This window comes from uncultured Streptococcus sp. (assembly GCF_963528215.1).
GTDB lineage: Bacteria > Bacillota > Bacilli > Lactobacillales > Streptococcaceae > Streptococcus.
In genome coordinates this window covers 1-115,343 of the sequence record NZ_CAURVL010000002.1, presented here as the reverse complement: position 1 = coordinate 115,343, position 115,343 = coordinate 1, and the positions used below count along the sequence as shown (strand labels likewise).

Annotated in this window: 108 protein-coding genes, 1 tRNA gene, 1 other RNA gene and 3 pseudogenes (1 of these 113 running past the window's edge); 100 read left to right on the top strand and 13 right to left on the bottom strand. The window is 43.2% G+C overall.

Annotated features, from left to right (window positions below):
* The 14 genes from RWS24_RS01440 to RWS24_RS01375 all read left to right on the top strand — a co-directional run.
* A protein-coding gene (locus RWS24_RS01440; protein ID WP_314364782.1) for a DNA internalization-related competence protein ComEC/Rec2 crosses the window boundary here: on the top strand, nt 1-2,005 show its 3' portion. The gene continues 236 nt to the left of window position 1, outside the view; 2,005 of the gene's 2,241 nt are visible here — the last part of the coding sequence; the start codon falls outside the window, past its left edge; its stop codon occupies nt 2,003-2,005.
* Nucleotides 2,006-2,129: 124 nt separating this feature from the next.
* A complete protein-coding gene (locus tag RWS24_RS01435) occupies nt 2,130-3,257 on the top strand; it encodes a DUF805 domain-containing protein (protein WP_048771585.1) in 1,128 nt (375 codons plus the stop codon).
* 250 nt (nt 3,258-3,507) lie between these two features.
* Nucleotides 3,508-4,554, top strand: coding sequence for a DNA polymerase III subunit delta (gene holA / locus RWS24_RS01430; protein WP_048771588.1), 1,047 nt, complete (start codon nt 3,508-3,510; stop codon nt 4,552-4,554).
* Between the two features lie 62 nt (nt 4,555-4,616).
* The gene (sodA, locus tag RWS24_RS01425) at nt 4,617-5,222 is read left to right on the top strand and encodes a superoxide dismutase SodA (protein ID WP_002896081.1); all 606 of its coding nucleotides are present in this window, start codon (nt 4,617-4,619) and stop codon (nt 5,220-5,222) included.
* Nucleotides 5,223-5,357: 135 nt separating this feature from the next.
* Entirely contained in the window at nt 5,358-6,437 is a 1,080-nt protein-coding gene (locus tag RWS24_RS01420; RefSeq protein ID WP_293826298.1) for a serine hydrolase, read from the top strand.
* A gap of 190 nt (nt 6,438-6,627) precedes the next feature.
* Nucleotides 6,628-7,416 carry a YhfC family glutamic-type intramembrane protease gene (locus tag RWS24_RS01415; RefSeq protein ID WP_048771598.1) on the top strand — a complete coding sequence of 263 codons (789 nt, stop codon included), beginning with the start codon at nt 6,628-6,630 and terminating at the stop codon, nt 7,414-7,416.
* Complete coding sequence (locus RWS24_RS01410; RefSeq protein ID WP_002896078.1) at nt 7,394-7,675, top strand: autorepressor SdpR family transcription factor; 282 nt, start codon at nt 7,394-7,396, stop codon at nt 7,673-7,675. The genes RWS24_RS01415 and RWS24_RS01410 overlap by 23 nt, the downstream gene beginning before the upstream one ends.
* Nucleotides 7,662-8,159, top strand: coding sequence for a DUF1648 domain-containing protein (locus tag RWS24_RS01405; protein WP_004187746.1), 498 nt, complete (start codon nt 7,662-7,664; stop codon nt 8,157-8,159). Before RWS24_RS01410 ends, RWS24_RS01405 begins: the two co-directional genes overlap by 14 nt.
* A 47-nt stretch (nt 8,160-8,206) precedes the next feature.
* A complete protein-coding gene (locus RWS24_RS01400; protein ID WP_002912020.1) occupies nt 8,207-8,893 on the top strand; it encodes a Crp/Fnr family transcriptional regulator in 687 nt (228 codons plus the stop codon).
* Nucleotides 8,894-9,182: 289 nt separating this feature from the next.
* On the top strand, nt 9,183-10,412 hold the full coding sequence (arcA, locus tag RWS24_RS01395) for an arginine deiminase (protein WP_314364775.1): 1,230 nt from the start codon (nt 9,183-9,185) through the stop codon (nt 10,410-10,412).
* 50 nt (nt 10,413-10,462) lie between these two features.
* Entirely contained in the window at nt 10,463-11,479 is a 1,017-nt protein-coding gene (gene argF, locus RWS24_RS01390; protein ID WP_002900826.1) for an ornithine carbamoyltransferase, read from the top strand.
* A gap of 166 nt (nt 11,480-11,645) precedes the next feature.
* Nucleotides 11,646-12,593, top strand: coding sequence for a carbamate kinase (gene arcC, locus RWS24_RS01385; RefSeq protein WP_049553457.1), 948 nt, complete (start codon nt 11,646-11,648; stop codon nt 12,591-12,593).
* A gap of 205 nt (nt 12,594-12,798) precedes the next feature.
* Complete coding sequence (locus RWS24_RS01380) at nt 12,799-14,310, top strand: YfcC family protein (RefSeq protein WP_002925462.1); 1,512 nt, start codon at nt 12,799-12,801, stop codon at nt 14,308-14,310.
* Nucleotides 14,311-14,331: 21 nt separating this feature from the next.
* The gene (locus tag RWS24_RS01375; RefSeq protein WP_002925460.1) at nt 14,332-15,669 is read left to right on the top strand and encodes a dipeptidase; all 1,338 of its coding nucleotides are present in this window, start codon (nt 14,332-14,334) and stop codon (nt 15,667-15,669) included.
* A gap of 129 nt (nt 15,670-15,798) precedes the next feature.
* Here RWS24_RS01375 and RWS24_RS01370 read toward each other — a convergent pair whose 3' ends face one another.
* The 3 genes from RWS24_RS01370 to RWS24_RS01360 are packed head-to-tail and all read right to left on the bottom strand — an operon-like array spanning nt 15,799 to nt 17,503.
* The gene (locus RWS24_RS01370; protein WP_002896068.1) at nt 15,799-16,269 is read right to left on the bottom strand and encodes an arginine repressor; all 471 of its coding nucleotides are present in this window, start codon (nt 16,267-16,269) and stop codon (nt 15,799-15,801) included.
* A 16-nt stretch (nt 16,270-16,285) separates the two neighbouring features.
* Nucleotides 16,286-17,314 (bottom strand): tRNA preQ1(34) S-adenosylmethionine ribosyltransferase-isomerase QueA, encoded by a 1,029-nt coding sequence (gene queA / locus RWS24_RS01365; RefSeq protein WP_314364771.1) that lies wholly within the window; start codon nt 17,312-17,314, stop codon nt 16,286-16,288.
* A gap of 9 nt (nt 17,315-17,323) precedes the next feature.
* Entirely contained in the window at nt 17,324-17,503 is a 180-nt protein-coding gene (locus RWS24_RS01360; protein WP_314364868.1) for a hypothetical protein, read from the bottom strand.
* A 135-nt stretch (nt 17,504-17,638) separates the two neighbouring features.
* Here RWS24_RS01360 and RWS24_RS01355 point away from each other — a divergent pair, with 135 nt between their 5' ends.
* From RWS24_RS01355 to RWS24_RS01240, 24 genes are all read left to right on the top strand, one after another.
* Nucleotides 17,639-18,346, top strand: a complete 708-nt coding sequence (locus RWS24_RS01355) for a glucosamine-6-phosphate deaminase (protein ID WP_314364770.1) — start codon at nt 17,639-17,641, stop codon at nt 18,344-18,346.
* A 150-nt stretch (nt 18,347-18,496) separates the two neighbouring features.
* Nucleotides 18,497-19,852 carry a DUF1958 domain-containing protein gene (locus tag RWS24_RS01350; protein WP_314364769.1) on the top strand — a complete coding sequence of 452 codons (1,356 nt, stop codon included), beginning with the start codon at nt 18,497-18,499 and terminating at the stop codon, nt 19,850-19,852.
* A gap of 193 nt (nt 19,853-20,045) precedes the next feature.
* Entirely contained in the window at nt 20,046-21,116 is a 1,071-nt protein-coding gene (locus RWS24_RS01345; RefSeq protein ID WP_314364767.1) for an MFS transporter, read from the top strand.
* A 115-nt stretch (nt 21,117-21,231) separates the two neighbouring features.
* Nucleotides 21,232-22,176 carry a competence protein CoiA family protein gene (locus RWS24_RS01340; protein WP_314364766.1) on the top strand — a complete coding sequence of 315 codons (945 nt, stop codon included), beginning with the start codon at nt 21,232-21,234 and terminating at the stop codon, nt 22,174-22,176.
* A gap of 35 nt (nt 22,177-22,211) precedes the next feature.
* Complete coding sequence (pepF, locus tag RWS24_RS01335) at nt 22,212-24,014, top strand: oligoendopeptidase F (protein WP_314364765.1); 1,803 nt, start codon at nt 22,212-22,214, stop codon at nt 24,012-24,014.
* Nucleotide 24,015: 1 nt separating this feature from the next.
* The gene (locus RWS24_RS01330; protein ID WP_314364763.1) at nt 24,016-24,699 is read left to right on the top strand and encodes an O-methyltransferase; all 684 of its coding nucleotides are present in this window, start codon (nt 24,016-24,018) and stop codon (nt 24,697-24,699) included.
* A 113-nt stretch (nt 24,700-24,812) separates the two neighbouring features.
* A complete protein-coding gene (gene prsA / locus RWS24_RS01325) occupies nt 24,813-25,820 on the top strand; it encodes a peptidylprolyl isomerase PrsA (protein ID WP_314364761.1) in 1,008 nt (335 codons plus the stop codon).
* A 140-nt stretch (nt 25,821-25,960) separates the two neighbouring features.
* Nucleotides 25,961-26,542, top strand: a complete 582-nt coding sequence (locus RWS24_RS01320) for an LURP-one-related family protein (protein ID WP_314364759.1) — start codon at nt 25,961-25,963, stop codon at nt 26,540-26,542.
* Between the two features lie 37 nt (nt 26,543-26,579).
* Nucleotides 26,580-29,198 (top strand): alanine--tRNA ligase, encoded by a 2,619-nt coding sequence (gene alaS / locus RWS24_RS01315; RefSeq protein ID WP_314364757.1) that lies wholly within the window; start codon nt 26,580-26,582, stop codon nt 29,196-29,198.
* A 242-nt stretch (nt 29,199-29,440) separates the two neighbouring features.
* Nucleotides 29,441-30,463, top strand: coding sequence for an N-acetyl-gamma-glutamyl-phosphate reductase (gene argC / locus RWS24_RS01310; protein ID WP_314364755.1), 1,023 nt, complete (start codon nt 29,441-29,443; stop codon nt 30,461-30,463).
* A 17-nt stretch (nt 30,464-30,480) separates the two neighbouring features.
* On the top strand, nt 30,481-31,674 hold the full coding sequence (gene argJ, locus RWS24_RS01305; RefSeq protein ID WP_314364754.1) for a bifunctional glutamate N-acetyltransferase/amino-acid acetyltransferase ArgJ: 1,194 nt from the start codon (nt 30,481-30,483) through the stop codon (nt 31,672-31,674).
* Nucleotides 31,675-31,685: 11 nt separating this feature from the next.
* Nucleotides 31,686-32,423, top strand: a complete 738-nt coding sequence (gene argB, locus RWS24_RS01300; RefSeq protein WP_314364752.1) for an acetylglutamate kinase — start codon at nt 31,686-31,688, stop codon at nt 32,421-32,423.
* Between the two features lie 2 nt (nt 32,424-32,425).
* Complete coding sequence (locus RWS24_RS01295) at nt 32,426-33,568, top strand: acetylornithine transaminase (RefSeq protein WP_314364750.1); 1,143 nt, start codon at nt 32,426-32,428, stop codon at nt 33,566-33,568.
* 299 nt (nt 33,569-33,867) lie between these two features.
* Nucleotides 33,868-34,209: a hypothetical protein gene (locus tag RWS24_RS01290; RefSeq protein ID WP_314364749.1), complete on the top strand. Its 342-nt coding sequence runs from the start codon at nt 33,868-33,870 to the stop codon at nt 34,207-34,209.
* Between the two features lie 18 nt (nt 34,210-34,227).
* Nucleotides 34,228-34,437: a helix-turn-helix transcriptional regulator gene (locus RWS24_RS01285; RefSeq protein ID WP_061592685.1), complete on the top strand. Its 210-nt coding sequence runs from the start codon at nt 34,228-34,230 to the stop codon at nt 34,435-34,437.
* A gap of 97 nt (nt 34,438-34,534) precedes the next feature.
* Nucleotides 34,535-35,299, top strand: coding sequence for a DUF3169 family protein (locus RWS24_RS01280; protein WP_314364745.1), 765 nt, complete (start codon nt 34,535-34,537; stop codon nt 35,297-35,299).
* 28 nt (nt 35,300-35,327) lie between these two features.
* Nucleotides 35,328-35,870: a DUF3267 domain-containing protein gene (locus RWS24_RS01275; protein ID WP_268701300.1), complete on the top strand. Its 543-nt coding sequence runs from the start codon at nt 35,328-35,330 to the stop codon at nt 35,868-35,870.
* Nucleotides 35,867-36,568 carry a CPBP family intramembrane glutamic endopeptidase gene (locus tag RWS24_RS01270; RefSeq protein ID WP_002896027.1) on the top strand — a complete coding sequence of 234 codons (702 nt, stop codon included), beginning with the start codon at nt 35,867-35,869 and terminating at the stop codon, nt 36,566-36,568. Before RWS24_RS01275 ends, RWS24_RS01270 begins: the two co-directional genes overlap by 4 nt.
* 21 nt (nt 36,569-36,589) lie before the next feature.
* Nucleotides 36,590-37,243 carry a type II CAAX endopeptidase family protein gene (locus RWS24_RS01265; protein ID WP_314364741.1) on the top strand — a complete coding sequence of 218 codons (654 nt, stop codon included), beginning with the start codon at nt 36,590-36,592 and terminating at the stop codon, nt 37,241-37,243.
* Nucleotides 37,244-37,404: 161 nt separating this feature from the next.
* Nucleotides 37,405-38,322: a diacylglycerol kinase family lipid kinase gene (locus tag RWS24_RS01260; RefSeq protein WP_314364739.1), complete on the top strand. Its 918-nt coding sequence runs from the start codon at nt 37,405-37,407 to the stop codon at nt 38,320-38,322.
* 353 nt (nt 38,323-38,675) lie between these two features.
* A complete protein-coding gene (locus tag RWS24_RS01255) occupies nt 38,676-39,611 on the top strand; it encodes an XRE family transcriptional regulator (protein WP_268689955.1) in 936 nt (311 codons plus the stop codon).
* 71 nt (nt 39,612-39,682) lie between these two features.
* On the top strand, nt 39,683-40,297 hold the full coding sequence (locus RWS24_RS01250; protein WP_314364736.1) for a DUF6287 domain-containing protein: 615 nt from the start codon (nt 39,683-39,685) through the stop codon (nt 40,295-40,297).
* Nucleotides 40,298-40,347: 50 nt separating this feature from the next.
* Entirely contained in the window at nt 40,348-40,965 is a 618-nt protein-coding gene (locus RWS24_RS01245) for a DUF6287 domain-containing protein (protein ID WP_314364734.1), read from the top strand.
* A gap of 76 nt (nt 40,966-41,041) precedes the next feature.
* A complete protein-coding gene (locus RWS24_RS01240; RefSeq protein ID WP_002912062.1) occupies nt 41,042-41,347 on the top strand; it encodes a hypothetical protein in 306 nt (101 codons plus the stop codon).
* A 58-nt stretch (nt 41,348-41,405) separates the two neighbouring features.
* Here RWS24_RS01240 and nrdF read toward each other — a convergent pair whose 3' ends face one another.
* The 4 genes from nrdF to RWS24_RS01220 all read right to left on the bottom strand — a co-directional run bounded on the left by nrdF (nt 41,406) and on the right by RWS24_RS01220 (nt 47,256).
* Nucleotides 41,406-42,365, bottom strand: coding sequence for a class 1b ribonucleoside-diphosphate reductase subunit beta (gene nrdF / locus RWS24_RS01235; protein WP_002900761.1), 960 nt, complete (start codon nt 42,363-42,365; stop codon nt 41,406-41,408).
* A 156-nt stretch (nt 42,366-42,521) separates the two neighbouring features.
* Nucleotides 42,522-44,681 (bottom strand): class 1b ribonucleoside-diphosphate reductase subunit alpha, encoded by a 2,160-nt coding sequence (gene nrdE / locus RWS24_RS01230; RefSeq protein ID WP_314364733.1) that lies wholly within the window; start codon nt 44,679-44,681, stop codon nt 42,522-42,524.
* Between the two features lie 160 nt (nt 44,682-44,841).
* Entirely contained in the window at nt 44,842-45,060 is a 219-nt protein-coding gene (nrdH, locus tag RWS24_RS01225) for a glutaredoxin-like protein NrdH (protein WP_002897920.1), read from the bottom strand.
* Between the two features lie 417 nt (nt 45,061-45,477).
* Entirely contained in the window at nt 45,478-47,256 is a 1,779-nt protein-coding gene (locus tag RWS24_RS01220) for a serine hydrolase domain-containing protein (RefSeq protein ID WP_314364731.1), read from the bottom strand.
* 237 nt (nt 47,257-47,493) lie between these two features.
* Here RWS24_RS01220 and RWS24_RS01215 point away from each other — a divergent pair, with 237 nt between their 5' ends.
* The 38 genes and pseudogenes from RWS24_RS01215 (at nt 47,494) to RWS24_RS01030 (ending at nt 85,310) form a co-directional block, all read left to right on the top strand.
* Nucleotides 47,494-48,072: a TetR/AcrR family transcriptional regulator gene (locus RWS24_RS01215; RefSeq protein WP_314364729.1), complete on the top strand. Its 579-nt coding sequence runs from the start codon at nt 47,494-47,496 to the stop codon at nt 48,070-48,072.
* 191 nt (nt 48,073-48,263) lie between these two features.
* Nucleotides 48,264-48,527, top strand: a complete 264-nt coding sequence (locus RWS24_RS01210; RefSeq protein WP_002929889.1) for a phosphocarrier protein HPr — start codon at nt 48,264-48,266, stop codon at nt 48,525-48,527.
* A gap of 1 nt (nt 48,528) precedes the next feature.
* Complete coding sequence (gene ptsP / locus RWS24_RS01205; protein WP_314364727.1) at nt 48,529-50,262, top strand: phosphoenolpyruvate--protein phosphotransferase; 1,734 nt, start codon at nt 48,529-48,531, stop codon at nt 50,260-50,262.
* A 232-nt stretch (nt 50,263-50,494) separates the two neighbouring features.
* Nucleotides 50,495-51,919, top strand: coding sequence for an NADP-dependent glyceraldehyde-3-phosphate dehydrogenase (locus tag RWS24_RS01200; protein ID WP_048771677.1), 1,425 nt, complete (start codon nt 50,495-50,497; stop codon nt 51,917-51,919).
* A 385-nt stretch (nt 51,920-52,304) separates the two neighbouring features.
* A complete protein-coding gene (glgB, locus tag RWS24_RS01195; protein WP_002902694.1) occupies nt 52,305-54,215 on the top strand; it encodes a 1,4-alpha-glucan branching protein GlgB in 1,911 nt (636 codons plus the stop codon).
* Nucleotides 54,216-54,221: 6 nt separating this feature from the next.
* A complete protein-coding gene (locus RWS24_RS01190; protein ID WP_002912070.1) occupies nt 54,222-55,364 on the top strand; it encodes a glucose-1-phosphate adenylyltransferase in 1,143 nt (380 codons plus the stop codon).
* Nucleotides 55,354-56,493, top strand: a complete 1,140-nt coding sequence (gene glgD / locus RWS24_RS01185; protein WP_314364725.1) for a glucose-1-phosphate adenylyltransferase subunit GlgD — start codon at nt 55,354-55,356, stop codon at nt 56,491-56,493. Before RWS24_RS01190 ends, glgD begins: the two co-directional genes overlap by 11 nt.
* A complete protein-coding gene (gene glgA, locus RWS24_RS01180; protein WP_002929895.1) occupies nt 56,490-57,920 on the top strand; it encodes a glycogen synthase GlgA in 1,431 nt (476 codons plus the stop codon). The genes glgD and glgA overlap by 4 nt, the downstream gene beginning before the upstream one ends.
* Before the next feature lie 215 nt (nt 57,921-58,135).
* Complete coding sequence (locus RWS24_RS01175; RefSeq protein WP_314364724.1) at nt 58,136-60,532, top strand: glycogen/starch/alpha-glucan phosphorylase; 2,397 nt, start codon at nt 58,136-58,138, stop codon at nt 60,530-60,532.
* A gap of 142 nt (nt 60,533-60,674) precedes the next feature.
* Complete coding sequence (locus RWS24_RS01170; RefSeq protein ID WP_314364722.1) at nt 60,675-61,175, top strand: phosphatase PAP2 family protein; 501 nt, start codon at nt 60,675-60,677, stop codon at nt 61,173-61,175.
* Nucleotides 61,176-61,300: 125 nt separating this feature from the next.
* Entirely contained in the window at nt 61,301-62,242 is a 942-nt protein-coding gene (gene manA, locus RWS24_RS01165) for a mannose-6-phosphate isomerase, class I (RefSeq protein ID WP_314364720.1), read from the top strand.
* A 264-nt stretch (nt 62,243-62,506) separates the two neighbouring features.
* Entirely contained in the window at nt 62,507-62,707 is a 201-nt protein-coding gene (locus tag RWS24_RS01160; RefSeq protein WP_002896005.1) for a F0F1 ATP synthase subunit C, read from the top strand.
* Nucleotides 62,708-62,742: 35 nt separating this feature from the next.
* Entirely contained in the window at nt 62,743-63,459 is a 717-nt protein-coding gene (gene atpB, locus RWS24_RS01155) for a F0F1 ATP synthase subunit A (RefSeq protein WP_314364719.1), read from the top strand.
* 18 nt (nt 63,460-63,477) lie between these two features.
* Nucleotides 63,478-63,972: a F0F1 ATP synthase subunit B gene (gene atpF / locus RWS24_RS01150; RefSeq protein ID WP_314364718.1), complete on the top strand. Its 495-nt coding sequence runs from the start codon at nt 63,478-63,480 to the stop codon at nt 63,970-63,972.
* Nucleotides 63,972-64,508, top strand: coding sequence for a F0F1 ATP synthase subunit delta (locus tag RWS24_RS01145; RefSeq protein ID WP_314364715.1), 537 nt, complete (start codon nt 63,972-63,974; stop codon nt 64,506-64,508). The genes atpF and RWS24_RS01145 overlap by 1 nt, the downstream gene beginning before the upstream one ends.
* 15 nt (nt 64,509-64,523) lie before the next feature.
* Entirely contained in the window at nt 64,524-66,029 is a 1,506-nt protein-coding gene (gene atpA, locus RWS24_RS01140) for a F0F1 ATP synthase subunit alpha (protein WP_002895997.1), read from the top strand.
* A gap of 15 nt (nt 66,030-66,044) precedes the next feature.
* Nucleotides 66,045-66,926, top strand: a complete 882-nt coding sequence (locus RWS24_RS01135) for a F0F1 ATP synthase subunit gamma (protein WP_002895995.1) — start codon at nt 66,045-66,047, stop codon at nt 66,924-66,926.
* 38 nt (nt 66,927-66,964) lie between these two features.
* The gene (gene atpD, locus RWS24_RS01130; protein WP_002895993.1) at nt 66,965-68,371 is read left to right on the top strand and encodes a F0F1 ATP synthase subunit beta; all 1,407 of its coding nucleotides are present in this window, start codon (nt 66,965-66,967) and stop codon (nt 68,369-68,371) included.
* Between the two features lie 7 nt (nt 68,372-68,378).
* A complete protein-coding gene (locus RWS24_RS01125) occupies nt 68,379-68,801 on the top strand; it encodes a F0F1 ATP synthase subunit epsilon (protein ID WP_002929907.1) in 423 nt (140 codons plus the stop codon).
* Nucleotides 68,802-68,977: 176 nt separating this feature from the next.
* Nucleotides 68,978-69,208, top strand: a complete 231-nt coding sequence (locus tag RWS24_RS01120) for a DUF1146 family protein (RefSeq protein ID WP_314364708.1) — start codon at nt 68,978-68,980, stop codon at nt 69,206-69,208.
* Between the two features lie 67 nt (nt 69,209-69,275).
* The gene (murA, locus tag RWS24_RS01115) at nt 69,276-70,556 is read left to right on the top strand and encodes a UDP-N-acetylglucosamine 1-carboxyvinyltransferase (protein WP_314364707.1); all 1,281 of its coding nucleotides are present in this window, start codon (nt 69,276-69,278) and stop codon (nt 70,554-70,556) included.
* A complete protein-coding gene (locus RWS24_RS01110; RefSeq protein WP_002917490.1) occupies nt 70,549-70,731 on the top strand; it encodes a DNA-directed RNA polymerase subunit beta in 183 nt (60 codons plus the stop codon). Before murA ends, RWS24_RS01110 begins: the two co-directional genes overlap by 8 nt.
* 58 nt (nt 70,732-70,789) lie before the next feature.
* Entirely contained in the window at nt 70,790-71,650 is an 861-nt protein-coding gene (locus tag RWS24_RS01105) for a DNA/RNA non-specific endonuclease (RefSeq protein WP_314364703.1), read from the top strand.
* A 177-nt stretch (nt 71,651-71,827) separates the two neighbouring features.
* Nucleotides 71,828-72,547: a matrixin family metalloprotease gene (locus RWS24_RS01100; protein ID WP_002904157.1), complete on the top strand. Its 720-nt coding sequence runs from the start codon at nt 71,828-71,830 to the stop codon at nt 72,545-72,547.
* Between the two features lie 4 nt (nt 72,548-72,551).
* Entirely contained in the window at nt 72,552-72,917 is a 366-nt protein-coding gene (locus tag RWS24_RS01095; protein WP_002906927.1) for a hypothetical protein, read from the top strand.
* A 252-nt stretch (nt 72,918-73,169) separates the two neighbouring features.
* Nucleotides 73,170-75,065: an ABC-F family ATP-binding cassette domain-containing protein gene (locus RWS24_RS01090; RefSeq protein ID WP_314364701.1), complete on the top strand. Its 1,896-nt coding sequence runs from the start codon at nt 73,170-73,172 to the stop codon at nt 75,063-75,065.
* 173 nt (nt 75,066-75,238) lie between these two features.
* A pseudogene (locus RWS24_RS01085) lies at nt 75,239-75,797 on the top strand (hypothetical protein).
* 67 nt (nt 75,798-75,864) lie between these two features.
* Nucleotides 75,865-76,611, top strand: coding sequence for a hypothetical protein (locus tag RWS24_RS01080; protein WP_314364700.1), 747 nt, complete (start codon nt 75,865-75,867; stop codon nt 76,609-76,611).
* Nucleotides 76,612-76,792: 181 nt separating this feature from the next.
* Nucleotides 76,793-77,681: pseudogene (locus RWS24_RS01075) on the top strand (hypothetical protein).
* Nucleotides 77,674-77,766: pseudogene (locus tag RWS24_RS01070) on the top strand (DUF4176 domain-containing protein); the annotation flags it as partial. The pseudogenes RWS24_RS01075 and RWS24_RS01070, both read left to right, overlap by 8 nt.
* A gap of 81 nt (nt 77,767-77,847) precedes the next feature.
* Complete coding sequence (locus tag RWS24_RS01065; protein WP_314364867.1) at nt 77,848-78,591, top strand: hypothetical protein; 744 nt, start codon at nt 77,848-77,850, stop codon at nt 78,589-78,591.
* Between the two features lie 90 nt (nt 78,592-78,681).
* A complete protein-coding gene (locus RWS24_RS01060) occupies nt 78,682-79,347 on the top strand; it encodes a hypothetical protein (protein WP_314364699.1) in 666 nt (221 codons plus the stop codon).
* Nucleotides 79,348-79,520: 173 nt separating this feature from the next.
* Nucleotides 79,521-80,426: a beta-carotene 15,15'-monooxygenase gene (locus RWS24_RS01055; protein WP_314364698.1), complete on the top strand. Its 906-nt coding sequence runs from the start codon at nt 79,521-79,523 to the stop codon at nt 80,424-80,426.
* A 69-nt stretch (nt 80,427-80,495) separates the two neighbouring features.
* Nucleotides 80,496-81,203, top strand: a complete 708-nt coding sequence (locus RWS24_RS01050; protein WP_314364695.1) for a hypothetical protein — start codon at nt 80,496-80,498, stop codon at nt 81,201-81,203.
* 98 nt (nt 81,204-81,301) lie between these two features.
* Nucleotides 81,302-81,961, top strand: a complete 660-nt coding sequence (locus RWS24_RS01045; protein ID WP_314364693.1) for a hypothetical protein — start codon at nt 81,302-81,304, stop codon at nt 81,959-81,961.
* Between the two features lie 146 nt (nt 81,962-82,107).
* Nucleotides 82,108-82,986 (top strand): hypothetical protein, encoded by an 879-nt coding sequence (locus tag RWS24_RS01040; protein WP_314364691.1) that lies wholly within the window; start codon nt 82,108-82,110, stop codon nt 82,984-82,986.
* Nucleotides 82,987-83,186: 200 nt separating this feature from the next.
* Nucleotides 83,187-84,050, top strand: a complete 864-nt coding sequence (locus tag RWS24_RS01035; protein WP_314364689.1) for a MutR family transcriptional regulator — start codon at nt 83,187-83,189, stop codon at nt 84,048-84,050.
* A gap of 78 nt (nt 84,051-84,128) precedes the next feature.
* Nucleotides 84,129-85,310 (top strand): MFS transporter, encoded by a 1,182-nt coding sequence (locus RWS24_RS01030; RefSeq protein WP_314364688.1) that lies wholly within the window; start codon nt 84,129-84,131, stop codon nt 85,308-85,310.
* An 18-nt stretch (nt 85,311-85,328) separates the two neighbouring features.
* Here RWS24_RS01030 and RWS24_RS01025 read toward each other — a convergent pair whose 3' ends face one another.
* From RWS24_RS01025 to murT, 3 genes are read right to left on the bottom strand one after another with little or no spacing between them, the layout of a single operon-like run.
* Entirely contained in the window at nt 85,329-85,586 is a 258-nt protein-coding gene (locus tag RWS24_RS01025) for a LapA family protein (RefSeq protein WP_006267878.1), read from the bottom strand.
* An 18-nt stretch (nt 85,587-85,604) separates the two neighbouring features.
* The gene (gene gatD, locus RWS24_RS01020; protein WP_314364681.1) at nt 85,605-86,390 is read right to left on the bottom strand and encodes a lipid II isoglutaminyl synthase subunit GatD; all 786 of its coding nucleotides are present in this window, start codon (nt 86,388-86,390) and stop codon (nt 85,605-85,607) included.
* Nucleotides 86,390-87,733, bottom strand: a complete 1,344-nt coding sequence (gene murT, locus RWS24_RS01015) for a lipid II isoglutaminyl synthase subunit MurT (RefSeq protein WP_314364680.1) — start codon at nt 87,731-87,733, stop codon at nt 86,390-86,392. Before murT ends, gatD begins: the two co-directional genes overlap by 1 nt.
* A 232-nt stretch (nt 87,734-87,965) precedes the next feature.
* On the opposite strand from murT, the gene cdaA reads away from it, so the two are divergent.
* The 11 genes from cdaA to whiA all read left to right on the top strand — a co-directional run bounded on the left by cdaA (nt 87,966) and on the right by whiA (nt 98,040).
* A complete protein-coding gene (cdaA, locus tag RWS24_RS01010; protein WP_314364677.1) occupies nt 87,966-88,814 on the top strand; it encodes a diadenylate cyclase CdaA in 849 nt (282 codons plus the stop codon).
* Nucleotides 88,802-89,566: a CdaR family protein gene (locus RWS24_RS01005; RefSeq protein WP_314364675.1), complete on the top strand. Its 765-nt coding sequence runs from the start codon at nt 88,802-88,804 to the stop codon at nt 89,564-89,566. The genes cdaA and RWS24_RS01005 overlap by 13 nt, the downstream gene beginning before the upstream one ends.
* Nucleotides 89,567-89,659: 93 nt before the next feature.
* The gene (gene glmM, locus RWS24_RS01000; protein ID WP_061602948.1) at nt 89,660-91,012 is read left to right on the top strand and encodes a phosphoglucosamine mutase; all 1,353 of its coding nucleotides are present in this window, start codon (nt 89,660-89,662) and stop codon (nt 91,010-91,012) included.
* Nucleotides 91,013-91,078: 66 nt separating this feature from the next.
* A complete protein-coding gene (locus RWS24_RS00995) occupies nt 91,079-92,839 on the top strand; it encodes an Ig-like domain-containing protein (protein ID WP_314364672.1) in 1,761 nt (586 codons plus the stop codon).
* Between the two features lie 117 nt (nt 92,840-92,956).
* Nucleotides 92,957-93,085: a DUF4044 domain-containing protein gene (locus RWS24_RS00990; protein WP_002895969.1), complete on the top strand. Its 129-nt coding sequence runs from the start codon at nt 92,957-92,959 to the stop codon at nt 93,083-93,085.
* A 50-nt stretch (nt 93,086-93,135) separates the two neighbouring features.
* On the top strand, nt 93,136-94,446 hold the full coding sequence (gene obgE / locus RWS24_RS00985) for a GTPase ObgE (RefSeq protein WP_048774407.1): 1,311 nt from the start codon (nt 93,136-93,138) through the stop codon (nt 94,444-94,446).
* A gap of 11 nt (nt 94,447-94,457) precedes the next feature.
* Nucleotides 94,458-94,619, top strand: a complete 162-nt coding sequence (locus RWS24_RS00980) for a hypothetical protein (RefSeq protein ID WP_314364669.1) — start codon at nt 94,458-94,460, stop codon at nt 94,617-94,619.
* A 212-nt stretch (nt 94,620-94,831) separates the two neighbouring features.
* Nucleotides 94,832-95,212 carry a RidA family protein gene (locus RWS24_RS00975; protein ID WP_002895964.1) on the top strand — a complete coding sequence of 127 codons (381 nt, stop codon included), beginning with the start codon at nt 94,832-94,834 and terminating at the stop codon, nt 95,210-95,212.
* 55 nt (nt 95,213-95,267) lie between these two features.
* Complete coding sequence (gene rapZ / locus RWS24_RS00970; protein ID WP_314364665.1) at nt 95,268-96,158, top strand: RNase adapter RapZ; 891 nt, start codon at nt 95,268-95,270, stop codon at nt 96,156-96,158.
* On the top strand, nt 96,155-97,132 hold the full coding sequence (locus tag RWS24_RS00965) for a YvcK family protein (RefSeq protein ID WP_002895961.1): 978 nt from the start codon (nt 96,155-96,157) through the stop codon (nt 97,130-97,132). The genes rapZ and RWS24_RS00965 overlap by 4 nt, the downstream gene beginning before the upstream one ends.
* Nucleotides 97,129-98,040, top strand: a complete 912-nt coding sequence (gene whiA, locus RWS24_RS00960) for a DNA-binding protein WhiA (protein ID WP_314364664.1) — start codon at nt 97,129-97,131, stop codon at nt 98,038-98,040. The genes RWS24_RS00965 and whiA overlap by 4 nt, the downstream gene beginning before the upstream one ends.
* 33 nt (nt 98,041-98,073) lie before the next feature.
* On the opposite strand, the gene RWS24_RS00955 is transcribed toward whiA, so the two are convergent.
* Both RWS24_RS00955 and RWS24_RS00950 read right to left on the bottom strand, forming a co-directional pair.
* A complete protein-coding gene (locus tag RWS24_RS00955) occupies nt 98,074-99,042 on the bottom strand; it encodes an NAD(P)/FAD-dependent oxidoreductase (RefSeq protein WP_314364663.1) in 969 nt (322 codons plus the stop codon).
* A gap of 112 nt (nt 99,043-99,154) precedes the next feature.
* Nucleotides 99,155-100,471: an FAD-containing oxidoreductase gene (locus RWS24_RS00950; protein ID WP_314364661.1), complete on the bottom strand. Its 1,317-nt coding sequence runs from the start codon at nt 100,469-100,471 to the stop codon at nt 99,155-99,157.
* Between the two features lie 189 nt (nt 100,472-100,660).
* Here RWS24_RS00950 and RWS24_RS00945 point away from each other — a divergent pair, with 189 nt between their 5' ends.
* The 6 genes from RWS24_RS00945 (at nt 100,661) to rpsU (ending at nt 105,122) form a co-directional block, all read left to right on the top strand.
* The gene (locus RWS24_RS00945) at nt 100,661-101,017 is read left to right on the top strand and encodes a DUF1304 family protein (RefSeq protein WP_314364658.1); all 357 of its coding nucleotides are present in this window, start codon (nt 100,661-100,663) and stop codon (nt 101,015-101,017) included.
* Between the two features lie 114 nt (nt 101,018-101,131).
* A complete protein-coding gene (locus tag RWS24_RS00940; RefSeq protein ID WP_002895954.1) occupies nt 101,132-101,509 on the top strand; it encodes a BlaI/MecI/CopY family transcriptional regulator in 378 nt (125 codons plus the stop codon).
* Between the two features lie 15 nt (nt 101,510-101,524).
* Entirely contained in the window at nt 101,525-102,994 is a 1,470-nt protein-coding gene (locus RWS24_RS00935; RefSeq protein ID WP_314364652.1) for a M56 family metallopeptidase, read from the top strand.
* A 377-nt stretch (nt 102,995-103,371) separates the two neighbouring features.
* Nucleotides 103,372-104,103 carry a polyphosphate polymerase domain-containing protein gene (locus RWS24_RS00930; RefSeq protein WP_314364651.1) on the top strand — a complete coding sequence of 244 codons (732 nt, stop codon included), beginning with the start codon at nt 103,372-103,374 and terminating at the stop codon, nt 104,101-104,103.
* An 11-nt stretch (nt 104,104-104,114) separates the two neighbouring features.
* Nucleotides 104,115-104,798: a DUF4956 domain-containing protein gene (locus RWS24_RS00925; RefSeq protein WP_314364648.1), complete on the top strand. Its 684-nt coding sequence runs from the start codon at nt 104,115-104,117 to the stop codon at nt 104,796-104,798.
* A 147-nt stretch (nt 104,799-104,945) separates the two neighbouring features.
* The gene (gene rpsU, locus RWS24_RS00920) at nt 104,946-105,122 is read left to right on the top strand and encodes a 30S ribosomal protein S21 (RefSeq protein ID WP_000048054.1); all 177 of its coding nucleotides are present in this window, start codon (nt 104,946-104,948) and stop codon (nt 105,120-105,122) included.
* Between the two features lie 112 nt (nt 105,123-105,234).
* Here rpsU and mscL read toward each other — a convergent pair whose 3' ends face one another.
* The gene (gene mscL, locus RWS24_RS00915) at nt 105,235-105,618 is read right to left on the bottom strand and encodes a large conductance mechanosensitive channel protein MscL (protein WP_002895947.1); all 384 of its coding nucleotides are present in this window, start codon (nt 105,616-105,618) and stop codon (nt 105,235-105,237) included.
* Nucleotides 105,619-105,772: 154 nt separating this feature from the next.
* Between mscL and dnaG the strand changes: the two genes are divergently transcribed.
* From dnaG to RWS24_RS00880, 7 genes are all read left to right on the top strand, one after another.
* On the top strand, nt 105,773-107,557 hold the full coding sequence (gene dnaG, locus RWS24_RS00910; protein WP_314364644.1) for a DNA primase: 1,785 nt from the start codon (nt 105,773-105,775) through the stop codon (nt 107,555-107,557).
* A gap of 2 nt (nt 107,558-107,559) precedes the next feature.
* A complete protein-coding gene (gene rpoD / locus RWS24_RS00905; protein WP_002897871.1) occupies nt 107,560-108,672 on the top strand; it encodes an RNA polymerase sigma factor RpoD in 1,113 nt (370 codons plus the stop codon).
* Nucleotides 108,673-108,798: 126 nt separating this feature from the next.
* A complete protein-coding gene (locus RWS24_RS00900) occupies nt 108,799-109,137 on the top strand; it encodes a metal-sulfur cluster assembly factor (protein WP_002897870.1) in 339 nt (112 codons plus the stop codon).
* An 81-nt stretch (nt 109,138-109,218) separates the two neighbouring features.
* Nucleotides 109,219-109,567, top strand: a transfer-messenger RNA (tmRNA) gene (gene ssrA, locus RWS24_RS00895).
* A 166-nt stretch (nt 109,568-109,733) separates the two neighbouring features.
* Nucleotides 109,734-110,579, top strand: coding sequence for a DUF695 domain-containing protein (locus tag RWS24_RS00890; RefSeq protein ID WP_125409676.1), 846 nt, complete (start codon nt 109,734-109,736; stop codon nt 110,577-110,579).
* 38 nt (nt 110,580-110,617) lie between these two features.
* A tRNA-Ser gene (locus tag RWS24_RS00885) sits at nt 110,618-110,705 on the top strand.
* A gap of 200 nt (nt 110,706-110,905) precedes the next feature.
* Nucleotides 110,906-115,343, top strand: a 4,438-nt coding sequence (locus tag RWS24_RS00880; RefSeq protein WP_314364865.1) for an accessory Sec-dependent serine-rich glycoprotein adhesin, incomplete at its 3' end; no start/stop codon positions are given.

The following is a 115,343-nucleotide window of genomic DNA, read 5'->3' as shown; positions in this document are numbered from 1 at the left end:
GCAGGAACCTCCTTCAGCTAGCTCAGTTCAAGTTTTGCCAGATACTATCAAGGTCAATGGAGACTCCCTATCCTTTCGAGGGCGAACCAACGGTCGACTTTATCAGGTCTTCTACAAGATCAAATCAGCCAGTGAAGAGGAAGATTTTCAGCAACTGACAGATTTGGTCGTACTTGATATTGAAGGAGAGTTTGAACAGGCCCAGCAGCAACGAAATTTTTCGGGCTTTGACTATCAGGCTTATTTAAAGAGTCAGGGGATTTACCGTACCTTAAAAATCAATAAGATTCAGTCACTAAGGACAATTTCCAGCCTGAATCCACTGGATTGGCTGTCTGTTTGGCGGAGAAAAGCGCTGGTCTATATTCGAAGTAATTTTCCCAGCCCGATGAGTCATTATATGACTGGACTCTTGTTTGGTGACTTGGATACGGAGTTTGCGGAAATGAGCAATCTGTATTCTAGCTTGGGTATCATCCACTTGTTTGCCTTGTCTGGTATGCAGGTAGGTTTCTTTTTGGATGGTTTTCGCAGGATTCTTCTACGTTTGGGGATGAAGAGGGAGACAGTAAACGCCTTGCAGCTACCTTTTTCATTTATCTACGCTGGACTGACAGGCTTTTCTGTTTCTGTCGTCAGAAGCTTAGTTCAGAAGTTGTTGGCCCAGCAAGGACTGACCAGATTAGATAACTTTGCTCTGACACTGATGGTTCTCTTTATCATCATGCCCAATTTTCTTCTGACAGCAGGCGGTGTCTTGTCCTGCGCCTATGCCTTTTTGATTTCTATGATGGATTTTGAAAAGTTACCGCCGATTCGTAAGCTTTTAGCGGAAAGTCTGACTATTTCATTGGGGATTTTGCCTATACTAATCTACTATTTTTCTGAATTTCAGCCTTGGTCTGTGATTTTAACTTTTCTATTTTCACTATTCTTTGACCTGCTGATGCTACCGGGGTTAACCCTCATTTTTATTTTGTCACCACTTGTAAAAATTTCTCAGGCCAATTTTTTCTTTGAGTTACTCGAAGATGTGATTCGTTGGGTAGCTGATTTTACTCCGCGTCCTTTGATTTTTGGGAAGCCCAACCTCTGGTTACTGTTTGCTCTGCTTTTGGTTTTGGCTTTAATCTATGACTTTCGGAGAAAGAAAAGCTGGCTTTTATCTTTTAGTTTGCTTACTCTTCTCTTATTTTTTCTAACAAGGCATCCGCTGCAAAACGAGATCACAGTAGTGGATATTGGTCAGGGAGATAGCATTTTTCTCAGGGACTGGCGAGGCAGGACGGTTTTGATTGATGTAGGAGGACGAGTCGAGATAGGAAAGAAAGAGGCTTGGCAGGAGCGACAGACTTCATCCAATGCAGAAAAGACCTTAATTCCCTATCTCAAAAGTCGTGGCGTTGCTAGTCTGGATGTATTGGTCCTGACTCATACCGATACCGATCACATGGGAGATATGCTGGAGGTAGCTAAGCATTTTTCCATCAAGGAAATCTATGTTTCTAAAGGAAGTCTGACTCAGCTTGATTTTGTTCAAAAACTGGAGCAGATAGAAACTTCTGTCCATGTCGTAGAAGTAGGAGATGAGATTCCGGTGTTTGACTCAGTTTTGCAGGTTCTCTATCCTAGCGGAACAGGAGACGGTGGAAATGATGATTCAATTGTACTCTACGGGGAGTTCTTTCAGACAAAATTTTTGTTTACAGGTGATTTGGAAAGGCAGGGAGAAATTGAACTGCTGCAGCGATTCCCTCAGCTGAAAGCAGATGTCTTAAAAGCAGGACACCATGGCTCCAAAGGCTCTTCCAGTCCAGAGTTTTTAGAGCAAATTCAGCCGAAACTGGCCTTGATATCAGCTGGCCAGAATAATCGTTATCGACATCCGCATCAGGAAACTTTGCAAAGATTTAAGAAGTTTAATACAGCCATCTATCGAACTGACCAGCAGGGGGCCATTCGTTTGATTGGTTGGAATTCCTGGAGGATTGAAACGGTTCGTTGATAGCTGCGTTAAAGATGCCAACTGATACTTTGTAGACTGCTTAGCTTCAGTTAGGAAGTCATATTGATTTATTTATGCATTTGTGATAAGATAATGGGTATAAAAAATTATAGAGGAGAATTTTATGTTTGCTGCATATAAAAAATTCTGGACACACTATGCTGATTTTTCAAGCCGGTCTAGCCGGTCAGACTATTGGTGGGTAGTTTTATGCCATGTTATTGTTACTGCACCGCTATTTATCATTTTTTGGGCATCTGCTTTTGGAAGTATTCTTTCAGCAGCAGTTCAAGACTCAACTTATGGATATGAATCAGATCCATCAGCAATCTTGGCTGGAGCAGGATTCGCTGTAATCTTTATTTTCATCTTAATTCTCTATGCTCTGGCAACTTTTGTACCTAATTTAGCTATCATTGTCCGTCGTTTACGTGATGCTGGTTATCATTGGGCATTTCTTTTCTTGTATGTTGGTCCTTTTTTACTATCATTTATTCCAGTTCTAAATATTATTGCAGGAATAGTATCTCTTCCATGTAGTATTGCTTTGATTGTTTTGCTTTGTCAAGGATCTAAGCCTGAAATGGTTGGAAATTCATATGGTCAGCAAAACTTCCAAGGACAACAGTTTGGACAACAGCCATACAATCAAGGTTTGAACTATGAAAAACAACCACAACAAGGCGGTTTCCAAGGTCAGCAGTTTGGCCAACAGCCACAGCAAGGTGGTTTCCAAGGACAACAGTTTGGTCAACAACCACAACAATCTGTTCAAAACCAACCATTTGGTCAACAGCCACAGCAAGGTGGTTTCCAAGGTCAGCAATTTGGTCAGCAACCACAGCAACCTGTCCAAAACCAATCATTTGGTCAACAACCACAACAACCTGTTCAAAATCAACCATTTGGTCAACAGCCACAACAAGGTGGTTTCCAAGGACAACAGTTTGGTCAGTCACAACAACCTGTCCAAAACCAACCATTTGGCCAACAGCCGCAACAAGGTGGCTTCCAAGAACAGCAGTTTGGTCAACAGCCACAACAACCTGTTTCTGAGCAAAGTCAAGCGGTGGAGCAAACAGAACCAGTTCAAAATCCATTTACTGCTGAAACACCTGAGCAGTCAACACCTCAAGATTTTGGAACTCAGGCACCTGTTCAAGATAATCCTTTTGTTTCATCAGTTCAAGAGGAGCAAGCTTCTACACCAGCTGAAAACAGTGTAGAGGATGCAACTGAAAATCAAGAATAAACAAAGAAGAGTTGGAATTTTTCCAGCTCTTTTCGTTCTATTGCTCGTAGAAAATCTTGAACAGAACTGGACATGGATAGTTTTTTAGAACAAAGAAAAATGAAGCTAGTAACAGTTTCTATTTATATAGCAGATCTATTCAAAAATTAGATTTTGTTTGCAAAGAAAATAACAGACTTTCCGACTCTTTTTTGTTACAATCAATACATGAAAAAAATTGACAAGAAATATAAAGCAGGGGAGACTTTCGGTGTTAGCTATTGAGGAAATTAAAAAAATCACGCCAAGCAATCTTCCTGCTTTGACCATTTTGGCTGGGGATGATTTGGGGCAGTTTGAGTTGTTGAAAGAGCAGTTTCTCCGCCAGATTCAGTTTCAACCGAGTGATTTGAACACTGCTATTTTCGATATGAAAGAAGCAAACTATCAGGATGTGGAATTGGACTTGGTCAGTCTGCCTTTTTTTGCGGATGAAAAAATCGTAATTTTGGACCATTTTGCTGATTTGACAACAGCCAAGAAGCGGTATCTGACTGATGAAGAACTCAAATCTTTTGAAAATTACCTAGAAAATCCAGCGGATACAACTCATCTGGTTATCTTCGCAGAAGGTAAGTTGGATAGCAAGCGCCGTCTGGTCAAGCTACTGAAACGGGACGGGAAAATTTTTGAGGCTGCAGAACTCAAGGAAGCAGATCTACGGGCTTATTTCAGTAAGGAAGCGCAGGCAGAAGGATTACAATTTGCTACGACAGCTTTCGATCAGTTGCTGCTGAAATCAGGTTTTCAGTTCAGTGAAGTTAGTAAAAATCTAGCCTTTCTGAAAGGTTATAAAGAGTCTGGTCAGATTGGTTTAGAAGACATTGCCGAGGCCATTCCCAAGACTCTTCAGGACAATATTTTTGACCTGACCCAGCTGATTTTGCAGCAGAAGATTGATGAGGTCAGAAGTTTGGTACGAGATTTGACTCTTCAAGGTGAGGATGAAATCAAGCTTATTGCCATTATGCTGGGGCAGTTTCGTATCTTTACGCAGGTTAAGGTTTTAGCAGAAAATGGCAGAGCTGAGAGTCAGATTGTGTCTGATTTGTCTGACTATCTAGGCCGCAAGGTCAATCCTTATCAAGTCAAGTTTGCTTTAAAGGATGCTCGCTCACTGAGTTTAGCCTTTCTTAAAAGGACCATGGCCTGTCTGATTGAAACGGATTACCAGATTAAGTCGGGGCTGTATGATAAAGATTACCTGTTTGATTTGGCTCTGCTCAAGATTGCGACGGGTGACTTACAAGCAAAATAGTTGAAAAATTCTAATGATTGCGTTATCATTTTTATAATCATATAGAAAAAGAGGTCTATCAAATGGCAATTATCTTACCTGATCTTCCTTACGCTTACGATGCGTTAGAGCCTTACATTGATGAAGAAACAATGCACTTGCATCATGACAAGCACCATAATACCTATGTAACGAATGTTAATGCTGCGCTTGAAAAACATCCTGAAATTGGTGAAGACTTGGAAAAATTATTGGCTGATGTGGAGTCTATCCCAGCTGATATCCGTCAAGCAGTCATCAACAACGGTGGTGGTCATCTTAACCACGCTCTTTTCTGGGAATTGATGACACCAGCAGAAACATCACCATCTGCAGAGTTGGCAGCGGATATCGAAGCTACTTTTGGATCATTTGAAGACTTTAAAGCAGCTTTCACTGCAGCGGCTACAACTCGTTTTGGTTCTGGCTGGGCTTGGTTGGTTGTCAACAAAGAAGGTAAGTTGGAAGTAACTTCAACAGCAAATCAGGATACTCCTATTTCAGAAGGTAAAACTCCAATCTTGGGACTGGATGTTTGGGAACATGCTTACTATGTGAAATACCGCAATCTTCGTCCGAACTACATCCAAGCTTTCTTCTCAGTTATTAACTGGAAAAAGGTTGACGAACTTTACGCTGCTGCTAAATAAACAGGCAGTTTCAATAGATAAAAAGGCGAATCGATTAATGATTTGCCTTTTTTGATGCTTAAAATGCCTTTTTTCTGGGTTTCACTTGTTATTTTCCTCATAATTTTTTATAATACAAATGCTAGGAGAAATGTTTTGAGTAAAAAAATTGTAACGATTATCGTAGCTGTCCTTTCTTGTCTTTGTCTGCTGGGCTTCATCTTCCTTTTTATAACCCAACGAAATAAGGCTATTGAAAAGAAAGCACAAGAGGCTGCCCAACTTGCAAAGTCTGGCGAGCAAGAACAGAAAGAAGAGAAAGTCAAGCCTGATTCCAAACTAGTTGAAGAAAAGCCGAAGCCTGTTGAGAAAAGTCCAGAGGAGAAGCAGAAGGTCATGGAGGCGGACGGCCCGACTATGGATGCTTTGGGGCTGCGATTTGACTATGCAAATTTGGATTTGACTCAGGTCATTCAGGCTTATATGACTGAAATGGGAATTGAACCCTCCCAGGTTGCATTTTCATATAAGGATTTGACGACTGGCAAGACCTTTGCAATGAATGATACCCAGCCTATGACTGCGGGATCGACCTACAAGCTCCCTCTCAATATGCTGGTAGTAGATGAGGTTGCTGCCGGCAAACTTTCTATGGACGAGCGGTTTGATATTACCAATACAAACTATGAATATAGGGGCGAGCATGATAACTATGTTGGTGCTTTCAACGGTGCTATGAGAATATCAGACATGCAGGAATATTCCTTGGTTTATTCTGAAAATACTCCAGCCTACGCTTTAGCAGAGCGTCTAGGCGGCATGGAAAAGGCCTATGATATGTTTAGTCGCTACGGTCAGTCCAAGGCTGATATTAAGACGATCAGCCGTGAGAATAATAAGACCACGACGGACTACTATATTCAGGTCCTTGAGTATTTGTCTAAAAATCAGGAAAAGTACAAGGATATCCTTTATTATATAGGCGAATCCTTCCCAGGTGAGTATTATAAGCGCTATCTGCGTGACATTACCATTTATCAAAAGCCAGGATATGTTCGTGAAGCGCTCAATGTGGATGCTCTAGTCATGGAAGAGAAGCCCTATATTATAGCTCTCTATACGGCTTATTTAGGTGGTAGCACCGAGGCCAGTGATGAGATCAGTGGTGTCGGAATTGAGCAAGTTGGTCAGTTAGCCTACGTCATCAATGAATGGCATCGGGTTAATATGAACTAATCTAATAGAAATCAGAAAAAATACGCTTTAGATGAAAATCTGGGCGTATTTTTTGTTTTAAAATGCAGTAAAGCTTGATGACTTTTAGATTGAAATCTATTTAGAAAAAAATCAAAATAGATTTGACAGAAAGAAAGGAAAGATGTATAATCTATTTAGAAAAAAATCTAAACAGTTCAGGAGAAAAACGATGATTTCCATTCATATCTTGATTGCCATGCTGCTGATTTTAGGGTCAGTCCTTGTTCCTTTGGTTTATTTTAAAAAGACCAAGCACATTTCTCTGCTAGTTTTCCTTTTAGGGGGAGTTGGCTTTTATCTGTCTAGTCAAGTTCTGGAAAATATTTTGCATCGTATCGTTTTACAGCCTCAGGCTGATGGAACTATCGCTTTGCAGACGGAAAATCCTTGGCTATACGTTCTTTATGCTATTGCTGCGGCAGCTATTTTTGAAGAAACAGCCCGCTGGGTCATCTTTTACTGGCTGCAGAAGAAGCGTCCACTGACCTTTAGGGATGGTGTGGCCTATGGCTTGGGGCATGGTGGTATTGAGGCTTTGTTTGTTGGTATTGTCAGTCTCTTAAACTTTTGGGTTATAGCTCAGGTAGTGACTCAGGGGAATGCTCAGACGCTGGCTCAAATTCCTCAAGCAGTTATTGACAATGTCCGTTCCATGAACGCTGGCAGCATCTATCTTTTGGCTTTTGAACGGATCTTGGCTATTCTCATTCAAATCCTTCTGACCTTCTGGGTTTGGAAAGCGGTCAAGGAGAAGGCTCCAGTGTATTTTTTAGCCGCTCTGGGACTTCACGCCCTGATTGACTTAGCGCCTGCTCTGGCTCAGGTAGGCGTTCTTCCGCCACTGGCTGTTGAGGCTCTGCTCTTAGTAGAAGTAGTGGCACTAGTCTTTCTGACCAAGAAAATTTTGAAAGTTTACCTGAAGGAAAGGTTCAATCATGGGCATCAGTCAAACGCTTAAAGCCCTAGCTGACCCAGTTCGAAGGGGGATTCTGGAAATGCTCAAGCATGGTCCGAAGTCAGCAGGGGAAATTGCTCAAGCTTTTGAGCTGACCCCTGCGACAGTATCCTACCACCTCTCTCAGCTAAAGAAAGCCGGTCTGCTCATAGAAGAAAAGCAGAAGAACTTTATATATTACAGCTTAGATGTCACTGTTTTTGAAGAAATTCTTGTCTGGTTTCAATCTCTTGGAGGAGGAAACGAAAATGAAAAAAAATAGTTTACAAGAATTAGGCTGGGCGCTTGGACTCATGCTCCTGCCAGTTTTATATGCCATCTGGGTCTATCAAACATTACCAGAAAACTTGGCTATTCACTTTGACTTATCTGGAAAAGGAAATGCTTTTTTACCTAAGTTTTTAGTAGTTTCGGCTTTTCCAATTGTCATGATGCTACTAGAAGTTATGATTTACTGGATAACCATTGCCAAAGATATCTTAAATAGAACCTTTAAGCACCTTATTCGCTGGATATTTCCTTTTACCTTTGTTTCGCTGTATCTAGCTACCATTTATCGGGGCTTAAATGAGAGTTTTGATGTGCGTAAAATTGTAACTATGCTAGTTGCTTTGGTTTTCATAATTGTAGGCAATTACTTGCCCAAAAAAGTACAAGCTGACAGAAATTCCATGAATAGAAAATGGGCACACCTCTTTGTTTTGTTAGGATTTCTTACTTTTATAGTCAGCATTTTCTATTTGTAAGCGGATTTATGCTATAATGGTATCAAGTATCAAATAAAAGGGTTATCATGATTACCAAGGAGCATTATCAATTTATCCGGCAGCACCCTGCCTTTGTCAATCTGCCAGTGGAGCTTTTCGATAAATTAGCAGTGGAGATTCAGTATCGCAAGATTCCTAAAGGGCAGATTATCTTTTTTGCGGGGGATCGACGTGAGCGACTTTTTCTCTTGTCTCAAGGCTATGTTCGGATTGAGCAGTATGATTCGACAGACACATTTTCATATATGGATTATGTCAAGAAAAACAGTGTTTTCCCCTATGGAGGTATGTTTTTTGATGAGTGCTACCATTATACAGCCAGCGCTGTCACCAATGTCGAATATTTCTCCATTCCTATTGATTTATTTGAAGAATATTCTAAGAAGAGTGTGGATCAGCTTTTGTTTATTACCAAGCGGCTGTCGCAAATTCTGGAATTTCAGGAACTTCGTTTGCGCAATGTTGTAGCAGCCAGTGCCAGCGAGCGTGTGGTTCAGTCCTTGTCTCTGCTCTGCATGGATTTGTGCAAGGTAGGAGATAGCCTGCCCTTTCCTATCAGTATGAAAGAGTTGGCAAAACTAGGAGCCACGACTCGGGAAACGGTCAATCAAGTTCTGAAAAAGCTCTTAGATGAAGGTCGGATTGAATACCAACATAAAAAATTAACTTTTAAAGAGAAAGAGTATTTCATGAAATACCTTGCTGGAAGCTAATCGGTTCTGATTGGCTTCTTTTTTGCTTAATATATTCAAAATATTCTAATATTAACCGTGTATTGATTTTATTTTAAAAAATAAATATTCACAAAAATAATATAATGCATAAAATATTCAAAGAAAACGCTTTAAAGAAGAATATTATAAAAATAAAAATAGAAAAAAGCAAAGGATTTGGCATTTGCAATGTAGACTTTTTCTTGAAAGCGGTAGCATTAAATGCTAGAATAGTACATGTAAACGGGATTAGAAAAACCTAAACCGCAAAGAAAAAGGAGGATAGTAGATGTCTACACATCCAATTCGTGTTTTCTCAGAAATTGGAAAACTGAAAAAAGTTATGTTGCACCGTCCTGGCAAGGAGTTGGAAAACTTGCAGCCGGACTACTTAGAACGTCTTCTTTTTGATGATATTCCTTTCTTGGAAGATGCACAAAAAGAACATGATAACTTTGCTCAAGCGCTTCGTAATGAAGGAGTTGAGGTGCTCTATCTTGAGCAGCTAGCTGCTGAGTCACTGACTTCTCCAGAAATCCGTGAGCAATTCATCGAAGAATATCTGGAAGAAGCCAATATTCGCGGCCGTGAAACCAAGAAAGCTATTCGCGAACTGCTTCGTGGTATCAAAGATAACCGAGAGTTGGTTGAAAAAACGATGGCAGGGGTTCAAAAAGTTGAATTGCCAGAAATTCCTGAAGAAGCAAAAGGCTTGACGGACTTGGTGGAATCTGATTATCCATTCGCTATTGATCCAATGCCAAACCTCTACTTCACACGTGACCCATTTGCTACAATTGGTAATGCTGTATCGCTCAACCACATGTATGCATATACTCGTAATCGTGAAACTCTCTACGGTAAATACATCTTCAAATATCACCCAGTATACGGTGGAAATGTTGAACTTGTATATAACCGTGAAGAAGATACACGTATCGAAGGTGGGGATGAACTGGTTCTTTCAAAAGATGTGCTGGCGGTTGGTATTTCACAACGTACAGACGCAGCTTCTATCGAAAAACTCTTGGTCAATATCTTCAAGAAAAATGTTGGCTTCAAGAAAGTTTTGGCTTTTGAATTTGCGAACAACCGTAAGTTCATGCACTTGGACACTGTCTTCACTATGGTTGACTATGACAAATTCACGATTCACCCAGAAATCGAAGGCGATCTTCGCGTTTACTCAGTAACTTATGTTGATGACAAACTTAAGATTGTTGAAGAAAAAGGTGATTTGGCAGAAATCTTGGCAGAAAACCTTGGTGTGGAAAAAGTTCACCTGATTCGCTGTGGCGGTGGCAATATTGTAGCTGCTGCGCGTGAGCAGTGGAATGACGGTTCTAACACCTTGACCATCGCACCTGGTGTGGTAGTGGTGTATGACCGCAACACCGTTACTAACAAGATTTTGGAAGAATACGGCTTGCGTTTGATTAAGATCCGCGGAAGTGAATTGGTTCGCGGTCGTGGTGGACCACGCTGTATGTCTATGCCGTTTGAACGTGAAGAAATTTAAGCATACAAGTGCTAACAAATACATAAAGAAAAGAAAGAGGAAATAATAGAATGACACATTCAGTATTCCAAGGACGTAGCTTCTTAGCAGAAAAAGACTTTAGCCGTGCTGAGTTAGAATACCTTATCGGTCTTTCAGCTCACTTGAAAGATTTGAAAAAACGCAATATTCAACACCATTATCTTGCTGGTAAGAATATCGCTCTCTTGTTTGAAAAAACATCTACTCGTACTCGGGCAGCTTTTACAACAGCAGCCATTGACCTGGGAGCACATCCAGAATACCTTGGTGCAAATGATATCCAGCTTGGTAAGAAAGAATCTACAGAAGACACTGCTAAAGTATTGGGCCGTATGTTTGATGGGATTGAATTCCGCGGCTTCAGCCAACGCATGGTAGAAGAATTGGCAGAATTCTCAGGTGTTCCAGTATGGAATGGCCTGACTGACGAATGGCACCCAACTCAAATGTTGGCTGACTACTTGACTGTTCAAGAAAACTTTGGCCGTCTGGAAGGCTTGACATTGGTATACTGTGGTGATGGACGTAACAACGTTGCCAACAGCTTGCTGGTAACAGGAGCTATCCTTGGTGTCAACGTTCACATCTTCTCACCAAAAGAACTCTTCCCAGAAAAAGAAATCGTTGAATTGGCAGAAGGCTTTGCGAAAGAAAGCGGCGCACGTATCCTCATCACTGAAGATGCTGACGAAGCGGTTAAAGGTGCTGATGTTCTTTACACAGACGTTTGGGTATCTATGGGTGAAGAAGACAAGTTTGCAGAACGCGTTGCCCTCCTTAAACCTTACCAAGTAAACATGGATTTGGTGAAGAAAGCTGATAACGAAAACTTGATTTTCTTGCACTGCTTACCAGCATTCCACGATACAAATACTGTTTACGGTAAAGATGTCGCTGAAAAATTCGGCGTAGAGGAAATGGAAGTAACAGACGAAGTCTTCCGCAGCAAATATGCTCGTCATTTCGACCAAGCAGAAAACCGTATGCACACAATTAAAGCGGTTATGGCTGCAACTCTTGGAAACCTCTACATTCCAAAAGTATAATCTTACCTAAGAAACCGTCTACCAACAGCTATGAGGGCTGCGACTAATAGCTTTAGTCCGGCCCTCTTTTATATGATAAGAAATGCTCATTTTCTTATTGAAAATTAAATAATCTACTAAAATAAATTGGAAGCGCATTCATTGAAGCGCATTTAAGGAGAATTTAATGGCAAATCGTAAAATCGTTGTAGCCTTGGGAGGAAATGCCATCCTTTCATCTGACCCATCAGCGAAAGCACAGCAGGAAGCCTTGGCGGAAACTGCTAAACACTTGGTGAAATTGATTAAAAACGGGGATGATCTTATCATTACCCATGGAAATGGTCCGCAAGTAGGGAACTTGCTGCTGCAACAGTTGGCAGCAGACTCTGAAAAGAATCCTGCTTTCCCACTAGACTCTCTTGTGGCTATGACAGAGGGCAGTATTGGCTTCTGGCTGCAGAATGCTTTGCAAAATGCTCTCTTGGATGAAGGTATCGAAAAGAATGTTGCTTCTGTTGTGACGCAAGTAGTAGTTGATAAGAACGATTCAGCCTTTGTCAACCTCAGCAAGCCAATCGGTCCTTTCTACTCAGAGGAAGAAGCAAAAGCGGAAGCTGAAAAGAGCGGAGCGACTTTCAAAGAGGATGCTGGCCGCGGTTGGCGCAAGGTCGTTGCTTCACCAAAACCAGTGGACATCAAGGAAATTGAAACGATTCGTACGCTTTTGAATCAAGGTCAAGTAGTGGTAGCTGCTGGCGGTGGTGGAATTCCTGTCGTCAAAGAAGACAATGGCCATCTTACTGGTGTTGAAGCTGTTATTGACAAGGACTTTGCTTCTCAGCGCTTAGCGGAGTTGGTTGATGCAGACCTCTTCATCGTCTTGACTGGTGTGGACTATGTCTTTGTTAACTACAACAAACCAGACCAAGCAAAATTGGAGCATGTGAATGTTGCTCAATTGGAAGAATACATCAAGCAAGAACAATTTGCACCAGGCAGCATGCTTCCAAAAGTAGAAGCAGCTATTGCCTTTGTCAATGGCCGTCCAGAAGGCAAAGCAGTTATCACATCTCTGGAAAATCTGGGCGCTCTGATTGAGTCTGAGAGCGGTACGATTATTGAAAAAGGCTAGGCATAGAACTGATTGAAAGTCGATAGCAGCTGAACTCTGTCGCTGCTGCAAGTCTTTTCCTGAAAATCTTTGATTATTTTCAAAAATACTGGCTTTTTCAATGTTAATATGGTAAAATAAAAACAAAGTAAGCGTTTTCTTGTTTACTCATACAGGGAAATGTAGGTTCGTAACCTCGTTAAAAAATTTTTAGGAGGGAATACAAATGAGTGAAAAAACAAAAAAAGGGTTTAAGATGCCTTCATCTTACACCGTATTGTTGATAATCATTGCCATTATGGCAGTGCTGACTTGGATTATCCCAGCAGGAGCTTTTATAGATGGCGTGTATCAAAAACAAGCGCAAAATCCGCAAGGGATTTGGGATGTCCTGATGGCACCGATTCGTGCTATGCTGGGTACGCATCCAGAAGAAGGATCCTTAATCAAGGAAACTACTGCTGCGATAGATGTTGCCTTCTTCATCCTCATGGTTGGTGGTTTCCTTGGTGTTGTCAATGAAACTGGCGCTTTGGATGTGGGAATTGCCTCTATCGTTAAGAAGTACAAGGGTCGCGAAAAGATGCTGATTGTCGTCTTGATGCCTCTCTTTGCCCTCGGTGGTACTACCTATGGTATGGGTGAGGAAACCATGGCCTTCTATCCGCTTTTGGTGCCGGTGATGATGGCGGTTGGTTTTGACAGTCTGACTGGGGTGGCTATTATCCTGCTTGGTTCGCAAATTGGATGTTTGGCTTCTACGCTAAATCCATTTGCAACTGGTATCGCTTCAGCAACAGCTGGTGTTAGTACCGGTGAAGGAATTGCTCTCCGTCTCATCTTCTTGTTTGTCATGACAGCTCTCAGTACTTGGTTTGTTTATCGCTATGCAGATAAAATTCAAAAGGATCCGACCAAGTCACTGGTTTACAGCACTCGCGAAGAAGATTTGAAACACTTCAACGTTGAAACTTCTTCATCTGTTGAGTCAACACTGAGCAAAAAGCAAAGAATTGTCTTAGTATTGTTCATTTTGACATTTGTCCTTATGGTATTAAGTTTCATTCCTTGGACAGGTCTCGGTATTACTATCTTTAAGGACATCAATGCCTGGCTGACTGGTCTTCCAGTTGTTGGTAAGATTGTTGGTTCATCTACTTCCGCACTGGGTACTTGGTACTTCCCAGAAGGAGCTATGCTCTTTGCTTTCATGGGAATCTTGATTGGTGCTGTTTACGGTCTCAAGGAAGATAAGATTATCTCAGCCTTTATGAACGGTGCAGCTGACCTGCTTAGCGTAGCCCTAATCGTAGCAATTGCCCGTGGTATCCAAGTTATCATGAATGACGGTATGATTACAGACACTATCCTCAACTGGGGCAAACAAGGACTCAGCGGTCTGTCATCACAAGTATTTATCGTCTTGACCTACATTTTCTACCTGCCAATGTCCTTCCTTATCCCATCATCATCTGGTCTGGCCAGTGCAACTATGGGAATCATGGCTCCTTTGGGAGAATTTGTCAATGTCAAGGCAAGCTTGATCATCACAGCTTACCAGTCTGCTTCAGGTGTGCTGAACCTGGTTGCTCCAACTTCTGGTATTGTTATGGGGGCTTTGGCACTTGGACGTATCAATATTGGTACTTGGTGGAAATTTATCGGTAAGCTGATTGTAGCTATCATTGCGATCAGTATTGGTCTCTTACTCCTAGGAACTTTCTTACCGTTCCTATAAGCTAGAAGCTGAGGTGATTCCATGAAAAATTTTATAACGGAAGAAGTTAAAGAAGATTTTCTTGAATCTTTGAAAACAATCGTTTCCTATCCTTCAGTACTGAAGGAAGGTCAAAATGGAACACCTTTTGGACAAGCTATCCAAGATGTCCTAGAAAAAACTTTGGAAATCTGTCGGGGGCTAGGTTTTACAACCTACCTCGACCCTAAAGGTTATTACGGATATGCAGAAATCGGTCATGGAGCCCAGCTCCTGGCCGTTCTCTGTCATTTGGATGTTGTTCCATCAGGTGATGAGTCGGACTGGCAGACGCCGCCTTTTGAAGCCACTGTCAAAGATGGCTGGATTTTTGGTCGTGGGGTGCAGGACGACAAGGGACCTTCCATGGCCGCTCTTTATGCTGTAAAAGCATTGCTGGACAGTGGAGTGGAATTTAAAAAGCGGGTTCGCTTTATCTTTGGTACAGATGAGGAGACACTTTGGCGTTGTATGGGTAGATACAACCAGCTAGAAGAGCAGGCTACACTTGGCTTTGCACCAGACTCTTCCTTCCCTTTGACCTATGCTGAGAAGGGGCTTCTGCAGCTTAAGCTAGAAGGACCTGGCTCTGATACTTTAGAGCTCGAAGCTGGTCAAGCTTTTAATGTTGTTCCTGCCAAGGCTTCCTATTCAGGTGACTTACTGGAGTCAGTCGTTGCTGGCTTGGAAGGTTTAGGCTATGAATATGAGCGAACGGCAGAAGAAGTAACGGTTATCGGCTTGCCCAAGCACGCTAAGGATGCCGCTCAAGGAGTCAATGCTATTATTCGCCTAGCCAAGGTCTTGCAGTCCCTGGATTCGCATCCGGCTCTTGCCTTTCTTGATCAGGCGGTTGGTGAAGATGCGACAGGCAGCCATCTCTTTGGTCCTGTGTCTGATGAACCGACGGGCTTTCTTTCCTTTAATGTTGCTGGTCTGACTTTAAGCTCTGACCGCTCTGAGATTCGGATTGACATGCGGATTCCGGTCTTGGCAGACAAGGATAAGTTGGTTGAAAAGCTGGCAGAAATAGCCAGTCAATACGGGCTGACCTATCAGGAGTTTGATTACTTGGCTCCGCTATACATACCTTTGGACAGCGAGTTGGTCAGCACTCTGATGGCAATTTATCAGGAGAAAACAGGAGACAACAGTCCAGCTATGTCTTCTGGCGGAGCGACCTTTGCTCGTACGATGCCTAACTGTGTTGCCTTCGGCGCTCTCTTTCCGGGAGCTGATCAGACAGAGCATCAGGTCAATGAACGATTGCTCTTAGCTGATCTATATCGGGCAATGGATATTTACGCAGGGGCTATTTATCGTTTGGCTACGACACCTTAAATGCTGACTTTTTGAAACTATCTTCGGTAATGCATTGCTCTAGTCAAATATGGCTTGCTGATTCACTAATGGGTTTCATTGAGGCAAAAATCGTAAATAGAAAAAGCTGAGGCAATGTTGTCTCAGCTTTTATTTACTAAAGAAGAATGGTGGGGTGAATTCTTTGAGCTTCTCAAAGCAGTCAAGGGCCCCTTGATCATCCTCGCAGATAATCAGACAGACGTCATCACCACAGACAGTAGCAACAATCTGAGGCAGTTCTAGAGCATCTAAGATTGCACCGAAAGATTGAGCCAACCCAGGCAGAGTTTTCATAACGACTTGATTTTGAACTGGCCGCAGCATGACCAAAGCATCCTCCATGTAGAAGCGGAGGCGTTTTTCCCAACGGGATGGCGCGATGCTATTGATGATATAGTAGGAAGTATCGTTCTCACTGACCTTGACCAGATTGAGTGCTTTCATATCTCGTGAAAGAGTGGACTGGGTTACAATGACGCCGTTTGCTTCCAAATGCTCCTGAAGTTCTTGCTGGGTATGGATTTTCTTTTCCATGATTAAGGAGCGGATGAGACGGTGTCTGCTTTCAATTTTATTCATAAATTTTCACCTATAGTTATTTGATAAACATGGCATCACCAAAGCTGAAGAAGCGATAGCGCTCAGCAATAGCATGCTCATAAGCTTCAAGTGTTAAGGAACGTCCGGCAAAGGCAGAGACTAACATAACCAGAGTTGACTTGGGCAGGTGGAAGTTGGTTGAAAAAGCATCAACGATCTTCCAATCGTATCCCGGCTTGATAAAAATATTGGTCCAGCCAGAGTCAGCCTCAATCTGACCCTGAAATTTACTACCAATTGTCTCCAAGGTGCGGATAGATGTTGTTCCGACTGCAATGACATGTCCGCCATTTGCCTTGACCTGACGGAGTGTCTGGGCAGCTTCCTCGGACAGACTGTAAAATTCGGAGTGCATCTCGTGATCATCTAAGCTGTCTACAGAAACCGGTCGGAAAGTTCCCAGTCCGACATGAAGGGTGAGATAGACCAGCTTGACTCCCTTGGCAGCAATCTGCTCCAATAGCTCTTCTGTGAAATGAAGTCCAGCAGTTGGCGCAGCGGCAGAGCCGTTTTCCTTGGCATAGACAGTCTGGTAGCGTTCGCGGTCTGACAGTTTTTCGTGGATATAAGGCGGAAGCGGCATTTCTCCCAAACTTTCCAGGACTTCTAGGAAAATCCCTTCGTAGCCAAAGCGCACGATTCGGCCGCCATGCTCAAGCTCATCTACCACAGTAGCAGTTAAGCGGCCATCGCCAAAGGAAATCTGAGCACCTACTCTGAGACGCTTGGCTGGCTTGGCTAGAACTTCCCAGTCATCATCCTGGATATTTTTCAGCAACAGCAGCTCGACATGGCCTCCTGTCTCAGGCTTGATACCATAAAGGCGGGCAGGCAAAACACGCGTATTATTCATAACTAGGGCATCGCCAGGCTGGAGTTGATCAATAATCTGGTCAAAGTGCTGGTCGGAGAAGGCTCCCGTTTCTTTATCAACCACTAGCAAGCGGGAAGCATCCCTTTTCTCTAAAGGCGTCTGAGCAATCAGCTCTTCGGGCAAGTCAAAATCAAAATCAGCGGTATTCATGGTATCTCCTTATATTGTTTTCATCAGCCAGAGTAGGTAGGCTGCCAGTAGGAAGGGACTGGCTGTGAGCAAGCTGCCCAAAATCAAGCTTAGCATCTGCCAGCCTCGCTGTTTTTTCAAGAGGAAACTCAAGCTGCAGAGCAAGACTCCGACTAAAAATAAAATCAATAAAACACTCAGTAAAAACATGGTTCTATTATAACACGATTTGTAGCAAAAGGAAGCGAGCATGACTTAAAAATCTCTTCATTTTACCGACTTTTTCTTGACAAAAATTGGTCTATACCATATAATAGAATTAAGAAAAGATGTGGAGGTAGAAAAATGAAAATTATTCAAGTGGAAAACCAAGTAGAGGGCGGCAAGGCAGCTCTTGAATTGCTCAGAGAAAAACTAGCTCAGGGGGCAAAAACTTTGGGCCTTGCTACAGGCAGCAGTCCAGAAGGTTTTTACAAGCAGGTAGTTGAGAGTGACCTTGACTTGTCGGATTTGGTCAGTGTCAATCTGGATGAGTACGTTGGTTTGCAGGGAGACGATCCACAGTCTTATCGTTATTTCATGAACCAGCACCTCTTTAATCAAAAGCCATTTAAAGAAAACTTCCTGCCCAATGGAGCGGCAAAGGATCTGGAAGCGGAAGTAGAGCGTTACAATCAGCTCCTTAAAGAGCATCCTGTTGATTTGCAGATTTTGGGGATTGGTACGAATGGTCATATCGGCTTTAATGAGCCGGGAACCAGTTTCGACAGTCAGACTCATTTAGTAGATCTGACACCGTCCACCATTCAGTCCAATGCTCGATTCTTCGACAAGATGGAAGATGTTCCGACTCAGGCTATTTCCATGGGGATTGGCAATATCCTTGATGCCAAGTCCATCATCCTCTTTGCTTACGGTTCAGCTAAGGCCAAGGCTATAGCAGGGACTGTTGAGGGTGAAGTGACAGAGGAGCTGCCAGGCAGTGCTCTCCAGAAGCATCCGGATGTTGTAATTATCGCTGATAAGGAAGCTCTTAGCTTGTTAAATCACTAAGATTTTGATGTTGTTGCTATAAAACTAGCTTTGCCAGATAAAAGTCTCTTAATTTCCTATCTATTTTTTAGGTAGGATTTTTAGATTTATGGTTGACTTTGCGTAAAATATGATATACTAGATAGGTATAATTGTTCTTTGGAGGATCCTGTGAAGAAAAAGCTTTTGTTATTGGGAATTGCGTTCCTGACCTCGTTAGCGCCACTAGCTGCTAGGGCTGATGAATTGGTGGATATGGCAAAAAAGATGTATCCGCATGATAATGTTCAGGCGATTAATCGTCCCAAGTCTTCTCTTGTTATTGACGGCAGTACAGGTGATGTTGTCTGGGAGGATAATGTCGACGAGGTGCGTGACCCAGCCAGTATGAGCAAGCTCATGACGCTTTACTTGGTCTTTGAAGCGATTAAGGAAGGAAAAATCAGCGAAAAGACAGTCATTACAGCTACACCTCAGGATCAGGCCATCGCTAATATTTATGAAATTTCAAATAATAAGATTGTCGCGGGTGTAGACTATACCGTATCTGAGCTCATTACTATGACAATCGTGCCTTCATCCAATGCGACAACCGTCATGCTGGCCAATTATCTATCGGATAATGATCCAGATGCTTTCTTGGATCGGATGAACGCCAAGGCTCAAGAGCTGGGCATGACCAATACCAAGTGGTTCAATGCCAGCGGTGCAGCAGCGGTTTCTTTCAAGGGCTATTATAATCCTCAGAATTATGATAATACTCTCAGCAATCAGACAACAGCCCGTGATTTGGCGATTCTGGCTTACAATTTTGTCAATCACCATCCTGAGATTCTAAACTATACTAATAAAGCCAAGGTTACGGTTAAAGCTGGAACTCCTTACGAGGAGACCTTTGAAACCTATAATTACTCCCTGCCGGGTGCTAAATACGCTCTCAAAGGTGTAGATGGTATGAAGACGGGCTCTAGTCCTAACGGTGCTTTCAACTATATCGCGACCATTAAGCGTGGAGATCAGCGCATGATTGCCGTGATTATGGGAGTCGGTGACTGGTCTGACCAAGACGGTGAGTATTACCGCCATCCTTTTGGTAATGCTTTGATCGAGAAGGCTTATGCGGATTATGAATACAAAAAACTCTTATCCAAGGGTGAGCAGGAGATTGATGGACAGAAGTATAAGCTGCCTGAGGATTTCTACGCTACTGTTAAAAAGGGAACCGAGCCTAAGGTCAAGGTAGAAAACAATGTTCTCAAGGCTGAAAATGGCTTGAAGACCTTGTCTAGCAAGATCTCTGATGAAATGAAAGTCGAGAAAGTTGAGAATCCAGTTGCTCAGGCTATTGAAAATGTGACTGGCAGCAAGTCGGAAAGTAAGCCTTGGTATGGTGTGTTCTTCAGCGATAAGATGTTGATTCTGCTGCCTGTTGGCATCCTGTTAATCATTCTGTACTTTGAATACCGCAGTCGTCAAAAGCGCAAGGCTGCAAAGCAGGAACGTCGTAGAAATACAGATGTTGAATAAAGGGAATGTCCTCTGTCACAGACGAACGGAATGACTTTCCAAGCTAAAACTCAGTTCTTTCGCTGAGTTTTCTTTCTGTCTTAAGGAGATTTCGATGCAAAAAAAGTTTCACAACAGCTATCTAGCTCATTTTTTACTCTTTAATTTTTTCTTTCTAGCCTATTCTCTTTTTTAGACTCTGATATCAGTCTATATGCAGGACTTAGGCTATTCTAATGCCCAAGTATCGATGGTAGTGTCAGCTTCCTTCTTTGCTTCCATGTTGGCTCAGCCGATTTTTGGAGTTCTCAGCGATGCTTTGGGGATTAAAAAGATCTTCCTTTTTAGCTTTCTAGCCATGATGGTCGGGGCCGTATTTTTCATGAAAGCGACTCAGCTTTGGCAGCTCTTGGTCTGGTATAGTCTAGTGCTCATGTTAATCAACGGGGTCAATCCAGTCATGGATGTTCTGGCGGCTCAAAGTCCTTATACTTATGGTAAGATTCGGATTTGGGGAACCATTGGCTATGCCTTAGGATCTCAGCTAGCAGGACTAATCTATCAAAGAGTCGCACCGCAGGCTATTTTCCCAGTTTTTATTGGAATGATGCTTATCAGCAGCATAGGACTTTTGGGAATCCAGCCCAAGCACGATCGAGCAGCCCTAGAAAGCAAGAATACCCGCAAGCAGACAGGTCTGGGGAAGCTCTTGACCAACAAAACCTATCTCTTTTACCTGCTTTTGGTCGCCCTCTACTCAGGGGTGGGGAATACTGGTCATACCTATATCCCTGCCATGCTACAGCATAGTGGCTTAGAGGTAGATATGGCTTCGACTGTCGTTGCCTTATCAGTTCTGGTTGAAGCGCCTTTTATCTTTTATTCCTATCTCTTTATGGACAAGCTTTCGATGAAAAAGCTTCTTTATATCTGTCTGGGAATCATCTTTCTCCAGTACAGTGTTTATGCCTTGGATCTAGGTTTGATTTCGAAAATCGGAATGACTCTCTTTTCCAAGCACGTGACTGGCATGGTTTTGATTATGGTGACTCTGAAAATCGTAGCCAGCTTGGTCGATGAAAAATATCTGGTAACAGCCATTGCTCTGGTTCAGACAGCCCGCAGTCTAGGAACCATTCTCATTCAAAATCTGGCCGGCCATTTTCTGGACAGTTGGGGTTACGAAGGAATGAACTTCTTTCTAGCAGCAGTCATCTGTCTAGTCTGTCTGCTGGCCCTCTTTCTGAAATTGCCAGAACGAAAAGGAAATCAATTATTTGGATAATGAAAAACGAGTCGGAGAGATGTTCTCTCGACTCGTTTTTTGATGGTGTAGATAGTTTCTCTTTTCTTTTGCGAATATTCTAGTAAATGAGAGAAATTTTAGAGGGGGCTAGGATATGTTTGTGGCGCGAAATCATAAGGGGCTTTTGTGTAATGCTCTGGAGGAGAAGATTGAGAAGGGAGCTGATTTCGTCTGCCCCGCTTGTTCAGGGGCAGTCCGTTTTAAAAAAGGTAAAGTTATGCAGCCGCATTTTGCGCATGTTTCGCTAGAAGAGTGTCGTTTTTATAGGGAAAATGAGAGCGCTGAGCACCTCAATCTTAAGGCGGAGCTTTTTCGCTGGGCTGTCCAAACAGAAGAAGTTGAGGTGGAGGCTTTTTTGCCTGCTCTGCAGCAGATTGCTGATTTGCTGGTTAATGAAAAACTGGCGCTTGAAGTCCAGTGCAGTCCTCTAAGTAAAGAACGACTGCAGGAACGGACGCTTTCTTACCGCCAGCATGGCTATCAGGTCCTCTGGCTCTTGGGGCGAAAACTTTGGCTCAAGGATTCCCTAACCCGTCTGCAGAAGGATTTTCTCTATTTTAGTAAAAATATGGGCTTTCATCTTTGGGAGCTGGATCAAGAAAAGCAAGTTTTGCGTCTCAAATACCTGATTCACGAAGATCTGCATGGAAAGGTCCAGCACAAGACCAAGAACTTTCCCTTTGGTCACGGCCGGCTTTTGGATATTTTGCGTTTGCCCTTTCAAAAGCAGGAGATGAACAGCTTTCTGGCCCAGCAAGATCCGCAGATCTGCAATTATATCCGCCGTCAGCTTTATTACCAGCAGCCTAGATGGATGAGGCTGCAGGCCCAGCTCTACCAGAATGGCGATAATCTCTTGACTAAGACTGCAGAGGATTTCTATCCACAGGTTCGCCCAATACAAGCTGCCTCCTTCTGTCAGATAACTACTGATTTGACTGGCTATTACCAGCAGTTTAAGAACTATTACGCCAATCTCCAGCAAAAAAATCTGCAAATTGTTTATTCACCGGCTTTTTATACAAGGATTTTGCGTTGATTTGTGATAAAATAGGGGAGTCGGAGGATTTTTTTATGGCAAAACAAAGAAATGAAATTGAAGAAAAATATACTTGGGATTTGAGTACCATTTTCCTAACAGATGAAGCCTTTGAAGCGGAGTTGGCGCAGGTTTCAGAAGAAGTGAAGAAAGCAGCTATTCTGGCTGGGCATTTGCTGGATTCAGCGGACAGTCTCTTAACAACGACTGAAATCCAGTTGGACTTGATGCGTCGTATTGAAAAGCTTTATTCTTATGCTCATATGAAGAATGACCAGGATACACGTGTGGCTAAGTACCAAGAGTATCAGGCTAAAGGCATGACTCTTTACAGCGATTTTGGTCAAAGCTTTGCCTTCTACGAGCCCGAATTTATGTCGATTACAGAAGAACAGTACCAAGCTTTCCTGGCTGAGCAGCCAGGTTTACAGCTGTATCAGCATTATTTTGACAAGCTTTTGAAAAAGAAGGCTCACATCCTGACACAGCGTGAAGAGGAGCTACTGGCTGGTGCTGGTGAAATTTTTGGTGCAGCGGGCGAAACCTTTGCTATCTTGGATAATGCAGACATCGTCTTTCCGATGGTGCATGACGAAGATGGAAATGAAGTTCAGCTCAGCCACGGTAACTATATCACCCTGGTCGAGTCTAAGAACCGAGAAGTCCGTAAGGAAGCTTACGAGGCTCTCTACAGCGTATACGAGCAGTATCAGCATACCTATGCTAAGACTTTGCAGACCAATGTCAAGGTTCACAACTATAATGCGAAAGTCCGCAAGTTTTCATCTGCCCGCGAAGCGGCCTTGTCAGCGGACTTTATTCCAGAAAGCGTCTATGACAGCCTAGTTTCAGCTGTCAATAAGCATTTGCCTCTCTTGCAGCGTTATATCGCTTTGCGAGCGAAGATTTTAGGCATTTCTGATTTGAAGATGTATGATATGTACACTCCTTTGTCAGAGACAGACTACAAATTCACTTATGAGGAAGCCCTGGCTAAGTCTGAGGAAGTCCTGGCTATTTTGGGTGAGGATTACTTGAGCCGAGTCAAGACAGCTTTTTCAGAGCGCTGGATTGATGTTCATGAAAATCAAGGCAAGCGCTCAGGAGCATACTCAGGCGGGTCTTATGATACCAATGCCTTTATGTTGCTCAACTGGCAGGACACGCTGGATAATCTCTTTACCTTGGTGCACGAGACAGGCCACAGTATGCACTCCAGTTATACTCGTGAGACCCAGCCTTATGTCTATGGAGACTATTCTATCTTCCTAGCTGAGATTGCTTCAACGACTAATGAAAATATCCTGACAGAGAAGCTCTTGGAAGAAGTAGAGGACGATGCTACTCGCTTTGCTATCCTCAATCACTTCTTGGATGGCTTCCGGGGCACAGTCTTCCGTCAAACCCAGTTTGCGGAGTTTGAGCATGCTATCCACAAGGCTGACCAAGAAGGTCAAGTTTTGACCAGCGAGTTTCTCAATGAGCTCTACGCTGATTTGAACGAGAAATACTATGGTTTGAATAAAGAAGACAATCCGCAGATTCAGTACGAATGGGCACGGATTCCGCATTTCTACTATGACTACTATGTTTTTCAATATTCGACAGGATTTTCAGCGGCTTCTGCCCTGGCTGAAAAGATTGTCCATGGCAGTCAGGAAGATAAGGACAAGTATTTGGACTATCTGAAAGCCGGGAACTCTGACTATCCACTCAATGTCATCAAAAAAGCAGGTGTGGATATGGAAAAAGAAGACTACCTAAATGCTGCTTTTGCTGTCTTTGAACGTCGTCTGGATGAATTTGAAGCCTTGGTAGAAAAGTTGGGACTGGCATAAGATGGTCGAGACTTATAATCAAAACTCTAATCCCAATATGCGTCGGCCAGTGGTCAAAGAAGAAATTGTAGACTTTATGAGACAGCGTCTCCAGCCAGTTACTGGTGGACTCAAGGAGCTGGAGGATTTTGCCAGAGCTGAAAATGTGCCCGTGATTCCTCATGAGACAGTAGCCTACTTCCGCCTGCTAGTCGAAAGTCTCCAGCCAAAGAAGATTTTAGAAATCGGTACGGCTATTGGCTTTTCTGCCCTTTTGATGGCGGAACATGCGCCTCAGGCTCAGATTACGACTATTGACCGCAATCCAGAGATGATTGAGCTTGCTAAGGCTAATTTTGCTAAGTATGACAGCCGTCAGCAGGTCACCCTGCTGGAAGGTGACGCAATGGATCTGCTTGAGACACTAGAGGATTCTTACGACCTTGTCTTTATGGACTCTGCCAAATCCAAGTATGTGGTCTTTCTGCCTCAGGTCCTCAAGCGCCTCAATTCTGGTGGCCTGGTTCTCATTGATGATGTCTTTCAAGGTGGCGATATTGCCAAGCCTTTTGAGGATATTAAGCGTGGTCAACGGGCCATTTACCGAGGACTGCACAGTCTTTTTGACGCAACTTTGGACAGTCCAGATTTAACTGCGAGTCTGCTTCCCTTGGGAGATGGGCTGCTTATGATTAGAAAAAAATGACATCTCTGATTTTTTCCTAATTTCCAAAAATTTTTAGTAAAATTTAAGATATCAATTCAAATTTGTGCTACAATAGAAAACATGAACTTTTAAGAATAAGGAGTCAATATAAAATGAAGAAAAAAATATTTGCAGGAGCTGTGACACTCTTGTCAGTCGCTGTATTAGCAGCATGTTCTAACTCAGAAGGCAAGGATATCGTGACCATGAAAGGAAACACGATTACTGTCAATGAATTTTACGATCAAGTGAAAAATAATGGTGCAGCTCAGCAGGTCCTGCTGCAGATGGCTATCAAAGACATCTTTGAAGAAAAATACGGCAAAGATGTTAAAGACAAAGACGTTAAAGATGCCTTTGAAAAATCGAAAACTGCATACGGAACAGCGTTTGCTCAAGTCCTGGCTCAAAACGGATTGACTGAAGATGCCTACAAGGAGCAAATCCGCACCAATATGCTGGTAGAGTATGCCGTTAAGAAGGCTGCTGAAAAAGAGCTGACTGACGAAAACTACAAGGCTGCCTTTGAAAACTACACGCCAGAAGTAACAGCTCAAATCATCAAGGTTGCCAGCGAAGACAAAGGTAAGGAAGTTCTTGAAAAAGCTAAAGCAGAAGGAGCAGACTTCAGTCAAATCGCTAAGGAAAACTCTACCGATGCTGCCACTAAGGAAAAAGGCGGAGAAATCAAGTTTGACTCTGGCTCTACTGATGTTCCAGATGCTGTCAAAAAAGCTGCCTTTGCTTTGGAAGAAAATGGCGTTTCAGACCTTGTGACTGTGCCAGATTCACAGTACTCAGCAAGCTACTATATTGTTAAGCTGGTCAAGAAGTCAGAGAAATCTTCTAACTGGAAAGACTACAAAGATAAGCTGAAAAAGATTATCATTGCGCAAAAAGAAAAAGATACTAGCTTTATCCAAAGCGTTGTCGCTAAAGAGCTGAAAGATGCCAACATCAAGGTTAAGGACGGTGCTTTCCAATCTGTCTTTGCTCAGTATATCGAAACGACAGGTTCTTCAACTTCTTCATCAAGTGCTGCCAGCAGCTCAAAGACTTCTGAGTCCAGCTCAGCAGCCGAAAGCAGTTCGGCAGAAGCTTCATCATCAGCCGCAGAATAAGGTTGACGAAAAGACAATAAGCAAGTATAATAAGACTGGTGAGAATTGATTTTTCAAGTTCTTAGTTCAGAGAATTGGCGGTGCTGCGAGCCATCTGAGACGGAGAATCATGCTACTCATCTTGAAAAATAGAATACGAAATGAGAATGACAAGTTCATTGAATGAAGGTGGTACCGCGGTTTTTCGCCCTTCGGACAAGGAACTTGTCTTTTATGTTGACTGTGGAGGTAACATAATGAAAACCTATCTTGTCAAACAGAAATTTCGCTTAGGCGGCGAACGCTTTGATATCAAGGACGATCGAGGAAATGTGGATTACCAAGTGGAAGGCTCTTTCTTCCAGATTCCTAAGAGTTTTACTATCTATGATAGTCAGGGTCAAATCGTCAGTCAGATTACCAAGACCTTTCTAACCTTCCTGCCCCAGTTTGAAATCAAACTCAGCAGCGGGCATAGCTTTTATATCCGTCAGAAATTCACTATTTTGCGTGATAAGTATAAATTTGATAATTTGGGTCTTCGGGTTGAAGGGAATATCTGGGATTTAAACTTTCGTCTGTTGGATGACAGCAATCAAGTCGTTGCAGAGATTACCAAAGAGCTCTTTCATCTGACCTCTACTTATCAGGTTCATATCTATGAGGAGACTTATTCAGATTTGGTGATTTCCCTCTGTGTCGCTATTGATTATGTCGAAATGCTGGAAAGTTCGTCATCATAATGCAATTTTTTAGAAAAAATTTAAGGAGAAAAAACAAATGAAACAAATGTCAAGTGCTCAGGTTCGTCAAATGTGGCTGGATTTTTGGGCAACTAAAGGTCATGCAGTAGAACCATCTGTCAGCTTGGTGCCGGTCAACGATCCAACCTTGCTCTGGATTAACTCTGGTGTAGCAACCCTCAAGAAATACTTTGATGGGACCATCATTCCAGAAAATCCTCGGATTACAAATGCTCAAAAGGCCATTCGAACCAACGATATTGAAAATGTTGGAAAGACTGCCCGCCACCATACCATGTTTGAAATGCTGGGCAACTTCTCTATCGGCGATTATTTCCGTGATGAAGCGATTGAGTGGGCTTATGAGCTTTTGACTAGCCCTGAGTGGTTTGATTTTCCCAAAGACAAGCTCTACATGACCTACTACCCAGACGACAAGGACTCTTACAACCGCTGGATTGCTATGGGCGTTGAGCCTAGTCATTTGATTCCGATTGAGGACAACTTCTGGGAAATCGGTGCGGGACCTTCTGGGCCGGATACAGAGATTTTCTTTGATCGGGGTGAGGCTTTCGATCCAGAAAATATTGGGGTCCGTCTCTTAGAAGAAGATATTGAAAATGACCGTTATATCGAAATCTGGAATATTGTCTTGTCACAATTCAACGCTGACCCTGCTGTACCGCGTAGCGAGTACAAGGAATTGCCACATAAGAACATTGATACGGGCGCAGGTTTGGAGCGTTTGGTCGCTGTTATCCAAGGGGCTAAGACTAACTTCGAGACCGACCTCTTTATGCCAATCATTCGTGAAGTAGAGAAACTGTCCGGCAAGGTCTATGACCAAGATGGCGACAATATGAGTTTCAAGGTTATCGCAGACCATATCCGCTCGCTCTCCTTTGCCATTGGTGATGGCGCTCTTCCTGGAAATGAAGGTCGCGGCTATGTCCTTCGTCGTCTGCTTCGTCGTGCTTCAATGCATGGCCAAAAGCTGGGTATCAATGAGCCTTTCCTTTACAAGCTTGTACCAACTGTGGGCAAGATTATGGAAAGCTACTATCCAGAAGTCCTTGAAAAGAAAGGCTTTATCGAAAAGATTATCAAGAGTGAGGAAGAATCTTTTGCTCGTACTCTGCACTCTGGTCAGCATTTTGCCCAAGGCATCGTAGCAGATCTGAAAGAAAAAGGTCAAACAATCATCTCTGGTCAAGATGCTTTCAAACTCTACGATACTTATGGCTTCCCACTGGAGTTGACTGAGGAAATCGCTGAAGAAGCAGGCATGACTGTGGACCGTGCTGGCTTTGAAGCAGCTATGAAAGAGCAGCAGAATCGGGCGCGTGCGTCTGTCGTCAAGGGCGGCTCAATGGGCATGCAAAATGAAACCCTGCAGGCCATTACCGTAGAAAGTGCCTTTAACTACGAAAAAGAAGAGCTGACAGCTGAACTTCTTGCTATTGTAGCAGATGATGCAGCAGTGGAGTCTGTTGAGACAGGCACGGCTGCCCTCATCTTTGCAGAAACGCCATTCTACGCTGAAATGGGTGGTCAGGTGGCCGACCACGGTCAAATCTTTGATGCGGCTGGTAATCTGGTAGCGCAAGTGACAGATGTGCAAAAGGCTCCTAATGGTCAGCCTCTGCATACTGTGGAAGTCTTAGCTCCTCTGACTTTGGGTCAAAGCTATAAACTGGAAATTGACTACAGCCGCCGCCACCGTGTGATGAAAAACCACACGGCAACTCACCTCCTGCATGCAGCCCTGCATAATGTTCTTGGTAACCATGCGACGCAGGCTGGATCTCTGAACGAAGTAGAATTCCTGCGCTTCGACTTTACGCATTTCCAAGCGGTGACAGCAGAAGAGCTGCGCGCTATTGAGCAAGAAGTCAATGAGAAAATCTGGGAAGCTCTTGCCATTGAGACAGTAGAGACAGATATTGACACGGCTAAGGAAATGGGTGCCATGGCGCTCTTTGGTGAAAAATATGGTAAAGAAGTTCGTGTCGTAACCATCGGCGACTACTCTGTCGAGCTTTGCGGAGGAACTCACGTAGGCAACACTTCTGAAATCGGTATTTTCAAGATTGTCAAAGAAGAGGGTATCGGATCTGGAACTCGCCGTATCTTGGCAGTCACCAGCAAGGAAGCTTTTGAAGCCTACCGTGAGGAAGAAGAGGCGCTTAAGGCTATTGCAGCGACCCTCAAGGCACCACAAATCAAAGAGGTGCCTCACAAGGTTGAAGCACTGCAGGAGCAGCTTCGTCAACTCCAAAAAGAAAATGCGGAACTCAAGGAAAAGGCAGCAGCAGCGGCCTCTGGTGAAGTCTTCAAGAATGTTCAAGAAGCAAATGGCCACAGCTTCATTGCTAGTCAGGTCTCTGTTTCTGATGCAGGTGCTTTGCGTACCTTTGCGGACACTTGGAAGCAGAAGGACTATTCAGATGTTCTTGTATTGGTCGCAGCAATTGGTGATAAGGTCAATGTTCTTGCAGCCAGCAAAACCAAGGACATCCATGCTGGTAATCTGATTAAGGAATTGGCGCCGATTGTAGATGGTCGAGGCGGCGGTAAGCCAGACATGGCTATGGCCGGCGGCAGTAAGCAATCCGCTATTCCAGCCCTGCTAGCAGCGGTTGCTGAGAAGTTGTAATATTAGATAACAGATAGATGAAAAGGTCTGCTCTTTGGGCAGATCTTTTTCTGTGCTCTTAGCTCGCTTACTTATCTGTATGAGAAGCAAATAAGCCGCTTTAAGGCAAGAAATCATGAATGTTCTTTCAAATAATTAATGATATTTCCAAAAATATTGCATAAAAATACAGAAAATACTTGACAAAGGGAAAATATGCGAGTAAAATAAAACGCATATTTATACGGAGGTATTTTAAAAATATGCGAATTTCGATTGTAGGAATTACTGGTTATTCAGGAATGGAACTCCTCCGTATTTTACTGCAGCATCCACAGGCGGAAGTCGTTTCCCTTCATGCCAGCCAAGATATGAACTCTCCTGTGTCAGAGTTATATCCTCATTTGAAGGGGATTTGCGACCTGAAAATAGAAGCTTTCGACAGTCAGGCAATAATGCGACGAGCAGATCTTGTTTTCTTTGCAACGTCAAGCGGAGTGGCTAAAGATTTGTCAAAAGACTTTGTGGAAGCAGGATTTCCAGTTATTGACCTTTCTGGTGATCATCGTTTGCCAGGGAATATTTATAAAAAATGGTATCAGAAAGAGCCAGCTGAAGGCCATGTTCAAAAAGCGTTTATTTATGGACTGTCTGAATTTACAGATGTCAGAGGGGAGCGATTTATTGCCAATCCCGGCTGCTATGCGACGGCTACAGAGTTGGCTTTGATTCCCTTGCTGCAGGCTCAAGCTATTGAGTTGGGCTCCATTATTGTTGATGCCAAGAGTGGCTTGACAGGTGCGGGGAAAAATCCAGCTGCATCCAGCCATTTTGTCCATGTGCACGACAACTATGTGACTTACAAGCTGAATCAGCATCAGCATATTCCTGAGATTGTGCAACAGTTGCAGCGTTTTGATAAGAGATTGCAGCAGATTCAGTTTTCAACTTCCCTCATTCCGCTCAATCGTGGCATCGTAGCGACGGTTTACAGCAAGTTAAAAGAACCTTTGACTAGGGGAAAACTGATTGCTATTTATCAGGAATGCTATCAGGACAAGCCTTTTGTCCGTATCCAAGCTGCTCTGCCGAGTCTGCACCAGGTTGTTGGTACTAATTATACAGATATTGGTTTTGACTATAATCCTGTGACAAATATTTTAACTGTCGTAGCTGTGCTGGATAACCTGATTAAGGGGGCTGCTGGTCAGGCAGTTCAAAATATGAATCTGATGCTGGGCTTCCCTGAAACAGATGGTTTGCTCAGTCAACCGTCCTATGTCTAGATGAGAAAGGGTTAGATATGAAAACTATTGATGGAACGATTGCCAGTCCGTTAGGCTTTTCGGCTGATGGTTTACACGCTGGCTTTAAGAAAAAGAAGTTGGATTTTGGCTGGATTGTATCAGAAGTTCCGGCCAGTGTGGCAGGAGTCTATACGACCAATAAGGTCATTGCTGCTCCGCTTTTAGTTACCAAAGCATCAATCCAAAAGAGCCAAAAATTGCAAGCAATAGTAGTTAATTCTGGTATTGCCAATTCCTGTACAGGACAGCAGGGACTGGATGCTGCCTATGAGATGCAGCGATTGACTGCTCAAAAGCTGAAGATTGAGCCCGACTTGGTAGGTCTGGCTTCTACAGGAGTCATCGGCGAGCAGCTTCCAATGGATGCTCTGAAAAATGGTCTGTCACAGATTTTGGTGAGTGGTAAGGCAGAAGATTTTGCTGAGGCTATCTTGACAACAGATACTTGCACTAAGACCTGTGTAGTCACAGAAGAGTTTGGAACAGACCTGGTGACTATGGCGGGAGTTGCTAAGGGATCGGGCATGATTCATCCGAATATGGCGACTATGCTGGCCTTTATCACCTGTGACGCTAATATTTCTAGTGCTACCCTGCAAGCGGCTCTCAGTCAGCATGTGGAGACGACTTTCAACCAGATTACGGTGGATGGAGATACATCGACCAATGATATGGTGCTTGTTATGGCTAACGGCTGCCGACAAAATGAAGAAATTCTGCCAGATACGGAGGAATTTGAAAAGTTTTCCAAGTTGCTCCACTATCTTATGGCTGACTTGGCTAAAAAAATTGCCAAGGATGGGGAGGGAGCAACCAAGCTGATTGAGGTCAATGTTCGGCATGCCAAGGATGAACGGAGCGGGCGTATGATTGCTAAGAGTGTCGTTGGCTCTAGCTTGGTTAAAACCGCCATCTTTGGTCAAGATCCCAATTGGGGCCGGATCTTAGCAGCTATCGGCTATGCGGGAGCAGATGTCTCGGTTGATGACATTGATATTTGGATTGAGGGGATCCCAGTTATGCAGGCTTCTAGCCCCGTGACTTTTGACCCCGAGGGGACTAGTGATGCCATGGCTGGGGAGCTGCTGACCTTGATGATTGACCTACACGATGGGGACGCTGAAGCTCAGGCCTGGGGCTGCGATTTATCCTATGATTATGTGAAAATCAATGCCCTCTATAGAACCTAAGGAGAAATGCAATGAAAGATGTGATTGTTATAAAAATTGGTGGCGTTGCTGCGCAAAAGCTGTCTACTAAGTTTATCAAGCAAATGCAAGCGTGGATAGCAGCTGGTAAGAAAATCGTGGTTGTTCACGGGGGCGGTCTGGTCATTAATCAACTCATGAAAGAGCGTCAGCTACCTATTCGCAAGGTTAAGGGGTTACGGGTGACAGCTAAGTCTGACTTACCCATTATTGAGCAGGCCTTGCTTGATCAAGTTGGCCGGACGCTGACACAAGAACTGAACGATTCAGATATTGAAAGCCTTCAGCTGGTTTCACATTTGGGGAAGACAGTTTCGGCAGATTTTATTGATAAAGACCTCTATGGCTATGTCGGTCAGGTGAAGGCGATTCAAACTGCTTATCTAGAGCAGCTGCTGGCTGCGGGCATAGTCCCAGTGCTGGCTTCGCTAGGGGAAAATACGGCTGGCGAGTTCTTAAATATCAATGCAGACTATCTAGCAGCGGCAGTTGCCAGCAGCTTACAGGCAGAGAAACTAATTCTGATGACAGATATAGAAGGGGTTCTAGAGGACAAAAAAGTCCTGCCCCAGCTTCTGACCAGTCAGGTTTCCAAGAAGATTCAGACAGGTGTCATCAAGGGCGGCATGATTCCTAAGATCGAGAGTGCTGTTCAGACTGTGCTTTCCGGTGTCGGACAGGTTCTGATTGGCGATAATCTTTTGACGGGCACCTTGATAGCAGAGGGATAACGATGACTTATTTATTTGAAAACTACAAGCGGGCGCCTATTGAGTTTGTTAAAGCAGAGGGCTCCTATCTGATTGACAGTGAGGGAAAGTATTATTTAGACTTTTCATCGGGGATTGGTGTAACCAATCTTGGCTTTCACCCGCAGGTCCAGCAGGCTTTGATCCAGCAAGCAGGGCTCATCTGGCACAGTCCCAATCTCTATCTTAGCTCTCTGCAAGAGCAGGTGGCTCAGGAACTGGCAGGTCCTTATGGTTATTTAGCTTTTTTCTGTAATAGCGGAGCAGAAGCCAATGAAGCAGCTATTAAGCTAGCCCGCAAAGCTACTGGCAAGCAAGGCATTATTACTTTTCAGCAATCCTTTCATGGTCGGACCTTTGGCGCTATGGCCGCAACAGGACAGGATAAGATTAAGGAAGGATTTGGTGATGGAGTTCCCCATTTCAGCTATGCGGTTTACAATGATCTGTCCAGCGTAGAAAAGTTGGTCAATCAGGATACGGCAGCTGTCATGCTAGAATTGGTCCAAGGAGAATCGGGGGTTCGTCCAGCAGAAGCAGCCTTTGTCAAAAACTTATCTGATTTTTGCCGACGAGAGGAGATTTTGCTGATTGTTGATGAGGTCCAGACAGGTATGGGGCGCACGGGTCAGCTTTATTCCTTTGAGCACTATGGGATTATACCGGATATTGTGACACTGGCTAAGGGTCTGGCCAATGGCCTGCCCGCTGGTGCTCTATTAGGAAAATCCAGCTTGGCTTCCGCTCTTGGACCTGGCAGTCATGGCTCTACCTTTGGTGGCAATAAATTAGCTATGGCAGCTGCCTTGGAGACCTTGCATATCATGAAAGAAGCGGGCTTTCTAGAAGAAGTCAGATCTAAGAGTGATATCTTATTGGAGCAGCTGCAGCTTGCTTTTCGGGACCATCCAAAGATTTCTGCTGTTCGAGGCTTGGGCATGATGATTGGGATTGAAACAAGTATTAGTCTGTCAAGGCTTGTTGAAGCTGCTCGCCAGAAGGGCTTGATTATCCTGACAGCCGGAGAAAATGTTATCCGTCTCCTGCCGCCTTTGACTATCAGCAGGGAGGAAATTCAGCAGGGAATTGCTATTTTAAAAGAAGTATTTTCTCAAGTAGATGAATAAAGGAAAAGAGAGTGGGACAGAAATCGGTAATTCGTTAGAATTCGATTTCGTCGTCCCACCTCCGCACAGTTGAGTAGGGCTGTAAAAGCTGATGAAATCAGCGTAGTAGAGCCCACTCAACCACTGCGTCTTGCTCGACAATCCAAAGACAATTGAGAGGCTAGGACTTTTGTCCCAGCCCCTTATTTGTCTATGATAATGGTGTTTTTGACAAAGATTATTATTTTTTTGACAAATATACTTGTCAAAAAGAAAAGAATCTGTTACAATGCTTTTGAACAGGAAATGGAGGGACGCTTATGAATGCATTCTTATGGTTCTTGCTTCCGATGACTTTTATGGTTTTTATCTTTGGGATTGATTGGATTGATTCTTCCAATAAACTAAAACGGATGCAGGGACGGATAAAATCTTTAGAAAGAAAAAGAAAGGGGAACAAAACAATATCAAGATTTTTAAAAGAAATGATTGGAAAGAAGCCGACAATTATGAGCGAGTCAATTGGAACCAATAACTGGCTGGTAAACTGGCTGGTAGTGGATGTGGATGAAGAATGGGTCAAGCTGAGCATGACAGATAAAAAAGGTCAGACCAAGACCAAGCTGATTCGTATTGAAGACATTCGGTCTATCGAGCTTTAGGAGAAGTGGGGGATTTTAATGAAATTAAGAAATCGACTCAAGGAGTTGAGGGCGCGTGACGGTCTCAACCAGACAGAACTGGCTAGGCTGGCCGGTGTTTCCAGGCAGACAATCAGCCTTATTGAGAGAGGCGAATATACCCCATCGATTGTGATTGCCCTTAAGATTGCCCATATTTTCAATGAAAATGTTGAGAATATCTTTCGGCTGGTGGAGGAAGCAGAATGAAGAACCGATTAAGATTCATTTCAAGAGGAGCTAAAACAGTCCTTCAGCCTCAGCATTCTTGTATCATCTATTGTAAAAAAATAAAGGAGAAGAAGTCGTGAAAGAGCAAAAGCGTATATCTACACAGAAAAGAGTTTTATATAATGTCCTTATATTGCTAGCTGGAGCTTTTGTAGGTGCTCTGTCTGTTTTGTTTTCTGAAACTGGTCTGCTAAAAAACATCAGTTGGTCGGCTATTTTTACTGTTCAACTGCTGCGCCAGTTGGGTCGGGCTAGTCTTATCATCCTCTATCCATTGGTCTTTTTCTTGATTTATCGGACCCGTAAATACAATGAAGCTTATGAAAAAGAAGCAGATGAGGATAAGAATTATGAATGGTACCGCTTAACCTTTAAAAATCTGGAATATGCGACTATTGTCTTTAATATCAGCAGCGCTATCGTTCTTTTTACGATTTTAGTTGGAGTCGTTTTTATTGAAAATATCACTAATCATAAGAGCCCGCTTCAGTGGAGTCTTATAGATTATGCGATTGCCTTTCTTTATTTTATTTTGCAAGTTATCTTTTTAAAGACAGTTCAGAAGGTACGGCACTATAAGCTATCAGCCTTTCCGACTACTGAGGAAATAAAAGAATTTGCCCTCTCTTATGATGAATCAGAGCTGCAAGCCAACTATGAACAGTGCTATCTCATTCTCTTCAATGTAAATCAGAGACTTCTGCCAGCCCTCTATGTCATTTTAGGGATACTGGGAGCCTTCACACCTCTCAATGTCCTTTCCAGCTTTGTCGTCCTGGTGGTAATCCATATCTATATCAATCTTATGTATTATCCAATGGTAAGAAAATATTTCAAATAAGCTTATTTCCCAATGAAAGGCGGAAATTATGAAACTACTGAAAGAACTTGATTTTATCCATAATAAAAAGGTCAATCTGGCTCTGAATATAATGGCTGTATTGCTGATCTTCCCTTTTCTAGCCCTCTTTACCTGGATTGCTATTCTGATGTATGGCAAGGGTAGCGAAGTTTTTCATTTCTTTGACTTATTCTACCTCCTTGTTCTAATGGTCATTCATGAGCTGATCCACGGCTTTTTCTTCAAGGTCTTGGGGGATGAAAATACCAAGGTCAAGTTTGGTTTTAAGAGCGGCATGGCCTATGCGACTAGCCCAGGCAGTCGTTACAGTCGGAAAAGGATGCTCGTCATTATCCTGGCACCATTCTTTCTGATTAGCCTAGCCTTGACTTTGATCTATGGCTTGCATATTCTAACTGCGGCTTCTTATATCGTCCTTGCTAGCTTCCATGCAGCCGGCTGTGCAGGAGATTTTTTCCTCGCTGCCGCTATTCTCCGGCAGAAGGGGGAAATCGCTGTTGAGGATACGGAAGTCGGGATCAATATTTATCAAAAGGAGAATACAAAATGAACAACTTCAAATCAACTGCTTTAGGACTTGTAAAATGGATAGGCTTAATTGCTCTTAGCCTCCTTATAAATGTTGCTCCGATGCTATTCTTAAGGCTCGGGAAGAGTTTACCTATTTATGCAGAAATCTTATTGGTAGCCTTGTATCTGGTTTTAGTTTTCCTTATTTTTCGTAGCTTATGGCGGCGATACCAAAAGCATGTACCTGAAGAAAAGAAAAAATTTAAACTGTCTGGCAAGGACATCGGTTTTGCTTTTCTATTCTTTTTCCTTGCCAGAGTGGCTGCTATTGTTGGTGTTTATCTTAATCTCATCCTGAGCGGCAATTCCCAGACCAGTAATGACAGTGCCATACAAGGGCTAGGGGGAATGATGTCTTCGCAGCATATCTTCTTTGCTTTGCTCTTTGTTGCAACGATTGCTTTTATTGCTCCTATCATGGAAGAATTAATTTTCCGCGGTTTTGGGACTGCCTTCTTTTTCAAAAATAATCAAAAAGTTTTGCCTGCTATTGTGACTTCTGTGGTCTTCACTCTGCCTCATATCACCCAATTGACAGAGTTCCCAATTTATTTTGCACTTGGACTGGTTCTTTATTTGTCCTATGCTCGTCGGGGGAATATAAAAGATTCCATGTTGGTGCATATCCTGAACAATCTCCCCATGGCTATAATACTGCTGCTAGCTATGTTTAAGTAAATCAATCTATAAGGAATCACTATGAAATTAAAAACTTTCTTTACTAATTTTGGCCTTTATATTCTTGTCCTCTTATCCTATTTTTATATCTTTTCGGCTATAGTTGTCTTCACTATAGGTTCCCTGACAGGAGGACTTTCTCAATTATTGATTTTGCTGATTTTTGTCATACTTGCGAGTCTCTATTCTTTTGCCATGTGGAAATGGTACCAGAAAGATTTAAAACTGGAAATCAAAAATACCAAGCTGACCAGCTCTATCTGGCTTCCCAGCGTTCTCTTGCTTGCTTTTATTATCTTCCAGCAGCTCGTTCCTATTGAATCTTCTGCCAATCAGAATGCTGCTGTAGAGTTGATTCAGCAGCAGCCAGCCTTTGCCTTCCTATACATGGTAATCTTTGCTCCTATTCTAGAGGAGTTGCTAACACGAGGATTTTTGGCTAAGTTTCTCTTTCCCGACCAAAATAGTTTGGCGAAAATCCTGCTCTATTTAACTGTATCTGCCAGCTTCTTCTCTCTTCTGCATCTGCCGAGCAATCTAGTCCAGTTTCTGGTTTACTTCATCTTGGGGGCAATTTTCGGCCTAGGCTATCTAGCCAAGAAGGACCTACGTTACTCAATGGGGCTACATTTGGCCAATAACCTCATTGCCTTTGTTCTCATTGTCTTCTTTTAATAGAAAAACTAAATATAAGACAGCACTTCTAAAGTTAGACAGAAAAATCTAACGCAAGAAGTGTTTTTCTGTAAAATTGAGTTTAAATACCAAACTGCTTTTCTGGTCTCTCGAAAGCTAGCAGTTTCAAATTCTTGTGAAAGTGTTTTCCAGATGGTATAATGAGCTATCAAATGAAAAGAGGTTTCCTTATGTCTAAAGTCCTATTAATTGTCAACCCTAGCTCGGGAGGAGAAAAAGCCAAGTCCTATGAAGACTTGGCAAGGGAAAAGCTGGCAGCATGTTTCGATGAGGTAGTGGTTAAGCATACTGAAAAAGGCGGAGACGCAGCAGCTTTTGCTAAGCAAGCGGCAGAAGACCATTATGATAGCGTCTTTGTCATGGGTGGCGATGGAACGGTTAATGAAGGAATCAGCGGCCTGGCTGAACTAGACTATCGTCCGACCTTTGGTTTCTTTCCACTTGGTACGGTCAATGACTTGGCGCGTGCTCTCGGCATTCCTCTAGATGCTGAAGAAGCCATCCAGAATCTCGATATCAACAAAGTCAAGCCACTTGATATCGGCAAGATTAATGACCAGTACTTTATGAATGTGGTTGCCATTGGAACTATTCCAGAGTCAATCAACAATGTAGATTCTGAAGACAAGACCAAGTGGGGTAAGTTTGCCTACTTTATCTCTGGTTTCAAGCAGTTGATGGATACTAGTTTTTACGAATTTCACTTGAAGATTGATGGAGAAGAGCGCACGATAAAGAGCAGTACACTCTTGATTGGATCTACTAACTCAATCGGAGGTTTCGAAAGCATTCTCCCTGAAGCCACTGTCAATGACGGCTTGCTTCATCTCTTGTATCTTAAGGATAAAAATCTCTTGGATACCTTGGTTTCTGTTCCAGATTTGATTTCGGGCAATGGTGAAGAAAGTGATAATATCGAGTATCTAACCTTTAAGGAAATCACAGTTGAGTTGGCTGATGCAAACGCAGAGCTCAGCGTCAACGTTGACGGAGATGAGGGCGACCAATTGCCAGTAACGATTCGTGTCTTGCCATCTCACTTGAATGTGTATTGCTAATTTTTTTGTGTTTAGACTCAAAAAAGAATATGGTAGAAGGACTCCAAACTTTTAAGTTTGGGGTCCTTTAATATTTGTAATATGCTAATTTTTAGATTTACATACTTTTCTCAAGTGATGGCGGACGTCAGCGACCTCCTGCAGAGTTCCATGACTAGCTATTGAGCCTAAGGTCTCAATAGCTCCGCTCTACCTAACTGTTGCAACAGTTAGGTAGATTTCATCACTGAGAAAAGGAAGTAATCTTTTTAGAATTTTATTAGTAAAATCTTTCCAGTTATGCTATAATAAATCTAGAACAACATGATAACATAAGCAAAGGTTTCCTAATTTATTTGGGAGGGGAATTGACGATGCAAGGAAAAGAATTTGGACAGCATTTGAAACAGCTTCGATTAAATAGGGGCTGGACCAAGGAGCAATTGTGTGGTGATGAGTCAAAGCTTTCTATACGGCAGTTAACGCGTTTGGAGTCCGGCATTTCCCAGCCGACTCTCTCTACTTTAGAATATCTGGCTTCCTGTCTAGAGGTTGATTTGGCAACCTTGATAGGAAGTAAAAAAGAAGATGCCGCTCTACCTGCTGATTACCAGCGCTTGAAGTATAAGCTGATTCGCACGACCACTTATGGCAACTCTGAAGTCTTGTCCGAATTGGAGCATATCATAGATGAGATTTTTGAAGTTTATTACGATGATTTGCCAGAAGCTGAGCAGAATGTAATGGATATCTTGCAATCAAAGATTTATACCTATACTTCTGAGAATTTCCAGAAGTATGGAATGACTCTCTTTGCCCAGCATTTGGATGATTTACAGAGTAAAAAGCATTATGACGTGAATGATTTACTCTACATCCAGCTCTATCAGATCTATGTGGGAGATGAAGAGGAGATTCGGTCATCTAAGTTTGATAAGGAATTATATACAAGAATCGCTCGGCGATTACTGCAGTCAGTTGACTATATTCCAAATGAATATCTCTTTCTCATGCGAGATGCTCTACTAACAATCCCAGGTATTGAGTGCGAGCGAAAAGAGTTCATTTATACAAAAGATACACTCAACAAACTTAATATAATCATGGAATTGACAGAGGACTATCAAAAGAAACCGCTGATAAGAATGTTAGAGGGAGAATATGAGCTTTTCGTACACAAGGACGAGAAAAAGGCTCAACAATACTACGAAGAGGGACTGACGCTGGCGAAATTGTTAGGTCATACTTTTCTATCTAAAAAAATGTCTGAGGAGTGGAATAAAGAACTTCAGATCTATCATCAAGGCTAACAGGACATCTATGTCCTGTTTTGGCAAAATCTTTCGTGTTATAATTAGGCAAACCTAAAGGAGGTCCTTTTATGAAAAATGCAAAATTAATGTTTCTTGCGACTGCGCTCGCTTCTTCTATTATCTTGCTTGGTGCTTGCAGTAAACAGCAGGAGAAGCAAACATCTCAAAATAGCAGCTCTAGCCAAACAGTTCAAACTTCTAAATCAGATTCTAAGTCTGAAGCGAAAGCTGTTCAATCAGCTAGCCAAGATGAAACTAATGTAGCGTCAGTATCTTCTGAAGCTCAGCCTAAAAATGAAACAAAGTCTGACACGAAAGCCCCAGCTACTCCAGCAACGAGTATTGACGTCAATGCTTTGGCAGCAGGAGATTTTTCGACTGTAGCCGGTACTTGGCAAAATGATTTGGGGGATGTGATAGTATTGAATAATCAAGGGGTTGTTTCTCATACTCTGAATGGAAAAGAATCCAGCGATTATACTTTACTAAAAGGTCAAGTAAGCGATGGTAGTTATGTATCTACTCTTGCTTATACTGCTGGTAGCAGCAGCGCAACCTTTTTAGTGATTCCTGAAGGAGCTGTTTTGCCTGATACTGGAAACGAAAATCCTAAAGCACAGATTCGAGTTGGACAAGATGCTATCACTGCTTCCCAGCATCCGTATTATCGAGTAGCTGATTAACTAATTTTATTTGATTATTATATGTTTGAAACTTAGAGGAGTTTCCCTTTATGAAAAATGCGAAATTTCTGCTTACTAGTACAACGCTTGTTGCGTCCGTTTTCTTACTTATTTCTTGTGGCAAACAGCAGGAGAAGCAAACATCTCAAAGCAGTAGCTCTAGTCAAACAGTTCAAACTTCTAAATCGGATGTCAAGTCTGAATCAAAAGCTATTCAATCAGCTAGCCAAGATGAAACTGATGTAGCGTCAGCATCTTCTGAAGCTCAGCCTAAAAATGAAACAAAGTCTGACACGAAAGATTCAGCCACTCCAGCAGCAGGTATTGATGTCAATGCTTTGGCGGCAGGAGATTTTTCTACTGTGGCTGGTACCTGGCAAAATGATTTGGGAGATCAATTTGTTATTGATGTCAATGGTTCAACAGTGCTCAAACGAAGTTCAGGCGAAGTGATTGACAATAATACCTTTTACAATGGTAGAGTTGATAATAATAAATATGTCGTATCTTTTGGGTACTATAGCTCTGGTAGCAGTGATCCCTTGTTCTTTATTCCAGAAGGTGCTGCATTGCCCTTGACAGGTAATCCTGCTCCAAAAGAACAATTGCAACTAGGCAGCGATGCTATCACTGCTTCACAGCATCCGTATTATCGCGTATCTAATTAGTGACTGTATAGGTGGGGTTAGGGATGATGTTCCCAGCTCCACCTTTATTTGGATAAAGACATGAAGGGAGTAAAAAATGGCCACCTTAATGATGAAAAAAATAGCTGAGGACTTAAATAAGATTAGAGTATTGGATGAAAATGGAGCTTTGGTGGCTTACTATGCCCTTCTGCCGGCTGACTTTTCTGGTGGTGACAGCAAGCTTTATCTTGAAAATCCAACGAGTCAAAGGCGGATGTATAGAATTTATCAAAATATGAAGCCCTTTTTATTTCCTATTGTCCCAGCTCATGATTGTACCGTGATTTATCTAACATCTGAGGCTGGAGTTGAGATTACAGTCGCAGAACATCTGGAAGAATATATCTACGATAATCAATAGATTAATAGACAGACAAAGAACCCCTCTTTCCAAAATCCGGAAAGAGGGGTTCTTTGTCTTATAAACCGTAATTATAGTCGTCATCCTGCATGGCTTCAACTTCGCCTAGCAGGTAGCCGTTACCCACTTGGGAGAAGAAGTCATGGTTGGAAGTACCGGTTGAGATACCGTTCATGACGATAGGATTGACATCGTCCGCTGAGTCTGGGAAGAGGGGATCCTGTCCCAGATTCATCAGAGCCTTGTTGGCATTGTAGCGCAGGAAGGTCTTGACCTCTTCGGTCCAGCCGACTGTGTCATACAGGCTTTCAGTGTAGCCTTCTTCATTTTCATAGAGGGTGTAGAGCAGGTCATACATCCATTCTTTGAGTTTTTCTTGCTCGTCTTCTGGCAATTCGTTAAAACCTAGCTGGAACTTGTAGCCGATATAGGTTCCGTGGACAGACTCGTCACGGATAATCAGCTTGATAATCTCAGCGACGTTAGCCAGTTTGTTATTACCCAGATAGTAGAGCGGAGTAAAGAAACCAGAGTAGAAGAGGAAGGTTTCCAAGAAAACACTGGCTATTTTCTTTTCCAGAGCTGTACCGTTCAGGTAAATTTCATTGATAATCTCTGCTTTCTTTTGCAGGTATGGATTGGTGTTGGTCCAAGCAAAGATTTCATCGATTTCTGACTTGGTATTGAGCGTAGAAAAGATAGAAGAGTAAGACTTGGCGTGAACGGACTCCATAAATTGGATGTTGTTGAAGACAGCTTCTTCATGGGCTGTGCGGACATCCTTGCGCAGGGCATCCACACCAGATTCAGACTGGAGGGTATCCAGCAGGGTCAGGCCACCGAAGACCTTGCCGACCAGGTCTTTTTCCTTGTGGGACAGCTTTCTCCAGTCATCCAGGTCATTGGATAGGGGAATCCGCGTATCCAGCCAGAATTGCTCGGTCAGTTTTTCCCAGGTGGACTTATCGATGACATCTTCAATAGCGTTCCAGTTAATGGCTTTATAGTAAGTTTGCATTCTTTCTCCTTTAGTAGATGGTACGACCTAATGGAGTATCAGCTATCACTTCTTGGATACTGTCTCAATACTCCATGATTTTACCTTCCTGACAATGATGAGGAAGGTAAAATTGTGACATGGTCGAATTTCCTTTTCTTTTTCTAAAATCTCTTGTTAGATGACACAGCTTTCACATTGGTTGGCACCTACTTCGCCGCCATCATCAGTGAAGGTGCGGACGTAGTAGATGGACTTGATTCCCTTGTTGAAGGCGTAGTTACGCAGGATAGAAAGGTCGCGGGTTGTCTGCTTGCTTTCTTTTTTCCATTCGTAGAGGCCTTTAGGGATATCGCTGCGCATAAAGAGAGTCAGGGAAAGTCCTTGATCCACGTGCTCAGTTGCGGCTGCGTAGACATCGATAACCTTGCGCATATCCATGTCATAGGCGCTGGTATAGTAAGGAATAGTCTCAGTTGACAGACCAGCAGCAGGATAGTAGATCTTACCGATTTTCTTTTCTTGACGTTCTTCGATCCGCTGAGTAATTGGATGGATTGAAGCAGAAACGTCATTGATATAGCTGATAGAGCCATTTGGTGCAACAGCTAGGCGGTTTTGATGGTAGAGACCATCAGCCTTGATCTTGTCGCGCAACTCTGCCCAATCCTCTGCAGACGGGATAAAGATGCCTGCGAAGAGTTCTTTGACACGGTCAGACTGAGGTACAAAATCACCCGTCAGGTACTTGTCAAAGTAAGTGCCGTTGGCATAGTCAGATTTTTCAAAGTTGTGGAAGGTCACGCCACGTTCGCGAGCGATATTGTTAGACTCAACCAAGGTCCAGTAGTTCATGAGCATGAAGTAGATGCTAGTGAACTCTACAGCTTCCGCAGATCCATAATCGATCAACTGCTGAGCTAAGTAGCTGTGCAGTCCCATAGCTCCCAGACCAAAGGTGTGCGCCAGACTGTTACCATTGTCAATAGATGGCACAGCTGTGATGTGCGAGCTGTCTGTGACAAAGGTCAAAGCGCGTGTCATAGTTCGGATGGATTTTCCGAAGTCAGGCGAAGTCATCATGTTGACAACGTTGGTAGAGCCTAAGTTACATGATACATCTGTTCCCAGGTGAAGATACTCTTGCGCATCATTCAAAAGGCTAGGCTCTTGTACTTGCAGGATTTCAGAGCAAAGGTTACTCATGACGATTTTACCGTCAATTGGATTTGAACGGTTGGCCGTATCAATGTTTACGACATAAGGATAGCCAGATTCTTGTTGGAGTTTAGAAATTTCTGTTTCCAAATCACGAGCCTTGATCTTAGTCTTAGTGATATTTGGATTAGCGACCAATTCATCGTATTTTTCAGTGATGTCGAGGTAGGCAAATGGCACACCGTACTCGCGTTCAACAGAATATGGGCTGAAGAGGTACATTTCTTCATTTTTACGCGCCAATTCGTAGAACTTATCCGGAATGACGACACCGAGTGAAAGGGTTTTAACCCGAACTTTTTCGTCGGCGTTTTCTTTCTTGGTAGAAAGGAAAGAGATGATATCTGGGTGGAAAACATTGAGGTAAACAACCCCAGCTCCCTGACGTTGGCCCAGCTGGTTAGAGTAAGAGAAGCTGTCCTCAAAGAGTTTCATAACAGGCACAACCCCAGATGCAGCTCCTTCATAACCCTTGATAGGTGCTCCAGCTTCCCGCAGATTGCTGAGGGAAATACCGACCCCGCCTCCGATACGAGACAATTGCAGGGCAGAGTTGATGGAGCGACCGATGGAGTTCATATCATCTGTTACTTGGATGAGGAAGCAGGAAACCAATTCACCGCGACGAGCCCGACCAGCGTTGAGGAAGCTTGGTGTCGCCGGTTGGTAGCGCTGGTGGATAATTTCATTGGCAATATCCTTGGCAATGGCTTCATCTCCGTTGGCAAAGTAGAGAGCGTTGAAGAGTACCCGATCTTCCATGCTTTCTAGGTAGTATTCACCATCATTTGTCTTCAGTGCATACTGGTTGTAGAACTTATAAGCAGCCATGAAAGATTTAAACTTGAAATCTTGAGCATGGATAAAAGCAGTCAACTCCTCGATGTATTCAGGAGAATAAAGTTCAATAAATTCCTTCTCCAAATAGTTTTCTTCTATTAAATATTTAATTTTTTCTGTGATAGAAGAAAATTGCTTGGTGTTTGGCTCAACGTTTTCTTTAAAAAAAGCTTTTAAGGCTTCTTGGTCTTTATGAAGCATAATCTGACCATTAACTGGACGGTTGATTTCGTTGTTGAGTCGGAAGTATGTCACATCCTCTAAATGTTTGAGTCCCATGTTTTTCCTTTTCTATATAAATAAGATAATTAGCTAGCGGAAAAATATCCGCCTTACAAAAGAAACGGCCCCTATGAGCATAGGAGCTGCAGTTTGCCCTGATAATCTGTCTTTTAGTTTATCTCCCAATCAAGGCGCGCTGCCCTCAAAATAAACTACATTAAGACAGTTTTTTCAATTTACCAGGTTGGAAACCAGAAAATGCCTCAGTTGCTGTCTGAATCACAGGAGCAGCGTTGAAACCAAGATCTTTGACATGGTCAATGAATTCTGGCTGTTCGTCCAAGTTGATTTCGCGGTATTCTACATGATTAGTATCTAAGAAGCGCTTGGTCATTTTGCACTGAACGCAGTTGTTTTTTGAGTAAATAGTTACCATTAAAAATTCCTCTAAACTTTCGTTTTTTCTTTTAAATAATACGAAACTAGTATATCTAAAAGAAAATAGAATGTCAATAGTTTTGAACTAAATATTGTGTGATATTTTGTTATAGGATAGATTACAATACAATATATAGTGTTTGTATAAGCGGTGAAAAGAAGTGAAAAATTGCAGAAAAGGAGCAAAATGCTGTTGCGGCAATGCTTAAACAAGTCTTAAAATGTTAGAAAAATGACTAGTAGCTTTTCCTCCCCAAAACCAAAATCCAATATCTTGTGTTACAGAATTTAGGGAATCACTAGCAGGAGTGGAGGGAGGAGTTTTTGGATCTGAATTCGAGCTAGATATTTTTGATTGGAATGTAAAAACTCCCTGCAAATGTTGCTGCAGGGAGCTAGGGATAATATGTTATTTTTAGTAGGCAGCCCACCATTGATAAAGAGACCAGTAGAGAATATTGGCGACCATGATTAGAGAGGATAGGCTGGCAATACTAGTGATAAATAATTTACTCTTACTCCATTTTTCCTTGTTTTTAAGATAGAAAGGATAAAGAGAGCCGATTGCAAGAAGCAGAGCTAGAATGGCTAATGTTATAAAGTTCCAGTTATAGTCAGCATCTGCAGCATTCATAAGTTTAGTAAAGATATTGAATAGGTTGAAAGGAATGCTTAAAATAGCGGCATTGGTTAGGTATATCCATATTTTCCATGCTAATGAAGTCTTCTTTTGGGATTTTTTTAGGATAAGGCGATAAAGATCGATACCTGCATTGGTAAGGAGACTAATCGCACTAAACAAAATGGCCAATCCAGCAAGAAGGAGCATCCCGTAGTCTTTGATAAGATCCCAATTAGATTGCCGAAGCGCGTCGCCATAGGCTCGCGTGATTTTTTCTTGTCCTTGTGATTCACTAGCGACCCAGAAATCTCCGTTGAGCTGAGCAGCATCTGCTTTCTCATTGATATAGTAGGTATATCCCGGAACTGTTCTTAAGAAAGAGAAGGGACCACTATTGAAAGTACGGGCGCTGCGATAGTAACCAGGATGGAATTTTGCATAAGATTGTTTGTTTGGAGATTTTTTAGGACCAAATACTAGCTCGGGCATCTTGTAATTATAGATTTTTTCTTGAAATTGGTTCGTCATAATGACTTGCCCAATACCAGACTCTAAGTCAAGTAAAATGTAAGAAGAGAATCCTCCAGAATTGCCGCCGTGTCCAATAACTCTGACCCCATATTCTTGATACCAAAATCCGTGTGCATTCAGAGGGATATCTGTACCTGGATAGGTAGAGCTTGCAGTATATAGAGTTTTCCAAGTGTCAGGATGTTTGAAAAGTTCTTTCTTTTTTAGAAGGGCTTGGGCAAATTTCTGCAAGTCGTCTAAGGTTCCTGTGGCACGGCCGACAGGATAGAGACTTAGTTCAAAGTCTGAATCTTTTTTATAATTTCCATTAGCATCATAGCTTTTGACTTCTTTATGTTTTTCATAGACATATGCATTATCGGACAAGTCAGGCAAAATAGCCGTTTTTTCCATCTCTAAGGGTTTAAAGATGTGCTCATGGGCATAGTCGGAAAATGATTGTCCACTAATTCGCTCAACAATATAAGCGGCTAGTCCGGTACCAAAGTTAGAATAGGCAGTAGTCGTACCTGGTTCAAATACTTGATTAGGTTGTCTGGTCTTCATCAGTTCTTCAATACTTTTATCCCCTTTTAGGTAAGTATTTTGCTCGTCAAATCCGGCTTGATGATTCATCAAATCTAGCATAGTAATAGGTTTATCGAAATTTAAATGTTTGAGAAAGTCCTTGGGCAGGTAGTTTTTTATATCAGTCTCAAGATCAATTTTTCCTTCTTCCCAGAGCTGCATGACAGATATCCAGACAGTCAGCTTAGTGATAGAACCCCATTCAAAAATGGTGCTATCATCAGCTTTGGTCTGTTTTTCCTTATCAATATAGCCGAAATTTCCTCGATAAATGGTTCCATTTGTATCAAAAACAGCTGTTTCCATAGCAGCGGATGTCTTTTCATTTTTTTTATAAAAATCTTCTATCTTTTGACCGATCTGTTCATAGCTATCCCCTGTAGGTAAAGTCTTACTATCCGCCAATACAGGGCTTGGAATGATAATGCAAAGTATAGGGAGTAGTGAGCAGATGAATAATAGTAATTTCTTCATAGCGTCTTCCTTTCATAAAAATAGAGACTGGACCGTCTATAACCTCTATTTCTTTTCTATTAAATATAGCGCGCCTTCAATAGACAGAAGAAATAGAGAAATCAGTTCTTTTCTATAAAAAAGATTGCAATTGTAGCTAAAGTAAGATATATTTAACGAGTAGCTACAAAGTAATTATACCATATGACCGAAATTGTGTAAATAGTCATATTCGATTTTAAAAAAGAAAGGGAAGCTATGCCAAAAGGGTTTACAATAGAAGAAAAGAGAATATTAATTGAAAAATTTAAGAATGCTTGCAGTCAAAGCTGGATGAATTTTGGCTATAAGAAAACGAGTGTTGATATTCTCTGTCAAGAAGTTGGGATTGCAAAAGGTTCCTTTTATACCTTTTTTAAAAATAAAGAAGAGCTCTTCTTTCAGGTTTATCGCGATGCACAAGACAGGATTTTTTCCATTTTTGAAGTTATTTTGAAGGATAATCCATCAAAGGAGGGGCTGTCTAAAGCTTTGAAGGCAGTCTTTAAAGAGTATGAAAAAAGTACATTTGTCTTTGATACAAAGAATCCTGATTACTTAAACTTTAATAATAAACTGAGTCTTGAACAGCGACAAGAAATTGATGCTCAAACGGCTCGTCTGAATGAAGAAATTTTTTCTCAGTCTTTTCTAAGTTTAAAGATTGATAAGGATTTAGCTATTTCTGTTTTATTTGCAACTATGTCTACCATTACACATAAGGATCAGTTACCTGTTGATATTGAACAAGTTTTTGATTTTATGATTGAAAATTTGGTGGAAGTCATTTTTGAATAAAAGCTGAAAGATGGGGGCTTTGGCTTGGAAATTCCACCTTCAATATAATAAGAAGTGCTTTCATTTCCTAAGAAATATTTTGTAAGCGGGCCATAAAATTCTTGAAAAAGATTTCAAAAGGTGATATAATATCAACTTGTAAGGGTTATCACAATAACTCAAAAAGAATTATTTAAAAGGAGAGTCTAACTATGGCTTCTAAAGATTTCCACATTGTAGCAGAAACAGGTATTCACGCACGTCCAGCAACTTTGTTGGTTCAAACTGCTAGCAAATTCGCTTCAGACATCACGCTTGAATACAAAGGTAAATCAGTAAACCTGAAATCAATTATGGGTGTTATGAGTCTTGGTGTAGGTCAAGGTGCGGACGTAGTTATCTCAGCTGAAGGTGCAGATGCAGACGATGCCATCGCTGCAATCTCCGAAACAATGGAAAAAGAAGGATTGGCTTAATATGACAGAAATGCTTAAAGGAATTGCAGCATCTGACGGTGTTGCCGTTGCTAAGGCATATCTATTAGTTCAACCGGATTTATCATTTGAGACTGTTTCAGTCGAAGATACGAATGCAGAAGAGGCTCGTTTGGATGCAGCTCTTGAAGCTTCACAGAACGAGCTTTCTGTTATCCGTGAGAAAGCAGTAGATAGCCTTGGTGAGGAAGCCGCTCAGGTATTTGACGCTCACTTAATGGTACTTGCTGACCCTGAAATGGTTGGGCAAATCAAAGAAACAATCCGTGCGAAAAAGACCAATGCAGAAGCTGGTCTGAAAGAAGTAACGGACATGTTTATCACTCTCTTTGAAAACATGGACGACAATCCATATATGCAGGAACGTGCGGCAGATATCCGCGACGTGACCAAACGTGTTCTTGCTAACCTTTTGGGCAAGAAATTGCCAAACCCAGCGTCTATCAATGAAGAATCAGTTGTGATCGCTCATGACTTGACTCCTTCTGATACAGCACAGCTGGATAAGAAATTCGTTAAAGCTTTTGTAACCAATATCGGCGGCCGGACAAGCCACTCTGCTATCATGGCGCGTACGCTTGAAATCGCAGCAGTATTGGGAACTAATAACATTACTGAGCTTGTAAAAGACGGCGATGTGATTGCAGCTAATGGTATCACTGGTGAAGTGATTATCAACCCAACTGAAGATCAAATCTCAGCATTCAAAGCAGCTGGTGAGGCTTATGCTAAGCAAAAAGCTGAATGGGAATTGCTTAAAGATGCTCAGACTGTGACTGCAGATGGCAAGCACTTCGAATTGGCAGCCAATATCGGTACGCCAAAAGACGTTGAAGGTGTCAATGCTAACGGTGCAGAAGCAGTTGGTCTTTACCGGACTGAGTTCCTTTATATGGATTCTCAGGACTTCCCGACAGAAGATGAGCAGTATGAAGCATACAAGGCTGTGCTTGAAGGAATGAATGGAAAACCAGTAGTTGTTCGTACAATGGACATTGGTGGAGATAAGGAGCTTCCTTACTTCGATATGCCGCATGAAATGAACCCATTCCTTGGTTTCCGTGCTTTGCGTATCTCTATCTCTGAAACTGGCGATGCTATGTTCCGTACACAAATTCGCGCTCTCTTGCGTGCTTCTGTACATGGACAATTGCGCATCATGTTCCCAATGGTAGCCCTTCTGACAGAATTCCGCAAAGCTAAAGCGGTTTATGACGAAGAGAAAGCTAAGCTGCAGGCTGAAGGCGTTGCAGTAGCAGACAATATCCAAGTGGGTATCATGATTGAAATTCCAGCAGCAGCTATGCTGGCGGATCAATTTGCTAAGGAAGTAGACTTCTTCTCTATCGGTACCAACGACTTGATCCAGTACACTATGGCAGCTGACCGGATGAATGAGCAAGTCTCTTACCTCTATCAACCTTACAACCCATCTATCCTTCGCTTGATCAACAATGTTATCAAGGCAGCTCATGCTGAAGGCAAGTGGGCAGGTATGTGTGGAGAAATGGCCGGCGACCAAACAGCGGTACCATTGCTCGTAGGTATGGGCTTGGATGAATTCTCTATGAGTGCGACTTCTGTTCTTCGGACTCGTAGCCTCATGAAGAAGCTGGATACGAAGAAGATGGAAGAACTGGCTCAGCGTGCACTGACTGAATGTGCAACGATGGAAGAAGTTCTTGAGCTTGAAAAAGAATATCTTGACTTCGATTAATCTGAAAAATTAAGATCAGGAAAAATTTCCTGGTCTTTTTTTGTTGTAGCTTCATAGTAAGAGGGAGCAAAAAGTGGAAACCAAAGAAAAAATTGCAAATAAGCAAGTAGAATATGAACAAACTAAGATTATCTATTTAATTTGTGAAAAAATTCCTTAAATTTACGGATTTTAGTTGAAATTTTCAGAAAATTTGGTAAAATAATATTTAATAACATTTTGGAGGGGACAAGTGACACAATATAAAAACTATATAAATGGAGAGTGGAAAGTTTCTGAAAATGAAATTACCATCTCATCTCCTATCAACAATGAGATTTTAGGAACTGTGCCTGCCATGACTCAGGCAGAGGTTGACTATGCGATGGAGAGCGCTCGTGCGGCTTTGCCAGCTTGGCGAGCTCTTTCAGCAGTTGAGCGTGCAGCTTATTTGCATAAGGTTGCGGATATTTTGGAGCGCGATCAGGAGAAGATTGGCGAAATTCTTGCAAAAGAAGTTGCCAAGGGGATCAAAGCGGCAGTCGGAGAGGTAGTCCGGACAGCAGACTTGATTCGCTATGCGGCTGAAGAGGGCATTCGTATTCACGGTCAGGTTATGGAAGGCGGCGGCTTTGAAGCTGCCAGCAAGAAAAAATTGGCTGTGGTCCGTCGTGAGCCTGTAGGAGTTGTACTAGCCATTGCGCCATTTAACTACCCAGTCAACCTGTCTGGTTCCAAAATTGCTCCTGCCCTTATCGGCGGAAATGTCGTGATGTTTAAGCCACCTACTCAAGGTTCAATCTCTGGTCTGCTCTTGGCTCAGGCTTTTGCTGAGGCTGGTCTGCCTGCTGGTGTTTTCAATACCATCACAGGACGTGGTTCAGAAATCGGGGATTACATCATTGAGCATAAGGAAGTAAACTACATTAACTTTACTGGCTCCACTCCAATCGGTGAGCGCATCGGTAAGTTAGCTGGTATGCGTCCAATTATGTTAGAATTGGGTGGTAAGGATGCTGCAGTTGTGCTGGAAGATGCTGACTTGGAGCATGCAGCTAAGCAGATTGTTGGCGGGGCATACAGTTATTCCGGTCAGCGCTGTACGGCTATTAAACGTGTCATTGTCATGGAGAGCGTAGCGGATAAATTAGCAGCGCTGATTAAGGCAGAGGTAGAGAAACTGACGGTTGGTGATCCCTTTGATAATGCGGATATCACACCAGTCATTGATAACGCATCAGCAGATTTCATCTGGGGCTTGATTGAAGATGCTCAAGAAAAGGGAGCGTCAGCCTTGACGGAAATCAAACGTGAAGCAAATCTCATCTGGCCTGCCTTGTTTGACCATGTGACACTGGATATGAAATTAGCTTGGGAAGAGCCATTTGGTCCTGTTCTTCCGATTATTCGTGTGACTTCCGTTGAGGAGGCTATCCAGATCTGTAACCAGTCAGAATTTGGTCTTCAATCTTCAGTCTTTACAAATGATTTCCCGAAAGCATTTGAAATTGCTGAGAAACTGGAAGTGGGTACTGTACACATCAATAATAAGACCCAACGTGGTCCAGATAACTTCCCATTCCTTGGAGTTAAGGGATCTGGAGCCGGAGTGCAAGGGATTCGTTACAGTATCGAAGCGATGACACAAGTGAAATCCATCGTGTTTGATGTGAAATAATGAGAAAGGCGGCTTTGTGCGGCCTTTTTTCTTACCTTGATGAACTTGTGAATTTAACAAGATTATCGAACCATTTGAAAAGAATCAAGCATTTATATGTTTAATTGCTTATTATTTTAAAATGTAAATTTACATATTGGTCTATATCTTTATGAAAATTTTCATCCTCTGCTTATTTGGGATAGCTCCTATATTTAGCGAAAAAGGAATTAAAAGATATCGATAGGCACAAAATGCAGTGGTTTCTATCTTATTTATTACTAATTTCAGCTAATGTTCGGTTTTAGTAATTTTCCGTAAGGATATTTGAAATTTACTTGAAAAAGAGATAAAAATAATGTAGAATAGTATTATAGAAAACGCTTACAAATAGAAAGGTGATTGCATGGATAAGAACGAAGCATTAAGAACCTTTACAACAGGTGAAAACTTTCATTTGCAGCATTATCTAGGGGCGCATCAGGATGAAGTAGACGGCAAGTCTGGCTACTCTTTCCGTGTTTGGGCGCCTAATGCTCAGAGTGTCCATTTGATTGGAGATTTCACCAATTGGTATGAAGAGCAGATTCCTATGGTCCGAAATGAAGCGGGCGTTTGGGAAGTCTTCACGGAGCTGCCTAAGGAAGGAGATATTTACAAGTACAATATCAAGCGCAGCAGTGGTCAGGAAATTTTGAAAATTGATCCGCTGGCTATCTATCTGGAAGAGCGTCCGGGCACGGGAGCAGTCATTCGCACTATTCCTGAGAAGAAGTGGAAGGACGGTCTTTGGCTGGCACGCCGGAAGCGCTGGGGCTTCTTCTCTCGGCCAGTCAATATCTATGAAGTGCATGCTGGATCTTGGAAACGCAATGAAGACGGCAGCCCTTATAGCTTTGCCCAGTTAAAAGAAGACTTGATTCCTTATCTGGTGGAGATGAACTACACACATGTGGAATTCATGCCGCTTATGGCTCATCCGCTGGGACTTAGCTGGGGCTATCAACTCATGGGCTACTTTGCCTTTGAGCACACCTATGGCACGCCTGAGGAGTTTCAGGACTTCGTAGAAGAATGCCACTTGAACAATATCGGGGTCATTGTGGACTGGGTACCAGGTCACTTCACTATTAATGATGATGCTTTGGCCTACTATGATGGGACACCGACTTTCGAGTATCAGGACCACGATCGCGCCCATAACTATGGCTGGGGTGCTCTCAACTTTGATTTGGGTAAGAATCAGGTTCAGTCTTTCTTGATTTCCAGTATAAAATTTTGGATTGATTTTTATCATCTGGACGGAATTCGGGTTGATGCTGTCAGCAATATGCTCTATCTGGACTATGACAGCGGTCCTTGGCAGCCAAATAAAGATGGCGGCAATCGCAACTATGAAGGTTATTACTTCCTGCAACGCCTCAATACGGTTATCAAATTAGCTCATCCTGATGTCATGATGATTGCAGAGGAAAGTTCCTCAGAGACCAAGATTACTGGTATGAGAGAGCTGGGTGGTCTTGGATTTGACTACAAGTGGAATATGGGCTGGATGAATGATATCCTTCGTTTCTACGAAGAAGATCCGATTTATCGTAAGTACGATTTTAATCTAGTGACATTCAGCTTTATGTACGCTTTCTCTGAAAACTTCCTCCTGCCATTCTCGCATGATGAAGTGGTTCACGGCAAGAAGAGTCTCATGCACAAGATGTGGGGTGACCGTTACAATCAATTTGCAGGGCTCCGCAACTTGCTGACCTATCAGATCTGTCATCCGGGCAAGAAATTGCTCTTTATGGGTTCAGAATTTGGTCAGTTCCTAGAATGGAAGTCAGAAGAGCAGCTAGAATGGTCGAATCTGGATGATCAGATGAACAAGAAGATGCAGGGCTTCACTGCTGCACTCAATGCCTTCTATAAAGACAATCGTCCGCTTTGGGAGATTGATCTGAGCTACGATGGCATCGAAATCATTGATGCGGATAATACCGATCAAAGTGTCCTCTCCTTTATCCGTAAGACAGAAAAAGGAGACATGTTAGTTTGTGTATTCAATATGGCACCGGTGGAGCGGAAGAACTTTACCATCGGTGTTCCAGTGGAAGCCATTTATGAAGAGGTATGGAACACTGAATTAGAAGAATGGGGAGGTGTTTGGAAGGAACATAACGAAACAGTTCAGTCTCAAGAAGGACTTTGGAAAGATTATCCACAGACCTTGACCTTTACACTGCCAGCTCTTGGAGCCAGCATCTGGAAGATCAAGCGTCGGATTGCTCGCAAAAATGTTAAAAAAGATTCCACAAAGGAGTAATAGTCTATGAAGAATGAAATGCTAGCTTTGATTCTTGCCGGCGGGCAAGGAACTCGTCTTGGAAAGCTCACACAGAGTATCGCAAAACCTGCGGTACAGTTTGGCGGTCGCTATCGTATTATTGACTTCGCCTTGTCTAACTGTGCCAACTCCGGTATTCACAATGTCGGTGTCATTACTCAATACCAACCACTAGCTCTGAACAGTCATATCGGAAATGGTTCTAGCTGGGGTCTCGATGGTATTAACTCAGGCGTGTCCATTCTTCAGCCTTATTCTGCGAGCGAAGGAAATCGTTGGTTTGAAGGTACCAGCCATGCGATTTATCAAAATATCGACTATATCGACAGTATCAATCCTGAATATGTCCTGATTTTGTCTGGGGACCATATCTACAAGATGGACTATGATGACATGCTTCAATCTCACAAGGACAACAATGCCAGCTTGACAGTAGCCGTTCTGGATGTGCCTCTCAAAGAAGCCAGCCGTTTTGGTATCATGAATACAGATGCTAATAATCGGATTGTTGAATTTGAAGAAAAACCAGAACATCCTAAGTCAACCAAGGCTTCTATGGGGATTTATATCTTTGACTGGCAGCGTCTGCGCAATATGCTGGTAGCTGCTGAGAAGAGCAATGTGGATATGTCTGACTTTGGTAAGAATGTTATCCCTAACTACCTTGAATCTGGCGAAAGCGTTTATGCTTATGATTTTGAAGGCTATTGGAAAGACGTTGGTACAGTAGAGTCTCTCTGGGAAGCCAACATGGAATACATCAGCCCAGAAAATGCTCTGGATAGCCGCAATCGTCGCTGGAAAATTTATTCTCGCAACTTGATTTCTCCGCCAAACTTCATCAGTGAAAATTCCCATGTAGAAGATTCGCTGGTCGTTGATGGCTGTTTCGTTGACGGTACAGTAAAACACTCTATTCTTTCTACTGGCGCTCAGGTCAAAAAGGGAGCAGTCATTGAAGACTCTGTCATCATGAGTGGAGCTGTTATTGGCAAAGACGCTAAGATTAAGCGAGCCATTATCGGCGAAGGTGCGATCATCTCTGATGGTGTAGAGATTGATGGTACAGAGGAAGTATATGTTGTCGGATACAACGAGAAAGTGGGGGTACCAAAAGATGAAGATTGATAAATACTCAGCAATTTTAGGAAACACAGTCGGCTTCCATGATATGTCAACTCTGACAAATCATCGTCCAGTAGCCAGTTTGCCATTCGGTGGGAAATACCGCTTGATTGACTTCCCGCTTTCAAGTCTTGCCAATGCTGGTATCCGCAGTGTCTTTGGTATCTTCCAGCAGGACAATATCAGCTCTGTTTTTGACCATATTCGTTCTGGTCGTGAGTGGGGTCTTTCTACCTTGCTCAGCCATTATTACCTGGGAATTTACAATACCCGTGTAGAAAGCTCTACAGTCGGTGAGGAATACTATAAGCAGCTTTTGATCTACCTCAAACGCTCTGGTTCCAACCAAACGGTCGCTCTCAACTGCGATATCTTGGTTAATATTGACCTCAATCAAGTTTTCCACTTGCACAATACAACAGAGCAGCCGATTACAGTTGTCTATAAGAAATTGCACAAGGAAAATATTTCGGATGTGAATGCTGTCCTAGATATTGACGAAACGGACCATGTCAGAGGTCATAAACTCTTTGATGGTCGAGAAAATACTGAGCTCTTCAATATGTCTACAGACATCTTCGTGGTAGATACTCCATGGCTGATTGAAAAGCTGGAAGAAGAAGCTAAGAAAGAGCATCCGCAAAAACTGCGCTATGTCCTGCGTGATTTAGCAACTCAGGAAAGGGCATTTGCCTACGAATATACAGGCTATCTGGCGAATATCTATTCTGTAGAGACCTACTACAGATCCAATATTGATATGCTTGAAAGTAAAAAATTCTACTCTCTCTTCAGTCCGAATCAAAAGATTTACACCAAGGTTAAGAATGAAGAGCCAACTTACTATGCTGAGTCTTCAAAAGTATCTCGCTCCCAGTTTGCGTCAGGAAGCATTGTGGAAGGTGAAGTTATCAATTCTGTGATTTCGCGGAATACCAAGATTAAGACTGGAAGCAGTGTTAAATCCAGTGTTCTCTTCCCTCGAGTCAAAGTTGGAGAAAATGCAACTGTTGAGTACGCGATTGTGGATAAGGGTGTTGAAATTGCCGAAGGAGTGGTGATTCGAGGAACAGCAGAAGACCCAATCGTAGTCAAGAAGGGCCAAAAAGTTACAGAGGACATTATTCGATGAAGATTTTATTTGCAGCAGCAGAAGGAGCCCCATTTTCTAAGACAGGTGGTTTGGGAGACGTTATCGGCGCTCTCCCCAAATCACTGGTCAAGGCTGGCCATGAAGTTGGTGTTATTCTGCCTTACTATGACATGACCCATGCTAAATTTGGCGACCAAGTGGAAGACCTTTTCTACTTTGAAGTCAGTGTTGGCTGGCGCCGTCAGTATGTTGGGGTCAAGCGACTGGTCTTGAACGGTGTGTCCTTCTATTTTATTGACAATCAGCATTATTTCTTCCGCGGCCATGTTTACGGGGATTTTGATGATGGTGAGCGTTTTGCTTACTTCCAGTTAGCAGCCGTAGAATTAATGGAGCGGATTGATTTTATTCCAGATGTTCTGCATGTTCACGATTATCATACAGCTATGATTCCTTTCTTGGTTAAGGAAAAATACCATTGGATTCAAGCCTATCAGAATATCAAGACTGTCTTAACTATCCATAATCTGGAGTTCCAAGGTCAATTTCCTGACAGTATGCTTTGGGAACTGTTTGGAGTGGGCTATGAGCGCTATGCAGACGGAACCCTGCGTTGGAATGACTGTCTCAACTGGATGAAGGCTGGTATTCTCTATGCGGATCGAGTGACAACTGTATCACCAAGCTATGCAGGTGAAATCCGGACACCAGAATTTGGTTGCAATTTGGATCAAATCCTGCGGATGGAGTCCGGTAAATTGGTCGGAATTGTCAATGGTATTGATACGGATATCTATAATCCAGAAACGGATCCGCTATTAGCCCACCACTTTGACAAATCAGACTTATCTGGTAAACTAGAAAATAAGCGAGCTTTGCAAGAGCGAGTTGGTCTGCCTGTGCGTGATGATGTGCCGGTTGTTGGGATTGTTTCCCGCCTGACACGTCAGAAAGGCTTTGATCTGGTAGTGGAAGAGTTGCACAATCTCCTTCAGGAAGATGTGCAGATTATCCTCTTGGGAACAGGCGATCCAGCTTTTGAGCAGGCTTTTGCTTGGTTTGGTCATGCCTATCCTGATAAGCTTTCAGCTAATATTCTCTTTGATGTGACCTTGGCTCAGGAGATCTATGCTGCCAGCGATATTTTCCTCATGCCAAGCCGCTTCGAGCCTTGTGGCCTGTCACAAATGATGGCTATGCGCTATGGAACCTTGCCTTTGGTGCATGAAGTGGGCGGTCTGCGTGATACCGTAGAGCCTTACAATGCCTATACAGGACAGGGAACTGGCTTTAGCTTCAATAACTTTTCTGGCTACTGGCTGACTTGGACCTTCAAGGAAGCACTGAGGCTTTATGTCGATGACAAGGAAGCTTGGAAATCTCTGCAAGAGCAGGCGATGGAGAGAGACTTCTCTTGGGATACAGCTAGCCAGGCTTACAGTGATTTATATCAATCACTTCTATAACATTTACTTCGGAATCAGTGTAAACAAATCCTCTCTTGTCCATGGGACAAGGGAGGATTTCCGTGAGAATTACATTTTTATATATTATCATACTGTTTTGGAGCTCTGTTTTTAGCTTGTGGCTGAAGCGAGCGTTTCCCATCTTGATTGAAAAAAAGTATTCCTGCGTTTAAAAACTGTTTCCCACTTTTAAGAAAGGGAGATAACCACCCACCATGGAACTGACAAAAGAACGTTTTATTAGAGATTTTAAGGACATGCTGCACGAACGGACGCTGATTAAGGTTGCTGATGCGACTTCATTGGAGCTGTTTCAGGCTCTGGCCAGCACTGTCCGTAAATATATCACGCCCCTGTGGCTGGAGCGTCGCAATCAGTTGATTGAGCAGCAGCAAAAGACAGCTTATTACTTTTCTATCGAGTTTCTTCCAGGACGCATGCTGGAAACCAATCTGCTCAACTTAGGTATCCTCGATACAGTCAAGGAAGGCTTTGCTGATTTGGGCGTTGACTTTGAGGATGTTAAGAATGCTGAGTATGACATGGCCTTGGGGAATGGCGGTCTGGGCCGCTTGGCGGCAGCCTTTATGGACTCGCTGGCAACCACCGGCTATCCAGGATTTGGAAATGGGATTCGCTATCGCTATGGACTCTTTAAGCAACGCATCGTAGATGGCTATCAGGTAGAAATTCCAGATGATTGGTTTGGCAGTCTGGGAAATGTCTGGGAAACTCGCAAGGACCATGATATTGTTGATGTTAAAATCTTCGGAAATGTTTCCCTCCATGCCAATGAAAAGGGCCGGATTGTGCCACTTTATGAGAATTCCAAAATCCTGCGGGCCGTTCCTTACGATGTGCCGCAGATTGGCTTTGGTAATGACATTGTCAACAATCTCCGTCTTTGGGATGTTGAAATTCCAGAAGAGCATGAACTGGACTATCCGACCATTGAAGCCCGTCGCCGAGTGCAAGACATCACTGCTATTCTCTACCCAGACGATTCTAGTTATGAAGGTAAAGAACTGCGCTTGATCCAGGAATACTTCATGACCAGTGCAGGTCTGCAGACCATTATCAAATCCTACCTCAAGCAAGGTCGTCCGCTCAAGGATATCCATGAAAAGGTCTCTGTCCACATCAACGATACCCACCCAGCGGTTGCACCGGCTGAGTTTATGCGTCTCTTGATGGATGAATACGATTTGGAATGGGCAGATGCTTGGAATGCTACGGTTAAAACTATGAGCTACACCAACCATACCATTCTGTCTGAAGCCTTGGAAAAATGGGATGCAGAGCTCTTTAAGAATGTCCTGCCGCGGGTTTATCAGATTATCCTAGAAATCGACAACCGTTATGTAGCTGAAATGGCTGGGCGTGGCCTTGATCCGCAGGTCATCGAAAATACTCGAATTGTCAAGGATAATCAAATCCACATGGCTCACTTGGCTATCATCGGTGGCCACTCAATCAATGGGGTTGCTAAACTTCACACCGAACTGCTCAAAGAAGACACCTTGCGTGATTTCTATAGCATTTACCCAGAGAAGTTTAATAACAAGACCAACGGGATTATCCAGCGTCGCTGGCTGCAAATTGCGGACCAGCCTCTGTCAGCTGAGATTGATAAGCTGATTGGTAAGGAGTGGAGAAGAGATATCCATGAGCTGCGTAAGCTTTTGGAATTCAAGGATGACAAGCAAGTGCTGGGCGATTTCTATCGGGTTAAGCAAGAAGCCAAGGCTCGTCTGGCTGACTTCATCAAGGAATCAACAGGAGTGGAAGTCTCTACAGAAGCTATCTTTGATGTACAGGTGAAACGCCTCCACGCTTATAAGCGTCAGCTGCTTAACCTGCTTCATATCATCAAACTCTACTGGGATCTCAAGGACAATCCAGACAAGGATATGGTTCCGCGCGTCTTTATCTTCGGTGCCAAGGCTGCTCCGGGCTACCACTTTGCCAAGTCGGTCATCAAGCTGATTAATGAAGTAGCCAATCTGGTCAACAAGGATGAAAGCCTGCAAGGAAAACTTAAGGTTGTCTTCTTGGAAAACTACCGAGTCAGCCTGGCTGAGCTCATCATTCCGGCTGCGGATGTATCTGAGCAGATTTCTCTAGCTTCCAAGGAAGCATCTGGTACTTCCAACATGAAGTTCATGATGACAGGCGCCATTACCTTGGCTACTCTGGACGGAGCCAATATCGAAATCAAGGACGAGGTCGGTGACGATAACATTGTCATCTTCGGGATGGACAAGGACCAAGTTTACGAGCACTATGCCCGCCATGATTACTACTCACGCGGTGTCTATGAGAGCAATCCAGATATTCGCCGGGTAGTCGATACCTTTGTCAACGGCACTATTCCAAATGTCCGTGAAGAAGGATCTGAAATCTACGAAGCCCTCATCACCCACAATGACGAATACTTTCTCTTGGAAGACTTCCATTCTTATGTGGAAGCGCAAGAGAAGATTGATGCTCTCTATCGTGACAAAGAAAAATGGGCCCGCATGAGCTTGATTAATATCGCTACATCCGACAAGTTTACCTCAGATGATACCATTGAGCAATATGCCAAGGAAATCTGGAACTTGGAGAAATAATACTCTTCAGAAAACATGAATACTAAGAGATTGGGGCCTGGGTCTCAGTCTCTTTTGCTATCCATCTACCATCTTGTCGAGAAATATGCTATAGTAGAGAAAGTATGAGAGTCCAACTTTTAGAAAAGCAGGGTAAGCAAGCATGAAAGACTACACCATTTTTTATCAACAATTAACGGCTCCCTTTCGCAGTCGCCCTCAGTGGCTGAAAGGGCTGGTTTACTTCAATCGGGGAATGACCCTGTTCATACCTATTGTTTATGGTTTCGTTCTAATCAGCGCCTTTCTGACGGAAGGCTGGAAAGGGTTGATTACTTTTTTCTTCCTGCCAGCTATTGGATTTGGTCTGTTGTCAGCTATTCGTAAACGGCTGAATCAAGCACGTCCTTACGAGAAATTGCCTATTCAACCCTTGTTGGCCAAGGATACATCAGGCAAGTCCATGCCCAGCCGCCATGTCTTTTCGGCGACAGTGATTTCCATGTGCCTACTCTACTTTTTCTGGTTGCCTGGGCTCCTCTGCCTCTTGCTTTCAGCAGGGCTGGCCGCAGTGCGCGTGATTGGCGGAGTGCACTATCCAAAGGATGTGCTGGTCGGCTATCTTTGCGGCATTTTTTGGGGAGCTTTACTCTTTTTATTATAAAGGACCTGTTTTCGGCAGAGAGTAGACAAAGGACCTCCAGCTATATTATAATAGAAGCGGCAACAACCGTTTCGACACCAAGGGCTATTCCTTGCTGGATGTGAAAAATATTTAAGGAGAATACTATGTCAGAACCATTATTTCTACAGTCTGTGATGCAGGAGAAGATTTGGGGCGGCACCAAGCTGTGCGATGTCTTTGGCTATGAAATTCCCAGTGACCATGTAGGGGAGTACTGGGCTATCTCGGCTCATCCCAATGGTGTGTCAACCGTCAAGAACGGACGATTTGCCGGCCAGAAGTTAGATGCGCTCTATGCCGAGCACCGTGAACTTTTTGGCAATCGTTCGGAACCTGTCTTTCCGCTTTTGACCAAGATTTTAGATGCCAATGACTGGCTTAGTGTTCAGGTCCATCCCGATGATGCCTATGGACTGGAGCACGAAGGGGAATTTGGTAAGACTGAATGCTGGTATGTCATTGCTGCAGATGAAGGAGCAGAGATTATCTATGGTCACAATGCCAAGAGCAAGGAAGAGCTGCGCCAGCAGATTGAGAGCAAGGATTGGGACCATCTCTTGACAAAAATTCCGGTCAAGGCTGGTGACTTTTTCTATGTACCAAGTGGCACCATGCATGCCATTGGTTCGGGGATTTTGATTTTAGAAACTCAGCAGTCCAGTGATACAACCTATCGTGTCTATGACTTTGATCGTAAGGACGATGCTGGCAATCTTCGCGAGCTGCATTTGGAGCAGTCTATTGATGTTTTGACTATCGGTAAGCCAGCCAATAGCCGTCCTGTTACCATTCAGGCAGATAGTTTGACTTCTACTCTTTTGGTGGCCAATGACTTCTTTGCTGTTTACAAGTGGGATATTGCCGGTTCAGTCAATTTTAAAAAGACAGCAGACTACAGCTTGGTCAGTATCTTGGAAGGTATCGGTGAGCTAGAAGTTGATGGTGCTGTCTATTCGCTCGAAAAAGGGGAGCATTTCATCCTGCCAAGCGATGTCACAGAATGGATTTTGTCTGGAGATTTGCAGCTGATTGTCAGCCATCCATAATCGTAGAAAAATCAAGAGCAAATAATCGCTTTGCTCTTTTTTCTTTTAAAAATATAGGAAATAAGTAAAATTCTAGCTAGTTTCTTCCTATTTACATAGCAGAATAGTTTGTATGTTGATAATTATTTAATTGATTTTGGTAAAAAATTTTATATAACAAAAGAAAAAAACAAAAAACGCTTACAATTGTGTAAAAGATTGACTATTCGATATTTTAGGAGTAAACTAAGGAAGTAAATTTTAAAATATAAAGGAGAAGTCATCATGAATTTAACATATTTAGGACTTTGTTTGGCCTGCTTGGGCGTATCAATTGCTGAAGGTATGATTATGAGTAATCTATTTAAGGCAGCAGCTCGTCAACCAGAAATTATCGGTCAATTGAGAAGCCTCCTAATCTTGGGAGTAGCCTTTGTTGAAGGTACTTTCTTTGTAACGCTGGCTATGTCCTTTGTTATCAAATAAGAAAGGATTCTCTTTAGAAAAGGGGGTGTCATCTGTTGGAAGAAAGTATGAATCCAACTATCAATGTCGGTCCTGTGACCTTTGATTTGACCCTGCTGGCCATGACTCTGCTGACGGTGTTTGTAACTTTTGGACTTGTTTATTGGGCAAGTCGAAAGATGACGATTAAGCCGTCAAGAAAGCAGAATGCTTTGGAATATATCTATGATTTTGTCATTGATTTTACCAAGGGAAACGTTGGCGAGCATTATATGAAGAATTACTCGCTTTTTCTATTCTCCCTCTTTCTTTTCGTGGCTGTGGCGAATAACTTGGGATTGATGGCTAAGGTTCAGACAACCAATGGTTTCAATCTCTGGACATCGCCGACAGCCAATCTCGCTTTTGACCTAGGCTTCTCTCTTTTAGTGACGATTTTCTGTCATGTGGAAGGAGTCCGACGTCAAGGGATAAAAGGATATCTAAAAGGTTTTGTGACTCCAGGTATCATGACACCCATGAATATCTTGGAAGAATTTACCAATTTTGCTTCGCTAGCCTTGCGGATTTATGGGAATATTTTTGCAGGTGAAGTATTGGCTGGTTTGCTCTTGACTTGGGCACATCAAGCAGCGTATTGGTATCCAATTGCCTTTATTATGAACATGGTTTGGACTGGTTTTTCCATCTTCATTTCCTGTATCCAAGCCTATGTTTTTACCATGCTAACATCTATGTATCTTGGTAAAAAGATTAATGGTGAGGTAGAATAAAAAGAAAGGATAGATAAGATGAACATAACCGTAGGTGAAATTATTGGCAACTTTATCTTGATTGCCGGCTCCTTTCTTCTTTTAGTATTTCTCATTAAGAAGTTTGCCTGGGGCAATATTATCGGGATTTTAGATCAGCGTGCTCAAAAGATTTCAGACGATATTGATGGTGCAGAAGCTGCTCGTAAGAAGGCAGAAGACTTGGCGCAAAAGCGCGAGGAAGCTCTGGCAGGTAGTCGGGTCGAAGCAGTTTCTATCGTTGAGACTGCTAAGGAGACAGCTGAGAAGAATAAGGCTGGAATCCTAGCTAATGCAGCAGAAGAAGCAGGGCGCTTGAAGGCTAAAGCCAATCAGGAAATTGCCCAAAACAAGGCAGAGGCTATGAGCAGCATCAAAGGAGAAGTGGCTGACTTGACAGTGACTCTGGCTAGTAAGATTTTGAGTCAGGAGCTGGATAAGGAATCTCAGAGCGAGCTCATTGACCGCTATATCAAACAGTTAGGAGATGCCTGATGGATAAGAAGCAATATGCAATCATTGAGAAATATGCTTTGCCTTTTGTTCAGACGGTCTTTGAAAAAGGTCAGCAAGAAGATGTTTTTGAAAAACTGAGTCAGATTAAGGCTGTTTTCGCGGAGACCGTCCTTGCTGACTTTTTGTCACATATCGGCATCAGTGACCATGAGAAAGAAAAGAGTCTGCGGCTCTTTCAAAACTCAGGCTCCCAGCTGCTTGATAATCTGATTGAAATTGTCATTCTCAATCATCGTGAGGACCTCTTTTATGAGATTGTACTGGAGAGTCAGCACCAGCTTGAAAAGATCAGCAATGAGTTTGAGGTGACGCTGCGCTCTGTTCAGCCTTTGACAGCCAGTCAGAAGGAGAAGATTCGGCCGATTATTGAGCAGAAAATGGGACTAAAGGTTCGCTCGCTCAAGGAAGAATTGGACAGCAGCTTGATTGGCGGCTTTGTCATCTCTGCCAATAACAAAACAATTGATGCAAGTATAAAACGTCAATTGCAAGTCGTTAAAGAAAAATTGAAATAGAAAGTGGTGTGAATTTTGGCGATTAACGCACAAGAAATCAGCGCTTTAATTAAGCAACAAATTGAAAATTTCCAGCCAAATTTTGACGTCACAGAAACAGGGGTCGTCACTTATATTGGTGATGGAATCGCGCGTGCTCATGGACTGGATAAGGCTATGAGCGGAGAGCTCTTAATCTTTGAAAATGGCTCTTATGGTATGGCGCAAAATTTAGAGTCAACCGATGTTGGGATTATCATCTTGGGAGACTTTACAGACATTCGTGAGGGAGATACCATTCGCCGGACTGGCAAAATCATGGAAGTTCCTGTGGGCGAGGCCTTGATTGGGCGGGTTGTTGATCCGCTGGGTCGACCTGTTGATGGACTTGGTGACATTGTCACAGATAAGACACGCCCGGTTGAAACACCGGCTCCGGGTGTCATGCAGCGTAAGTCAGTATCTGAGCCTTTGCAGACAGGGCTCAAGGCTATTGATGCCTTGGTTCCGATTGGCCGTGGGCAACGGGAGCTGATTATTGGGGACCGTCAGACTGGGAAGACAACCATTGCCATTGATGCCATCCTGAACCAGAAAGGTCAGGATATGATTTGTATCTATGTGGCAATTGGTCAGAAAGAATCTACCGTCCGTACACAGGTAGAAACGCTCCGTCAGTATGGTGCTTTGGACTATACGATTGTCGTGACAGCCTCTGCTTCACAGCCGTCGCCTTTGCTTTTCTTGGCGCCTTATGCTGGTGTAGCGATGGCAGAAGAGTTTATGTACAATGGCAAGCATGTTTTGATTGTCTATGATGACTTGTCCAAGCAGGCTGTGGCTTACCGTGAACTGTCTCTCCTGCTCCGTCGTCCGCCAGGCCGTGAGGCCTTTCCTGGAGATGTTTTCTATCTGCATAGCCGTCTCTTGGAGCGTTCAGCCAAGGTTTCTGATGAGTTGGGCGGTGGTTCGATTACAGCTCTGCCATTTATTGAAACGCAGGCAGGAGACATTTCGGCCTATATCGCGACCAACGTGATTTCAATCACTGACGGACAAATTTTCCTCAGCGACAGCTTGTTCAATGCTGGGGTACGTCCGGCTATCGATGCAGGTTCTTCTGTATCCCGGGTTGGGGGCTCTGCCCAAATCAAGGCTATGAAGAAAGTAGCTGGAACCTTGCGTATCGACCTGGCTTCTTATCGGGAGCTTGAGGCCTTTACTAAGTTTGGTAGTGATTTGGATGCGGCAACGCAGGCCAAGCTCAATCGTGGCCGCAGGACTGTAGAAGTCTTGAAGCAGCCGATTCACGAGCCGCTGCCGGTTGAAAAGCAGGTAGTGATTCTCTATGCTTTGACCCATGGTTTCTTAGACAGTGTGCCAGTAGACGATATTCTGCGCTTTGAGTCAGAATTATTCGCTTATTTTGATGCACATCAAGAAAGCATTTATGAAACCATTCGGACAACGAAAGACCTTCCAAGTGAGGAAGTTCTGGATGCTGCCATTACTGAGTTTATAGACCAGTCTAGCTTCAAATAAGAATCGAGGTGTCAGATGGCAGTTTCATTAAATGATATTAAAAATAAAATTGCATCCACGAAAAACACCAGTCAAATCACCAATGCCATGCAGATGGTTTCTGCTGCTAAGTTGGGAAAGTCTGAGGAAGCAGCTAAGAACTTTCAGGTCTATGCCCAGAAAGTGCGTAAGTTGGTTACGGATATGCTGCATGGCCACGAGGCAGAAAATGCCCGTCATCACTCAATGTTAATCAGTCGGCCAGTCAAGAAATCAGCCTATATCGTCATTACTTCTGACCGCGGTCTGGTAGGTGGCTATAATGCGACTATTCTCAAGGCTTTGATGGAGCTGAAAGCTGAGTACCATCCGACAGGAGAGGACTTTGAAGTCATCTGTATCGGAAGTGTCGGTGCTGATTTCTTCCGAGCTCGGGGCATTCAGCCGGTTTATGAACTGCGTGGTCTAGCCGACCAGCCTAGCTTTGATGAGGTCCGTAAAATCATTAGCAAGACCATTGAGATGTATCAGAATGAGCTCTTCGATGAGCTCTATGTCTGCTATAACCACCATGTCAACAGTCTGACCAGTCAGATGCGGGTGGAGCAGATGCTGCCAATCATTGACTTGGACCCTAATGAAGCTGATGAAGATTATACGCTGAATCTGGAACTGGAGTCCAGTCGGGATTCTATCTTGGACCAACTGCTGCCCCAGTTTGCGGAGAGTATGATTTACGGTGCCATTATTGATGCCAAAACAGCTGAGAATGCTGCTGGTATGACTGCTATGCAGACAGCGACAGACAATGCTAAAAAAGTCATCAGTGATTTGACTATTCAGTATAACCGCGCTCGGCAGGCTGCTATTACGCAGGAAATTACTGAAATCGTGGCGGGTGCAAGTGCCCTGGAATAAGGCCACAAATGAATTAGAAATTAAACGAGGGAAAAAACATGAGCTCAGGCAAAATTGCTCAGGTTATCGGACCGGTCGTAGACGTTGCGTTTGCTGCCGGAGACAAGCTACCTGAGATAAATAATGCACTTGTAGTCTATAAAAATGATGAGAAAAAATCAAAAATCGTCCTTGAAGTAGCTCTTGAGCTTGGTGACGGTGTGGTGCGGACCATTGCCATGGAGTCGACCGATGGTTTGACGCGTGGTTTGGAGGTCTTGGATACTGGTCGTCCGATTTCTGTGCCGGTCGGCAAGGAAACTCTGGGCCGGGTGTTCAATGTCCTAGGAGACACTATTGACTTGGATGCGCCTTTTGCAGAGGATGCAGAGCGCCAGCCGATTCATAAGAAGGCACCGACCTTTGATGAACTATCGACTTCATCAGAAATCTTGGAAACAGGGATCAAGGTTATCGACCTGCTAGCTCCTTATCTGAAAGGTGGGAAAGTCGGTCTCTTTGGTGGTGCCGGAGTTGGGAAGACAGTCCTGATTCAGGAATTGATCCACAACATTGCCCAAGAGCACGGTGGGATTTCTGTCTTTACTGGTGTTGGAGAGCGGACGCGTGAAGGGAACGATCTCTACTGGGAAATGAAAGAGTCTGGCGTTATCGAAAAGACCGCCATGGTCTTCGGTCAGATGAATGAACCACCAGGAGCTCGGATGCGGGTTGCTCTTACCGGACTGACCATCGCGGAATATTTCCGTGATGTGGAAGGTCAGGACGTGCTGCTCTTTATTGACAACATCTTCCGCTTCACGCAGGCTGGTTCGGAAGTATCTGCCCTCTTGGGACGCATGCCATCAGCCGTTGGTTACCAGCCAACACTTGCTACAGAAATGGGACAGTTACAAGAACGGATTACCTCAACCAAGAAAGGTTCCGTTACTTCCATCCAGGCTATTTATGTACCAGCGGATGACTATACTGACCCAGCACCAGCGACAGCTTTTGCTCACTTGGACTCTACGACCAACCTAGAACGGAAATTGGTTCAGCTGGGGATTTATCCTGCCGTGGATCCACTCGCTTCCAGCTCGCGTGCCCTTTCTCCTGAGATTGTCGGAGAAGAGCACTATGCAGTGGCTGCAGAGGTTAAGCGGGTTCTGCAACGCTATCATGAATTGCAGGATATCATTGCTATCCTTGGTATGGATGAGTTGTCTGACGATGAGAAGACGCTGGTTGCGCGTGCGCGGCGGATTCAGTTCTTCCTGTCACAGAACTTCAATGTGGCGGAGCAATTTACCGGCCAGCCAGGCTCTTATGTACCAGTAGCTGAAACGGTTCGTGGTTTCAAGGAAATCCTTGAAGGTAAGCACGATAAGCTGCCAGAAGACGCCTTCCGTGGTGTGGGCTCCATCGAGGATGTATTGGCCAAGGCTGAGAAAATGGGATTCTAAGAGGTGAATGATGGCTCAAATGACAGTACAAATCGTGACACCGGATGGTCTTATTTATGATCACCATGCTGCATTTGTTTCCGTAAAGACCATTGATGGTGAGTTGGGGATTTTGCCCCGCCATATCAATACCATCGCTGTTTTAGAAGTGGATCAGGTTAAGGTGCGCCGGGTTGATGATGACAAGCATATCGACTGGATTGCGGTCAACGGAGGAATCATTGAAATTGCAGACAATGTCATTACCATTGTGGCGGACTCTGCTGAGCGAGCGCGAGATATCGACATTAGTCGGGCTGAGCGGGCTAAGCTCCGAGCTGAGCAAGAAATCGAAGAAGCACATGATAAGCATTTGATTGACCAAGAACGCCGGGCTAAGATTGCCCTGCAGCGGGCGATCAACCGGCTTAATGTCGGGACAAGATTATAAGAAGCTATTTTACATAGATTGATGGAAGTCATCCGTCATCTGACGAGATTTGGTTTCTTGAATACAAACTGAATACGCAAAACTGAGGCAAATCTGTCTCAGTTTTCTTTTCCAAAGAAAAAGGGCAGGACTGTTTAGTTCGTCTCTTACTCTGGTCTTGTGGTATAATAAAAGTTATGGTAGAAGTTGTTTTTAAATTATGCAGTCATTTGCTCTTTATTTTCTTTGCCTTTCATCTGCTGTCAACGGTTGTTGAGTGGGAGAGATTTTTCAAGGTTAATGCCGATAATGCGGTGAAGATTCGCTTTTTGATTCTCTTGTTTAGCATTGCCTTGGGCTATTTAGTCAGCCTTTTCTTCATTGGTATTTACGATATGAGTCGGGCGATTTTTAATGGTACTTTATAAGGTCATATTTTTGATTTTATGGTATGATAGTATGGATGATTTTAAAAATTTAGAGTAAGGAATCGGTATGGAAAAAATTATTATTCAAGGTGGAGATAATCGTTTAGTCGGAAAGGTCAAGATTGAAGGAGCAAAAAATGCGGTGCTGCCTCTTTTAGCAGCGACAGTATTGGCCAGCGAGGGCAAGTCTGTTTTGAAAAATGTTCCGGTCTTGTCTGATGTCTTTACCATGAACAATGTGGTCCGCGGTTTAAACACTCAGGTGGATTTTAATCAGGAAGAAAATACAGTTGTTGTGGATGCCACCCAGCCCTTGTCTGAGGAGGCACCTTACAAATACGTCAGTAAAATGCGGGCGTCTATCGTTGTTTTGGGGCCAGTCCTGGCTCGTAATGGTCATGCTAAGGTTTCCATGCCGGGCGGATGCACGATCGGCAGTCGGCCTATTGACTTGCACCTAAAAGGTCTTGAAGCTATGGGCGCTCAGATTACCCAGACAGCGGGTTATATCGAAGCGAAGGCAGAGCGGCTCAAGGGGGCCCACATTTACATGGACTTTCCCAGTGTGGGAGCAACGCAAAACATCATGATGGCCGCAACGCTGGCTCAAGGCACGACAGTGATTGAAAATGCTGCTCGGGAGCCTGAAATCGTTGACCTAGCCCTCTTTTTGAATGAAATGGGAGCCAAGGTCAGAGGAGCAGGTACCGAAACTTTGACTATTGTCGGAGTGGATCAGCTGCGGGGTGCCAAGCATAATGTGGTTCAAGACCGTATCGAAGCAGGAACTTTTATGGTTGCTGCAGCTATGACCAGCGGTGACCTGCTGATTGAGGATGCCATTTGGGAGCACAATCGTCCCCTGCTTTCCAAAATGCAGGAAATGGGAGTGGAAGTGACAGAGGAAGATGAAGGGATTCGGATTCGTTCTGATGTTTCGAAGCTGAGACCGGTTTCGGTCAAGACCCTTCCTTATCCGGGCTTCCCTACCGATATGCAGGCTCAGTTTACGGCGCTGATGGCCATGGCCAAGGGTGAGTCTACGATGATTGAGACTGTCTTTGAGAATCGCTTCCAGCATCTGGAGGAAATGCGTCGGATGGGGTTGCACTCTGATATTATGCGAGATACAGCTCGGATTTGGGGTGGTAGCAGCCTGCAGGGAGCTGAAGTCATGTCAACAGACCTTCGGGCCAGTGCGACTTTGATTTTGATGGGCTTGATTGCCGAAGGCGAGACTAAGGTCAGCAAGCTGGTACACTTAGACCGAGGCTACTATAAATTCCATGAGAAATTGGCAGCCTTGGGAGCCAAAGTGAAGCGTGTAAAGGAAGAAGACGATGAGTGAAAATCTTAAATATTTAGGCCGGCAGATTGGCCTTGTTTTACTGGTTCTTTTGGTAGCTGTGATTCTCTTTTTTGTGGCTTTGATGATTGGTTATAATGTTATCGGAAACGGTAAGGGCTCTATCTGGTCACCAGAAACCTGGCAAGAATTAATCGGGAAGTTTACTGGGAACTAGCTCCTAGTCGAAAATACTAGCTGAAATGAATCCAGTTTGCTAAGTTGAAAGAAAGAAGATGAAAAGAAAGACTAGTCAGAAAAGGAATACTAATAGTCTGCAAGGCTGGGCTGGGCTGACTTTAGCCTTGATTTTAGCTCTGGCTGGCTATTTCTGGGGACAGGATGGTCAGCAGCCACTTCAAAGTCCAAATTTAGAAATCAGAGTTGGACAAGTCCAAGATCAGGGCACTCCTAGTCGGGAACTGGCTGAGAGCGTTCTGACGGATGCTGTCCGAGCTCAGCTCAAAGGCAGCCTTGAATGGAATGGAGCTGGCGCCTTTATCGTGAATGGAAATAAGACAGACTTGGATGCGGGGATTTCTAGTAAGCCCTACGCTGACAATAAAACCAAGCTTGTTCAAGGGCAAACCCTTCCGACAGTGGCGAATGCCTTTTTATCCAAGTCTACCCGCCAGTACAAAAAACGAGAAGAAACTGGAAATGCCAACACTTCATGGGTACCGGCAGGCTGGCATCAACTCAAGAACCTCCCTGGTGAGTACAATCATGCTGTGGACCGAGGACATCTCTTGGCCTATTCGCTGATTGGTGGTTTGAAGGGTTTTGATGCCTCTACTAGCAATCCTGCCAATATCGCTGTGCAGACGGCCTGGTCCAACCAAGCCAATGAAGCGGATTCAACAGGGCAGAATTACTACGAGACAAAGATCCGGAAGGCCCTGGATAAGAACAAGCGGGTGCGCTACCGGGTAACCTTGATCTATGCTACGGGGACAGATTTAGTACCGGTTGGGTCACATTTAGAGGCCAAGTCCAGCGATGGCAGTCTGGAATTCAATGTCTTTGTCCCGAATGTGCAAAAGGGGATTCGCCTAGACTATAATAGTGGCAGGGTCAGTCTGGACACGGGTTCTTGATTTTATACTCAAAAATGGATTTGCAAAGAGTATTCAATAGTATGAAAAGGAATGGTTGCAGATTTGTAGTCATTTTCTTTTATACTAATAGATAGAGAGAAGGCTAATTTTTCAGCCTTCTTTAAGAAAGCGGTGGTAAAATCAACGTTCTCTTACAATCTAGTAAAGGAGGTTGCGATGGGACTTATTTTTAAAAGCATCCGGTTCCTCATGCGTCTGATTGGGCGCGTGGTTTGGGGACTTGCCTGGTCCTTTGTCCTGAGCTTTATGGTTATTGTCGGAATTTTCTATTTTACCACTTCGACAGAACCGGGTACAGAGGGACTGACGCAGGCTGTTCAGACTGCTGTTGGCAGAGTGGATCAATTTTTAAATCACCAAGGCATTTCCACGGGCCTTCATAGCAGTGAGGAGACGCAAACAGATCAGCTGACAGATGAGCATGCAACAACAGGGGCTCGTTGGGATCAGCCAAGCGCCACGATTTATATCGATACAAATAATGAAACCTTCCGTTCAGCCTATAAGGAGGCCATAGATTCTTGGAATCAAACAGGTGCCTTCACCTTTCAAATCATCAATGACAAAGACAAGGCGGACATTGTTGCAACGGAGATGAACGATGGCAACATCAGTGCAGCTGGTGAAGCTGAGTCGCAGACCAATCTCCTAACCAAGCGGTTTACCCATGTCACGGTTCGCCTTAATAGTTACTACCTGCTGGACAGTCGCTATGCCTATTCTCATGAGCGGATTGTCAATACAGCAGCGCACGAATTGGGCCATGCTATCGGATTAGACCATAATGAGGAGGAATCAGTGATGCAGTCAGCAGGCTCATTTTACAGTATCCAGCCGACAGATATCCAGGCTGTAAAAGACTTGTATCAATCGTAAGCCTATGTTAAAATCTATTTTTTACTTGATTCGACACTTTCCAGAGCAAGTTTTTCTCTTTGTTTTTAACTCAGGAATCTTTGTCTGGCTATGGAAAAGCGGCAATGAGATTGCCAACCAGCTAGGAGTGACAGCGGCTTGGGAAAATCATGTTCCGGCGCCCATTCAGGTCTTCTTCGGCCAGAATATTGAGGCAGTTCAGGGATTTTTTCACAATTCCGCCTTTATGTGGCTAGTCGGATCCATGATTATCCTTCTGGTTATTCGTCTGATTAAGGGAATGATTAAATTTGTTGTCTTTGCGGTTCTGATTCTGCTGGGAATTTATCTGATTTTGCAGAATCAATCTATTCTCAATAGTTTTATGTAGAGGCTGGGACAAAAGTCCTAGCCTCTCAATTGTCTTTGGATTGTCGAGCAAGACGCAGTGGTTGAGTGGGCTCTACTAGGCTGATTTCATCAGCTTTTACAGCCCTACTCAACTGTGCGGAGGTGGGACGACGAAATCGAATTCTAACGAATTGCCGATTTCTGTCCCACTCTCTTTTTCTTTTGGGGAGCTGAGTTCGCTTTCTCTTGAATTCTGATAGCTGTGCTTCTGGAAATCTGCTATAATGGTCTTATGATTATTTTACAAGCAAGCAAGATTGAGCGCTCTTTTGCAGGGGAGCTTCTTTTTGACAATATTAACCTGCAGGTAGATGAGGGTGATCGGATTGCTCTCGTCGGTAAAAATGGAGCTGGGAAGTCAACCCTTCTCAAGATCCTGGTGGGTGAGGAGGAGCCAAGCGCAGGTCAGATCAATAAAAAACGAGATCTTTCCTTGTCCTATCTGGCACAGGACAGCCACTTTGAGTCGGAGAATACTATCTACGACGAGATGCTGCTGGTCTTTGATAGTCTGCGTCAGCAAGAAAAACGCTTGCGACAGATGGAGCTGCAAATGGGAGAATTGTCAGGGGAAGAGCTGACTGCTCTCATGACCCAGTACGATCAGCTGTCAGAGGACTTTCGCCAGAAAGGTGGTTTTACCTACGAGGCCGATATTCGAGCTATTTTGAATGGTTTCAAGTTTGACCAGTCCATGTGGCAGATGAAGATTTCTGAGCTGTCGGGCGGGCAGAATACCCGTCTGGCTCTGGCCAAGATGCTTTTGGAGAAGCCAGAACTGCTAGTGCTGGATGAACCGACCAACCATTTGGATATAGAGACCATTGCCTGGCTAGAGACTTACTTAGTCAACTACAGCGGTGCCCTGATTATCGTCAGCCACGACCGCTATTTCCTAGATAAGGTTGCGACCATCACGCTGGATTTGACCAAGCATTCCTTGAATCGCTATGTGGGCAATTACTCCAGCTTTGTGGTCCAAAAGGAGCAGAAGCTGGCCACTGAAGCCAAGAACTATGAAAAGCAACAGAAAGAAATCGCTGCGCTGGAGGACTTTGTCAATCGCAATCTAGTTCGGGCTTCCACAACTAAGCGAGCTCAGTCCCGTCGTAAGCAGCTGGAAAAGATGGAGCGTTTGGACAGACCCGAAACCGGCGGTCGCTCGGCCAATATGACTTTCAAATCGGATAAGGTTTCAGGCAATGTTGTTCTGACTTTGGAAGATGCAGCTATTGGCTATGGTGAGGAAGTCCTGTCGGAGCCAATTAACCTTGACATTCGCAAGTTTAATGCGGTAGCTATTGTCGGACCAAATGGGATTGGAAAGACAACCCTGATTAAATCACTAATCGGTCAAGCGCCCTTCATCAGAGGCAAGGAGCAGCTGGGGGCTAATGTGGAAGTGGGCTACTATGACCAGACCCAGAGCAAATTGACTCCCAGCAATACAGTTCTTGATGAGCTATGGAATGACTTCAAGCTGACGCCAGAGGTCGAGATTCGCAATCGCTTAGGCGCTTTCCTCTTCTCGGGAGACGATGTCAAGAAGTCTGTCGGCATGCTATCGGGTGGAGAGCGGGCGCGGCTGCTTCTAGCCAAGCTGTCTATGGAAAACAACAATTTCCTCATCCTAGACGAGCCGACCAACCACCTGGACATTGACAGCAAGGAAGTGCTGGAAAATGCCCTGATTGACTTTGACGGCACCCTACTCTTTGTCAGCCATGACCGTTACTTTATCAATCGCGTGGCCACACAGATTGTTGAGCTCTCTGAGACAGGCTCCATCCTTTATCTGGGTGATTATGACTACTACCTAGAGAAAAAGGCAGAGCAGGAAGCCTTGCGTGAGGAGACGGAGCAGACTAGTCCTGACAAGCCAGCACCTGCCAATGACTATCAGCTTCAAAAGGAAAACCAGAAAGAACAGCGCCGGCTAGCCCGCCGCTTAGAGCAATTGGAAGCGCAAATCGAGGACTTGGACAGCCAGATCAGTCAGCTTCAGGAAGCTATGCAGGCAACCAATGATGCAAGTGAACTCATGGAGAGCCAGCAGCAAATCGACCAGCTGACCGCTGCCCAAGAAGAAGCCATGCTAGAATGGGAAGAACTAGCGGAGAAGGTCTAGGTAAAGAATAGAATCAGACGAGCAGCCTGTAGGAGTGAGCAGTTTCCATGAGGAATGAGCTTTATAGAGTCTGTAGTAAACATCAGGAAAAAATCGTACTCAGTGTGCTTCAGTTATTATGCTAGTAAGGTTTTTGATAACTGAAGCACTTTATTAAGGAAAACAAGAAGATAATGATGGATTTTCTAGTAATATTTATGATTGCAATGCTAGCAATTTTTGCTTTTGTCGGTTGGATTGTTTATTGGGCGATTAGTCATTCCGCTAAAAAGAACAAAGAATACCAAGCCTTCGCTTCCGAGCACGGCTATCAATTTGACAAAGCACAAGGTAACGATTATTACAGAGATTACTCTAAGCAAAAAAACAAGTAATGACCTCACACTGAAACTTTTTCAGAATCCTTATGTAGCAAAATACGCTAATTTTAGTCATTATCCATTTGGTCGTGGAAATCTAGTAAAAGTTGCCTATGTAATTTCAGGTAACTATAATGGTTCTCAATTTCGGGCTTTCACCTATCATTTTGAGGGGAATGCAATCGAGAATACTGGTCCTGGTGGAGTGTTCAGTATTGTTATGATTCAGTGCCCTAATGAACCAAAAGGTCAGCTTTCAGAGCAAATGTTTTATGAAAATGGAATGTTCTGTGAATACCTTCGAGAAAATTTGAATGTAGAAGACCTTCATGATAGAATTGAAAAATTAGCCAATATTGCAAATGCAAAATGATCCTGACCGGTATTCAATCTAGAGATTTGGTAATAATATGTATATAGTTAATTAGAAAGAGGTTAGAATGTTTTTTAGAAGACGTCGTTTTTACTTGAACCAATATTATGACAAAGCTATTTATTTTGATCGTAAGACCCACGAAGTTTTAGAGGCGCCAAAGAGTAAACTATTAGATACAGAGAAGTCAAATAAGATGAATCGACATATTCCTCTATTAGTTGTTCTCTTTATAGCTAGCGGAAGTGGCATTTCTTCCTTCTTTAGTCTATTTTTACAAGGAACTTATAGCATGACTACTTTTTGGAGTGTTATTCTTATCTGGATAGCAGAGTTTGCTTTTGTCACTCTCCTTGTAGAACGAGCCTTGTATAGAAATGTCAATATAGCTCAAGTGACTACTCAAACAGTTTGTCTGACTACTATGATTTATCCGGATGACGAAAATCAAGACGAAGAGGAAAAGACGGAAAAAGGTTTTAGTAAAGGTGCTTTTTTATATTTTAATGCACTCTTATTTACTATTCCTGCAGTAGGTTTCTACTATGTCTATGATTTTATTTCCCGCTTTAAAGACTTGTGGGGGCAACCGATTGGAGGAGAGATTTTTAAAATTATATTTGCAGGTCTTTTGTTGGGAATTGCTTTTGTTGCGTTCAATCAAAATTACTTTGTTAGAATCTTGAAATTGTCACAACGGTTTGAGGAGGGGAAAATTAGTGTGATATGTAGAGCTGATGACGATCCAGATGTCTATCTAGAAGTGAGCGTCGGACCGGATGGAGCTATCGTGACAAAAGAATTGCATAGATAATATTAATGGACTTTTGGTGTTTTAAAATCTAGATATTCATTTGTCTTCAGAATTCTAAGATTGAGCAATGAAGAATCATCTAGAAAGAAATGAAATAATGTCAGGAAAAATACCGAGATATTTTGTATTTTATCAGATATTTAGTGGCATAGGTAAGGAGCTAGGATTCGGGTAATAATTTATGACAAAACAATCATTATTTAAAGCCAGTTTTGAAGAAAGCCTCAATTTAGAAGATGATGGTTTTTTTACAGTATCAGAAAAAAGATTATTATAATAAACTTGGTAGAGCCTTTAAGAAAGGGAAACCTTCCTTTTGGTTTAGTGTTCAAACCCTAATTTTCAGTTTATTGTTTCCGATAGGTGTAAATTTCATGTTATTTGTTTTTGCGATGTCCTTACATGATTCTGATCCTAAGGATTTAAGATTGCCTATTTCTCAACATCCTATACTAACAGTTGAAGTCTATTTAATTTGTTTATTAATTTGGTTGTTAATGGTATTAATGGGTAAATTCTTTAAGCGGACTTATATTCTTCCTTATCGTTATCGCTTTCATATCATAACTTTTATGATATGGTTTATGTTAGAATTTAATTTGCTGGCAATCACTATATCTTTACCGGTATTATCAATATGGGGTATCTTGGCACTTTTTGGGTTTCTAGTATTGTTGACTTATTTAATGTTGAGTAGTGAAATCAGAAGTTTAAAAAAACGAATTTACGGGAAGATTCAATCTCTTACTCTGCAAGATAAAATTGCCAATATGATATCTGTTTATGGAATGGGAATTTTGGGAATTGGTGTTATTATTAACTTTATTTTGAAAAGTTTTTCTATAAAATTTTCAACTTCTATAGAAGGCATGGGGCTTTTCTTGACATGGATTATTTTGAATATCGTCCTAATTGCCATACTCACTTTTATGGAATTTCCTTTCTTTTTAGAAGCTTTCTACAAATGGAAATACCCAGAAGAATATCGTCAGTGGGAAGGCAAATCTATAGAGGAATGGTATGGGAAAAAATATTTAAAAAAACATAAGGAGTTATTAGAAAATGAGTAAATCTAAAGAATTATTACCGCTAGGAAGTATTGTTTATTTGGAAGAAGGAACCCAGAAATTAGTTATTGTTGGCCGTGGCGTTATCCTTTTTTCAATCCAGAGATTTGGTAATAAGATGTATATAGTTAAGTAGAAAGAGGTTAGAATGTTTTTTATAAGACGTCGTATGTTTTTTAATCAATATGGCGATAAAGCTATTTATTTTGATTGTAAGACCCACGAACTTTTAGAGGCACCAAAGAGTAAACTATTAGATACAGAGAAATCAAGCAGGATGAATCGGCATATACCTCTTTTAGTTGTCCTGTTTTTGTCTAGTGGAGGAGGAATAATTTCTTTCTTTAGATTATTCTTGCATGGAACATATACCATAACAACTTTTTGGAGTGTTATTCTTATATGGATAGCAGAGTTTGCTTTCATTACTATCCTTGTAGAACGTGCCTTGTATCGAAATGTCAATAGAGCGGAAGTTACCTCTCAAACGGTTTGTCGGGTGATTATGGAAAAGTCAGACGAAGCCAAGGAAGTGGAGGCAGAGATGGAGATGAGTGAAAAAGATAGCCGCAATGCTACGCGATTGATAAGAGGTTTAATTTTTCTAGTACCCTTGGTTGGATTCTTTTATGCCTATGATTTTATTTTTAATTATCAAGACTTGTTAGGTAATTCTATTGGAGGAGAAATATTTAAAATTATTGCAACTGGACTTTTATTAGGTATTTCTTTCGTATTATATAATCAGAACAATCTTCCCAAAAGTTTTGATATATTGGATTTATTCCGTGCTGGAAAACTTAATGTGATATGTAAAGCCGACGACAATCCAGATGACTATCTAGAAGTGAGCGTCGGACCGGATGGAGCTATCGTGACAAAAGAGCTACATGATTATAAAGCTGGGGCTTAGCTGATTTGAAATTAAATAAAAGTGAGTGAAGCAGTAGAGATTATAAAGTTTGGTAACAGAACATCAATAAGTAATTAGAAAGAGGTTAGAATGTTTTTTCTTAGACGTCGTCGAGTATTTATTGGCGAGTGTGATGGTCAGGCTGTCTATTATGACCAGCAGACTGGAGAGGCTTTAGCAGCTCCCAAAAGTTTCCTACTCAATACGGAAGGAGCACGTAAGACCAATGCCTATATTCCTGAAATGGTTATTCTTTTTATGGCAGGTGGATCGGGTTTCTTTGGATTCTCTTCAGCTCTATCTATTGGAGTCTATAACTGGACTAGTTTGAGCTATGTGTTACTATTGTGGCTGGCTGAGTTTCTATTGTTTACCGCAATTCTTGAGCGAGGACTTTATAAAAATGTGCGCAAGGCTCAGCCGACAACAGAGAAGGTGTTTTATTATGCAGTGTCACATAATTTGATGGTGAGGGACGAACACTTTGATCCAGCTGAGGCATCTGCTACGATTTATCGAATTACTCGTTACATCATACTTGCCTTTGCGATCTATTATTTGTATGTTTTTTACGAGTGCACTCAAAAATTCGGGCAACCGATTGAACAAGGCTATGATTTTTGGGGAGCAGGTTTAATGTTCTTCATGCTCTTTTTGTTGTACAACCAAAACAACCCGATTCGTTTTGTGAAGATTATGAAGCTATACAGCCAAGGGAAAATCCTGTTTAAGAAAGAAACAGAGAGAAACTTGTAACTAGGTGTTAGGTAAAACAGTCGAATCGCAGAAAGCAAGTGCTATATCTTTAACGGAGCGAGGAGTAGTTGTTGCGACAGTTGCTGTTTGGTAACATAATTTGTTTCCTATCCTCAAATGGAAGATCTTAAACGAAGTTAGACTTTAGATAAGATGAAATTAGGAGATTAAAAATGAAAAAAATCAGTATTTTCGGTGCAGACTTTGAACGAAGTAAGAAAATCGTAACGAACGGAAAGTTTGCCTTAACAGCCGGTATGCCAAATCCTATTCATATGGGGATCATCAATCGCTTGTTTACGGTCGTATTTTGCATATTTATCTTTTTTGGAATTATGGTTTACTTTCTATTAATTGCTTTGCCAAGTAGTGTAGGTCAAAGTGGAGAAGTACACTATCTTTCTCATCAATCGGTTTCTTTGTTTCAAACAATTGGGCAAATAATGCGGCCAATCAGTATTGTTTTCTATCTGATTTTCCTTTTTGGTTCTATCCCTGTTTTTTGGCCCAAGAAACGCTTGAGCAGTCAGATTTGGACCTATTTTCCTTTTTATTTTTCAATGTCAGTTTGTGCTTTTATATCAGGGTTTTATTTTGCCAGTGCGGTAGCTTACGATGCTTATACATTAGTGGGATTCTGGTTTCAGCTCGTCTTAGGAATCGTTCTCTTTTTCTGGATTATTACTAATAGTATCCAGAATCTGAAAAGGAGACTGAACGATGAAGAAGAAAAGTCAATTCTTGAGAACGTTATGATGATTACAGTCGGAACGATGGTAGTTCTCTTTCCGGTATCACTGTTCTATCATCTAGTGAATCAACTACCGGTCCTTTGGTATTTTTATATTTTTGGATTATTTTTGGTGGTTTGGTTTGTCATTGGCGCCTATTTTATAGCTTTTATGATGAATGTGCATATTTTTCAAGCCTACTATATCCACAAGTACCCGGAAGAGTATAAATCCTACTTAAAGATTTCAGATAGAGAGTGGTATAGCAAAGGATATTATAAAAAGCTAGTCAAAAGCGGCAAGCTACAAGAAGAAACAACACAAGAGAATGGAGAAGAAAATGAGTAAAAAATTATTACCTTTAGGAAGTGCTATAAATAAAGAACTAGATCGGAATATTAAACCTAAAAAGCAAGGATGGAGCTGGCCGTGGTAAAAAAGATAAGATTATTATTTGCTGTTGATAATGGCATGGGAACTAATTTAAAAGGAACAGGTTTAGCTGCAGAGTACTATCTTTTATCAGGAGATATTGTTTGGAGAAGGCTCGATAAGGAAAGCATAGGGAATCACCAAAACATAGCTAAGAAAATTGGCAGATTTACTTGGATGTCTTCGCCATTTTTGATTGTCCCGATTATGGCTTTTATCGCTGGTTATTCTGATAATTACATTGTTCCTCAAAAAGAGTTCGGTCTTTTTTCTTTTCTATTACCGATAATCTTAGGAATTTTGTTGTTTATATCTTTTGAATTATGGATGGTTTCAATTAGAAATACTTATCCTTTGATTGAAGCTCCCAGTAGTACTGTCCAGAAAGAATATTTTGAAGTTATACACGATATAACTTTAAAACATAATGATGTTTTGAAACAGATAAAAACACCTTATCTTGCAAATATCTTAGTATTTTTGTTTATTGTCTTTGCAGTTATTCCTTTTGTGTATTGGTTTTATTTTATGCCAAGTACAATCATAGAGTTCATGATAAAATTAACTATACTTGCTATATTGCTTTCTTTGATTCCAAATATTATATGGAATGGATTCGTTAAGACTGTTATAAATAAAAAAATTATAGATGAATTAAATGCTAAATTAGAAAATGAAAATAGGAAGTTATAACCCTATGTTACCAATTCGTTCGATTATCATAAACCAGTTTAGAATTATATCAACCTGACTTGTTTTAATTGTTGGTATATAGAGAGGAAAGAAAAAGGATGTTTTTTAGGAAAGTTATTTATATAGGGGAAAGTGATGGCCAGGCTATTTATGTAAATGTAGAAAAGCCAAGAGACCCCTTAGCAGCTCCTAAAAGTAAACTATTGAATACAGAGGCATCGCGTGGCAATCGAAAACAAATCATTTTAATTACATCATTTCTGATTGCTTTTAGTGGTGTGATGCAGCTTTTTCCTGAGACACGATTGTTTGGTGGTGTCTATGGCTATGGTACTTTGGTTTATTTTCTAATTGTTTGGTTTCTGGAAGGTAGTCTTTTGCTGGTGATAGTAGAGCGAGCCCTTTATAAGAATGTTAAGTTGGCACAGCCAACCAGTAAAGAAAATTTTAGACGGGCAGTTGATACTAATCTTATTTGGGGTAATTTTGGCGATAAGAAGGTTACGCTTGGTAAGAAGATAGTTGCTTGGGTTTTCACAGTATCTATGGCTTTAATGGGGCTGATTAGTCCAATTTTAGTTATATCTATTCTAGTTTTTAATATGATAGGTACACCTATCGGCAGTGAGATTATCACTTTAAGCTTTATAGGTATTATGACAGCAGTAGGAGCTTTAGTATTATGGCAAAACAATATGGTTCGATGGTTTATGGTTGTTGAAAGATATAGAAAGAATAGATATAATAAAATTTCATAATAGGAAGTATGAGTTTTAAAAATTTTTGCTGTTATGAATTCCAAAGTGAAAGATTATTTGAACCCTAATGAAGGTGTGGTCGTTATGGCAGCAATTTCTAGACATCGTATGGAATAGGAAATGTATTGGTATTTTGGGTGAAAAAAATGAAGAAAAGATCTATTTTTAATGCTAGTTTTGAAGAGAGTTTGAATCTGGAAGATGATGGATTCCGAAAGTTACAACAGGAGCAACATGATAAAATTGGTAAATATTTTAAGAAAGGCCAAGCTTCCCTTTGGTTTCGAATTCGAAGTTTTATTTTAGGTCTAATTTTTCCTGTTGGATTTAACTTTATGTTGCTTGTTGTATCAATGGAGTTTCATGATAGTGAGACTTTGACTCTTCCGATAGCTGAGCACGTGTCGTTGACGGTAAATGTTTTTTTGATTTTTCTTATACTTTGGCTACTATTCGTAGTGATTGGGAAATTTATGAAACGAACTTATCTTTTGCCTTATCGCTATCAGTTTCATGCTTTTACATTTATGCTTTGGTTTTTATTAGAAATAGATCTGATAGTTATTGACATTCTATTAGCAAATTTGGCATTTTGGGAAATTATTGCTATCTATGGAGTAATAGTGATCTTCACTTACATGATGTTTAGTACGGAGTTAACAGGATTAAGAAAGCTTATGTATGATGAGGATAGACAAGTGACTTTTCGTGATAAGATTGCTAAAATAATTTCTATTTACGGCATGGGGATTTTAGGGATTGGTATTGTTATAAAATATATTTTTGGAAGCTTTACTGTAGATATTTCAAATTCCATGAAAGCATTGGGCTTTTTACTTCTATGGGTCTTTGCTAATATTGTGGTGATTGCAATAATTGTTTTTATAGGTTTACCATATTTTCTCCAAGCCTATTATAAATGGAAATATTCCGAAGAATACCGTGAGTGGGAAGGTAAGACTGTAGAGGAATGGTATGGGAAGAGGTACTTGAAAAAACACAAGGATTTATTAAAAAACAGATAAAAAGAACGATTGGTATGGGTAATATAGATAAGTAGACAGGATTCTTAGCAGAATTTGCCTTTTCTGATTTTCAGCCGATAAGATTTTGACGAAAAGAGCCTCGTCTGAAAATAAAATCCGAACAGGGGGCAGTGAAGGTAGTTTTGAAAGAGCGACTAGGGAATCGAAACAGCAATTAAAGAAATTGAAGTGGTAAACAAATGGAAGATTTAGGCAAAGTTTTTCGCGATTTTCGTTTAAATGGGCATTATTCTTTGAAGGAAGCGGCGGGGCAGGTTTGCTCGACTTCTCAGCTGTCTCGTTTTGAGCTGGGTGAGTCGGATATGACCCTCTCGAAATTTTTAGATCTTTTGGATAATATTCATGTGACTCTTGAAAATTTTATGGACAAGGCTCGGAATTTCCAGCAGCATGAGCATGTGGCCATGATGGGTCAGATTATCCCTCTTTACTACTCAAATGACATCAAGGGATTTCAAGACTTGCAAGCGGAGCAGTTGGAAAAGGCCAAGGCCAGTAACACGCCTCTTTACTATGAACTGAATTGGATTTTGCTTCAGGGCTTGATTTGTCAGCGAGACAGTCAGTTTCGCATGAGGCAAGAAGATTTAGATAAGGTTGCCGATTATCTCTTCCAAGTAGAAGATTGGACTATGTATGAGCTGATCCTATTTGGCAATCTCTATAGCTTCTATGATGTGGACTACGTCTACCGTCTGGGCAAGGAAGTCATGGAGCGGGAGGACTACTACAAAGAAATTGGTCGCCATAAGAAATTAGTCTTGATTATAGCGCTCAATTGTTATCAGCATTGTTTGGAAAGTTGTTCTTTTGACAAGGCTAGCTATTTTGAGGCTTACGTAGAGAAAATCATTGACAAAGGCATCAAACTCTATGAACGCAATGTATTCCTCTATCTCAAGGGTTTTGCGGCTTATCAGAAGGGACAGAAGAAGCAGGGAATCAAGCAAATGCAGGAAGCTATGCACATCTTTGAAGTGCTGGAACTACCTGAGCAAGTTGCCTATTATCAAGAGCATTTCCATAAGTTTGTAAAAGTATAATTTCCCAAATATGGGAAAAATAAAGGACCTCCCTCCATTCCTGATACAATAGTTTCAGAAACGGAAGGAGGTATTTTTATGAATCGAAATGCGGCACAGCTGATTACACGGGCTGCTATTAATAAAATTGGAAATATGCTCTATGACTATGGAAATAGCATCTGGCTTGCTTCTTTGGGAGCTCTGGGACAAACGGTCTTGGGCATTTACCAGATATCGGAGCTAGTCACTTCCATCCTATTCAATCCTTTTGGGGGAGCTATTACGGACCGCTTTTCCAGACGTAAGGTTTTGATGGTAACAGATTTGATTTGTGCCGGTCTTTGTCTACTGATTTCTTTTATTTCAAATGACCAGCTCATGATTGGAGCACTGATTTTTGCTAATGTGGTTCAGGCTATAGCCTTTGCTTTTTCTCGGCCAGCTAATAAGTCTTATATTACAGAGATTCTGGACAAGGAAGACATAGTGGCTTACAATTCTCATCTGGAGCTGGCCTTGCAGGTTATCAGTGTTTCAGCTCCAGTTTTGTCTTTTATCGTGATGCAGTATGCAAATCTGCGCGTGACTCTTCAGCTGGATGCGCTGAGCTTCTTTCTGGCTTTTGCCCTGGTTTATTTTCTGCCTAATCATGAGCCAAGCAAGCAGAAGTCTCCGATCAATCTTGGAAATATCCTGAGAGATATCAAGGAAGGTTTAGTTTATATCCGTCAGCAAAAAGAAATCTTCTTTCTGCTCTTAGTAGCTTCTGCAGTCAATTTTTTCTTTGCGGCCTTTAATTATCTATTGCCTTTTACCAATCAGCTCTACAGTAAGACAGGCTCTTATGCAAGCATTCTGAGTTTGGGTGCTATAGGCTCAATCATTGGAGCCATTCTAGCCAGCAAGGTCAAGGCCAGTATGGTCAACTTACTTGTAGCCCTGCTATTGACCGGTGTTGGAGTCGCAGTCATGGGCGTCTCTGCCTTGCTGCCGGTTCATCCCTATTTTTCTTATTCTGGTAATCTTATCTGCGAACTCTTTATGACTGTTTTCAACATTCATTTCTTCAGCCAGGTTCAGACCAAGGTGGACAAGCAGTATCTAGGCCGAGTTTTCTCAACAATCTACACGCTGGCAATTCTTTTCATGCCTCCTGCGACTTTTCTGATGACGCTGCTACCGAGTGTCCGCACCCTTTCCTTTCTTCTGATTGGTTTTGGAGTGATGGGATTGGCTTTGATGTCCTACCTTTATCAAAAGAGAATACAAAAAGACTAGGCTGGAATAATTTCCAACCTAGTTTTCTGTATGGGAATTTTTAAGTGCTTCTTTGGTTTTCTTAAGCTCTTTTTTCAGTGAGAAATTTTTCAACATGCTGATGAGAAAGGTCGTGACAGAGCCTAGGAGCACTGAGACCAAAATCAATATGATTAAGGGAAGTTTGAAGCTAAATAGGATAAAGCTAACATTGACGCTCTGCATATTGGCCAAGGAAATACTGGCCACCAATAGAATGGTAATTAAAAGCAGGATATAATGCAATTTTTCTTTCATAGTGATTCTCCTGTTTATTTATTCAAACTCAGCCTTGCTCTTGATATCTCCGTATTCTTCCTGTTTTTCCAGTGCTAAGATGTCCTCATAAGCTGGCAATTTGATATCTGAGCCATATTTCTTTTTCAGTGCTGTTGTTACCAGACGGTAGGCCAAGTTCGCATTGCGGGACAAGATGGGACCATGGAAGTAAGAGCCAAAGACATTCTTATAGTGGACACCTTCATTGCCGTCTTCTTGGTTGTTGCCATTTCCATAGACGACTTTGCCCAGAGGTTTTTCGTCGTCAGAGAGGAAAGTCCGTCCTTGGTGATTTTCAAAGCCGTAGTAGGTTTCATCGAATTCTTCGTTATGAATCTTGATGTCACCGATATAGCGATTTTTGGTCTGGTTGAGGGTGTAGTGGCCCATGATGCCCAGACCTTCAATTCGACGGCCAGAAGCTTCGATATAGTATTGGCCTAAGAGTTGGAAACCACCGCAGATGGCTAGCACAACACCATTTTCATTGATAAAGCTTTCCAAAGCTTCCTTTTTAGCTGGCAAGTCACGGGCCACGATCGTTTGCTCATAGTCTTGACCTCCGCCAAAGAAGACGATGTCGTAGCTGTCCTTGTCAAAGTCATCTTCTAGAGAGACGATATCGACTTCAACTCTAGCGCCTAGCTTTTCAGCTACATACTTGAGCATGAGGACATTGCCGTTATCGCCGTAGGTATTCATGAGATTGCCATAGAGGTGGGCAATCTTTATATCGTAGCGATAGTCCTGGTTTTCAGGAGAAGTGAGGGATCTGTATACCATTAATTCATCTCCTTTCTGACCACTTGTCGTTCTGCCAGTAGCTCGCGGAATTCCAGCATGGCAGTATAAGTTGCTAAGATATAGGCATGCTTGGTTTCTTGCTGTTCAATGGTCTTAAAAACTGCTTCCAAATCTTTGACTTCAGTAATCTGATCTGCTGGATAGCCCGTTACCCGCAGTCGACGAGCAATCTCAGAGTGGCGCACACCACCTGCAATCACATGAGGAATCTCCATCTCTAAAATCTTCTCAAAGTCAGCATCCCAGATCCAGCTAGTATCAATGCCGTCCGCATAGTTGGCATTGAGCAGGACAGACAAGCTAAAGTCAAAAGGCGCAAGTCCAATCATATCTAAAGCTTGGGTCGCCCCGACTGGATTTTTAATCAAGACTAAGGTACATTCCTTATCACCGATTTTGAAAGTTTCCTGACGGCCAAAGACAGCTCGGCTCTTGTCAAAGCCAGCCTTGATAGTAGCTGGCTCAACACCAAAGAAATGAGCTACTGATACAGCGGCTAAGGCGTTATAGATATTATAAAGGCCACCAATATTGATCTGATAGTCTTGACCATCAATGGTAAAGGCAGAGCGGCTGTGCTCAAGTGTCTTGAGAGCGGTCAGGCTATAGTCTAGCTTAGGACGCTTGAAGCCACAGTCCTCACAGATGTAAGCTCCTAGATTGGCATAAGTGTTGAGCTCGTACTTGAGGATATGCTCGCACTTGGGACAGAGGATGCCCTCGGTATTGTAGTGCGCTAGCTTAGCCTGGCTTTTCTCCGTGTCAAAACCATAGTAGCGGACAGGATTTTTCAGGCTGACCGAGTTAAAGAGGGGGCTGTCACCATTCATCAGTACAGTCGCTTCAGGTACTTTAGCTGCAGCATCCAGAATCATCTGGTAGGTCGTGTAGATTTCACCATAGCGATCCATTTGGTCTCGGAAAATATTGGTAAAGACGAAGAGGCTAGGCTTGATATAATCACAAATCCGAGATAGGCTGGCTTCGTCTATTTCCAGCACAGCGATATTCTTACCAGATTTGCCTTTCTTTGCGGTCAGGAAGGTTGTCGTGATTCCGGTAATCATATTGGCACCGCTGGGATTGGTCACCACTTCTCCGAAGGCTTCCTTGAGAATGCCTACTGTCAGAGCTGTAGTCAGAGTTTTACCATTGGTTCCGGTAACAACCACGACCTCATAGTTCTTCGCTAGATTTTGTAAAATGTTTTTATCAAATGTCAGGGCAACTTTCCCTGGCAGAGTCGATCCACGCCCCATTTTGCTGAGAACAAAGTGGGAGGACTTGCCTGCCAAGAGGCCCAATGCTGTATTTATCTTCATAAGAAATATTTTATCATAAAAAAGTAAAGAAGGTTACAGAAAAATATTGACAAACGTGATATAATGGGTTGGTAAGTCTTCAAGCATTAAGACACACTGTAAAATAAAAAGAGAGAAGTTAATTGATTAAACTCTAATTACAAGATAAAATCAGGCTGATACCAGATTTAATAAGTTCGATTTGTTGCTACAGCTGTTTGATTTTGCTTGTAGAGGAGTAGGAAGTCTAAGTATGAATTTTCAACAACTAACCAATCTCCAATATTGGGCCAGTTTGTTTTCTGACCCTTGGAGGATTGTAATTAATATTATTGACGTCGCTATCGTCGCATGGATTCTATATTATCTAATCAAGGCTATTGCCGGTACCAAGATTATGATTTTGGTCCGCGGGGTGCTCTTCTTTATCTTGGCACAGTTTTTTGCCAATATCATCGGCTTGACCACCATTTCTTGGCTGATTAATCAGGTCATCACTTACGGGGTCATTGCGGCCGTAGTGATTTTCTCGCCTGAGATTCGGGCAGGATTGGAAAAGCTGGGCCGAGCAACGGATATTTTTTCTACGACGCCCATCAGTAACGAAGAAAAAATGGTTCAGGCCTTTGTCAAGTCTGTTACCTATATGAGTCCGCGGAAAATCGGGGCTTTGGTGGCTATTCAGGGAACCCGCACCTTGCAGGAGTACATTGCAACAGGGATTCCCTTGGATGCAGATGTGTCCGGAGAGCTGCTAATCAACATTTTTATCCCCAATACGCCATTGCACGATGGAGCTGTCATCATAAAAAACAATAAGATTGCAGCTTCCTGTGCCTACCTGCCTCTGACAGAAAGCAGCGGCATCTCCAAGGAGTTTGGAACCCGGCACCGCGCAGCTATTGGCCTGTCTGAAGTATCCGATGCGTTTACTTTTGTCGTTTCAGAAGAAACAGGCGGTATTTCCACCACGCACAATGGAATTTTCAAGCATGATTTGACTTTGGATGAGTTTGAGATAGAGCTGAGAAAGGTCTTCTTATCAGAGCAGGACAAGCCAGCAGGTTTGAAAAAACGCTTCATGGGAGGATGGAAGAAATGAAAAAACGTAAAAAAATTCTTTATATCATCTCTTCGTTTTTCTTTGCCCTAGTGCTTTTTGTCTATGCAACCTCTAGCAGTTATCAAAACAATACCGGAGTTCGACAGGTCACATCTGAAACTTATACCAATACGGTTTCCAATGTGCCAATTGATATCAAATATGACAGCGAGAATTACTTTATCAGCGGCTTCACTTCTGAAGTTTCCGTCGCCCTGACAGGCTCCAACCGGGTTAATCTAGCCAGTGAAATGCAGGAAAGTACTCGGAAGTTTCGAGTTGTAGCTGATCTTTCTAAGGCTACAGAGGGAACAGTAGAAATTCCGCTAAAGGTTGAAAACCTGCCAAGCGGTCTGACTGCTACAGTCACTCCCCAGAAGATTTCTGTTAAGATTGGTAAAAAAGCCAGTAAGAAGGTTGAGGTCCGCTACCTCATCACAGACAGCCAGGTGGCTGAAAATGTGTCTATCAGTGGTGTAACCTTGGAAAATAAGGAAGCTACAGTTACCAGTGACGAGGAGACCCTGTCTAAGATTGAGTATGTCGTAGCCATTCTCCCGACCAATGTCATTATCACCGGCAACTATAGCGGGACAGTACCGCTGCAGGCTGTGGATGGTCAGGGAAATGTCATGCCAAGCGTGGTGACACCATTTGAAACAACTATGCGTGTCAACACTAAAACAGCAGAAAACTCTGGCTCGTCCTCCTCTAACAGCAGCTCAAATACGAGCTCATCAGATAAAAACTAAATAAAATTTTGAAAATAAACTTGGATTAAAGCGGTCTGCCTTGCTTGCAGCCAAATCTTTACATCCAGGTCTTATGAAAGGAAACTATTTATAATGGGTAAATACTTTGGAACCGATGGTGTTCGCGGAGAAGCAAATGTGGAATTAACGCCGGAATTGGCCTTTAAACTCGGCCGCTTTGGTGGTTATGTTCTGAGCCAGCACGAAAGTGAAGTTCCTCGGGTCTTTGTTGGCCGGGATACTCGAATTTCAGGAGAAATGCTGGAAAGCGCCTTGGTTGCAGGACTTTTGTCCGTTGGGATTCATGTCTATAAATTGGGTGTCATTGCAACACCGGGTGTAGCTTATCTGGTCAAGTCAGAGAAAGCCAGCGCCGGAGTCATGATTTCTGCTAGCCACAATCCAGCATTAGATAATGGTATCAAATTCTTTGGCGGTGACGGCTATAAGCTGGACGACGAGCGTGAGTTGGAAATCGAAGCTTTGCTGGACGCAGCGGAAGATACCTTGCCACGTCCAAGCGCCGAAGGTTTGGGTGACTTGGTAGACTATCCAGAAGGACTGCGCAAGTATCAACAATACTTGGTTTCAACTGGTTTGGAACTAGAAGGAATGCATGTAGCCTTAGATACGGCCAACGGTGCAGCTTCTACCAGTGCCCGTCAGATTTTTGCAGACCTTGGAGCACAGTTGACGATTATCGGAGAAAATCCAGACGGCCTCAATATCAATCTGAATGTCGGGTCTACACATCCAGAAGCTTTGCAGGAAGTTGTCCGTGAGTCTGGTGCAGCGATTGGTCTGGCCTTTGATGGAGATAGTGACCGCTTGATTGCAGTGGATGAAAATGGTGAGCTAGTAGATGGTGACAAGATTATGTACATCATCGGTAAGTACCTGTCTGAGAAAGGCGAGCTGGCGCAGAATACCATTGTTACGACTGTCATGTCCAACCTAGGCTTCCATAAGGCTTTGGATCGTGAAGGCATCCAAAAGGCTGTGACAGCAGTTGGTGACCGCTATGTAGTAGAGGAAATGCGTAAGAATGGCTATAATCTAGGTGGCGAGCAGTCTGGACATGTTATCATTATGGACTACAATACGACAGGTGACGGTCAGCTTTCAGCTGTGCAATTGACCAAGGTCATGCAGGAAACAGGTAAGAAACTATCCGAATTGGCCGCTGAAGTAACCATCTATCCGCAGAAACTAGTCAATATCCGTGTGGAAAACAGCATGAAGGATAAGGCGATGGAAGTTCCAGCTATTAAGACGGTCATTGAGAAAATGGAAGCTGAAATGGCTGGCAATGGCCGGATTTTGGTTCGTCCGAGTGGAACTGAGCCTCTGCTGAGGGTCATGGCTGAAGCACCAACTGACGAAGAAGTAAATTATTATGTAGATACCATTGCCAATGTTGTTCGAGATGAAATTGGAATTGAGTAATAAAAAGTAAAGAAACTGAGACATAATGTCTTGGTTTTTTTACATTGTTATGAATTTTTAAACACTATGAATAAAAATGTTGATAAATTGCAATACTCTTGGTATAATAAGCTACGAAAGGAGAAAAAGATGAAAAATAAAAATACAATTATTTTTAAAATTCTTATCTTATTAACAGCTATTGTTACAGGTTTAGGTTTTGCTGCTCGAACTCAGGCTTCTGAAGTAACTGAATACAGTCAGCAAACCAGCATTACTAAGGATGGTGAGCCATTAACAAGTGACTCAACTGTTAAGACTAATGAAACCTTGTCTGTAACAACCAACTTCACATTTCCAGCGGCTCAAAATATAGCTGAAGGGGATACCCTGACTTTTAAACTTCCGGAAGAATTAAGTCTGATTACTGCCTTAAACTTCGATGTCTATGATGTTGTTAATCATACGGGAGAGTTAGTCGGTACAGCTCAAACTGACCCGGCGACTCAGTCAGTTACAGTGACTTTCAGTAACTACTTTACAAACTATACCCAAAAGAAAGAGCTATCTTTGGGCTTTAATGTTCGTATCAATAACGAAAAAGTCAAAGAAACAGGTCCTGTTTCCTTCAAATTTGGCCAGACAGACTTTTCTTTCCAATATCAGAAAGAAGAAGGAACTGCTGGTGAGTATGAAATGAAATATGGCTACCAAGACAGCACTGATCCGAGTATTGTTAAATGGCGCATTATCCTGAATGCAAGACAGGACATGCTTCGCAACATGGTGATTTCAGACACCTTTGGTGATGGTCTGACCTTGGTTCCTGGTACGCTGCGGGCAGTTCGTTATGCTCCAGTTGCTGGTGGTATCCGCAATGAAGCTCATATCCTGACTCTGCCTGTAGTTGATAACTTTACTAACAAAGCAGTCCTAACCCAAAACGCTAATGGCGATGCTAACGGTTTTACCATTAACTTTGGCGATAACTACAACTGGCCAATGTACATCGAGTACTCTACTCGCGTACCAGAAGGTACTAAAGTGGGTGATGTGGTTAACAACAAGTTATCATGGACAGCTAAAGGATTCCCAGAGCGTACTATTACTAAGTCAGTCCGCTTGGAAGAGGGCTCTGGTAAAGGAAGCGCTGTGCTAGCAAAAGATGTGAAGATTCAGGCACAGAAAAAACTTGTTAATAAAGTGTTAGAGAAGGGTCAATTTACCTTTGGTCTCTTTGACGAAAACGGTGTTTTACTTCAAACAGCTACCAATGAAGCTGATGGTTCTATCAATTTCAAAGCCTTGAACTATAATGCAGCTGGTGACTACCGCTACAGCATTAAGGAAATTCCGGGCAATGATGCTAACTACATCTATGATGACAAGGAAGCTCAGCTGACAGTTACTGTTAAAGATGTGAATGGTGAGTTTTTGGGCTCTGTTAAATATGATTTGGATCCTGTCTTTACAAATACCTATAGAGGTAATGATCCAGGCAAGGCAGTTCAGCCACCTAACCCTGGAAATAACAACAATCCAAACAATCCAAATAACAACCCTAACAATAACCCAAATAATAATCCAAACAACAACCCAAATAATACCCCAGACAATGGTAACAATACCCCTGGTAACAGTTCCGACAATCCAAAGGGCGGAACAGACAATCCAGGTAATGGAAATAACAATTCAAACAATGGTACCAATGATCCAGGTGCTGCAGGAGGCAACAAAAAAGTTCTGCCTAAGACTGGTCAAGAAACGACGCTTTGGCTGTCAGTTGCAGGTTTGGCAATCTTAGTTGGCTTTGGAAGCTATGTCTTTCTTCAAAAGAAGACTAAATAAGATTCAAAGGTTTTAAGAGTTTTCTCTTAAAGCCTTTTTGCATGCTTTTCCATTTGAAAAAACGGAGCAATCGTGTTAGAATAGACCTAGAAATTTTTATAGGATAGGGGTATTATCGTGGCTTTTGGTGACAATGGACAACGCAAAAAAACAGGATTTGAAAAATTGACGATGCTGGTCGTGATTATCATGCTCATCGTGACAGTTGGAGCTATCTTTGCTTCTGCTCTCAGCGCAATCTTTTAATCCAAACGCTTCAGGGCGTTTTTTTAGACTAGAAAAAGAGAATAGAAAAAATGAGTATGTTTTTAGATACGGCCAAGATTCAAGTTAAGGCTGGCAATGGTGGCGATGGCATGGTGGCCTTTCGCCGTGAAAAATATGTTCCTAATGGTGGTCCTTGGGGCGGTGATGGCGGTCGTGGCGGCAATGTTGTTTTTGTCGTAGACGAAGGTCTGCGTACCCTGATGGATTTTCGCTACAATCGCCATTTCAAGGCTCAATCTGGTGAAAAGGGCATGACCAAGGGCATGCATGGCCGAGGTGCTGAGGACTTGATTGTTCGAGTGCCGCAGGGGACGACGGTTCGTGATGCTGAGACTGGCAAGGTGCTGACGGACTTGGTAGAAAATGGTCAAGAATTTATCGTAGCGCGTGGTGGCCGAGGCGGTCGTGGAAATATTCGCTTTGCGACGCCTAAAAATCCTGCTCCTGAGATTTCTGAGAATGGAGAACCGGGTCAAGAGCGTGAGCTTCTGCTTGAACTCAAGGTCCTAGCAGACGTTGGTCTGGTTGGCTTCCCTTCTGTCGGGAAATCCACTTTGCTTAGTGTCATCACAGCAGCTAAGCCTAAGATTGGTGCCTATCATTTCACGACCATCGTGCCAAATCTAGGCATGGTTCGTACTCATTCTGGAGAATCCTTTGCAGTAGCAGATCTACCAGGTTTGATCGAAGGGGCCAGCCAAGGGGTTGGACTGGGAACCCAGTTTCTCCGTCATATTGAGCGGACACGGGTTATCCTGCATGTCATCGATATGTCAGCCAGTGAGGGGCGTGATCCTTATGAAGACTATCTAGCTATCAATAAAGAGTTGGAATCCTACAACCTTCGTCTCATGGAGCGTCCGCAGATTATTGTTGCTAACAAGATGGATATGCCAGATAGTGCTGAAAATCTTAAAGTATTTAAAGAGAAATTAGCGGCTAATTATGACGAATTTGCGGAACTACCGCAAATCTTCCCGATTTCTAGCTTGACCAAGCAGGGACTTGCGACCCTCTTGGATGCGACCGCAGAATTACTGGATAAGACGCCAGAGTTCTTGCTTTACGATGAGTCTGAAATGGAAGAAGAAGCTTACTATGGCTTTGACGAAGAAGCACCAGCTTTTGAAATCTCTCGTGATGATGATGCGACTTGGGTGCTGTCAGGTGACAAGCTTGAGAAGCTCTTTAATATGACCAACTTTGACCGCGATGAAGCAGTCATGAAATTTGCCCGTCAGCTTCGTGGTATGGGCGTTGATGAAGCCCTTCGCGCTCGTGGAGCCAAGGATGGTGACCTGGTCCGCATCGGCAAGTTCGAGTTTGAATTCGTTGACTAAGGAGGCTTGCAATGGGTGATAAACCAATATCCTTCCGCGATGAAAATGGAAATTTTGTCTCTGCAGCTGACGTCTGGAATGCTGAAAAGCTAGAAGAGCTCTTTAATAAACTCAATCCCAAACGCAAGCTGCGTCTGGAAAGAGAAGTATTAGAGCAAGCGGAAGAGGGATAAAACGTTCGATTTTGAAATTAAAAACGCTAGGAAAGATTTCTTAGCGTTTTTAAATCTTAAAAAGTGGGTTCTGATAGGTAAGAAGATTTCCTTTTAGCTTCTAATGCCCCATCAATGAAAAAATGGAAAAAGGCAAGGCTTATAAATCTGTCGTGGCCATTGCTTGCTATTTTATGGTATAATGAAAAAAATAACTAGGAGAAGTGATAATTATGGCAAAAACGATTCATACAGATAAAGCACCAGCAGCGATTGGACCTTATGTTCAAGGAAAAATTGTCGGCAATCTCTTGTTTGCTAGCGGGCAGATTCCTCTATCTCCTGAAACTGGAGAAATCATTGGGACAACTATTGAAGAGCAGACCCAGCAGGTACTGAAAAATGTTTCAGCCATTTTGGAAGCCGCTGGCACAGACTTTGATCATGTGGTCAAAGCAACTTGCTTCTTGAGCGATATCAATGATTTTGTGGCCTTTAATGAAGTTTACAAAACAGCCTTTACAGAAGCATTTCCAGCGCGTTCGGCAGTAGAAGTGGCTCGCCTGCCTAAGGATGTGAAGATTGAGATCGAGGTTATTGCCGAGATTCTCTAAAAAAGGGCTGGAGAAAACAGCTTTTTGACGGATTCTATCTGATGAAAGGATTATTATGTCTGAGAAGAAAATTCAGCTTGTCATTGTGACTGGAATGAGCGGGGCGGGGAAGACCGTAGCCATCCAGTCCTTTGAAGATTTAGGTTATTTTACCATTGATAATATGCCGCCAACTCTGGTGCCAAAGTTTTTGCAGCTGGTCGAAGGGACTACGGACAATGACAAGCTGGCTATGGTTGTCGATATGCGGAGCCGTTCCTTCTTTATGCAAATCCAGCCTGTTTTGGATGAATTAGAGCAAAATGAAAACATCGATTTCAAGATTCTTTTCCTAGATGCGGCGGATAAGGAGTTAGTGGCTCGTTACAAGGAAACGCGGCGCAGCCATCCGTTGGCAGCTGATGGCCGGATTTTGGATGGGATTAAATTGGAGCGCGAACTTTTAGCCCCTCTGAAAAATCTCAGCCAAAATGTTGTAGATACAACTGATTTGACACCACGGGAGCTGAGAAAAACGATTTCTGAACAGTTTTCCAATCAAGATGAGATGCACAGTTTCCGTATTGAGGTCATGAGTTTTGGTTTCAAATACGGTCTGCCTTTGGATGCAGACTTAGTCTTTGATGTGCGCTTTCTGCCTAATCCCTACTATAAGCCTGAGCTGCGCAATCAAACTGGCTTGGACAAGGATGTCTTTGATTATGTCATGAACCATGCCGAGTCAGAAGAATTTTACCAGCATCTGCTGGGCTTGATTGAGCCAATCTTGCCGGGCTATCAGAAGGAAGGCAAGTCTATCCTGACCATTGCTGTGGGTTGTACGGGTGGTCAGCACCGCAGTGTAGCCTTTGCTCAGCGCTTAGCAGATGATTTGGCTAAAAATTGGCCAGTCAATGCCAGCCACCGCGATAAAAACCGTCGGAAAGAAACGGTGAACCGCTCATGAGGAAGCCAAGAATTACAGTCATCGGCGGTGGAACAGGGATTTCTGTTATTTTAGACAGCCTACGTAAAAAGGACGTAGAGATTACAGCCATTGTCACAGTAGCAGATGATGGAGGCAGTTCTGGTGAATTGCGGAAAAACATCCAGCAGCTGACTCCACCGGGTGATTTGAGAAATGTCTTAGTAGCCATGTCTGACATGCCAAAGTTTTATGAGAAGGTCTTTCAGTATCGCTTTGCTGAAGGAGACGGCGTTCTAGCGGGGCATCCCTTGGGCAATCTGATTATTGCCGGTATTTCTGAAATGCAGGGCTCAACCTATAACGCCATGCAGCTTTTAACCAAGTTTTTCCATACAACAGGTAAAATCTACCCTTCTAGCGACACCCCTCTAACTCTGCATGCTGTGTTTGCAGATGGGACGGAAGTTGTCGGTGAAAGCAATCTGACCAGTAAGAGCGGAATGATTGAGCGGGTCTATGTGACCAACACCTATGATGACAAGAAGCCTGCTGCTAGTAAAAAGGTGGTTGAGAGCATCTTAGAAAGCGATATGGTGGTTCTGGGGCCTGGTTCTCTATTTACCTCTATTTTGCCTAATCTCGTTATTGAGGAAATTGGCCAAGCTCTTTTGGATACGAAGGCAGAAGTGGCCTATGTTTGCAATATCATGACCCAGCGAGGTGAAACAGAGCATTTTTCAGACAGTGATCATGTTCAAGTATTGCACCGTCATTTAGGCAGGAAGTTTGTAGATACAGTCTTGGTCAATATCGAACCTGTCCCTCATGAGTACATGGATAGCAACCAGTTTGACGAATATCTGGTACAGGTGGAGCATGATTTTCAAGGACTCCAAGAGCAGGTTCCGCGCGTTATTTCTTCGAACTTTCTGCGTTTAGAAAATGGCGGAGCGTTCCATGATGGCGAGTTGGTCGTTGACGAATTGATGCAGATTATACAGGTGCGCAAATGAGTTTTACAGTAAAAGTAAAAGAAGAACTGCTGAGCCTGGCAAGCAGAGATAAAAATGAGCTGTCAGCCATGATCAAGATGTCTGGCAGTCTGGGCTTGGCCAGCAGTGGTTTGACCTTGTCTGTCACAACAGAAAATGCCAAAATTGCCCGCCATCTCTATGAGTTGCTGTCGGACCTTTATCAGGTCAAGTCAGAAATTCGCCACCATCAGAAGACCAATCTGCGCAAGAACCGTGTATACACAGTATTTCTAGATCAGAAAGTGGAAGAAATCCTTTCTGATTTGCACTTGGCTGACTCCTTTTTTGGTATTGAGGCAGGGATTGACCAGGCCATTTTGTCAGATGACGAAGCCAGTCGGGCCTATCTCCGGGGGGCCTTTCTCTCAAATGGTAGCATGCGAGAGCCAGATTCAGGTAAGTATCAGCTGGAAATCCTGTCCGTTTATCTGGATCATGCTGAGGATTTGGCTGCCTTGATGCGCCGTTTTTTGCTGGATGCCAAGACCATCGAACGCAAGAAAGGGGCTGTTACTTATCTGCAGCGGGCTGAGGATATCATGGATTTTCTCATTGTCATCGGTGCTATGGAAGCCATGGCTGAGTTTGAGTCTCTTAAGCTCATGCGGGAAGCGCGCAATGACCTCAATCGCGCTAATAATGCGGAGACTGCGAACATCGCTCGCACGGTTACAGCCAGTATGAAAATCATCAACAATATTGCCAAAATCAGCGATAATATTGGCATTGATAGTCTACCTGTAGACCTGCAGGAGGTAGCCCAGCTTCGTATCCAACATCCAGACTACTCCATCCAGCAGCTAGCTGATAGTCTGAGCCGGCCTCTAACTAAGAGCGGTGTCAATCATCGCTTGAGAAAAATCAATAAAATCGCAGATGAATTATAAAAGCTGCTGAGCTTGAGCTCGGCAGCTGTTTTTTTATAGGCTTGTAGAATGTTTGGGTTGGACTTTTTGCTCAGGATAGATATGGTTAATGGCATTGTTGACAGCAGTAGGTGCCTCGCCTAGCCCAGTTGCAATCAGGTCAATCTTCCCCTCGTAGCTGCAGCAGTCTCCAGCTGCATAGATACCTGGCACGGAAGTTTCTTGCTTGCTGTTGACTAAAATCTTGTGACGGTTGAGCTCCAAGCCCCAATCTTTGAGATTGCCGACAGAGGATTTAAAACCATAGTTGACAAAGAGATGATCCAGAGGCAGAAGCTGACTTTCCTCCCCCTTGACTTGGCTGATTTCCAAGTGGGTTATCTTGCCATTTTCGCCGACCAATCGACTGGGTACAAATGGTGTCTTAATCTCAACACTAGAAGCCTTGAGTTCTTCCACACTATGCTCTAAAGCCCGGAAGTTGTCCCGACGATGAACTAGACTGGTTTCCGCAATCTTTTCAAAAGCTAGCGCCCAGTCAACAGCCGAGTCGCCGCCGCCCAGAACAACAACCTTTTTGCCAGCGTACTGGCTGATGTTTGACACATGATAGTGGAGGTTATTGTAGCTTTCAGCATCGTCTAGCTCCAAAGCTCTCGGTTTGAAAGCGCCGCCTCCCATGGCGATGATAATGGTTTTGGTCTGATGCTGGGCTTGAGAAGTCGTGATGGTGAAGCCATCATCAGATTTAACGATATCCAGAACCGTTTCATTGAGGCAAATCTCAGTCTGGAAAGTTTCCAGCTGCTCAATCAGACGCTGTGTCAGCTCTTCGCCACTTAGATTGGTAAAGCCCGGCACATCCAGAATCTTCTTTTCTGGATAGAGAATGGCCGGCTGACCGCCCAGCTGAGGCAGGGAATCAATGATTTTAACCTTGGCTTGGCGCAAATGAGCGTAAAAAGCTGCGAATAGGCCAACTGGACCGCCGCCGACAATCGTAATATCATACAGTTCAGACATAATCTTCCTCAATCTTTTTTAAAATAAACTAGCATTATTGTACCACAAAAAGGAGTTGAAATGTAAGCAAATGTTTTGAAGCCATCTTAAAAGCCCCATCAGGGGCTTAAAATTAGATAGCAAATAAATCATTGAGGTTTTCAGCCAAGGTTGGGTGAGTGAAGATTTGCTTGCTCAAGTAGGTGTAAGGAATCTTATTATCCATGGCTACAGTCAGGATATTGATAATTTCCTGAGCCCCTGCTGAGAAGATAGTCGCTCCGACGATTTCCTTGGTCTCTGTATTGACAACAGCCTTGAAGGCACCGCGTAAGTCAGCATTGACATGTCCGCGAGGCATTGCTGCGACTGGAATCTCCTTAACTGCAATCGGCAGTCCTTGATCTTGGGCTTCCTTTTCAGTCAATCCGATTTGAGCCAATGGCGGTGTGATGAACATGCTGGTAGGGACGTTTTTACGGTCTTCCAGTGTGTAGCTGCCATCGCCAGCCAGATAGCTATAAAGGATACGGAAGTCATCCAGTGAAATATATGTGAACTGCAGACCGCCATTGACATCGCCCACTGCAAATACACCAGGTACAGATGTTTCCAAGTGCTTATCGACCTTGATAGCTCCGCGCTCTGTCAGCTCGATATCTGTATTTTCCAACTGCAGTGGCTCAACATTTGGCTTACGGCCGGTAGCATAGAGCAGGGCATCAAAGCGGAATTCTCCACCCTCTGTTACAACGACAACTTCAGCACCATCATTTTTAACCTGTTTGGTACGTACATTTTGCAGGAGCTGGATTCCGTCTTCTTCCATGTATTGCTTAGCTAGAGCAGCGATAGAAGGTTCTACTCTTGGAAGAAAGACAGGTGCAGCATCCAGCACAGTCACCTGACTGCCCAATTTATTGTAGAGTCCAGCAAATTCTAAGCCGATGTTACCACCACCCAGAACTCCTAAACGTTTAGGAAGTTCTTTCAGGTTTTGGATGCCAGTTGAATCGTAAACATTTTTAGTATCAGTCAATCCAGGAATCGGTAGGACGTTGGAAACAGCACCAGTATTGATGACAATAGTTTCAGCAGTCAGCTCCTCTTTCTCATTGCCAGCTGTGATTTCGATGACTTTATTGGAAAGGAAATGAGCTTCCGCATCGATGATGTCGACACCAGCGCCACTGATTGCTGCGTAGTTCTTCCCATTGAGACGGCTGGTAACAGCATTCTTCTCAGCCATGACTTGGTCGAAAGCCAGGCCTTTTTCAGCTGCGACAAGCAGGGTCTTGGTTGGGATGCAGGCGATATTAATGCAGGTTCCCCCGTACATAGCCTTGCTTCGCTCAATCAAAGCAACTTTTTTTCCTTGGGACGCCATTTTGGCTGCCAATGTTTTACCGGCCTTCCCAAAGCCGATGACAATTAAATCATAGGTTAACATAATTTACCTCCATTTTTCAAAAAAGATTGTATCACATCTAGTCAGAAATTGCTGATTTCTGCTACGCTTTTTTTCTTCAGTATTTTTAGTGTTTATTTTTATACAGAACGTCCATTTTTGAGCAAGATTTTCGCAGTTCCAGTCAGTCTGTGTTATACTGAGTTTCGTTATATATTTTAGGGGGTTAAAATGTCTATTATTACACTGATTTTGGCAAGCTTGGTTGCTTTGGAATTTTTCTACATCCTGTACTTGGAGACCATTGCGACGACTTCAGCGACAACAGCTCGGGTTTTCGGCATGTCGCAAGAGGAGTTGGATCGGCAGTCAGTCAATACTCTTTTCAAAAATCAAGGAGTTTACAACGGTCTGATAGCTGTTTTGATCTTGATTGCGGCCTTTGTACAGCCTAGTCCGGTTTGGCTGGGAATTTTTATGGTTTATATCATCTTGGTAGCAGCATACGGTGCAGTGACCAGTGACCCAAAAATCCTGTTCAAGCAGGGAGGACTGGCTATGCTAACCCTACTTAGTTTATTTTTCTAAAATAGAGTGAGGAAAATTGATTTCCCACTCTTTTTTATATAATGATTGACTTTTTTGTTAGACAAGTGTAGAATAAAGATAGAAATAGCATTATTTAGAAAGCGCGTGGGAACGATGAAAAGATCTATTAAACGTTTGCCAGATGGGGAATTTACTATTTTAAAAGTAATTTGGCAGTTGCCTACCCCAACGACCTCTGCCCGTATCATGGAAAAGCTGGGACCAGACAATCACTGGAAGCCCCAGACTTTGCTGACAGTCTTGGCTCGCTTGACTGAAAAGGGCTTTTTAGAAAGTGTCCGCAAGGGACGTGAAAGGCAGTATACAGCCTTGATCTCAGAAGATGAGTATCTGGAAGTTGAGGCTTCGGATTTCTTGAAGCGTCACAGCGGCCGTTCTATGGGCGGGTTTGTCAAAACACTCTTTTCTTCTAACTCCTTTTCGGAAAATGAATTGGATGAGCTGCGCAGTCTACTCAACCAAGGAAAGTAGGATGGAGGGATAAGCATGAAACAGTTCCTTCTTTCTTTTCTTCTGACCAGTCTTTCGACATCTATTTTGGTGCTTTTGCTTAGTCTGCTTTTTACGGCCTTTAAGACTAAGATTTCGGTCAGAGTGAAGTATTTTATTTGGTTTCTGATATTGCTGAGTTTTCTGTTTCCGTTCCGTCCCCAATTTGGCTCAGGCCTGATTCGGCTGAATACAGGATCGGTAGTTCAGACAGCAGTGACTGCCACCCAGACAGGTGGAGCTCAGGGCGCTTCTCCAGCAGTTGAAAAAGCTGCCCAGACAAATCTGTGGGAGGCTTTTCTCGGTCTGCCTTGGTTTGAAATTCTCTTTGCCATCTGGCTGATTGGCTTTGTCTTTAGTGTAGGAAGATACGCTTATTCTTATATTCGCTTCAGAAAGATGCTGAAGCGCTGGGGCACAGAGTTTCAGGACGAAGAAGCGATGGCTCAGCTGCGGGCTGTTCAGCAGGAGATGGGAGTTAAGGGCCAGATTCGTCTGCTCCACTATACTATGTCCCAAAGTCCTATGCTACTAGGTTTCAGAGATATTTTAATCGTGCTGCCAGAGTTGGACTACACAGAAGAAGAGCTGCAGCTGATTTTTAAGCATGAACTGACTCACTATAAGCACCGCGATGTTTTAGTTAATCTTTTGGGGATTTTTGCCAAGAGTCTGCACTGGTTTAATCCGGTTGTCCGTTTTGCTTGCCGTGAAACCCAGGAAGCAGGAGAAATGTACTGTGACCATGATGTTCTAAGCAGCAAAGATACGGAGTATCGTACTTTCTACGGTGAAACGATTCTGACCATGATAGACCGCAGTAAGAAGACCCCAATTGCCCTGACGACCTGCTTTTACTCTGACAAGTTTAATCTCAAGCGGCGGATTGTCGGCATTATGGATAACCGCCTACCTAAGAGGTTTCTGTCTGCTGCCTTTGTAGTAGCAGTTCCTCTCCTTTTGCTCTTGACTAGCTCAGTCTTTGCTCTAGAAAGCCCAGCTGCTCAACAAAGCCGACCTGTGGCGGGTCAAAAACAGCCCCAGGGACTCAGTCAGCGTCAGGCACTAGCATCCGTCTTAAAAGAGCTGTCTCTTTCTGAAAAAGATATTAAAGATTTACAAATTTCGCGTGAGAAAGACACTTATAAGATTCGCTTCTCTCACGGGCAAACGGCCCATGAAACCATTGTCAATGCTAAGGATGGAAAACTGGTCAAATCCAAGCAGCACACCATTGTCGAAAAGACAGTAACGGTTGAAAAAGAAGTCAGTCCATCCTCGTCAGCTGCATCAACTCCAGCTGAAAACAGCGCTACTGCCAGCGCAGGGAATACGGGAGCAGCGGGCTCGACCGGAGCAAATACTGGAGCTAGTACAGCGACAGTTCAAGCTCCGTCTCAGAACAGTTCCTCTCATACGACAGACACCGATGATCCGGACGATGATGATGACCATGATGACGATTAAATAGAGGATTCTGCCAGTTTAAGTTTCTTAAAAGCTTAGACTGGTAGAATTTTATTATCTTCTCAAAGGGGGATTTGGCAATCCTCCAAGAGCAGTTAGTCATCAGTTTATCTTTTATTTTAGGTCAATTTTGCTTACAGTTTGCACTTCGTTTCCTAATGCTAAAAAAACTGAAAGATTATTTATCTTTTTTCTTGACATTTATAAACGACAATTGTAGAATATACTTATAAACTACATTTGTAGAATGTTTTTAAAAAATACTGCTTGGAAAGGAGAAGAAAGAAAGCTTATCCAGACGCTTGTAGGTGCAGAGCGGAAGCTCTATTTCTTTTAAAAGCACAAACTACATTTGTAGAATCAAAGGAGAATTCAAAATGAAACAAAAGCAAATCCAAACAAACTTCCAACGGATCGAAACTAAGTATATTCTTGACCGAGCAATGCTAGCTCGTCTTGAGGCTGATATGAGGCCTTACCTTACCGCAGATGATTATGCGACTTCAACCATTTCCAATGTGTATTTTGATAATGATGAGTTCCAGATGATTCGGGATTCCATTGCCAGAAAAGGTGGTCGTGAAAAGATGCGGATGCGCACTTATGCTGAGCAGCCGAATGATGATAGTCAAGTTTTCTTGGAAATCAAGAAGAAACGTGATGAAGTAGGCTTCAAATACCGTTTAGTTTCCAATCCTTTCTCTGTGACCAACTATATTGTGAATGGTGTGGCAGACCATACTATTTCTGATGACCGGGTCAAGGCAGAAGTAGAACAGTTACAGGAGCGCTATCTAGACTTGAAGCCAAAAATGGTGATTAGTTATGACCGCTACTCTATGAGAGGCTTGGAAGATAAAAAGGTACGTGTGACAGTTGATTCCAACATCCGCTACCGAGATTATGATGTAGATTTGGCTTCAGGCCGCTATGGACTGCCCTTACTGGAAGATGACAAGGTGATTATGGAAATCAAGGTTCCTGGTCAATATCCTCAGTGGTTGGCTGATATTCTCAATAAATATGGACTAGAAGACCAGTCCTTCTCAAAATACGGCAAAGCCTACCTGCAAACTAAAGAAAGGCTGACTCAAACAGTCAAAGCCTAAGGGGGTAGTCTATGCTCAATCAGTTATTTAACAGTATCTATTCCTCCACAGAGGTCAAGATTAATCCTTTGGCATTGATTTTTTCACTAGCTACCAGTGTGGTTTTAGGAATTATCTTGGCCAAGGTCTATAAGCGCCAAACGATTTATACCAAGGAATTTGTCGTCACCCTCTCCCTTTTGCCAGCCATCATTTCTATTATCATCTTCTTGGTTAATGGAAATCTGGGTACCAGTGTCGCCGTAGCAGGGACTTTCAGCTTGATTCGTTTCCGCTCAGCCGCAGGTGGCTCCAAGGAGCTTTTAGCCATCTTTATGGCGACGGCTATCGGGATTACAACAGGGATGGGATTTGTAGCATTGGGAATTGTCTTTACTCTAGCTATTTCAGGCATCTGGATGCTCTTTGAAAAGATGAGCTTTACTTCAGCCAGTCAGACCAGACGTTATGTTCAGGTCCAAGTTCCAGCTGACTTTGACTACGAAGTACTCTTTGATGCTATCTTCGAAACGGCTTGTAAATCAGCCGAACTGACCTCTCTCAAGTCGGCTGAAAAGAAGTCTATCAAGCTGGACTATGTTGTTGACTTGAATCCTGACATAAGCGACAGAGAGCTCATTCAGCAGTTCCTGTTCTACGATAAGGTTCAGGACATTTCCCTTTCCAAAGCCGCTAAGAAACGCAAAACATTATAAAGCACTAAAGACCAGCTGCAATATGACAGCTGGTCTTCTTAGTCTAAAAAGAAGGGGAAATACATCTAAGTTACAGAAAAAAACTTGACACTCTTTTCTATGTGTGGTATGATTATATAGATTTTGGACTTGAAGGGAGTGAAAAAAATGTCAAAAACAGTAGTACGCAAGAATGAATCACTTGATGATGCACTTCGTCGTTTCAAACGTGCGGTTACTAAAGCTGGTACTCTTCAAGAAACACGCAAACGTGAATTCTATGAAAAACCTTCTGTAAAACGCAAACGCAAATCAGAAGCAGCTCGTAAACGTAAAAAATTCTAATTGAACAAAAAAGCAGACTCCGGTCTGTTTTTTGTTTTCACTCTTTGGAGAGAAGATGATGATTGTGTGCAATAAGGCAAAAAAATCACTGATTTTCATCAGTGAATTCTCTTTATTTTTTCTCAGCCAACAAAGCTTTGATTTCTTGTAGGACTTCCAATTCAGTTGGTCCAGCTGGCGCTTCTTCAGCTTCTTCCTTCTTCTTAGCAAGGCTTTGTGCTTTTTCAGCAGACTTGACGATGAAGAAGAGAACAGTACCGATTACCAAGAAGTTAATCACGGCGCTCAAGAAGTTACCATAAGCAATCCCGTTCCATTTCAATTGAGAAATTTGCTCCAAGTTTGCAGCTTTCAAAATTGGATTGAGGAAGAGAGGAGTGATTACGTCAGTAATCAAAGAAGTGACGATTGCTCCAAAGGCGTTGGCGATGATCACACCGACTGCCAAATCAATCACGTTCCCGCGCAACAAGAATTCTTTAAGATCCTTTAACATTCTTTCTTTCCTTTCAAGAATTTATTAATGAGATTATATTATAGCTTATTTATATGACAACTACAAGATATTTGCTTGTCAAATATTTTACATTTGCTTCATTTTGTTATAAAATATAGAATGATATTCTATGATAAATTGGAGGTATTGTCTCTTGATTGATAAAGAAATCATTTCTGAAATTAAAAACAGCGTCAATATCGTCGATGTCATAGGAGAAACAGTAGCCTTGACTAAGGCTGGGCGGAATTTTCTGGGACTCTGTCCCTTTCATGGCGAAAAGACGCCCTCTTTTAACGTTGTAGAGGACAAGCAGTTTTATCACTGTTTTGGCTGCGGCAAGTCGGGCGATGTCTTCAAATTCATTGAGGATTATCGAGGCGTTTCCTTTATGGATGCTGTGCAGATTGTAGCAGAACGGGCAGGGATTCCCTTGGCTGTGGAGACAGCGGGCGATGACCAACCGAGACAAAGCCATCCGCATCAAGCTCTCTACGATATCCATACCGAGGCAGCGAAGTTTTACCATGCGGTCCTGATGACGACCAAGATGGGAGAGGAAGCGCGGGCTTATCTCTACCAGCGGGGTCTGACAGATGATGTTCTCAAGCATTTTCAAATCGGGCTAGCTCCTAATGAGGGGAATTATCTTCATAAGAGTATGGCTGGCAAGTTTGATGAGAATACCATCATGAACTCAGGCCTTTTCAATCTAGCAGAGAATAATCTGGTCTATGATGCCTTTCAGAAACGGATTATGTTTCCACTGACCAATGACAGCGGTCAGGTTGTGGCTTTTTCCGGACGGATTTGGCAGGCAGCGGCTACTGATGGTCATCAGGCCAAGTACAAAAACAGTCGCAGCACCGCTATTTTCAATAAAAGCTACGAGCTCTATCATCTGGATAAGGCCAAGCCGGTTATCAAGAAGAGCCATGAGGTCTATCTGATGGAAGGCTTCATGGATGTGATTGCGGCTTATCGGGCCGGGATTGAGAATGCTGTGGCCTCAATGGGAACAGCTCTGACGCCTGAGCATGTCCAGCATCTAAGCAAGTATTGCAAGAAGATTATCCTGTCTTACGATGGAGATAGGGCAGGACAGGCAGCGACTGCAAAGGCTTTGGATGAGCTGAAAGATATGACGGTGGAAATTGTTCGGATTCCGGATAATTTGGACCCCGATGAATTTCTCGCTAAAAATTCTGAGGAAGACTTGCAGCATTTGCTGAGTAAAACGCGAATAAGTAATGTGGAGTTTCTGCTGCATCATCTGAAACCAGATAATATTGAAAATCTGCAGGCTCAGATTGAGTTTGTAGAGAAGATGGCACCGATTATTGCGAAGACCAAGTCCATCACAGCGCAGAACTCCTATATATACATGCTGGCTGAGTTGCTGCCGGACTTTGACTATCAGCAGGTGGAGCAGACGGTGAATAACAGCCGGCTGGCTGAGCGCTCTAGTCGCAGTCAGGAGGCGCCCACTCAGCAGTCTCAACCAGTCGTCATGCAGTTTTCGCCTTCGAACCGGCTGAGTCAGCTGACGAGGGCGGAAAATCATATCTTCCACCGCATGATGCATCATCCTTTGATTTTGAACCAATATCGGCTGAGAGAAGACTTTTTCTTTGACTCTGAGGAGTTACAGGCCTTGTATGAGATTTTGCTGGCAAATGGTGAGGTGACACCGCAAGATTTGTCCCAGCTGCCAGATCATGTCCAGCAGGCTTGGTACCGCGTCTTAGAAGAAGATTTGCCTGATGAGGTTTTGGAAGATGAATTGAAAGAAGTGGAAGAAACAAGAGAGCGGGAGATTTTGCGCAAGCATAATCAGTTTATTAGTAAGAAGATTCGAGAAGCCTCTCACAGCGGAGATACGGATACAGCCTTGTCTGAGCTAGAGCGCTTGATTGAGCAAAAAAGAAGAATGGAGTAGGAATGGCTACAAAACAAAAAGAAGTAACAACATTAGACGTTCAAATTGCAGAATTTATCCGCAACCACAAGCAGACAGGAGTTGCGACAGATGATGAAATCAATGACCAACTGGTCATTCCTTTCACTTTGGACGCTGATGGGATTGAGGATTTGCTGCAGCGCATCCAGGATGCTGGTATCTCAATTACAGATAAAGAAGGAAATCCCAGCGCGCGCGTCTTAAATAACGAAGAGGAAGAAGCGGAGCTGACGGATGAAGAGCTCTTAGGCAGCAATTCAGCCAAGGTCAATGACCCGGTCCGCATGTATCTGAAAGAAATCGGGGTTGTGCCGCTTCTCAGCAATGAAGAAGAGCAGGAGCTGGCTATCTTGGTAGAACAGGGAGACTTGGAGGCCAAGCAGCGTCTGGCTGAGGCCAATCTTCGTCTGGTTGTTTCCATTGCTAAGCGCTATGTCGGCCGTGGTATGCAGTTCCTTGACTTGATTCAAGAAGGAAATATGGGGTTGATGAAGGCCGTTGATAAGTTTGACTACACCAAAGGATTTAAGTTTTCAACTTATGCAACTTGGTGGATTCGTCAAGCCATTACCCGTGCGATTGCTGACCAAGCTCGGACTATTCGGATTCCGGTCCATATGGTGGAAACCATTAACAAGCTGGTCCGCGAGCAACGTAATCTCTTGCAGGAATTAGGGCAAGACCCAACACCAGAGCAAATCGCTGAGCGGATGGATATGACACCTGACAAGGTTCGTGAGATTCTCAAGATTGCTCAAGAGCCGGTTTCTCTGGAGACACCTATCGGTGAAGAAGATGACAGTCATCTGGGAGACTTTATCGAAGACGAAGTGATTGAAAACCCAGTCGACTATACAACTCGTGTCGTCCTTCGTGAGCAGCTGGATGAAGTATTGGATACGCTGACAGACCGCGAAGAAAACGTCCTACGTCTGCGCTTTGGTCTGGACGACGGCAAAATGCGGACCCTGGAAGATGTCGGCAAGGTCTTCAATGTCACCCGCGAGCGGATTCGCCAGATTGAAGCCAAGGCCCTGCGTAAACTCCGCCATCCAAGCCGCAGCAAACCACTCAGAGATTTTATCGAAGATTAAGAACTAAGAGCACAAGAAGGGGGAGAAATTTTCAGTAGGAAGCGTCAAGCCGGAAGACCTAGCTGAAAACAAAAGCCCCCTCGAGCTAATTTGAAATTTCTGCTATATCTATAAGGAGGATATTGCATGTCAGAACAAAAATACAGCCCTGAAGAAGTTGAAAAGATTAAAACGCGTATTTTAGAGAGCTTGGAGCAAGTCATTGACCCTGAGCTGGGGATTGACATTGTCAATCTGGGCCTAATCTATGAAATCCGTTTTGACGAGACCAATGGGGAAACGGAAATCGATATGACCCTGACAACCATGGGATGCCCTCTGGCGGATCTTCTGACTGACCAGATCTATGATGCTATGTCAGATGTTCCAGAGGTTACTAAGACTGATGTTAAGTTGGTTTGGTACCCAGCTTGGACGGTGGAAAAGATGAGCCGTTATGCTCGAATCGCTTTGGGGATTCGCTAAGAACTGATAGTAAGTACTAGCCTGCTGTGTGCAGGCTTTTGCTTTTTTTGAGGGATTCTGTTATAATATTCCTATTGTCTCGGGGTCGTTACGGATTCGACAGGCATTATGAGGCACATTTTGCGACTCATCTAGCGGATGTAAAACGCCAGTTAAATATAACTGCAAAAAATAACAATTCTTACGCTTTAGCTGCCTAAAAACCAGCCAGCGTGACCCGATTCGGATTGCTTGTGTCTGATGACAGGTCTTATTATGAGCAAGCTACGGCAAAATCTGGTCTAGGGATTTTGCAAGAGAATTATAGACTCGCTTGACTTGGGCTTGAGCTATGTGTCAAAGTTAAGTTAAATCAATACATAGCCTATGGTTGTAGACAAATGTGTTAGCAGGTGTTTGGACGTGGGTTCGACTCCCACCGGCTCCATTATTTTAAAGCCTTTCTAAAACGTTGAGAAATCAGCGTTTTTTGCTTTTGCTATGTTCAGGGAATCTTGATTTCTGTTTGAAAAAGTAATACAATGATGTTAGTGATGACAAAGGAAATATTGGTATTTCTAATTGGTCAATTTCATAAGTATTAAGGGAAGTTGGATATGAGTTTTTTTAAGAATCTGTTTGGTAAGAAACAAGAACAAGAGGAAGAGAAAGTAGAAAAGGTAGAAGAATCAGTGCTTGATGTGCCTTCTGAAGATCCTTTTCCGAGTGAGTGGGGATCTTTCTCAACTTATATTGATGACAAGTTGGCTAGTATCCGTCTGAATCTAGCTCTTGCTGATGAGGCACCCTATCCTCTCTATACCCATGCTATGAGACTCAAGATATCGCTCCTCCAGTACGATGGGGAGACGGGTTTTCCATCTAGTGAAGAGTTTAAGGAGCTGAATGTGATTGAGGATCGGCTTTCTGAGGCTTTGAGCCAGGTCGGTGGCATTCATGTTGGTGTGATTACGACAGATGGAAATATTGAGTTTTACTACTATCTGCAAGACAAGAAAAGCCATCTGGAGCCAATTGCAAACGTGATGCGCGACTTTCCAGACCGCCGCTATGACTCAGCGACCTTGGAAGATGAGGAGTGGGATCAGTACTTTGACTTTCTCTATCCTAATGAATACGAGTATCAGACCATTCTCAACCAGCGGGTCTGGTATCAGCTGGAGCAGGAAGGTGATGACCACACTCAGGAGCGCGAGATTGACCATTTGGCCTATTTTGCGTCTGAGGAAGACCGAGATGGTTTTCTTAAGGAAGTTGAAGCGTTGGGCTATAGCCTTGTATCTGCTGAAAAGATAGAAGATGCGGACAAACCATATCAGCTGCACGTGATTCGTATGGATACGACGGAAATCTTTGATTTGAACCAGAATGTTTGGACTTTGGTTGAATTTGTGAAAAAATTTAACGGAAACTATGGCGGTTGGGGCTGTAATGTGGTATAATGGTTAAAGTTTTGAGAAAGCTGGGCTTTCTCTTTTGTGGAAGATTACTCAAGAGGCTTAAGAGGCTGTGTTGGAAACGCAGTAGGCGTGTAAAAGCGTGCGTGGGTTCGAATCCCATGTCTTCCGTTATCATATGCAAGAAACGCTGTTTGGCGTTTTTTCTATTTATTGAAGGAGATGAAAGTTGCTTTAATATGAATATTTTTGGAAATGCTTGAAAACAATTTCAGCAAAAAAAATAAGTAATTTATTGTTCATTTTATATAATAGTGTGGTAAAATGGGATTAATGGATTTTTAAAAAGGATATAAATTAAAGGGAGAATTATGTTTTTTAAACGTCAAAAAGGTAAGTACCACGAAGTAGAGCGTGTGACTCGTTTTAAGCTGATTAAATCGGGTAAGCATTGGCTGCGTGCTGCGACATCACAGTTCGGCCTTTTTAGATCAATGAGAGGGGGAGGCCTTTCATCGATCGAGCTCAAGGTAACGGAAGAACAAGTTACCGATAAGAAGAGCGGCATAGACTTTTTGAGGGGCATTGTCGCCACGGGAGCCGTGCTGGGCGGAGCTGTTGTGACAAACACAATCGTCCATGCGGAAGAAGAGCAGGCTCTGGAAAAAGTCATTGACACGACAGACGTTTTAGCGACACGTGGTGAAACAGTTTTAGGAGAAGAAAGCAGTGCTGCTGAAGCAGCGACCGCAACGGCAAGCTCACATACTGAGTCAGAGTCTGTATCAGATACATCCTCAGCCAGTGCCAGTGCTTCTGTCAGTGCGTCTATCTCTGCCAGCATTTCAGCTTCAGAGTCAATGTCACAGTCTAGCTCTGCTTCTATCAGTGCCAGCACATCTCAGTTAGTCTCAGATTCCTTAAGTGTATCTGAGTCTCTTTCAGTATCTTCAAGTACATCTGATTCAGTGAGTGCATCTCAGCCAGCATCGACCTCAGCTAGCTCCAAGTCAGAATCTACTGTAAACAGTCAAAGCGCATCATCTGAAACCAATAGGTCTTCGACTAATAATGGCTCAGCCAGTTCCTCAAGTGAAACGGCTCGTGTTCGGAAACGTCGTGATGTGGCAAATGCTGTTGATACAGAAGCTCCTGAGGTTACAACAGGAGATTATGTAGTATATAGAGGCGAATCTTTTGAATTTTATGCAGGAACTACAGATAATAGCGGTCAAGTTAATGCTGTTATCATCCGTAATGTTGAAAGAAATAAGCAGGGGCAGTTTTATCTTTCACCTGACTGGTTACAATATTCTACAGATAATCTGGGACAACCGGGCAATGCTACGGCTCAGAATCCTCTTCGAACTAGAATATTTGGTACCGTTCCACTAGATAACCCTATTGGTATTTATACTCGTTATATGCTTGGAACAGATCCTAGTGGCAATGAAACTAAAATAAACCCTATTGATAGCCGAAATGGTTTTGAAAGATTTATCCTCACTGTAAAAACTCAAAATGAAAAGTATGATCCTGCAGATCCGACAATAACGTTTGTAAATAATCTTTCTAACCTATCTACAAATGAGAGAAATGCTGTAGCTGCTGCGGTTAGAGCAGCAAATCCTAATATACCTGCTACAGCTACGATTTCTGTTTCTGCAAACGGAACGGTTACCATTACTTATCCAGATAAATCTAAAGATACTATTTCTGCGGATAGAGTAGTAAAGGATCTTGCATCAAGTCGTTCAGCTTTAACATCAGCTTCTACATCCGCCTCGACCAGTGCTTCAGTGTCTGCAAGTACCTCAGCGTCTCTTAGTGCATCGACCTCAGCGAGCCAGTCTATTGTAGATAGTAAATCGGCTTCTGTAAGTGCATCAACATCCGCAAGTACGTCTGCCTCGACGAGCGCATCAGTCAGCGCCAGCACGTCCGCGTCGACAAGTGCATCTGTATCAGCCAGCACGTCAGCATCAACTAGTGCGTCAGTGAGTGCAAGTACGTCCGCATCGACCAGCGCGTCAGTAAGTGCAAGCACCTCCGCTTCAACGAGCGCGTCAGTAAGTGCAAGTACTTCAGCGTCAACGAGTGCATCAGTTTCAGCAAGCACGTCTGCTTCAACGAGCGCGTCAGTAAGCGCAAGCACATCGGCTTCAACCAGTGCGTCCGTATCTGCAAGCACTTCAGCGTCGACAAGTGCATCCGTATCTGCCAGCACGTCTGCTTCAACCAGTGCGTCAGTGAGTGCAAGTACCTCGGCGTCGACGAGCGCGTCCGTAAGCGCAAGTACCTCAGCGTCGACGAGTGCATCCGTATCTGCCAGCACGTCTGCTTCAACCAGTGCGTCAGTCAGCGCAAGTACGTCAGCGTCGACAAGTGCGTCAGTGAGCGCAAGTACCTCAGCGTCCACTAGTGCATCAGTAAGTGCAAGTACGTCTGCTTCAACGAGTGCATCTGTGAGTGCAAGCACCTCAGCGTCGACGAGTGCGTCCGTATCTGCAAGTACTTCAGCCTCAACCAGTGCATCTGTGTCTGCAAGTACGTCCGCATCAACGAGTGCATCCGTATCAGCAAGTACGTCTGCTTCAACGAGCGCATCGACAAGTGCTAGCACGTCGGCATCGACGAGTGCGTCAGTATCAGCAAGTACGTCCGCATCAACGAGTGCGTCAGTATCAGCAAGTACGTCCGCATCAACGAGTGCGTCAGTGAGTGCAAGTACGTCTGCCTCCACGAGTGCCTCTGTATCTGCAAGCACGTCTGCATCAACCAGCGCTTCTGTATCCGCAAGTACCTCCGCCTCCACGAGTGCGTCTGTAAGTGCAAGTACGTCCGCTTCAACGAGTGCCTCAGTGAGCGCCAGCACGTCAGCATCCACAAGTGCATCTGTGTCAGCAAGTACCTCAGCGTCCACTAGCGCATCAGTAAGTGCAAGTACGTCAGCATCCACAAGTGCATCCGTATCAGCAAGTACCTCAGCGTCCACTAGCGCATCAGTAAGTGCAAGTACCTCAGCGTCCACTAGCGCATCAGTAAGTGCAAGTACGTCAGCGTCCACTAGCGCATCAGTAAGTGCAAGTACGTCTGCTTCAACGAGCGCATCAGTAAGTGCAAGTACGTCTGCTTCAACGAGCGCATCAGTAAGTGCAAGTACCTCAGCGTCGACGAGTGCGTCAGTATCTGCAAGCACGTCGGCCTCCACGAGCGCGTCCGTAAGTGCAAGTACGTCTGCTTCAACGAGTGCGTCAGTGAGCGCAAGTACGTCTGCATCGATGAGTGCGTCAGTAAGTGCAAGTACCTCCGCCTCCACGAGCGCGTCCGTAAGTGCAAGTACGTCCGCTTCAACCAGTGCCTCAGTGAGCGCCAGCACCTCAGCGTCCACCAGTGCATCTGTATCTGCAAGTACCTCAGCGTCTACTAGCGCGTCAGTGAGCGCAAGCACGTCAGCGTCCACGAGTGCGTCAGTAAGTGCAAGTACGTCTGCCTCAACGAGCGCCTCAGTAAGTGCAAGTACGTCTGCTTCCACGAGTGCCTCAGTAAGTGCAAGTACGTCAGCGTCAACGAGTGCGTCGGTAAGTGCAAGTACGTCCGCTTCCACGAGTGCGTCAGTGAGTGCCAGCGCGTCCGCTTCAACGAGTGCATCCGTATCTGCAAGTACGTCAGCCTCAACGAGTGCGTCAGTAAGCGCAAGCACATCGGCTTCAACAAGTGCCTCTGTTTCTGCAAGTACCTCAGCCTCAACGAGCGCATCAGTAAGTGCAAGTACCTCGGCGTCCACGAGCGCGTCAGTGAGTGCCAGCACATCTGCATCAACAAGCGCGTCAGTGAGCGCAAGTACCTCGGCGTCAACTAGCGCGTCAGTGAGTGCAAGTACTTCAGCGTCGACAAGTGCGTCCGTTTCAGCAAGTACCTCAGCATCGACGAGTGCATCCGTATCCGCAAGTACGTCCGCCTCAACAAGTGCGTCAGTGAGCGCAAGTACCTCGGCGTCCACGAGCGCGTCAGTAAGTGCAAGTACCTCAGCGTCTACCAGCGCATCCGTTTCAGCAAGTACGTCCGCGTCGGCGAGTGCATCCGTTTCAGCAAGTACGTCCGCGTCTACCAGTGCTTCTGTATCCGCAAGTACTTCAGCGTCAACAAGTGCATCTGTATCAGCAAGTGAGTCTGCTTCCACGAGTGCATCCGTATCTGCAAGCACGTCCGCGTCAACGAGTGCGTCAGTGAGTGCCAGCACGTCCGCGTCAACAAGTGCGTCCGTAAGCGCAAGCACGTCCGCTTCAACGAGTGCATCTGTGAGTGCAAGCACCTCAGCGTCCACCAGTGCATCCGTATCTGCAAGTACGTCTGCTTCCACGAGCGCATCAGTTTCAGCAAGCACGTCCGCATCGACAAGTGCGTCCGTAAGCGCAAGTACCTCAGCCTCGACGAGTGCGTCGGTATCCGCAAGTACCTCAGCGTCCACGAGTGCATCTGTGAGTGCAAGCACCTCAGCGTCGACGAGCGCGTCAGTCAGCGCAAGCACATCTGCGTCCACGAGCGCATCGGTAAGTGCAAGTACCTCAGCCTCGACGAGTGCGTCGGTATCCGCAAGCACGTCCGCTTCAACGAGTGCATCAGTAAGTGCAAGTACGTCTGCCTCAACGAGCGCGTCAGTTTCAGCAAGCACGTCCGCATCGACAAGTGCGTCCGTGAGCGCAAGTACGTCAGCTTCAACGAGCGCATCAGTAAGTGCAAGTACGTCCGCGTCAACCAGCGCATCCGTTTCAGCAAGTACCTCCGCGTCGACCAGTGCGTCCGTTT

Excerpts from the sequence above, each read along its gene's own strand:
- RWS24_RS01435 (WP_048771585.1), top strand. The coding sequence starts at position 2,130 with ATGTTTGCTGCATATAAAAAATTCTGGACACACTATGCTGATTTTTCA.
- sodA (WP_002896081.1), top strand. The coding sequence starts at position 4,617 with ATGGCAATTATCTTACCTGATCTTCCTTACGCTTACGATGCGTTAGAG.
- RWS24_RS01415 (WP_048771598.1), top strand. The coding sequence starts at position 6,628 with ATGATTTCCATTCATATCTTGATTGCCATGCTGCTGATTTTAGGGTCA.
- RWS24_RS01410 (WP_002896078.1), top strand. The coding sequence starts at position 7,394 with ATGGGCATCAGTCAAACGCTTAAAGCCCTAGCTGACCCAGTTCGAAGG.
- RWS24_RS01405 (WP_004187746.1), top strand. The coding sequence starts at position 7,662 with ATGAAAAAAAATAGTTTACAAGAATTAGGCTGGGCGCTTGGACTCATG.
- RWS24_RS01400 (WP_002912020.1), top strand. The coding sequence starts at position 8,207 with ATGATTACCAAGGAGCATTATCAATTTATCCGGCAGCACCCTGCCTTT.
- arcA (WP_314364775.1), top strand. The coding sequence starts at position 9,183 with ATGTCTACACATCCAATTCGTGTTTTCTCAGAAATTGGAAAACTGAAA.
- argF (WP_002900826.1), top strand. The coding sequence starts at position 10,463 with ATGACACATTCAGTATTCCAAGGACGTAGCTTCTTAGCAGAAAAAGAC.
- arcC (WP_049553457.1), top strand. The coding sequence starts at position 11,646 with ATGGCAAATCGTAAAATCGTTGTAGCCTTGGGAGGAAATGCCATCCTT.
- RWS24_RS01380 (WP_002925462.1), top strand. The coding sequence starts at position 12,799 with ATGAGTGAAAAAACAAAAAAAGGGTTTAAGATGCCTTCATCTTACACC.
- RWS24_RS01375 (WP_002925460.1), top strand. The coding sequence starts at position 14,332 with ATGAAAAATTTTATAACGGAAGAAGTTAAAGAAGATTTTCTTGAATCT.
- RWS24_RS01370 (WP_002896068.1), bottom strand. The coding sequence starts at position 16,269 with ATGAATAAAATTGAAAGCAGACACCGTCTCATCCGCTCCTTAATCATG.
- queA (WP_314364771.1), bottom strand. The coding sequence starts at position 17,314 with ATGAATACCGCTGATTTTGATTTTGACTTGCCCGAAGAGCTGATTGCT.
- RWS24_RS01360 (WP_314364868.1), bottom strand. The coding sequence starts at position 17,503 with ATGTTTTTACTGAGTGTTTTATTGATTTTATTTTTAGTCGGAGTCTTG.
- RWS24_RS01355 (WP_314364770.1), top strand. The coding sequence starts at position 17,639 with ATGAAAATTATTCAAGTGGAAAACCAAGTAGAGGGCGGCAAGGCAGCT.
- RWS24_RS01345 (WP_314364767.1), top strand. The coding sequence starts at position 20,046 with ATGCAGGACTTAGGCTATTCTAATGCCCAAGTATCGATGGTAGTGTCA.
- RWS24_RS01340 (WP_314364766.1), top strand. The coding sequence starts at position 21,232 with ATGTTTGTGGCGCGAAATCATAAGGGGCTTTTGTGTAATGCTCTGGAG.
- pepF (WP_314364765.1), top strand. The coding sequence starts at position 22,212 with ATGGCAAAACAAAGAAATGAAATTGAAGAAAAATATACTTGGGATTTG.
- RWS24_RS01330 (WP_314364763.1), top strand. The coding sequence starts at position 24,016 with ATGGTCGAGACTTATAATCAAAACTCTAATCCCAATATGCGTCGGCCA.
- prsA (WP_314364761.1), top strand. The coding sequence starts at position 24,813 with ATGAAGAAAAAAATATTTGCAGGAGCTGTGACACTCTTGTCAGTCGCT.
- RWS24_RS01320 (WP_314364759.1), top strand. The coding sequence starts at position 25,961 with ATGAGAATGACAAGTTCATTGAATGAAGGTGGTACCGCGGTTTTTCGC.
- alaS (WP_314364757.1), top strand. The coding sequence starts at position 26,580 with ATGAAACAAATGTCAAGTGCTCAGGTTCGTCAAATGTGGCTGGATTTT.
- argC (WP_314364755.1), top strand. The coding sequence starts at position 29,441 with ATGCGAATTTCGATTGTAGGAATTACTGGTTATTCAGGAATGGAACTC.
- argJ (WP_314364754.1), top strand. The coding sequence starts at position 30,481 with ATGAAAACTATTGATGGAACGATTGCCAGTCCGTTAGGCTTTTCGGCT.
- argB (WP_314364752.1), top strand. The coding sequence starts at position 31,686 with ATGAAAGATGTGATTGTTATAAAAATTGGTGGCGTTGCTGCGCAAAAG.
- RWS24_RS01295 (WP_314364750.1), top strand. The coding sequence starts at position 32,426 with ATGACTTATTTATTTGAAAACTACAAGCGGGCGCCTATTGAGTTTGTT.
- RWS24_RS01290 (WP_314364749.1), top strand. The coding sequence starts at position 33,868 with ATGAATGCATTCTTATGGTTCTTGCTTCCGATGACTTTTATGGTTTTT.
- RWS24_RS01285 (WP_061592685.1), top strand. The coding sequence starts at position 34,228 with ATGAAATTAAGAAATCGACTCAAGGAGTTGAGGGCGCGTGACGGTCTC.
- RWS24_RS01275 (WP_268701300.1), top strand. The coding sequence starts at position 35,328 with ATGAAACTACTGAAAGAACTTGATTTTATCCATAATAAAAAGGTCAAT.
- RWS24_RS01270 (WP_002896027.1), top strand. The coding sequence starts at position 35,867 with ATGAACAACTTCAAATCAACTGCTTTAGGACTTGTAAAATGGATAGGC.
- RWS24_RS01265 (WP_314364741.1), top strand. The coding sequence starts at position 36,590 with ATGAAATTAAAAACTTTCTTTACTAATTTTGGCCTTTATATTCTTGTC.
- RWS24_RS01260 (WP_314364739.1), top strand. The coding sequence starts at position 37,405 with ATGAGCTATCAAATGAAAAGAGGTTTCCTTATGTCTAAAGTCCTATTA.
- RWS24_RS01255 (WP_268689955.1), top strand. The coding sequence starts at position 38,676 with ATGCAAGGAAAAGAATTTGGACAGCATTTGAAACAGCTTCGATTAAAT.
- RWS24_RS01250 (WP_314364736.1), top strand. The coding sequence starts at position 39,683 with ATGAAAAATGCAAAATTAATGTTTCTTGCGACTGCGCTCGCTTCTTCT.
- RWS24_RS01245 (WP_314364734.1), top strand. The coding sequence starts at position 40,348 with ATGAAAAATGCGAAATTTCTGCTTACTAGTACAACGCTTGTTGCGTCC.
- RWS24_RS01240 (WP_002912062.1), top strand. The coding sequence starts at position 41,042 with ATGGCCACCTTAATGATGAAAAAAATAGCTGAGGACTTAAATAAGATT.
- nrdF (WP_002900761.1), bottom strand. The coding sequence starts at position 42,365 with ATGCAAACTTACTATAAAGCCATTAACTGGAACGCTATTGAAGATGTC.
- nrdE (WP_314364733.1), bottom strand. The coding sequence starts at position 44,681 with ATGGGACTCAAACATTTAGAGGATGTGACATACTTCCGACTCAACAAC.
- nrdH (WP_002897920.1), bottom strand. The coding sequence starts at position 45,060 with ATGGTAACTATTTACTCAAAAAACAACTGCGTTCAGTGCAAAATGACC.
- RWS24_RS01220 (WP_314364731.1), bottom strand. The coding sequence starts at position 47,256 with ATGAAGAAATTACTATTATTCATCTGCTCACTACTCCCTATACTTTGC.
- RWS24_RS01215 (WP_314364729.1), top strand. The coding sequence starts at position 47,494 with ATGCCAAAAGGGTTTACAATAGAAGAAAAGAGAATATTAATTGAAAAA.
- RWS24_RS01210 (WP_002929889.1), top strand. The coding sequence starts at position 48,264 with ATGGCTTCTAAAGATTTCCACATTGTAGCAGAAACAGGTATTCACGCA.
- ptsP (WP_314364727.1), top strand. The coding sequence starts at position 48,529 with ATGACAGAAATGCTTAAAGGAATTGCAGCATCTGACGGTGTTGCCGTT.
- glgB (WP_002902694.1), top strand. The coding sequence starts at position 52,305 with ATGGATAAGAACGAAGCATTAAGAACCTTTACAACAGGTGAAAACTTT.
- RWS24_RS01190 (WP_002912070.1), top strand. The coding sequence starts at position 54,222 with ATGAAGAATGAAATGCTAGCTTTGATTCTTGCCGGCGGGCAAGGAACT.
- glgD (WP_314364725.1), top strand. The coding sequence starts at position 55,354 with ATGAAGATTGATAAATACTCAGCAATTTTAGGAAACACAGTCGGCTTC.
- glgA (WP_002929895.1), top strand. The coding sequence starts at position 56,490 with ATGAAGATTTTATTTGCAGCAGCAGAAGGAGCCCCATTTTCTAAGACA.
- RWS24_RS01175 (WP_314364724.1), top strand. The coding sequence starts at position 58,136 with ATGGAACTGACAAAAGAACGTTTTATTAGAGATTTTAAGGACATGCTG.
- RWS24_RS01170 (WP_314364722.1), top strand. The coding sequence starts at position 60,675 with ATGAAAGACTACACCATTTTTTATCAACAATTAACGGCTCCCTTTCGC.
- manA (WP_314364720.1), top strand. The coding sequence starts at position 61,301 with ATGTCAGAACCATTATTTCTACAGTCTGTGATGCAGGAGAAGATTTGG.
- RWS24_RS01160 (WP_002896005.1), top strand. The coding sequence starts at position 62,507 with ATGAATTTAACATATTTAGGACTTTGTTTGGCCTGCTTGGGCGTATCA.
- atpF (WP_314364718.1), top strand. The coding sequence starts at position 63,478 with ATGAACATAACCGTAGGTGAAATTATTGGCAACTTTATCTTGATTGCC.
- RWS24_RS01145 (WP_314364715.1), top strand. The coding sequence starts at position 63,972 with ATGGATAAGAAGCAATATGCAATCATTGAGAAATATGCTTTGCCTTTT.
- RWS24_RS01135 (WP_002895995.1), top strand. The coding sequence starts at position 66,045 with ATGGCAGTTTCATTAAATGATATTAAAAATAAAATTGCATCCACGAAA.
- atpD (WP_002895993.1), top strand. The coding sequence starts at position 66,965 with ATGAGCTCAGGCAAAATTGCTCAGGTTATCGGACCGGTCGTAGACGTT.
- RWS24_RS01125 (WP_002929907.1), top strand. The coding sequence starts at position 68,379 with ATGATGGCTCAAATGACAGTACAAATCGTGACACCGGATGGTCTTATT.
- RWS24_RS01120 (WP_314364708.1), top strand. The coding sequence starts at position 68,978 with ATGGTAGAAGTTGTTTTTAAATTATGCAGTCATTTGCTCTTTATTTTC.
- murA (WP_314364707.1), top strand. The coding sequence starts at position 69,276 with ATGGAAAAAATTATTATTCAAGGTGGAGATAATCGTTTAGTCGGAAAG.
- RWS24_RS01110 (WP_002917490.1), top strand. The coding sequence starts at position 70,549 with ATGAGTGAAAATCTTAAATATTTAGGCCGGCAGATTGGCCTTGTTTTA.
- RWS24_RS01105 (WP_314364703.1), top strand. The coding sequence starts at position 70,790 with ATGAAAAGAAAGACTAGTCAGAAAAGGAATACTAATAGTCTGCAAGGC.
- RWS24_RS01100 (WP_002904157.1), top strand. The coding sequence starts at position 71,828 with ATGGGACTTATTTTTAAAAGCATCCGGTTCCTCATGCGTCTGATTGGG.
- RWS24_RS01095 (WP_002906927.1), top strand. The coding sequence starts at position 72,552 with ATGTTAAAATCTATTTTTTACTTGATTCGACACTTTCCAGAGCAAGTT.
- RWS24_RS01090 (WP_314364701.1), top strand. The coding sequence starts at position 73,170 with ATGATTATTTTACAAGCAAGCAAGATTGAGCGCTCTTTTGCAGGGGAG.
- RWS24_RS01080 (WP_314364700.1), top strand. The coding sequence starts at position 75,865 with ATGTTTTTTAGAAGACGTCGTTTTTACTTGAACCAATATTATGACAAA.
- RWS24_RS01065 (WP_314364867.1), top strand. The coding sequence starts at position 77,848 with ATGTTTTTTAATCAATATGGCGATAAAGCTATTTATTTTGATTGTAAG.
- RWS24_RS01060 (WP_314364699.1), top strand. The coding sequence starts at position 78,682 with ATGTTTTTTCTTAGACGTCGTCGAGTATTTATTGGCGAGTGTGATGGT.
- RWS24_RS01055 (WP_314364698.1), top strand. The coding sequence starts at position 79,521 with ATGAAAAAAATCAGTATTTTCGGTGCAGACTTTGAACGAAGTAAGAAA.
- RWS24_RS01050 (WP_314364695.1), top strand. The coding sequence starts at position 80,496 with ATGGAGCTGGCCGTGGTAAAAAAGATAAGATTATTATTTGCTGTTGAT.
- RWS24_RS01045 (WP_314364693.1), top strand. The coding sequence starts at position 81,302 with ATGTTTTTTAGGAAAGTTATTTATATAGGGGAAAGTGATGGCCAGGCT.
- RWS24_RS01040 (WP_314364691.1), top strand. The coding sequence starts at position 82,108 with ATGAAGAAAAGATCTATTTTTAATGCTAGTTTTGAAGAGAGTTTGAAT.
- RWS24_RS01035 (WP_314364689.1), top strand. The coding sequence starts at position 83,187 with ATGGAAGATTTAGGCAAAGTTTTTCGCGATTTTCGTTTAAATGGGCAT.
- RWS24_RS01030 (WP_314364688.1), top strand. The coding sequence starts at position 84,129 with ATGAATCGAAATGCGGCACAGCTGATTACACGGGCTGCTATTAATAAA.
- RWS24_RS01025 (WP_006267878.1), bottom strand. The coding sequence starts at position 85,586 with ATGAAAGAAAAATTGCATTATATCCTGCTTTTAATTACCATTCTATTG.
- gatD (WP_314364681.1), bottom strand. The coding sequence starts at position 86,390 with ATGGTATACAGATCCCTCACTTCTCCTGAAAACCAGGACTATCGCTAC.
- murT (WP_314364680.1), bottom strand. The coding sequence starts at position 87,733 with ATGAAGATAAATACAGCATTGGGCCTCTTGGCAGGCAAGTCCTCCCAC.
- cdaA (WP_314364677.1), top strand. The coding sequence starts at position 87,966 with ATGAATTTTCAACAACTAACCAATCTCCAATATTGGGCCAGTTTGTTT.
- RWS24_RS01005 (WP_314364675.1), top strand. The coding sequence starts at position 88,802 with ATGGAAGAAATGAAAAAACGTAAAAAAATTCTTTATATCATCTCTTCG.
- glmM (WP_061602948.1), top strand. The coding sequence starts at position 89,660 with ATGGGTAAATACTTTGGAACCGATGGTGTTCGCGGAGAAGCAAATGTG.
- RWS24_RS00995 (WP_314364672.1), top strand. The coding sequence starts at position 91,079 with ATGAATAAAAATGTTGATAAATTGCAATACTCTTGGTATAATAAGCTA.
- obgE (WP_048774407.1), top strand. The coding sequence starts at position 93,136 with ATGAGTATGTTTTTAGATACGGCCAAGATTCAAGTTAAGGCTGGCAAT.
- RWS24_RS00980 (WP_314364669.1), top strand. The coding sequence starts at position 94,458 with ATGGGTGATAAACCAATATCCTTCCGCGATGAAAATGGAAATTTTGTC.
- RWS24_RS00975 (WP_002895964.1), top strand. The coding sequence starts at position 94,832 with ATGGCAAAAACGATTCATACAGATAAAGCACCAGCAGCGATTGGACCT.
- rapZ (WP_314364665.1), top strand. The coding sequence starts at position 95,268 with ATGTCTGAGAAGAAAATTCAGCTTGTCATTGTGACTGGAATGAGCGGG.
- RWS24_RS00965 (WP_002895961.1), top strand. The coding sequence starts at position 96,155 with ATGAGGAAGCCAAGAATTACAGTCATCGGCGGTGGAACAGGGATTTCT.
- whiA (WP_314364664.1), top strand. The coding sequence starts at position 97,129 with ATGAGTTTTACAGTAAAAGTAAAAGAAGAACTGCTGAGCCTGGCAAGC.
- RWS24_RS00955 (WP_314364663.1), bottom strand. The coding sequence starts at position 99,042 with ATGTCTGAACTGTATGATATTACGATTGTCGGCGGCGGTCCAGTTGGC.
- RWS24_RS00950 (WP_314364661.1), bottom strand. The coding sequence starts at position 100,471 with ATGTTAACCTATGATTTAATTGTCATCGGCTTTGGGAAGGCCGGTAAA.
- RWS24_RS00945 (WP_314364658.1), top strand. The coding sequence starts at position 100,661 with ATGTCTATTATTACACTGATTTTGGCAAGCTTGGTTGCTTTGGAATTT.
- RWS24_RS00940 (WP_002895954.1), top strand. The coding sequence starts at position 101,132 with ATGAAAAGATCTATTAAACGTTTGCCAGATGGGGAATTTACTATTTTA.
- RWS24_RS00935 (WP_314364652.1), top strand. The coding sequence starts at position 101,525 with ATGAAACAGTTCCTTCTTTCTTTTCTTCTGACCAGTCTTTCGACATCT.
- RWS24_RS00930 (WP_314364651.1), top strand. The coding sequence starts at position 103,372 with ATGAAACAAAAGCAAATCCAAACAAACTTCCAACGGATCGAAACTAAG.
- RWS24_RS00925 (WP_314364648.1), top strand. The coding sequence starts at position 104,115 with ATGCTCAATCAGTTATTTAACAGTATCTATTCCTCCACAGAGGTCAAG.
- rpsU (WP_000048054.1), top strand. The coding sequence starts at position 104,946 with ATGTCAAAAACAGTAGTACGCAAGAATGAATCACTTGATGATGCACTT.
- mscL (WP_002895947.1), bottom strand. The coding sequence starts at position 105,618 with ATGTTAAAGGATCTTAAAGAATTCTTGTTGCGCGGGAACGTGATTGAT.
- rpoD (WP_002897871.1), top strand. The coding sequence starts at position 107,560 with ATGGCTACAAAACAAAAAGAAGTAACAACATTAGACGTTCAAATTGCA.
- RWS24_RS00900 (WP_002897870.1), top strand. The coding sequence starts at position 108,799 with ATGTCAGAACAAAAATACAGCCCTGAAGAAGTTGAAAAGATTAAAACG.
- RWS24_RS00890 (WP_125409676.1), top strand. The coding sequence starts at position 109,734 with ATGAGTTTTTTTAAGAATCTGTTTGGTAAGAAACAAGAACAAGAGGAA.